Below are 115,343 nucleotides of genomic sequence, written 5' to 3'. Positions count from 1 at the left end.
ACAGCCGAACGGGCACCTCGTCCATCTGGCCGCTCATCGAGGCGTCCATCTTGGACGAGGTGCTGGCGCACCGCACCACCATCGTGTTCGTGAACTCGCGCGGGCTGTGCGAGAAGCTCACGGCGCGGCTGAACGAGCTGTACGCGAAGCGCGAGGGCCTCATGGCGCCCGGCGGCCAGGCGGACGGCGGACCGTCGTCGCACCTGCGCTCGGACCTGGGGTCCACGAGCGAGCTGGCGCAGGGCGCGCCCGAGATCATCGCGAAGGCCCACCACGGCTCGGTGTCGAAGGAGAAGCGCCTGCAGGTGGAGCGCGAGCTGAAGGCCGGCGAGCTGCCCTGCGTGGTGGCCACGTCCTCGCTCGAGCTGGGTATCGACATGGGATCGATCGACCTCGTGCTGCAGGTGGCCGCGCCCCCGTCGGTGGCGAGCGGCCTGCAGCGCATCGGGCGCGCGAACCACCAGGTGGGCGGGCGGTCGACGGGCTCCATCTACCCGCGCACGCGCACGGAGGTCATCGACGCGGCCGTGGTGGCCGAGGGCATGCGCGCCGGCGCCATCGAGGCCACCGCGCTCGTGCGCAACCCGCTGGACGTGCTGGCGCAGCAGACGGTGGCCGCCGTGGCCATGGGAGGCGCCACCGCCGACGGCTGGTACGCCACGGTACGGCGGGCGGCCCCGTTCTCGGAGCTGCCGCGCCGCGCGTTCGACGGGGTGCTGGACATGCTGTCCGGACGCTACGCCTCGGCCGACCTGGCCGAGTTCGCGCCGCGCATCGTATGGGACCGCGAGAGCGGGGAGCTCTCGCCGCGCCCCGCCGCCCAGCGGCTGGCCGTGACGGCGGCGGGCACGATCCCCGACCGCGGCATGTTCTCGGTGGTGCTGCCCGAGGGCGACGGCAACGAGGGCCGGCGCCGCGTGGGCGAGCTGGACGAGGAGATGGTGTACGAGTCGCGCGTGGGCGACATCATCGCGCTGGGCACCAGCTCGTGGCGCATAAGCGAGATCACGCGCGACCGCGTGATCGTGGAGCCCGCGCCGGGCCGCTCCGCGCGCCTGCCGTTCTGGCATGGCGAGGGCGTGGGCCGTCCCGCCGAGACCGGGCGTGCGCGCGGGGCGTTCTTGCGCGCCGTGGCCGCGGGCATGGACGACGGGGCCGCTGCCGGCGCGGACCTGCTCGCCGATGCGGCCTCGGGCCTCGACCCCGCCCTGCGCGAGCGGTTGGCGGCCGCGGGCCTCGACGAGGACGCGCAGGGCAACCTGGCCGCGCTCGTGCGCGCGCAGCGCGAGGCCACCGGCGTCGTGCCCGACGACCGGACGCTCGTGGTGGAGCGCTGCGAGGACGAGACGGGCGACTGGCGCGTCATGCTGCACTCGCCCTACGGCCGCCGCGTGCACGAGCCGTGGGCCATGGCGGTGCAGGACCGCGTGGAGCGCACGCTCGGCTTCGACCCGCAGGCCATGGCCGCCGACGACGGCATCCTGCTGCGCGTTCCCATGACCGAGACGCGCCTGCCGGGAGCGGAGCTGTTCGCCTTCGACCCCGACGAGCTCGTGCGCATCGTGCGCGACCGGGTGGACAAGACGGCGCTCTTCGCCGCGCGTTTCCGCGAGTGCGCGGCGCGCGCCCTGCTCATGTCGCCCACCCGTCCGGGCAAGCGGGCGCCCTTGTGGCAGCAGCGCCTCAAGGCGGGGCAGCTGCTGGAGGCGGCGCGCGGCGAGCGCGATTTCCCGATACTACTGGAGACGGCGCGCGAGTGCCTGCAGGACGTGTACGACCTGGACGCGCTCCACGAGCTCATGGAGGGGCTTGCGGCGGGCACCGTGCGCATGGTGGAGGCGCAGACGAGCATCCCGTCGCCCTTTGCCGGTCCGCTCCTGTTCGGCTACGTGGGCGAGCACCTGTACCAGGGCGACCTGCCGCACGCGGAGCGCCAGGCGTCGCTGCTGTCGCTGGACCCGGCGCTCTTGGGCGAGCTCTTGGGCTCGGCCGATCTGGGCGAGCTGTTGGACCCGCAGGTGGTGGCCCAGGTGGAGGCCCAGCTGCAGCGTGTGGCCCCCGACCGCCGCGCCCGCGGCGTGGAGGGCGCGGCCGACCTGCTGCGCGTGCTGGGCCCGCTCGCGGCGGAAGAGGCGGCCGCGCGGCTGGAGGCGCTGGGAGGACCGCCCGGGTCCGGTCTGGAAGACTGCGATGCCGAGGCAGCCGCCTCCGCGCCTTCCCGTCCCGCCACCCCTGCCGAGGCCTGCGCCCTGCTGGAAAAGCTGCGCGACGCGAAGCGCGCCTTCCCGGCCGTGATCGGCGGCGTGGAGCGCTGGGCGGCCGTGGAGGATGCGGGGCGCCTGCGCGAGGCGCTGGGCACGGCCGTGCCCACCTGGGTTCCCGCGGCGTTCCTCGAGGTGCCGGACGCGGGCGACGGCCCGGGCCCGCTCGACGGCCTCGTCGCGCGCTACGCCCGCACGCACGGCCCGTTCGCGGAGGCGGAGGTGGCAACGCGCCTCGGCATCGGGCCGTCGGTGGCGCGCGAGAGCCTGCGCCGCCTGGCCGCAGCCGGCAAGATCGTGCAGGGCCGGTTCGGCTGCGCGGACGGCCCGGAGCCCGCGGGTGTCGGGGCCGCGGCCGGGGGCACGGGGGCCGAGCGCACCTGGGTGGCGGCGGAGGTGTTCCGCCGCCTGCGGTCGCGCTCGCTCGCGAAGGCGCGCGCCGCCGTGCGCGCGGTGCCTGCGAGCGCCTACGCGCGCTATGTGCTGGATCTGCAGGGCGTGGGCGCGGGCGGGGGAACGCTCGAGGGGGCGGAAGGGGTTGCCCAGGTCATCTCCCAGTTCGAGGGCGTGTTTCTGCCGGCAGCGGCCTGGGAGGGCCACGTGTTCCCCAGCCGGGTGCGCGACTTTCGGCCGTCGATGCTCGACGAGCTCGTCGCCGCGGGCGAGGTGGTGTGGGCGGGGGCCGCCGCGAGGACGGCGCCCCGCCGGCGGACGGGGGCCCGCGGGCGCGCAAGGCGGGAAAGGCTGCCGCGGCGCCCGCGCTCGTGGCGTTCTACCCTACGGACTCGCCGCTCGCGCCCGTGCAGGCCGATGCCGTGCAGGTGGGGGCGGAGGACGTGGAGCCGGCCGTGAGCCCGTCGGTGGAGGAGGCCGTCGTGGAGGCGCTCGCCAGCGGCTACGGGCTGTTCTTCCGCCAGATAGCCGATGCGGTGCGGCGCCGGATGGAGCCCGAGCGCGTCGACGAGGCGTCCATCGCCGCGGCGCTGCAGGAGCTGGTGTGGAGCGGGCGCGCCACGAACGACACGTTCGCCCCGGTACGCGCGGCCGAGGCGGCGGCTTCGGGCACGCGTCCGCGTCCCGTGCCGAAGCGCCGCGCGAGCAGCCGGCGCTCGCGCTACCGTGGCGCCGCAGCCGGCGGGCTGCGGGCCGAGGCCGCGGAGCGCGTCTCCGTCGCGGGCATCGGCCCTGCGGGCGCGGCGCTCTCGGGCCGTTGGTCGCTGCTCGCGCCGTCGCCGGAGAACGATACCGTGCGCGCCGTGGCGCTGGTGGAGTCGATCCTCGACCGCTACGGCGTGCTCGCGCGCGACGTTGCCCTGCTCTCCGGCGTGTCCGGCGGCCTGGGCACCCTCATGCCGGTGCTGCGGTCGATGGAGGATGCCGGCGACCTTCTGCGCGGCATGTTCGTGAAAGGCCTCGGCCCGGCGCAGTTCGCCGCCCGCGAGACGGTGGACCTGCTGCGCACCTATGCGGCCGAGGACGATGCGCGCGAACCCCGGTTCGGTGACGAGGGGTGCGTGGTGCTGGCGGCCGACGATCCCGCGAGCCTGTTCGGGGCCGGCCTGCCATGGCCGCCCCTCTCGGGCGGCGACGCACCCTCCGCGGCGCGCCCCTCGCGCCGGCCGGGAAGCCTCGTGGTCGTGCGCGACGGCATGCCGGTACTCTACGCGGCGGCGGGCCTGCGCTCCGTGCTGGCCTTCACCGCGGACGAGGCGGCGCTCGAAGAGGCCGCCCGCGCCCTCGTCGCCCACGCGGCGCGTGCGGTGCGGCGCGACGGGGCGGAGGGCTCCCGCAAGAAGGTGGTGGTGGAGTCGTTCAACGGCCGGCCCGTGCTGGACACGCCGTTCGCCGACGTCCTCCAGCGGGCGGGCCTCGTCCGCCTGCCCGACGGCATGCGCCTCTACGTGGACCCGTTCGCGCGGGGAGCGCAGTGACCGGTGCCGATGCGCGCGCCCGCAGCCCAAGGTCCGCGCAGTTGTAGCCGAAGGAGCCGCGAAGGCGGTTCGAGAAGGCCGGGGCCGCAGCGCCCCGGGCCCGGAAAGGAGGGCCGACATGCCCGTCCCGGTGTTCGTCAACGCCTACCGATGCGCCTACGAGCTGCGCGAGCGCGCCCTGCGCGCCGCCGACGCAGGTCTGTACGACGCAGCGGCGTTCTATATGAGGAAGATCATCGAGGTCGTTGCCGACTCGTTCATCGAACGGTACCAAGAGATCGGTCGCGGTGCCGAGTTCGAGTGCTTCTGCCGGCGGAACAACCGCTCGACGTACTCGCTGAACGAGAAGGTCGACTTCCTGTGCAGCCAGGAGAACATTCCCGCGGCATCCAGGGACGCTTACGACGCCGTGCGCACATACGGCAACGCGGCGGTTCACAAGACGGACTTCCGCGAGGACCCGCGCCAGCACGCCGAGCTTATGCGCCGCCTGGACGCAGAGCTCACGAGCTTCTACCGCATGGCCATGGGCGACTAGCGCGGCGCCCGGCGGACGGGGGCGTGCCGAGCACCCTGCCGCGCCGATGCCGCATGGTTTCGCCACGAGCCTGCCGCCTGCGCATACGCGGATGTTGGGGAGCCGGTGAGAACGTTTCATGGCCGACCGGTAGCAATTGGGTGGAAAACGCCGCCGCCGCGCGCTGGTGCGGTATGTTCGGATGGGGCGAGGGCCCCGTATGGACACGAGGCGAACAGGAGGTTGCGGCATGGCGCGAGATGCGGGCGGCGGGAAGGCGAAGAGGAGCAGGCTGTTCGATGACTTGTCGATCGCGCAGGTCGTTGCCGGTGCGCTGGCAGCCGTCACCTCCATGCTGCTGGCCTCGCAGATAGGCATCTACGGCTCTGTGATAGGCGTTGGCGTGGGCTCCGTTGTGTCGGCGGTGGCATCGCAGCTGTACAAGAAGTTCTTCACCGCGTCGGCCGAGAAGCTGCGCGAGCTGAAGCCGGGCGAGACCGGCTACGTGCCTCCCGCAAAGGGCGCCTCGGACGATGCGGAGGCGGAAGCGCCGGACCCGTCGGGACGGACCGCCGCCCGGCATGCCGCCGGATCGGCGGGGGCCACGGCAACCCTCCCGCAGGCGGAGAAGACCGCGCGCCTCTCGCCGCAGGAACCTGCCGGGCCGTATGAGGCGGCGCGGCGCTCGCGCACGCCGCGCGCCGACGACGCCGGCCTGCGCGAAGACCCCACGGTGCAGCGGGCGCGCGAGCGACGCGAGCACAAGAAGAAGCTGCAGCGACGCGTGGTGGCGGTGTCCATCGCGTCCGCCATCGTGGCTGTGGCGCTGTCCGCCCTCGTCATCGACCTCGTCACCACCGGGCAGGGCGTGGGCGCGAAGCCGCAGCCACTCATCTCCTCGTCGTCGCAGGCCCAGAAGCAGGACTCCTCGGGAAGCGGGGATGCTTCGAACGAGGGGGAGGACAAGGGGACGTCTTCGGGCTCGAGCGATCCCTCTGCGACGGACCCGTCGAAGGACGCGGCGCCGAACGGGTCCTCGGGCTTGTCGGGCGGCAACTCGTCGTCGGGCGGAGACCAGGGATCTTCGGACGGCTCGGGATCTTCGGGATCATCGGGATCGGGCTCGTCGGGTTCGTCGGGCGACTCCTCGGGTTCGTCGGGCTCGTCGGACGGCTCCGGCAGCGGCAGCACGGGGGGTGGCAGCGGATCGGGCGGCAGCGGGCAGTCCGGCAGCGGCTCGCACGATTCCGCCTCGCAGCCGAATTCGGGCGGCTCGCCCTCCAGTTCGACCCAAGGCTCGGCGACCCAAAGCTCGGGCGGCGCCGCGGTTGCCGTAACCCGGTGAGCGGCGGGAACGAGGGCGCCCTGCGCGAGAGGTCGCGGCGGGGGCGCCCCTGCCCGGGTTCGCCCGCTGCCTAAAGGTACCTCTCGCGCAGGTACGCCAGGCACTCGTCGTTTCCGTTGACGAGCTGCTGGCCGTCCCACAGGTAGGGGATGAGGTCCGCGTTGCCGCCCAGCTCGAGGAGCTCCTGGTAGGGGGCTTCCTGCTCCACGTCGCGCTTGTCGAGCTCTATGCCGTGCTCGTCGGCGAAGTGGGTCAGGACCGAGCAGGTGGGGCACGGGGCCCAGTAGTACAGAATCGGCTTCTCCATGGTGGCGTTTCCTCTCGTCTCTCATCGCATTCGGCGACGCCGCGGTATCTCATTTCCTGGGAGAGCCCGCGGCACGGCTATAATACTCCCATGGGCACCCTGACGGTCAACATATCCGACGTCGCGCTCGTCATCGAGGGCGGCGGCATGCGCGCCAGCTACACGGCGGGGGCCGTGGTCACGCTGCTGGAGCGCCAGCTGCATTTCGGGCGCGTGTACGGCATCTCCGCCGGCTCGAGCCACGCGGTGAACTACGTGTCGCGCGACATCGCGCGCACGAAGGCGTCGTTCGTCGACCTCGTGCGCGACCCGCGCTTCGGCGGCGTGGGCAGCTTCCTGCGCGGGCATGGCTACTTCAACGCGCCGTATCTGTACGAGGGCGTTGCCGAGGAGCTGGCGGGAACGGACGCCGTGATGGCGTTCGATTTCGACACGTTCGCGGCCAGCGACGCCGACGTGCACATCGAGGGCTTCGACTGGGACACCGGTGAGACGGTGGCTTGGACGAAGGCCGATTGCCCCACGCTGCGCGATATGATGCTGCGCGTGCGGGCCAGCTCCACCATGCCCCTGTTCATGCCGCCCACGGTAATCAATGGGCGCACGTTCATGGACGGCGGCCTGGGCGAGAGCCGGGGCATCCTGCTGGACGCCGCGCGCCGCGACGGGTTCGAGCGGTTCCTCGTCATCCGCTCGCAGCCGCGCGGCTATCGCAAGAAGCCGCCGCGGCCGGCTGCGCAGGCGCTGTTCCGCGCTGCCTTCCGGGCCCATCCGCAGGTGGCCGAGCGCACCATCGGGCGCTGGCAGCCCTACAACGCCCTCTGCGACGAGGTCGACCGCCTGGAGCGCGAGGGCGCCGCCTGCGTGTTCCACCCCGACGAGATGCCGGTATCGAACCGGGAGACGGACCACGCGAAGCTGTCCCGCGCCTACGACCAGGGCTACGCCCAGGCCCAACGCGAGGCCGACGCCTGGGAAACGTGGCTGCAGCGCGGCTGAGGCGCTGCGGGAAAGGAGGAGGCGGAGCGGTGCAGCTGGGCATCACCATACCGTTGCAGCGGCATCTGCGGCTTGCGCGGCCGCCTTACGGCGAGCCGGAGGAGCCGCTCTTCTGCTGGGAGGCGCACCGTGCGGCGCTCGGCGGGGCCGACGTGCTGCTGCTGGCGAACGCGCGCAACCGGTTCGCGGCCTTCGCGTGCATGCAGCCGGGGGATTGGCGCGATTGGGAGGCCGTCGCGCTCGCGGCGTTGCACGCCTCGCTTGCAGCCTGCGGGTTCGACGAGGACGCGATCGGGGCGTACCGGTTCCTCGCCGGCGCACCCGAGGTCACGCGCACGCACGGCCGGCGTCCCGTCGCGTTCATGAACGTGCTGGTGGACAAGCTGCTGGCGCTCCCGCTTGCGCTCGACGCGGCGGGCGATCCGTTCCCGGCGGAGCTGTGCCGCCTGGCGAACGAGCGGATGCCCTGCAAGGCGGCCGGCTTCGAGGGCCTTGGCCTGCCCGCCGGACGCTTTGCCGCCGACCTCGCGCGTTTGGGGTTAGGCGCTTCCGATCGCGCCTGAAGCTAAATCTTCGAGCGAAAGGCACGCCCCACGTTGCTGAAGCATATTTTTCGCTCGAAGATGCGCCTGCGGCTTTGCGGGTGCTCGGCGGTCGCTCGTGCTACCATGGTCGCCGACAGAAAGGAAGCGCATGACGGCAACCGGCGACACCGCCACCTCGAAACTCGAACTGATCATGGGACGCGACGGCCTTGCGCGCCTCGCGGACTCCACCGTCATGGTGCTCGGCGTGGGCGGCGTGGGCTCGAACTGCGTGGAGGCGCTTGCGCGCGGCGGGGTGGGGCGCCTGATCGTGGTGGACCACGACGTGGTGCAGGCGAGCAACATCAACCGCCAGTCCATCGCGTTCACGAGCACCATCGGCCGCAAGAAGGTGGACGTGGCGCGCGCCATGGTGGCCGATATCAACCCCGCGGCGCAGGTGGAGGCGATCGACGAGTTCCTGCTGGCCGAGAACGTGCCGACGTTCCTCGACGCGCACGCCGGCGGGGCGGACTACGTGGTGGATGCCATCGACACGATATCGGCGAAGCTCGCCATCGCGCAGTACGCCGACGAGCGCGGGCTGCGCCTGATCAGCAGCATGGGCGCGGCGAACAAGCTGCGCCCCGAGTGCTTCCGCGTGGCGGACGTGTACGACACGGTGAACTGCCCGCTCTGCCGCATCATGCGCAAGGAGGGCCGCAAGCGCGGCATCCGGAGCCTGCGCGTGCTGTACTCGTGCGAGCAGCCGGTGGACGTGCCCGTGCGCGAGGGCGCCGCGCGCCGCGAGCGGTCGAACCTCGGCACGGCGTCGTACGTGCCGCCCATCATGGGCCAGATGATCGCCGGCGAGGTGATCTGCGCGCTGGCGGGGATCGGGCGCGCATGAGGCATCGCCTGTTCGATATGCACTGCCATCTGGACTTCGACGCCGATCCCCGTGCGCTTGCGGACGGGTTGGCGGCGTGCGGAACGGGCGCGTTCTCGACGACCGTGACGCCTGCGGGCTTCGACCGGGCCGCGCGGCTGCTCGCGCCGTGCCCCAACGTGTGCGTGGGGGCGGGGCTGCATCCCTGGTGGGTGGAAGAAGGGCCGGCGGGCGAGGCGGCCGTCGAGCGCGCCGTTGCGAACGCGGCCGCGTCGCGCTACGTGGGCGAGGTGGGGCTCGACTTCGGCCTCAAGCACGTGGCGACGCGCGGGGCCCAGGTGGCGGCGTTCGACCGTATCGCCGCAGCCTGCGCGGCGGAGGGCGGCAAGGTGCTCTCGATCCACGCCGTGCGCTCCGCGGGAACCGTGCTCGACGTCCTCGAGCGCTACGGCGTCCTCGTCGGCAGCGCCTGCATCCTCCACTGGTTCTCCGGCACGTCCGACGAGCTGCAGCGCGCCGCGAAGCTCGGCTGCTTCTTCTCCGTGGGCCCGCACATGCTGGCCTCGAAGCGCGGCCGCGCCTACGCGCAGGCCATCCCACGAGACCGCCTGCTGCTGGAAACCGACGAGCCGCCCGAGGCCGGCCCGGTCGTGCCAGCGGGGGAGTTCGCCCGCCTGCTGGAAGGCGCCCTCGACGAGATCGCCCGCCTGCGCCGCGAGGACCCCGAAGCCCTTGCGGAGCGCATCGCGCACACGAGCCGCGACCTGCTCGGCCGGTAGCCGCCCGTGCGCCTGCCCGTGCTGCGCGGCGGCGCGCCATGCACGCACGCCGTCCTCCGCCCGTTATCCCTGCCTACTAACACGCCGGCCACAGCGGCGTGACGGCCGGCCGCGTCCGCAGCCGCCTTTACCTGCCTGCCCCTATAGTAAAAGCCAAAAGGCCTCGAGGACGGGAGGAGCCATGGAGCTCGGGTCGCTGCCGGAATGGTTTACGGCGTGCGCGGAGGTGCTGGCCGTGTGCACGGCGCTGTTCCTGCCGCAGTACCGGGCGTACCGCGATAGGAGGGAGAGCCTTGCGCGCATGCGGCGCGTGACGAAGGGCATGCTGGCGGACCTCGTCGACGAGCGGCAGGCCCGCCCTTCGGCCGACCCTGATCAGCTGGAAAGCGCCCAGGAGCTCGAGCTGTACCTGCGCGTGTCGTTCTTCGTGCTGAGCGACGCGCGCGAGATAGCGCTGCGCGGCCAGGTGGAGCGCCTGTACCGCCGCCTCATGGGCCCGGCGCCCGACCTCGCCGCGCTCCGCCGCGACGTCGCAGCGCTGTGAGGCGCGCAGGCACCGTTCCGGCGGCGGGAAGGAGGGAGGGCGGCCCGATGGAGAGCACGGTGCGCGATGTTGCGCTCATCTTCGAGGGCGGCGGGATGTGGAACTCGTACTCGGCCGGGGCTCTCACGGTCATGTTGGAGAACGGGCTGTTCTTCGACGACGTGTACGGACTCTCCGCGGGCGCGACGAACGCGATCGACTACCTGTCGCGCGACGTGCGGCGGGCGGAGGCGTCGTTCACCGCATCGCTCGACGACCTGGCGTTCCGCTGGTGGATCGCGCCGTTCGCGGGCGCGGACGGCGTGCGCGCGGCCCTGCACGGCCACGCGCTCGCACGTCCCGGGTACGCGCTTCCGTTCGACTTCGCGGCTTTCCAGGCGAACCCGGCGCGCGCCACGCTGCAGGCCATCGACCGCGACAGCGGCGCCACGGCGTACTTCACGCGCGCGGACTTCCCCGACGAGCACGCGCTCATGGAGCACGTGCGGGCCTCCACGAGCTACCCTGTCATCCTGCCGCCCACCTGGATAGGCGGCCGGGCGCTGTACGACGGGGGCATCGGCGACGGCGCCGGCATCATGTTGCCGCGCGCGGAGGCCGACGGGCTGCGCCGCTTCTTCGTCGTGTGCACGCGCCCTCGCGGCTTCCGGCGCCGGACGCGCCGCAAACGCCTCTACGACGTGTTCTTCTGGAGGCGTCCCGCCATGCGCGCGGCCCTGGACACCTGGGCGCGCCGTTACAACGCCGAGCTCGACCGCCTTGCGCGCCTGGAGGCGGAGGGCCGTGCCTACGTGTTCTACGCGAACGGCCAGGGAGTGGCCAACACCGAGCGCGACCGGGCGAGGCTCCAGGCGAACTTCCGGCGCGGCCGCGCGCAGGCCCAGGCGGAGCTGCCCGCCTGGGAGCGCTTCCTGGGGAGGTAAGCACGCCCCGCACGGCAAGAAAAGTCGAGCGCCCGCGGGCCTTCTGCGGTTTCATACGTACCCGGACGAACGAAGGAACCGGAGAAGGAGGAGAGGGCATGGACGAAGTCATACGGGCCAAGGGCCTTTCGAAGTCGTACGGCGGCCGTCCCGTCGTACGCGACCTTGGGCTCTGCGTGGGAGCCGGCGAGGTGTTCGGGCTTCTGGGCGCCAACGGCGCGGGAAAGACGACGAGCGTGGAGTGCCTGCTGGGCGTGCGCAAGCCCGACGCAGGCACGGTGCGCATCCTGGGCATGGACCCGCAGCGCGAGCGGCGCCGGCTGTTCCAGCGGGTAGGCGTGCAGTTCCAGGAGGGCAGCCACCAGGCGGAGATCCGCGTGGACGAGCTCTGCCGCGAGACGGCGTGCCTGTACGGCAGGCCGGCCGACTGGCGGGCGCTGCTCGCGTGCTTCGGCTTGGAGGGGCGCGAGCGCGCCCAGGTGAAACAGCTGTCGGGCGGCCAGCGCCAGCGGCTGTTCATCGTGCTGGCGCTGACAGGGCGCCCTCAGGTGGTGTTTCTGGACGAGCTGACCACCGGATTGGACGTGAAGGCGCGCCGCGACGTGTGGCGGACGCTGGAGGAGCTGAAGCACGACGGGCTGACCATATTCCTGACCTCGCATTTCATGGATGAAGTGGAGGCGCTGTGCGACCGTGTGCTCATCCTGCGCGACGGCCGCGAGGCGTTCTCGGGAACGGTGGGGCAGGCGGTGGACGCCAGCCCGTGCAGCACGTTCGAGGATGCGTACCTGTGGTTCTCCGGGGAGGAGCCCGAGGGGCCCGACGGTGACGAAGAGAAAGGAAACGTGCGATGAGCAGGTTCAAAGGTTTCGGGACGCTGTTCGGTATCGAGCTCAAGCTGAACGTGCGCGACATGAACATGGTGGTGTTCGCCATCGCCATGCCGCTCGTGGTGCTGGCGGTGCTGGGCATCGTGTACGACACGGACCCCGCGTTCGAGGGCGCCGGCTACTCGTTCGTCGAGCAGTCGTTCGGCGCGGTGGCCTCCATCGCCATCTGCGCGGCGGGTGCGATGGGCCTGCCGCTGGCCGTGGCGGACTATCGCGAGCGGAAGGTGTTCAAGCGCATGAAGGCGACGCCGGCCAGCCCTGCGCTCATCCTGGGAGTGAGCCTGGCCATCTACGCGCTGTATGCGGCGGTGTCGCTCGCGCTCCTCTGGGCGGTGGCCACGCTCGCGTTCGGCGTGCAGATGCGCGGATCGTGGCCGGCCTTCCTCGGAGGCTGGCTGCTCACGCTGGCCGGCATGCTGAGCATCGGGCTGGTGGTGGGAGGCCTGGCGCGCACGAGCAAGCAGGCGTCCATCATTGCGAGCATACTGTACTTTCCCATGCTCGTGTTCTCGGGTGCCACGCTGCCGTTCGAGATCATGCCCCCGGCGGTTCAGCAGGTCGCGGGAGTCATGCCGCTTTCGCAGGGCATCCAGCTGATGAAGTCGGCGTTCTTGGGTGCGCCGCCCGACGTGGCGGCGGTGCCGCTGGCCGTGCTGGCAGCGGTGGCCGTGGCGTGCACGGCGGTGGCGGTTCGGTTCTTCCGGTGGGAATAGGGCAAAAACGGTCGAGCGCCCGCGCGCGCGTCCGGTAGAGTGGTCGGGTGCAGGCGCGGGGCAGTGGAAAGCGGACGGCGGAAAGGGGCGTGCGGCGTGAACGAGCAGGTGCAGGCAGTGCAGCGGATGCAGGACTACCTCGAGGAGCACGTGGAGGACGAGGTGACCCTTGAGGACCTCGCTGCCGTGTCGCTGTTCTCGCCGTGGCATTCCTACCGGCTGTTTCGCCGGCTCACGGGCATGACCCCCGCCGACTACCAGCGCCGGATGCGCCTCACGCATTCGGCCGCGCGGCTGCGCGAGGAGGGCCGGCGCGTGGCCGACGTGGCCTTCGAGTCGGGGTTCGGCAGCGTGGACGGCTACCAGCGGGCGTTTCGCCGCGAGTTCGGCTGCAACCCCGGCTCCTACGCGGCCGATCCGGTCCCCATCGGCCTGTTCGTGCCTTACGGCGTGAAGTTCGACGAGCTGCGCCGCGCCCACGTGCCCGCCCCTGCGAACGCGGCGAGAAACGTGCTGGTGCAGACGATCGAGAAGCCGGCGCGCCGCGTGGTGCTGAAGCGCGGCGTGTCGGCGCACGACTACTTCTCGTACGGCGAGGAGGTGGGATGTCAGGTGTGGGGCCTCATCACCAGCATGGAGCAGCTGGGCGGCGAGCCGGTGAGCCTATGGCTGCCGCCGCGCTTCCGCCCCGCCGGCACGTCGGTGTACGTGCAGGGCGCGGAGATGCCCGCCGGCTTCGAGGGCCCCGTGCCCAACGGCTTCGACGTGGTCGACCTGCCCGCCGCCACGTACCTTTCGTTCCAAGGCGAGCCCTTCCGCGAGGAGGACTTCGTGGACGCCGTGGAATCCGTGCAGCGCGCCATGGACCGCTACGACCCGGCCGCCATCGGCTATGCCTGGGACGACGACTACCCCCGCGTGCAGTACGAGCCCGATCCTGCAGCCGGCTACCGCGAGATGCGCGCCGTGAGGCCGCTCGCAACGGGGGAGCGGCCCGCTTGCGCCGCCCCTACCGGCCCTGCCCCTGCTCCCAGCGCTTGAGGTGGGGAAGCAGCGCGCCCATGAACGACACCGCCTCGTCGCGCGAGATGCGGCAGGCGGCGGCCATGTGGGGGGCGGCCTCCTCGATGAGCTCCTCCATGGTCTCGTCGCGGACGAACGCGCCGTTCTCGTAGCACATCGAGCAGAAGTCGCGCGAACGGCCGCCGCCTGCCTCGCTGCCGTGGTCGGCCTCCTGGTAGAACGGCATGCCGCAGCTTTGGCAGTAGTCTTTGTCGGGCATCTCCAGCAGCTCCATGAGCGGCATGTCGAACGTGGCGGCGATGAGCTTGCACATGTCCACGCCCGGCTCGGTCTCGCCGGTCTCCCAGCGCGAGACGGCTTGGCGGGTGACGTAGAGCCTGCGCGCCACGTCCTCCTGCGTGAGGTTGCGCTCACGGCGCATGCGGGCTAGCGACTCTCCGATGGCCATGCGGATTCCTTTCTTCGCGAAGGGCCCCGTGGGGCCGCGGCGCCGTTTTCTCGCCGCAGGGCCATTGAACCACGTCGTGTGCGTTGCGGTAAAGAAACAAAACGTTGCCCGACGCCCGCCCGGGTCTTACGCCGGGGCGGGCACCCCGTGGTCGAAGGCGAGCAGGCGGCGGTAGCGCTCGCTCGTGCGCTCCAGCTCGGCGGGCGAGCCCTCCATCTCTATGCGGCCGTCCTCCACGAACACGACGCGGTCCATGGCGGACACGCCCTGCAGGTGGTGGGTGATCATGATGAGCGTCCTGCCCTCCGCGTTCTCGACGAACGTCTTCAGCAGCGCGCGCTCGGTGGCGGGGTCGAGGCCCACGGTGGGCTCGTCCAGCAGTATGACGGGCGTGTCCTGCAAGAGCACGCGGGCGAGCGCGATGCGGTGGCGCTCGCCGCCCGAGAAGCGCATGCCGGCCTCGTCCACCAGGGTGTCGAGCCCTTCCGGCAGGCGCTCCACCAGGCCGGAGAGCCCCACGTGCGCCAGCACCTCGCGGATCTGGCCGTCGGTGGCGGCGGGGTTGCCGATGCGCAGGTTCTCGCGCAGCGTCATGTTGAACAGGTACGTCTGCTGCTGGATCACGCCGATGTGCCGCGCCATGGCGTCGCCGAAGCTGCTGGCGGGCACGCCGTTCAGCGTCACGCTGCCGGACGCAGGCGCCAGATCGCCGCGGATGAGGGAGGCCAGCGTGCTCTTGCCCGAGCCGCTGCGCCCCAGGATGGCGACCTTCTGGCCCTGCGGGATGGTCAGGCTCACCCCGTCGAGCACGGCGCGTGCGGAGCCGGGGTAGCGAAACGCCACGTTCTCCACGGCCAGGGCGAGGGGCGCCTCCACCGCGGGCGCGGGGCCCTCCTCCGGCGCGGGCTGGGGCAGCTCGTTCAGCCGGCGGATGGAATCGCGGTAGACGCCCGCCTCGGCGGCGGCCGCGGGCAGGGGCGCGAAGGCGTCGATGAGCGGGAAGAATCCCAGCACGAACGCGGCGATCCAGTTCGCCGCCCCATCGGGCTGCCCGCCGAAGTAGCCGCCGGCCCACACGAGCAGCAGGGCCGCCGCGGCGCCGAACACGGCCGTGGACGCGAGGTCGCGCCACCGCGCGAAGCGGTCCAGCCGCGCCTCGATGTCGTGCCGGGCCTTCTCGGCGGCCTGGTAGCGCGAGAGGTACTCGTCGCCGCGTTGCGCGAAGATCCAGTCGGAGGCGCCCAGCACGTTGTCGGTGAGCTCGCCGTACAGCTCGTTCTTCAAGGCCTTGCGGCGCTCGATGCGCGCCCGGTTCGCGAGCGCGGACACGAGCGGCACCAGGAACACCTCCACGCCCAGCACGAGCGCGAGCGCCAGCGCGAACCACGCGTCGAAGAACCCGAGCACCGCCACGCCCAGCGCGTACACTAGCCACGCCACCACGGTGGGGAACACCGCGCGCAGGTACAGGTTCTGCAAGTGCCCGATGTCCTCGGCCAGAAGTCCCAGGATGTCGCCCGTGCGGTGGCTGCGGCGGAAGAACACGGCGTCGCGCTCCAGCGCCCCGTAGAGCTTGCTGCGCAGGCCGCTCGTCATGCGCAGCACCCAGTCGTGGCTGGTAAGGCGCTCGAGGTACTGCAGGATGGGCTTCCCGATGCCGAAGATGCGCACGAAGAGCGTGGGCAGGTGGATCATGAGGATGCTGCCCGGCAGGGCCGCCGCCGCGCTGATGAGGAAGCCGGACGTCACCATGAGCCCGCTCGCGAACCCGAACGTGGCCACGCCCAGGAACAGCGCCAGCGCGAGCGCCTTCCAATACCGTTTGAAGAAGGGCGCGACCCAACGGTCGGCCCGCGCGCCGTTGTCGCGGCTCATAGCGCGCCTCCTTCCAGCTGGGCGGCCAGGCGCGCGAACGCGCCGCCGCCGGCGCGCAGCTCCTCCGGTGCACCCTGCTCGGTCACGCGCCCGCCCTCCATGACCACGACGACGTCCATGTCGTCCACCCAATGCAGCCGATGCGTGGCGAAGAACACGAGGCGCCCCTCCATGAGCGGCAGCATGCGCTCCTTCAGCTCCATCTCCGTCTCGATGTCCAGGTGCGCCGTGGGCTCGTCGAACAGCAGGATGCGCCGCGAGCGGTCGAGGAACGCCCGCGCGAGCGCGATGCGCTGCGCCTGCCCGCCCGAGAGCGGCCGCGCCCCCTCGCCGATGCGCGTGTCCAGCCCGCGGGGCAGCTCGTCCACGAGCCCCTCGAGCCCCACCACCTCCACGGCGCGCGCCACCTCGTCGTCGGTCGCGTCGGGGCGGTAGAACACGAGGTTCTCGCGCAGCGTGGCGTGGAAGAGGTAGGGGTCCTGCGGGATGTAGGCCACCTGGCTCTGCCAGGTCGTCTGGCGCAGGCTTTGCGCCCGCACGCCGTCCACGTCGATCCCGCCCTCGTCGGGCGAGGCGAAGCCGCCGAGCAGGCTCACGAGCGTGCTCTTGCCCGAGCCGCTTGCGCCCACGATGCCCACTTTCTGGAACCCCTCGGCCGCAAGCGTCACGCCCTCGAGCGCCTTGAACCCCGGGTACGAGAAGCCCACCCCCTCGAGCCCGAGGCGCGCATCGGCGTGCCAGGCGGGCAGCGGCAGCTCCGCAGGCGGCTCGTCGGGCGCGTCCACGAGCGCCTGGATGGACGCGAGCGCGTTCTTGCCGTCGAGCGAGGCGTGGTAGTCGGCCGCGAACTCGCGGATAGGACGGAAGTACTCGGGTGCTATCACGAGCAGCGCGAGCGCTGGGAACAGCGTGACCGAGCCGTCGATCAGGCGGAATCCCAGCATGAACGCCACGGCCGCCACCGAGAGCGTCGCGAACGTGTCCAGCACCAGGCTCGAGAGGTTCGCCACCTTGAGCGTGCGCATGGTGGCCTCGCGGAAGCGCTCGGACACCTCGTAGATGCTCTTCCCGTAGCGCTTGGACACGCCGAACAGCTTGAGCGTGTCGATGCCGCGCAGCGTGTCTATGAAATGGTTCGACATGATCTCGAACGTGCGGTGCTGCCGCGACGCCTTCTCCTTGGCCGTGTGGCCCATGATGACCATGTACAAGATGATGAACGGGAATGTCACGAACATGATGAGCCCCGACACCCAGTCGAGCGCGAACGAGGCCGCCAGCAGGATGGCGGGGATGAGGGCGATGCCCGTGACCTTGGGCAGGATGAGCTTGAAGTACGTTTCCACCTGGTCGGCGCCCTCCAGCACGGCGGCGGTCACGCTGCCGGTGCCGTGGTCCTGCACGAGCCGGGCGTTCGTGGTGAATATCTTCTCGAGCAGCGAGCGGCGCAGCGCGTTCGCCTGCTCGTAGGCGTAGGCGTCGAGCAGGGCGGACTGCGCGCAGAGCACACCTTGCCGGCCGATGAAGCACGCGAGGAACACGGCTACGAGCAGGGCCTGGTCGATGACCGCGCCGCCCAGCCACAGGTTCGTGATGGCGCGTGACAGCGACCAGGCCTGCCCCAGCACCGCGAGCGCCTGCAGCGCCGCGGACGCCGCGAGCAGCCCGAGGATGCGCCCCACCCCCGGAAGCGCGAAGATGGCCTTGTCGATCATGGCTCGCTTCCCTTGCGTCCCGGGGCCCGCGGCGGCCCCGCGCCGCTGCCCTGCCGTTAAATGATACTACTATAGTAACATAAAGGGAGGGGCCGCGCCAGCTGGAACGGCGCGGCTGCGGAGCCTCGCTTGCGCGGCCGCTCGCCCCTCCTTAGCGCCAGTCCTCCTCGTCGGCGGACTCCCATCCCAGAAGCGCATCGCCTATCAGGCGGAACGTGAAGGGGAGCGGCTTTGCCAGCGCGCCCTCGTCGATGAGCACCGCGATGCCCTCCAGCTCGTCGAGCAAGTCGAAGAACGACACCTCCTCGAGCGACGGCATGCCGGCGGCTATCTCGTCCGCCGAGATAGTCATGATGGCAAGGACGATGTCCAGGTAGCCGTCCAGCTGGTCGTTGCTGGCGCGCAGCGCCTCCACGTCGTCCTTGCCGAAGAACGACTCCTCCACGCAGTACCAGCCGATGACGCCCTCGTCGTCGGCCTCCTCGTCGTCCAGAAGGTCGCTTAGCACAATGCCGTTGCCGGCGAGGTCGTCCACGGAGAAGCACGCCGAGGCCAGAAGCTCGGGCGTCACGAGCGGCTCCTCGCTGTCGTCCAGGTCGCTCATCACGTACACCACGCGCGCGACCAGCCCGTTCTCCATCACGTTAAGCGACAGCCCGAAATGGTATCCCGGCATCGCCTGGCGCGTGCCCCAGTACAGCTCGCCGCTGTGCTCGATAAGGGTCTTGACGGTAGCGGCCATGCGGCCTCCTTCGCATCGGATGGATCGGTTGGAAAGAGTATAGGGCAAACGGGGCCCGGGCGATGCGCTAGAATGGGCGGAAACACCGAACACGGAAGGAAGCGCTCATGGACGTTGTCGAGACGAAGGGGGCCCCGGCGGCCATCGGCCCCTATTCGCAGGGGGTCGTGGCGGGAGGGCTGCTGTTCGCCTCGGGGCAGATCGCGCTCGACCCGGCCACGGGCGAGCTTGTGGGGGAGACGGCGGCCGAGCAGGCGGAGCAGGTCATGCGCAACGTGGGCGCGCTGCTCGCGGCCGCCGGCACCGATTTCGACCACGTGGCGAAGGCCACGTGCTTCCTTGCCGATCTGGGCGACTTCGCGGCGGTGAACGAGGTGTACGCCCGCTCGTTCGGCGCTCATTTGCCCGCGCGCTCGGCGGTGCAGGTGGCGGGCCTGCCGAAGGGCGCGCTCGTGGAGGTGGAAGTGGTGGCCGAGGTGCCGGGCGCGTAGCCGGCAACCAAGGGGCGCACGTGCGGCCGCCGCTTCCCGGCGCGCGTGTCCGGGCGACGAAACGACCGGGCGCGACGTGGCGGAACCGGGCCGGCTCGGGTATGCTGTAAGCCGCATCCGGCGGACGTGCGGGAGGCGTTCGGGAAACGTTCGAGAAGAGGGGTTGTACCTATGTATGTGACCTGCCTTGACCTGGAGGGCGTGCTCGTGCCCGAGATATGGATCGCGTTCGCCGAGGCGAGCGGCATCCCCGAGCTCAAGCGCACCACGCGCGACGAGCCCGACTACGACAAGCTCATGGCCTTCCGCCTGGACACGCTCGCAGAGCACGGCCTGGGCCTTCCCGAGATCCAGCGCACCATCGCCGCCATCGACCCGCTGCCGGGCGCGCGGGAGTTTCTGGACGAGCTGCGCTCGCAGATGCAGGTCATCATCATCAGCGACACGTTCACCCAGTTCGCGAGCCCGCTCATGGAGAAGCTGGGGTGGCCGACCATCTTCTGCAACGAGCTGGACATGACCGCCGACGGCCGGATCGCCGGCATCCGCATGCGCTGCCCCGAGTCCAAGCTCACCACGGTGCGCGCGCTGCAGTCGTGCGGCTTCGACACCATCGCCGCCGGCGACAGCTTCAACGACCTGGCGATGATCCGTGCGAGCAAGGCCGGCTTCCTGTTCCGCAGCACCGACGCCATCAAGGCCGACAACCCCGACCTGCCGGCCTTCGAGGAGTTCGGCGACCTGCTGGCCGCCATCAAGCAGGCCGTCGCGTAGGGAGAGGGCGTCCCGTGCCGATCATCCATCTCGACGGTTTGGGCGACCCGCGGCTCGCGGTGTACTCGGGCATGACCGATTCGCAGCTGCGCGACTGTCCCGACAGCGCGCACGGCCTGTTCATCGGCGAGTCGCGCAAGGTGATCGAGCGCGCGCTGGACGCCGGCGTGCGGATGCGCTCGCTGTTCATGGAGGAGAAGTGGCTCGACCAGACCATGCCGGTCGTCGAGCGGGCGCTCGCGGCCGATGCGGAGATGCCCGTGTTCGTGGCCACGCGCGAGCAGTTTCACGCGCTCACCGGCTACGAGGTGACGCGCGGGGCGCTCGCGGCGTTCGAGCGGCCGGCGCTGCCGAGCGTGGAGGAGCTGTTGGCGGGCGCGCGCCGCGTAGCCGTGCTCGAGGACGTGGTGAACTACACGAACATCGGGGCCGTCTTCCGCTCGGCGGCGGCGCTCGGCATCGACGCGGTGCTGGTCACGCCGTCGTGCCACGACCCGCTGTACCGCCGTGCCGCGCGCGTGTCGATGGGGACGGTGTTCCAGGTGCCGTGGACGCGCATCGGCAGCGTGCGCGATTGGGCGACGGAGGGCGTGCCGCTCTTGCGCTCGCTCGGCTTCGCCACGGCCGCGCTCGCGCTCGCGGACGACGCGATCTACCTGCACGATGCGCGCCTGCGCGACTGCGAGCGCCTGGCGCTCGTGCTCGGCACCGAGGGCGACGGCCTGGCCGCCTCCACGATAGCCGCCAGCGACTACACCGTGAAGATCCCCATGGACCACGACGTGGACTCCCTCAACGTGGCCGCCGCCAGCGCCGTGGCCTTCTGGGAACTGCGCACGAAGTGGCGTTAAGCAAAATGTTTGGTTTATCTGCTAGCCCCTCTCATGAAAAGTTCGCCATTTTTCTTGATCCATTTCTGCTCGTTTAACGGCTATAACTTTTTTGAGGAAAGCTCGGTGGTCGATATATTGCGAATCCGAAGGAAGTCGGAAAGATATTCGATCTATCATATCGATCTCGCTTTGAATCTGCGGCGCGAATCCCGTGTCGATAGATGCTGATCGAGTTGCAGGTTCAAACATTAATGGGTTGAGAAAAGCCCCGGACTTATCAAATGTCATGATGTCGACGATTATATCTTCAAGTTCATTTTCGGAAAATTCCGCAACTACCGCGAACGCTGCATATGCCTTGTCCTTGTTCGCTATGTTTTCCTTAATGTAACGAATGAGGAAGTCTTTGGAGCGCTGGCGGTTTGTCGAATTTGCATGTTCAAAAACGTGTCCCATATTGAAGCTGAAATAAGCCGGCTTCATTTCGTAAAGATAATCTAATGCTTCAAGCATGCGTTGGTCTGTTTCGTCAGAAAGAAGAGAATGGAGCCTTGCTAGAGCGGTTTTCGAGTCGATGTATTCTAAGTTAATCGCCTTTTCAATAAAGTCCTTGATAAATGATTGATCCGTGTCGCATAAATATCGAAATGTTTTTCCATGAAAATCAAAGTGGGAATATGCCACCAGGCGAAAAAAGGTTGATCGTAGTAAGAAAGCATTGTCGCCAAATGCCTCTTTGAAAAATTCGGCAGTTTCGGATTCATTTAGGCAATTGAGGGTAAGGAAGAAATGTAATGCGTGGTTAACGTCAATCTTTCTTTTATCAAACGCGCTTCCGCAATACTTCTGGGCGAATCCGCTTTCCTGGGCGTTTATACGCAAGACGGTTTTCGCTTCAAGAAGCCCTTGGCTTTTCGCCGCATTCAGCATTATTTTTTCACATGCTCCTGCATTGATGTCGCGGTCAGGAATGCATTCGTCAATTGTCAACAGAAGTTCAGGAGATGGATTCACTTTATTTGTTGCGATGGAGCGTATCTCCTTGTACCCAGCTGAGGAGATAAGGGAAGAAATGGATGTTGGAGAAGGGGCGGGTAGTGTAGCTGATTCCTGAACGTAGCATTCAAAGAGGACGATGGGGGGTATCGAAACATTATCAAGCCTTGAGGAGAGAGAAAAGAGGGAATCGATAGACCTCCTTAAATAATAAGTATCAAAATTGGATTTATTCGACACTCTTTCCGCGTATGAAAAAAGTTCTTTGAAAGCGGTTTGATCCCACTCTAGCAAAATCTGTGTGATGAAACTCTCTGAGTTCTCTCGATCGATGAAGAAGCGATAAGAAATGAAATCTGCAGGCAGACTTGGCAGATTGAGATCGTCGTTAGAAACCGAAAGCCTTTCAGCAAGGAATACCAATTTCTCGCAAATAACGCAGTCTTCGTAGATACGATGATCGAGCAGGCTAGAGGACAGATGCAGAACTGCCTTGACGTCAATCGCAAGTAAACTGGCATCCTCGTCTTTAGGCGGGTGCTTCTCGGAATAGTTGAAATGGCTATGCAGGAATTTGCCGACAAGCGGTTTCAGCTCGGGGCTGGGTGCAAGTTTCGCGAGCGTTGCGAGGCACGTTTCATGTAAGCGCGCAAGACCGTCAGAATAAGGGAGATGAAGATGAGCTATTTCCAAGCCATTTTCCGAATGCCGATTTATCATGACTTTGCGTTTCATGTAGTTGCAGGCTAATGTAAGGGCGCTGATCCCAACGTTTTCTGATGAAGTCTTCTCGTAGGATGCTTCAAGCTTCTGAAGTAGAACTATTTCATCGGAGAAACCGTTTTCGATAGAGTTCTCGTTTATGGCCAAGTCGTTTTCTAGCGCGTTCTTGTAATCAGAACAACGCTCGCTCCCTTTTTCAATGCATGCAATCAAAACCGGTAGAGCCTGCACAAAATGTCTGTGGTTTTTCGTACTGCAGAGTATTTCCAGCACAGTGGAGTGAGTGTAATAATTGTTCTCCCACTCGGGATCGTTGAAAAAGGACCTCGGTTCAGCGTTCTCAACTTCTTCTTTGGCATACTGTAATGAATGCTCTGGCAATAGGGGGTGAAGTGCTTCCATTAATTCCTTGCGAGTCGTTTCCTCCTTCGTGGCTAGCCAAGCTGTCTCGCATTCTTCGCAGACAAAATCGTAGGTTTGCTTATTGCCAAAAATATTTAGTAGAACATTTATGGTGCGCACAAGGGAATTTCTATTATTGTGAACGCATAGAAGAATGTAATCACTTAACTTTAAGACCTTACCAACACAAAAACTCTTATATATCAAATAATCCTTTAGGTTTTGTTGCTCAAAACGAATTGCTAAAGCGCCATCGCTGGCTCTTTCGCAGAGATCAATAATTGACTTTTCGAATAATGAATAAACGCAGGCCACGACTTGTTTTTCAGTATAACCTTGCTCAATGATTAGCTCGAAAGCTGGATCTCCACTCGAAAGGTCGCAGACCTCGAAGGCGGATACGATAGAAAGGATTCCAAGTGCATTTTCCGGCAGATTTTCTATTGCCGTGCTCAAATATGTGTCGAGGATGCCGTACGCGTCGGCGATAGCGCCGTACCCCTCCTTGCGTGCACTGATACTCGCCATTATTGCGAGGCGGATGTTTCCTCGAGCTACTTTCATAATCTGATTAAGGAATGTCGGGTTATTAATTCCGTAGTCTTGGCGCAGTATTTCTTCGATAGTGGTTTCAGAAAGAATGGTAATTTCGAAAAAAGCTCCTCCGCAAGCTTGATTAACGAGAGATCTTATTTTTTCAAGGGCATAGTTCCTCACGGTTATAAGTATTTTTAGTTCTGGGTTGTCTACCGCAACTTCGAGAAGGTGCCTAAAGGAGTAAAGCTCATTGGCGTCGTCTGCGATAACAAGGGTGTTTTGCGCATGACGAAGAAAGAGTTCAATATCGGTCTCGGCATTGTGCCCGGCGTTGGATTCAAGTATTAAGACTTCGGCAGATATATTTTCCTGATAGGCTCTTGCTGCTTCGATGGCGATCTTAGTTTTCCCGCATCCCGAGTTTCCCGATAAAACAACAATTTGATGTTGATTAATGCTTTCTACGACGGCGGTTAAATCATTTTCGCGACCTCGGATAGCTCCTGACTGCGGTGTTGCGTACTTTCGGCGCTCCTCTTTTTCAACAAAATCTCTTATTGTGCACAGTGACCCATTGCCTATTTCAATTCCCAAGTGGTCATGTGCTACCTGGGGGAAGGATGCATTTAAGTCTTGAGCGATTTGTCTTGGTCCGACGAGTTCGATGCGATGATCTCGTGCTTTTAAGGTAATTTCTTGTTCGGGCGTGATGCGAGTACATGTATGGCAGCAGATTATTTCGAGAACGTCTTCCTCTTTTAGGTCGAGCCTCTCGAAATCAAGGCAATCATTTATGTCTTCAGAGAGTTTATTGTATGAATTGCATTGGGATGTGGTGAACGCGATAAGGATAGTTCCGCTTTTCCCGACTTCATGAGCGTCTGGGATGCCCGCGGTTGTTTTATTGGTTCCTGGTTGAGATCCAAGTGCGCTGAAATTGGAAAAGCCTCTTTTTCTGAAGAGATACTCTTCAGCTAACTTTTGGAAAGCTCCTCCTTCGAGTTGGAGTAACGCTTTCTCGATCTCGTTAATTCTTGTCACCGATCGCCCATCATAAGAGTTTTACCGAACCTGGTTATTTTCCTTTCTCGCTTGGGTTTTCGCAATACCGAGTTGATTTTCGCCTCGAAGGGCAAAACCGCTCTTCGTCTTGGCTTGCCCGATTATTCCAAATCCAGCCCGGCCATCACTTCTTGCAGCGCCTTCGCGGATGCGTGCAGGCGGGCCAGCTCGTCGTCGGAGAGCGGGGTGGGCACCTGGTACTCGATGCCGTCCTTGCCCACGACCGCGGGCATGCTCAGCACCACGTCGTGCAGGTCGTGGACGCCGTGCTGGAAGTTCGACACGGGCAGGATGGGCTTCTCGTCGCGGACGATGGCCTCGCAGATGCGCTTCACCGACATGGCGATGCCGTAGTAGGTGGCCTTCTTCTTCGCGATGATTTCGTAGGCGCTGTTCTTCACGTCCTCGGCGATGCGCTGCATGGACTCCTCGTGGTCGAAATGGCCGCGCAGCTCGCAGAAGTCGTTCACGGGGATGCCCGAGACGTTCGCCGTGCTCCAAGCCGCGATCTCGCTGTCGCCGTGCTCGCCGATGATGCGCGCGTGCACGTTGCGCGGGTCCACGCCGAGGTGCTCGCCGAGGATGTACTTGAAGCGCGCGGTGTCCAGCACGGTGCCCGACCCGATCACGCGGTTCTCCGGCATGCCCGAGAGCTTCAGCGCCACGTGCGTGAGGATGTCCACCGGGTTCGACACCACCAGCAGGATGCCCTGGTAGTCGCGGCGCGCGATCTCGGGGATGATGGACTTGAAGATGCGCACGTTCTTGTGCACGAGGTCGAGGCGCGTCTCGCCGGGCTGCTGGTTCGCGCCGGCCGTGACGATGATGATGGCCGCGTCGGCCGCGTCGTCGTAGTCGCCCGCGTAGATGTTCATGGGGCCGGCGAAGGGCATGCCGTGCGCGATGTCGAGCGCCTCGCCCTCGGCGCGGTCGCGGTCGACGTCGATGAGCACCATCTCGGTGAACAGCTCGCTCTGCATGAGCGCGAACGCCGTGGCCGATCCCACGAACCCGCATCCGACAATGGCGACTTTCCGGTTGTTGGCGGCTTTGGCCATGTGAAGCCTTTCCCTAGTGTAGCGGTAGCGTATGAGCTCGAACCTACTGCAACGACGTGTCGCCGTCAAGGCCTCAAGGGTTTCGCCAAGGTTTTCCCGTTTGACAAAGTGATGGCGATCAGGATGATGCGGCATCGCTTTCTGTATTAAAAGAAACGGAAGAGGTTGGCTGCCCAACGCGGTTCTGCTCTGCTTCGGTTGCAGGCTGAATGTTTCAAAATGCTGCCGCCCGTCGAAATTCCCGTGGGGTTTGCGGTTCCCGGTGCGGCCGCCGCCGGGGGCGCGGCTGCTCTGCTATGATGCGGAGGTGTGATGGCGAAGCGAGCGGGGGAGGGTCATTGGCAAGGTTATCGGTGGCGCCCAAGGCGAAGGACGACGGGCGCATCGTCGCCACTCTGGACAAGTACGTGCGCCGCGTGGGCGCCACGCCGCCGGGCACCTGCCCGGTCGTGGTGCAGCAGGCGCTTCTGCAGGCGGCTGCGGCGCAGACGTGTGGGAAGTGCGTGCCGTGCCGCGACGGGCTGCCGCGGCTGGCGGCTCTCGTCGGGCGCGTGGCGGACTGCGAGGCGGACGCGGGGACGCTTGCTGAGGTCCGCGCGCTGGCCGAGATGGTGCGCGGCACGTCGGACTGCGCCATCGGCTACGAGGCGGCGAACGCCCTGCTCGAGGGCTTGGACGACTTCGCCGACGAGTTCGCGCGCCACGTGGGCGCGCGCTCTTGCGCCGCAGGCGTGGGCCAGACGGTCCCCTGCGAGACGCTCTGCCCGGCGCACGTGGACGTGCCCGGCTACATCGCGCTCGTGGCGGCTGGCGACTACGCCGGCGCCGTGAACCTGGTGCGCAAGGACAACCCGTTCCCCACGGCCTGCGCGTTCGTGTGCGAGCACCCTTGCGAGGCCCGGTGCCGCCGCACGCTCATCGACGCTCCGGTGAACATCCGCGGCATCAAGCGGTTCGCCGTGGACCAGGTTCCCGCCGACCAGGTGGCACCGCCGCCGCACAGTGTGGACACCGCGCGGAACATCGCCGTGGTGGGGGGCGGCCCGAGCGGGCTCACCTGCGCGTACTTCCTTGCGCTCATGGGGCACCGCGTGACGGTGTTCGAGGCGCGCAGCCAGCTGGGCGGCATGCTGCGTTACGGCATACCCGCCTACCGCCTTCCGCGCGAGCGCCTGGACGAGGACCTGCGCGGCATCCTCTCTGCCGGCTCCATCACGGCGCTCTGCGACACGCCGGTGGGCGCGCGCGAGATGGCCGAGATCGCCGAGAACTACTATGCGGTGTATGTGGCCGTGGGCGCGCAGGCGGGCAAGACGCTTGCGTTGCCGAACGCGGACGCCGCGGGTGTCATGTCGGCCGTTAAGCTGTTGGGCGCCATCGGCGATGGCGACTACCCCGACTTTACAGGCAAGAGGGTGGCCGTGGTGGGCGGCGGCAACGTGGCCATGGACTGCGCGCGCACGGCGGTGCGTGCCGGCGCCGAGGAGGTGTCCGTGGTGTACCGCCGCCGCAAGGAGGACATGACGGCGCTTCCGGCCGAGGTGGAGAGCGCCGTGGCCGAGGGCGTGGAACTGGTGGTGCTGCAGGCACCCGTGGGCATCGAAGTGGACGGGAAGGGACGTTGCGCGGCGCTCGTCACGCAGCCCCAGATGATAGGCGCCGTGCGCGGCGGCCGTCCGGCACCGGTGACGGCGGACAAGCCGCAAGAGCGCATCGCGGCGGACATCGTGCTCATCGCGGTGGGGCAGGGCGTCGAGACGGAGCCGTTCGAGGAGTTCGGCATGGCAACCGTCCGGGGCTGCTTCGACGCCGACGAGGGCCTGGCGGCCGCGGGGTATGGCAACGTGTTCGTGGGCGGCGACTGCCAGACAGGGCCGGCCACGGTCATCCGCGCCATCGCGGCGGGCAAGGTGGCCGCGCGCAACATCGATGCGTACCTGGGCTGCTCGCACAAGCTGGCCTGCGGGGTCTCGGCCCCGCCGGCCCCGCCCAACGACCGCACGCCCAAGGGTCGCGTGGAGCTGGTGGAACGGCCGGCGCGCGAGCGCAAGCGCGATTTCAAGGACGTCGAGTGCGGCATGAGCCGCGAGGAGGCCGAGCAGGAGTGCGGCCGCTGCCTGCGCTGCGACGTGTTCGGCTGCGGCGCGACCGAGGAAGGCAGGGAACAGTATGCCTAGCATCACGATAGACGGCATTGCGCGGGAGGTGCCTGCGGGCACGACCGTGCTGGAGGCGGCGCGGGAGGCGGGCGTCCGCATACCTACGCTCTGCTACTTGAAGGACGTGAGCGCCGTCGGCTCGTGCCGCGTGTGCGTGGTGGACGTGGAGGGCCTGGCCCACCCGGTGCCGTCGTGCTCGACGGCCGTGTGGGACGGCATGGCCGTGACCACCGACTCGCCGCGCGTGCAGGCCTATCGAAGGGTCGCGCTCGAGCTGATCATCGCCGACCACGGGCAGGGCGTGGGCGCGCCGTGCTTTTCATGCGACAAGAATGGGGCCTGCGAGCTGGCCGACCTCTGCCGCGAGTATGGCGTGGAGGGCCCGGCGCACCCGGCGCCGCGCGCGCAGGAGCCCGTGCTGGACGGCAACCCGTTTTTGCGCTACGACCCGAACCTGTGCATCCGCTGCCAGCGCTGCGTGGGCGCCTGCAACGCCGCCGCGCGCAACCACGCGCTGCGCACGGGCAAGCGCGGGACGCGCACGACCGTCGAGGCCCCGTTCGGGCCGGACTGGCGCGCGAGCGCCTGCGAGTCGTGCGGCAACTGCGCGCAGGCGTGCCCCACGGGCGCGCTCGTGGAGAAGCGCCGCGGCGCCTACCGCTCGTGGGAGACGGAGCGCGTGCGCACCACCTGCCCGCACTGCGGCGTGGGCTGCCAGCTGGACCTCGTGGTGAAGGACGGCCGTATCGTGGATGCGGAGGGCGCGCCGGGGCCGTCGAACAAGGGGCTTCTGTGCGTGAAGGGCCGCTCCGGCAGCTTCGACTTCGTCGATGCGCCCGACCGCCTGACCGCGCCGCTCGTGCGCAACGCCGCCACGGGCGAGCTCGAGCCGGCAAGCTGGGACGACGCGCTCGACCTGGTGGCGCGCCGCTTCGCCGAGCTGCGCGACGAGCACGGCGGGGAGGCGCTCGCGGCCTTCGCCTGCTCGCGGTCCACCAACGAGGACATCTACCTGTTCCAGAAGATGGCGCGCATAAGCCTCCACACGAACAACGTGGACTGCTGCGCGCGTGTTTGACACGCTCCCACCGTCGCCGGTCTGGCGACCATGCTTGGCTCGGGAGCGATGACGAACTCCATCGACGACGTGTGCCGGAAGGCGGACGTGGTCATGCTCGTGGGGTCGAACCCCGAGGAGGCCCATCCGGTCATCGGCATGCAGCTGCGCGCCGCCGTGGAGCGGGGCTGCCGCCTCATCGTGGTGGACCCGCGCGACATCGGGCTGGCCGCGCAGGCGGACCTCCATCTGAAGCTGCGGCCCGGCACGAACGTGGCGTTCGCGAACGGCATCGTGAACGTCCTTTTGGCCGAGGGCCTCTACGATGCCGAGTTCGTGCGCGAGCGCACGGAGGGCATCGAGGTGCTGGCCGCCACGGTGCGCGACTACACGCCCGCGCGCGTGGCCGAGATCTGCGACATCGACCAGCGAGACCTCGTGTCCGCCGCGAAGATGTACGGAGGGGCGGGCGCGGCCGCCATCGTGTACTGCCTGGGCGTGACCGAGCACTCCACCGGCACCGACGGCGTGATGGCGCTCTCGAACATCGCCATGATCACGGGCAACCTCGGCAAGCCCGGCGGCGGCGTGAACCCGCTGCGCGGGCAGAACAACGTGCAGGGAGCCTGCGACATGGGTGCCGGCCCGGACGACCTGCCGGGCTACCAGAAGGTGGCCGATCCCGAGGTGCTGCGCCGCTTCGAGCGCGCCTGGGGCGCGAGCCTACCGCGCGAGCGGGGGCTCAAGGCCACCGAATGCTTCCCCGCCATGCTGGAGGGGCGCGTGCGCGGGCTGTTCCTGTTCGGCGAGGACCCGGTGCGCACCGACCCGGACACGGGGCACGTGCTGCGGGCGCTCGCGGCGCTCGACTTCCTCGTGGTGCAGGACCTGTTCCTCACCGAGACGGCGAAGCTGGCCGACGTCGTGCTGCCCGGGCGCAGCTACGCGGAGAAGGAGGGCACGTTCACGAACACCGAGCGCCGCGTGCAGCGCGTGCGCAAGGCCGTGGAGGGGCCGGTAGGGCCGCGGCTGGACACCGACGTGTTCACGGAGGTCATGAACCGCATGGGCTACGGGCAGCCGCGTTTGACCGCCGCGGAGGTCATGGACGAGATAGCCTCGGTCACGCCGTCGTACGGCGGCGTGGGCCATGTGCGCCTCGACGGCGACGAGGTGGCCGGGCGGGGCCTTCAGTGGCCGTGCCCGCACGCGGGGCATCCCGGCACGCCCATCCTGCACCGGCACGAGTTCGCACAGGGGGTGGGCGCGTTCTCCACGCCGGACTACCGTCCCTCGGCGGAGCTTCCCGACGAGGAATACCCGCTGGCCATGATGACGGGCCGCGTGCTCGCCCAGTACAACGCATGCGCGATGACCGGGCGCACCGAGGGCCTGGGCGCGCTGTCCGGCAGCTCGTTCATCGAGCTGAACGATGCCGATGCCGCCGCCCTCGGCATCGCCGACGGCGACCGGGTGCGCGTGACGTCGCGCCGCGGGTCCCTCGAGACCACGGCCTATGTGTCGGACAAGACCAACCCCGGCCAGACGTGGATGCCCTTCCACTTCCAGGACGGAAACAGCAACTGGCTCACCATCGCCGCCCTCGACCCCGTGTCGAAGGCCCCCGAGTACAAGGTCTGCGCGGTGCGGGTGGAGAAGGCATAGAAAAGCGGCGGCCGAGGGGCCGCCGCTCGCGTTGCGGGGGATGGGTCGGGTTCGGACCGCCCCTTGCTCGCTTTCGCCTAGTCGCGCGTGAGCTTGCGGTGCAGGCGGTGGGGCTTGGAGGCCTCGGGCCCCAGGCGCTCCAGGCGGTTCTCCTGGTAGGCCTCGAAGTTGCCCTCGAACCACGTCCAGTTGCCGGGGTTCTCGTCGGTGCCCTCCCAGGCCAGGATGTGCGTGGCCACGCGGTCGAGGAACCAGCGGTCGTGCGAGGTCACCACGGCGCAGCCGGGGAACGCCAGCAGCGCCTCTTCCAGGCTGGCCAGCGTCTCGGTGTCCAGGTCGTTCGTGGGCTCGTCGAGCAAAAGCAGGTTGCCGCCCTGCTTGAGCGTGAGCGCCAGGTTCAGGCGGTTGCGCTCGCCGCCGGAGAGCACGCCGGCCGGCTTCTGCTGGTCGGAGCCTTTGAAGCCGAAGCTGGCCACGTAGGCGCGGCTGGGGATCTCCGTGTCGCCCACGATCATGTAGTCGTTGCCGCCGGAGACGACCTCCCACAGCTTCGTGTTCGGGTCGATGCCCTCGCGGTTCTGGTCGACGTAGCTGATGGACACCGTCTCGCCGATGTCCAGCGTGCCGCCGTCGACCGGCTCCAGGCCCATGATCATCTTGAACAGGGTGGACTTGCCCACGCCGTTCGGGCCGATGACGCCCACGATGCCGTTCGGGGGCAGGTCGAACGACAGGTCGTCGATGAGCGCGCGGTCGCCGAAGGCCTTGTGCAGGTGGCTCGCCTCGATGACCTTCGCGCCCAGGCGGGGCGGCACGGGGATCTGGATCTCGTTGTAGTCGAGCTTCTTGTTCGCGCGCGCCTCGGCGGCCATCTGCTCGTAGGCGGCCAGGCGCGCCTTGCTCTTGGCCTGGCGGGCCTTGGGGCTCGAGCGCACCCACTCGAGCTCCTTCTTCAGCTTCTTCGCCAGCTTCTCCTGGCTCTGGCCCTGCGCCTCGATGCGGGCGGCCTTCGTCTCCAGGTAGGTGGAGTAGTTGCCCTTGTAGGGGAAGAGGCTGCCGCGGTCTACCTCGCAGATCCACTCGGCCACGTGGTCGAGGAAGTAGCGGTCGTGCGTGACGGCCAGCACCGCGCCGGGGTAGTTCCGCAGGAACTGCTCGAGCCAGAGCACCGATTCTGCGTCCAGGTGGTTCGTGGGCTCGTCGAGCAGCAGCAGGTCGGGCGCCTCGAGCAGCAGGCGGCAGAGCGCCACGCGGCGCCGCTCGCCGCCGGAGAGGTGGTCGACCCTCTCGTCGGGGTCGGGGCACTGCAGCGCGTCCATGGCCTGGGAGAGCTGGCTGTCAAGGTCCCAGCCGTTCGCGGCGTCGATCTCGGTCTGGAGCTGGCCCATCTCCTCCATGAGCGCGTCGAAGTCGGCGTCGGGCTCGGCCATCTCCATGCCGATGGCGTTGAAGCGCTCCACCTTCGCGAAGATGTCGCCGAAGGCCTGCTTGATGTTCTCGAGGACCGTCTTATCCTCGTCGAGGGGCGGTTCTTGGAGCAGGATGCCCACGGAATAGCCCGGCGTGAGGCGCGCCTCGCCGTTCGTGACCTCCTCGAGGCCGGCCATGATCTTGAGCAGGGTGGACTTGCCCATGCCGTTCGGCCCCACGACGCCGATCTTCGCGCCGGGGTAGAACGACAGCGTCACGTCGTCGAGGATGACCTTGTCGCCGTGCGCCTTGCGGGCCTGATGCATCTGGTAAATGAATTCTGGCATGTCGAGCTTTCTGGGTCGGGGTTCGTTCGTGCACGCGCTATTGTCGCACGAGCGGGGCTGATGTGCGAGCTTATCACGGTTTCTGCGGCATTTGCGGTACCCGGGTGCGAAGAGGGGATAGGTTAAGTGCTGATCGTGGTTGCTTACCTTACGGCGTATAATTAACAGGGGCAAGGCATCAAGAGAAGATGCGCTTTCGCACGTGATTTGTTCTGCTGGGAGAAGGTTGATTGTAGAAGAAAAAACAGGGCCCCGAAGGGCCCCGTAATAAGTCAAAATGCCGCCTCCGCGGCGCCCCGAAGGGCAGGTAAGGCTGAGCCTTTATTTTGACTTGCAGTGACATCTTGACTGGTATCAAGATGTTGCCCATTCTAGCAGGTACATCCGGAAAGGGGAACCTATGAATCTGCGCAACGTCGAATCGTATCAGGTGGGGCTGGACATCGGCACGGGGTCGGTTGGCTGGGCGGTGCTCGACGACAACGGCGATCTCTGCCGCTTCAAAGGCAAGCCCACTTGGGGGAGCCGCGTGTTCCCGACGGCGGAGACCGCCGCCGAGGCCCGGGTGCATCGCGGACAGCGACGCCGCTACGATCGCCGGCGCCAGCGGATCGACTTGCTGCAAAGGTTCTTCGCGGACGAAGTGGCCAAGGTGGACCCCGAGTTCTTCATCCGCCTCAACCAGGCGCGCCTGCATCCCGAGAACCGCGATCCGGCGCATGCCGACTACCGCTGGCCGCTGTTCAATGGGGCCGATTTTACCGAAGCCGACTATTATAAGCGGTTCCCCACGATCTACCATCTACGCGCGTACTTGATAAAGTCCGACGAGAAGGCCGATATCAGGCTCGTCTACCTGGCACTCCACAACATCGTGAAGCATCGCGGCAATTTCCTGCACCAGGACAACCCCGCGCTCAGCGCGAAGAACGCAAACATGGGGGATGCGGTCGATGAGCTGTGCAGGGCACTCGAGGAATGGTGCGAGGCGCATGACATCGACTGCGCATGTGATGCGGCGGCGCTGGAGAAGGCGCTGGTCGACACGTCGTTGCGGTCGGCCGAGAAGCGCGAGCGGGTGGAAGCCACGCTCGGCGTGGAGAAGGCGTACAAGAAGCTGGCCAAGGCGGTTTCCGGCGCTATGGTGGGATATGCGGCCGAGTTCGCGCACGTGTTCCTCACCGAGGCGGAGGGCAGCAAGTTCGCGCTCTCCAACGACGAGAAAGTGGAGTCCTATGCCTGCCCCGACGAGGGACGCGACCTCTTCGAGGCGCTGCGGGCGGTGTATTCGTCCTACGTGCTGATGGGTATTTTGAGCGAGGCTCAGGGAGAAACGCTCTCGTTTTGCAAGATGGGCGAGTACGAGCGTTACCGCAGGGAGCTTGAAACGCTCAAGAGCCTGGTGCGCACCTACGGCCCCGAGCGCTACGACGAGTTCTTCCGCGGGCCCTCCTATGAAGGCACGCACGACTACGATCCCGGCAGGGCGCAGGGCTACACCAAGTACAACCTGGGCACGAGCAAGCTCTCGCACGAGGATTTCCTCAAAGAGGTGCAGAAGCTGCTCAAGGACATCGGCGCCCAGGCCGACGAGCGCTATGCGGACGTCGAGCGCGCGATCGAGGCGGGCACGTTTTTGCGGCGGCTCAAGACGAGCGACAACGGAACGATCCCCTACCAGCTGCACCTCGAGGAGATGGACGCCATCATCGAGCGGCAGGCGGCGTTTTACCCCTTCCTTGCGCAGGAGAAGGACAAGCTGAAATCGCTCGTGAGCTTCCGCATTCCGTATTACGTGGGGCCGCTGACGCAGAAGAACGCCGCGCGCGATGGCAAGGGCGAGACGCGCTTTGCGTGGTCGTCGCGCAAGTCGGGGATGGAGGACGCGCGCGTCTACCCCTGGAACTGGGAAGACGTCATCGACAAGGACCGAAGCGCCGAGGACTTCATCCGCCGCATGACGGGCACGTGCACCTACCTGAAAGGCGAGCCGGTGCTGGCGCGCTGCTCGCTCGACTACGAGCTGTTCTGCGTGCTGAACGAGCTCGCCGGAGCCCGCTGGACGCAGGATGGCGACAAGAGCTACCGCTTCGACGCGGCCGATCGCCTGGGTATCGTGGAGGACCTGTTTAAGAAGCGCAAGCGCGTGACCTACGAGGCGGCGGAGAAGTGGCTCGCGCGGACGCACGGGCCCGAGGGCGGCAAGTCGGCCGGCGGGGCGTACCACGTATCGGGCGGGCAGGGCGAGGACGCGTTCGAATCGCAGCTCTCCTCGCACTACGACTTCTGCAAGATCCTCGGGGTTGGCGAGCTGTCGGACGCCGACGCCGCCATGGCCGAGGACATCATCCTATGGAACACCGTGTTCGAGGATCGCTCGATCCTGAAGCGCAAGATCAAGCTGGCGTACGGCGACCGCCTGGGCGACGCGCAGGTCCGCAAGCTCTGTCAGAAGCGCTACACCGGTTGGGGCCGACTGTCGGGCGAGCTTCTACGCGGGCTGCGCAGCGATACTGACAACGGGCCGAAAACCATTATGGACATCCTTTTGGAAGGCGACCCGAACCATGCGCAGCGCATGGGGGCGGCCATGAACCTTATGGAGATACTGCACGACGATCTGCTGGAGTTCCAAGTGAAGATCGACGAGCGCAACCGCGAGCGCGCGCTTGCGGTGGGCGGCATGTCGGTCGACGAGGTGACGGGCTCTCCCGCTTTGCGTCGCGGCATCAACCAGGCGCTGCGAGTCGTAGACGAGATCGCCGGGATCGCCGGCAAGCCCCCTGCGCACATCTATGTGGAGGTGACGCGCGACGAGGATGCGCGCAACAAGGGAAGACGCACCACGAGCCGCTACCGGGCCCTGGACGCGGCGCTTTCCAGCATCAAGGCGCAGTGCGCCGACGTGTACGCCGAGCTCAAGGAGCGGGATCCGCGCGCGCTCGACGACGAGCGGCTGATGCTCTACTTCATGCAATGCGGCAAGTGCATGTACTCGGGCGATGCGCTCGACATCAACAAGCTGCAGACGTACCAGGTAGACCATATCCTGCCGCAGTCGTACGTCAAAGACGACAGCTTCGAGAACAAGGTGCTGGTGCGTCCTGACACCAATCAGCGTAAGGGCGACACGCTGCTGCTGGACGAGCGGCTCATCGCGCGCATGCGCGGCTTTTGGCGCACGCTGCGCGATGCGGAGCTCATCGGCGAGAAGAAGTTCAACAACCTCACACGCACGAGCGTGAGCGACGAACAGATGAAGAAGTTCGTGAGCCGCCAGCTGGTTGAGACGGGCCAGATGGTGAAGCAAGTGCAGCAGCTTCTGCAGGCGCGCTACCCCGAGAGCGAGGTGCAGCCGGTGAAGGCGGGCGTGTCGCATCAACTGCGTGTTGGATGCGCGCTGGCGAAGAGCCGCGAGATCAACGACTTCCATCATGCGCACGACGCCTATCTGGCGTGCCAGGTGGGGAGGTTCGTGCAGTACCGACACAGCGCCGTGTACAGCGAGCCGGTGAAGATGGCCGCGGTGGTAAAGCAGTTCATCAAGAAGCAGGCGGAGGACTATCGCCGAACGCGAGAGCTGCCGGGCTCGGCCGGTTTCATTGCGTCGAGCTTCATGACGCCAGGATTCGATGTGGAGACGGGTGAGGTGTTCCGCGATGCGTGGGACGCCGGGGCAGAGATCGACCGTATTAGGCGTTGTTTCGACTATAAGGATTGTTTCATCTCACGCATGCCCGAAGAGACGCATGGAGCGTTTTGGGACGCGACCATCTACTCGCCGAGGGCGGCGGGCAAGACGCTGAACCTTCCTCTGAAGAAAGGTCTTGATCCGCGCAAGTACGGCAGCTACTCGCGCGAGCAGTTCGCCTACTTCTTCGTGTATGAAGCCGTGAAGCCCAAGAAAAAGCAGCGGGTGTTGGAGTTCGCGCCGGTGCCGGTGCGGGTTGCATCGGCTTTGGCGAGCGACCCGGATGCGTTGGAAGACTACGCACGCGGGCTCGCCGAGGCGGAGGGCTTGGTTTTCGAGCGTATCCGGCGGCGCAAGGTGTACAAGTACCAGCAGATCATCGTTGGCGATTCGCGGTTGTATGTCACGGGGAGAGAAGAGGTGAGGAATGCCAGGCAGCTTGCTTTTTCACAAGATGAGACGAAGCTCATCTGCCGAATTGAACAAGGCGAGGAATGCGAGGAAGGGGAATTGCTCGACTTGTTCAGATCGATGCAGCGCAAATACCTTGCATGCGCACCGCGTTTGGCTCGCCTCATGAAGGTGGCTGAAATGGAAGAGGGGTTCATCGCGGCAACAGCCTCGGGCAAGAGGGAAGTTCTGCTGTCGTTGACGTCGATCGCGGCGGCGCATAGGAACAGCATAGACTTGAAGCCGATAGGCCGAAAAGGATCATCGGGGCAGATGAAAATCACGTTCTCTAAAGAACTGTCGACAAATGGCATCCTCTTCGTCGACTCGTCCGTCACCGGCATGTTCGAGAGGCGGTGTCGCCTTGGCCTTTAGAACCATCTTCATCGAGAGCCAGTGCCAGTGCGGCTACCAGGGCGGATACTTGGTGGTGCGGAAGACCGATGACACGAAGAAGATCCATCTGTCGGAGATATCCTCCATTATTTTGCAGAATACCCAGGTGTATTTGAGCGCCTATTTGTTGGTGGAGTTGGCCAAGTGCAAGATATCGCTGGTGGTGGCCGACGAGAAGTGCAACCCTATCGGCCAGTACCTGCCGCTGTACGGCGCCCACAACGCGAGCAAGCGCGTCGCGGAACAGCTGGCATGGGGTGAGCCCATAAAGAAGCGCGTGTGGCAGCAGGTGGTCAAGGAGAAGATCCGCCAGCAGGCGCGGTTGCTTGAGGAGAAGGACCTGCCCGAGGCCGCGAAGTCCCTGTACGCGTGTCGTGACGAGGTGAAATCGGGCGACACGACGAATCGGGAGGCCCGTGCGGCGCGGGTGTACTTCGCCGCGCTGTTCGGCCGCGATTTCTCGCGCGACGACAACACGCCGCTCAACGCCGCTTTGAACTACGGGTACGCGGTGCTGCTTTCCATGGTGAACCGGGAGGTGGTCTCGCGCGGGTACCTGACGCAGTGCGGCGTCTGCCACCGCAACGAGTACAACCAGTTCAACTTCTCCTGCGATTTGATGGAGCCCTTCCGGCCCGTTGTCGATCGCCTCGCCTTCGACTACGCTCAGGAGCTTTTCGACCAGGACGTCCGTCGCCTGCTCGGCGATCTGGGGAATCGCGTGGTGTCGTACAAAGGAGGCTCGTACCGCCTGCATTCGGTGGTGTCGCTTTTCGTGCAGGATTGCCTCGCAGCGCTCAACAAGAGCTTGGCACCGTCCGAGATCGAGGGCTTCGAGCAGCTATGAGCGCTCGGGAGAGGATCCGCTATATGAGGGTGTTCGTGTTCTTCGACTTGCCGGTTGACACGGCGGCGCAGCGAAAAGAGTACCGATTGTTTCGAAAGTACCTCGTCAAAGAGGGTTTTCTGATGCTGCAGGAATCAGTGTACGCCAAGCTGGTGGTGAACGACGCGCAAGCGAATGCGGCTGTCATCCGCCTGCGACAGCACCGCCCGCCAGCGGGGTTGGTGCAGGCGCTCAAGGTGACCGAGAAGCAGTTCGCGGGGATGGAGTTCATAACGGGCTCGCGGCAATCTTACAGCGAGCTCGACACGTTAGAGGAGTTCGTGGTGCTATGAAGCTGATCCTGTCGGGGTTTCCTGAAGCGCTTGACTTGGGAAGTGATGCGGTGTCGGTGCTCGAGATTCATAATCGCACATTGTTTTCGCGAGTGTGCCAATCGTTGTTCTCGGAGCTCGATGACGAGGCGCTGGAGCCGTATGCCTTTTGGGACGATGATGAGCGGCGGAGTTCGCGAAACCAATTTCTCTTTGTGTTCAATCCTTTCGCGCTTCCTTGGTCAGAGCGGGTACTTATCGGCGAAGTGCTTGAGCGTGTGGAGGGCATGTTTCTCTCTGAGGATGACGTGCGTCAGGAGATTGAGACGGCGGGACGAACGCTATCCGAGCGGGTTGCCGCTTTGGGGTTGCGGCTTCAATCGGACTATACTTTTGACATACAATGGGAGATGCGGAAGTATCTGAAAGCTTTTGATTTCAGCGTTGATGTCGATTCTTCCGACACGCTCTTTGACAACCTGATAAAGTTCTTGAAGTTTGCATCCGACGCGTCGTTTAAAAAGCAGTTGGTTTTCGTGAATCTGAAGAATTTTTTGGAGACGGAAGAGGTTCAAGAGTTCTATCGGCAAGCGATTTTTTCAGAATTGAACGTTCTGCTGCTGGAGAACGTACCTGATGGAGCGAACTTTGAGTTCGAGAGAAAAATGTGCATTGATAAGGACTTTCTTCAATCATGAAGAAGCCCGCCAGTCGGCTTGTCCATCCTCCTGCAGAGAGGATTTTGCCCCAACGGTTTTGGAGCAGTGACAAACTGACTGGTAGTCAAACGCGCATGTCGCAGCGGCTGTCTTTGTAAAGGTTTTGGAGCAGTGACAAACTGACTGGTAGTCAAACCAACCTCGTGTGCCTATGCAGGCTGCACCAGTTTTGGAGCAGTGACAAACTGACTGGTAGTCAAACTCCAGCTCGCGCTGGCGCTGGGTCGCTTCGGTTTTGGAGCAGTGACAAACTGACTGGTAGTCAAACGCAAAATGCTGACACCTCACAATGGAGACAGTTTTGGAGCAGTGACAAACTGACTGGTAGTCAAACAAAACGGTACTCGACTTCGGATGTGGAAAGGGTTTTGGAGCAGTGACAAACTGACTGGTAGTCAAACTATCGTATGTGATATTCGCCGCATATCGCGGTTTTGGAGCAGTGACAAACTGACTGGTAGTCAAACTAAAGCGCAGCGGGTTCCCCCCCGTGAGCATGTTTTGGAGCAGTGACAAACTGACTGGTAGTCAAACCTTTAATATATCATGTGCGATTTGCATTGGTTTTGGAGCAGTGACAAACTGACTGGTAGTCAAACGCGCGAATGGATGGATGGGATGACTGATGAGTTTTGGAGCAGTGACAAACTGACTGGTAGTCAAACTTCTTGGTGCGGTACAGGCGAACGGGCATGGTTTTGGAGCAGTGACAAACTGACTGGTAGTCAAACAGAACTCGTTTATCCCGCCCTTGGCATCGTGTTTTGGAGCAGTGACAAACTGACTGGTAGTCAAACTTGGTCGTGTTCATGTGGAAGCGGGTAAGCGTTTTGGAGCAGTGACAAACTGACTGGTAGTCAAACCATCCAACATGGAAGCCGAGAAAGGAAGGGGTTTTGGAGCAGTGACAAACTGACTGGTAGTCAAACACGCCTCCTTCAGCATCGCCGCCTTGTATGGTTTTGGAGCAGTGACAAACTGACTGGTAGTCAAACGATACTCTGCGAAAACACGCCTTGGGTAAGGTTTTGGAGCAGTGACAAACTGACTGGTAGTCAAACTCTTTAATATATCATGTGCGATTTGCAATGGTTTTGGAGCAGTGACAAACTGACTGGTAGTCAAACGGCTTGCCGCGCTATCTGACCGCCCTAGCTGTTTTGGAGCAGTGACAAACTGACTGGTAGTCAAACCGACCATAGGCGTGGAGAACTGGATACCGGTTTTGGAGCAGTGACAAACTGACTGGTAGTCAAACTGGAACGACGGGCGAACGACGGAGGGTACGGTTTTGGAGCAGTGACAAACTGACTGGTAGTCAAACCTTGTGCCAGATTTATAGGGCACAAGATGAGTTTTGGAGCAGTGACAAACTGACTGGTAGTCAAACTCGCGCCATGCGCTTTCTCAAGTTCTTCCTGTTTTGGAGCAGTGACAAACTGACTGGTAGTCAAACAAAGGTTGTCGTGGAAGACTGCAAGGGCTTGTTTTGGAGCAGTGACAAACTGACTGGTAGTCAAACCCACGCGAAGTTAATGGTCGGGTCATAATCGTTTTGGAGCAGTGACAAACTGACTGGTAGTCAAACAACCTCGAAGTCACCGGTCAACCCATTTGAGTTTTGGAGCAGTGACAAACTGACTGGTAGTCAAACGATGATGAATGGCATACGCACTATATTTACGTTTTGGAGCAGTGACAAACTGACTGGTAGTCAAACGTGCTGCGATGAAAGGTTTATCCATGTGAAGTTTTGGAGCAGTGACAAACTGACTGGTAGTCAAACCAACGATTGATCGTTGCAGAACGTCCGATTGTTTTGGAGCAGTGACAAACTGACTGGTAGTCAAACACGGAACACCGCAACGGGAGATAACCTTTTGTTTTGGAGCAGTGACAAACTGACTGGTAGTCAAACGCCAGCGCGAAGGTACTTTGACCCCCGTGGGTTTTGGAGCAGTGACAAACTGACTGGTAGTCAAACCGCCGCAAGTATTTATACTATACACGACGCGTTTTGGAGCAGTGACAAACTGACTGGTAGTCAAACCCATCGGACAGAAGGGATAATCATGATGCAGTTTTGGAGCAGTGACAAACTGACTGGTAGTCAAACGGGTTCCCCGTGACTATCAAAATACACAAAGTTTTGGAGCAGTGACAAACTGACTGGTAGTCAAACTGCTGGAGCAAGTATACTGCGTTGATAAGCGTTTTGGAGCAGTGACAAACTGACTGGTAGTCAAACCACTTTTATCGCTGTTTGGCTTCGAGTACGTTTTGGAGCAGTGACAAACTGACTGGTAGTCAAACATCTGGGTTCCCGCTGAGAAGTGCAACGTGTTTTGGAGCAGTGACAAACTGACTGGTAGTCAAACCGTTGCTTTTGATGCTGTTATCTTTGTTATGTTTTGGAGCAGTGACAAACTGACTGGTAGTCAAACTAGGGCAGGAAGACATATGGGCAAAACCATGTTTTGGAGCAGTGACAAACTGACTGGTAGTCAAACCGCAGAATATCTATGGGAAGGTGGAATGATGTTTTGGAGCAGTGACAAACTGACTGGTAGTCAAACTCGCAAGCTATAATGATGCAGGCACGGGCGTTTTGGAGCAGTGACAAACTGACTGGTAGTCAAACTGCGACAAGATTTCCAGCGTTATCTACACGTTTTGGAGCAGTGACAAACTGACTGGTAGTCAAACGTGGACGCGCCCGACGAACAGCCCGGTGCGGTTTTGGAGCAGTGACAAACTGACTGGTAGTCAAACACATAATAATTACGTTCATGATTGTCAATAGTTTTGGAGCAGTGACAAACTGACTGGTAGTCAAACAATACGCATTCCAGCCAACCTTGGAAAATGGTTTTGGAGCAGTGACAAACTGACTGGTAGTCAAACTGCGGCGTCTCTGGAAGCATTAGAAGGATAGTTTTGGAGCAGTGACAAACTGACTGGTAGTCAAACCGCGGCTGGAAACTACTCGGACGTTACCGTGTTTTGGAGCAGTGACAAACTGACTGGTAGTCAAACAGAACGACAGCACGGTGATTGCGTTGATTGGTTTTGGAGCAGTGACAAACTGACTGGTAGTCAAACCGCTGCTGGTCTGCTCCGTCACCACGACTGTTTTGGAGCAGTGACAAACTGACTGGTAGTCAAACCCCACGTTCCCCTTCTCGCCTGCCTTTCGTGTTTTGGAGCAGTGACAAACTGACTGGTAGTCAAACGGTGAAGGCTCTTATGCTTACGAACCCGCCGTTTTGGAGCAGTGACAAACTGACTGGTAGTCAAACAAATGTCGAACAGGGAAATTGTACGAACTTGTTTTGGAGCAGTGACAAACTGACTGGTAGTCAAACGGTCGGTGTGGACTTCGTGGTGACTGTCGAGTTTTGGAGCAGTGACAAACTGACTGGTAGTCAAACGTGCTGCGATGAAAGGTTTATCCATGTGAAGTTTTGGAGCAGTGACAAACTGACTGGTAGTCAAACGCGCCGCATCATCAAGCTCGAAGAGAGCAGGTTTTGGAGCAGTGGCAAACTGACTGGTAGTCAAACCGCCACGCTCACGTACTTCCACGGATGGTCGTTTTGGGGCAGTGGCAAACTGACTGGTAGTCAAACGGAAGTGGCGAGCTCGGAAGATGAACGCAGCGTTTTGGAGCAGTGGCAAACTGACTGGTGGTCAGACAAACGGCTGATACGCTCGTTGCATGCGCTGGTTTTGGTGCGGTGACGAACCGACTGTTAATCAAGCTAATCTTGGGCGCGTAGCCTTCGGTAGCCGTTTTGGAGCGGTGGCTGGCGGACTGGTGGACATAAACGAATAGGATGACCAACCGGAGGGCATCGCTTTAAGATACAGGGGTGGGAGGGTGTGAGGTTGGATGCGTCTTCCGTCGTCGGTTAACAATTGCCGGTGGTTTTCAGGGCGATTGCCTGTACCATAATAGGGATAGATAGTTTATACTCGCACGTAGGGATTGCAAGCGGACCTGTTGCGAGGAGGAACCATGGCCGTCAACCGTCAGAAGCTCAAGCTGCTGTATCTCATGCGGATGCTCGAGGAGGAGACCGATGCCGAGCAGGGGCTCACGATGGCGCAGATCCTCGAGCGGCTGGAGGCACAGGGCATCACGGCCGAGCGCAAAGGCATCTACCGCGACATCGAGGCGCTGCGCGAGTTCGGCTTGGACGTGCGCACCTACCAGCGCGCGCCGGTGGAGTACGCGCTGGAGCGGCGCGACTTCGCTTTCCACGAGCTGTTGCTGCTGGTGGACGCCGTGCAGAGCTCGCGCTTCCTCACGCAGCGCAAAAGCGACGCGCTCGTGGCCGGCGTGAAGCGGCTCGCCACGAAGCGCCAGCGCAAGCTGCTCGACAAGCGCGTGCACGTGGAAGGCCGCATTAAGATGCAGAACGAGTCGGTGTTCTACAGCGTCGACCGTATCCAGGAGGCCTTGGCGGGCAAGCGCAAGATATCCTTCACCTACTTCAAGTACGACGCCGAGAAGCGCAAGAAGCTGCAGCATGACGGCAGGCGCTACGTGGAGACGCCCGTGCAGCTCGTGTACTCCGAGGGCTACTACTACCTGGTGGCGTTCAACGAGAAGCACGACGGGTTCGCGAACTATCGCGTGGATCGCATGGATCGCATCGAGGTGCTGGAGGAGCCGGCCGCCAAGAACGAGCGCATCGCCACGTTCGACCCGTGCGAGCTGGAGAGCCGTGCGTTCGGCATGTACGCGGGCGAGCCGGTCCCGATGACGCTGCTCGTGGACGAGTCCGTGATGGGCGCTGTGATCGACCGCTTCGGCAAGGACGTCGAGTCCCTGCCGGCGGGCGAGGGCTGGGCGCGCGTGTACGCCGTGGTCATGAAAAGCCCCGTGCTGTTCGGCTGGCTCGCGCAGTTCGGCGACCGGGTGCACATCGAGAAGCCCGCCTCGCTCGCGGCCGAGTATCGCGACTACCTGGCGGGCATCGTCGCCTCGTACGGGGAGTGACGCTTCGGCGCGGCCGCGGCTAGACCGCGTGGGCGAGCGGCCATGCGTCGCGGTTGCCCAGGAACAGCCGTCCTCCATCGTCGAGCACGACCTCCACGTCCTCGAGCAGGCCGCCTCGGCCGGTGACGAGCACGAGGTCGGCCACCGTCCGCCCGATGGCGTACGAGCAGGGGCGGAAGCTCTCCCAACATAGGCCCGTCACGGGGGCGTCCGTGGCGATGCGGCCGGAATACAGGGCGATGCACGGCTCCCTCATGGCGAACGCTGCGAGGTCGCCCGACTCGAGCCGCAAGATGGTCGGCGCGTTCGGCAGCCATGACCGCTCCCGCTCATTCCAGAGCGTCACCACGTCGGCCACGCATGCGCCGATCGCGCCCCGTGCTTGCCGACGGTTAGCCTCCGCGAGGCCGCGGGCATCGTCGAACCAGCGCTGGTACAGGTTCGCGAACGCCGTCGCGGCCTCCACCGGCATGCTCATCGCGCGTCCTTCACGAAGGTCTCCCTGCGCATCTTGCTTTGCGGGGCGTGACGGTTCGTCCACGGTGCCTCCTAGGTCTCGGTTTTCGCCTGTATCGCCATCATACGCGCGCGGCTCGGAGCGGCTGTCCTTCCTATGGGACAGCTCCGCAGATTTCTCGCGCGGCGGCCGACCCTCTCGGCCGCCAAGGTTTCCAACGTGTTTCGATGCGATGGGGCTTTCTTGGAGTTGACCTGCGCGCATTGACGGGATGGGCGCAGTTCGTGGATGATCGTTGCAACACGTACGGACACTTTGGCAAGGAGCGGAACTATGGCGAAGACGCGCATCGGCATTTACGGATACGGCAACCTGGGGCGTGGCGTGGAGCTGGCCTGCCGGCAGAACGAGGACCTGGAGCTTGCGGCGCTGTTCACGCGGCGCGACCCGGCGAGCGTGCAGCCGCTGACCGCCGGCGTGCCCGTGTACGCGGCCGATGACCTGGCGGCGCACACGGGCGACGTGGACGTGCTCGTGCTGTGCGGTGGCAGCGCGCGCGACCTGCCCGAGCAGACGCCCGCTTGCGCGAGCCTGTTCAACGTGGTGGACTCGTTCGACACGCACGCGAACATCCCCGCCCACTTCGCCGACGTGGACGTGGAGGCGAAGGCGGGCGGCAAGGTGGCCTTGATCTCCGGCGGCTGGGATCCGGGCATGTTCTCGCTCGCGCGCCTGTACGCCACGAGCATCCTGCCCGAGGGGCACGACTACACCTTCTGGGGCCGCGGCGTGTCCCAGGGCCACAGCGACGCCATCCGCCGCATCGAGGGCGTGGCCGACGCACGCCAGTACACCGTTCCCGTGCCCGCGGCGCTCGAGGCCGTGCGCGCTGGCGAGAACCCCGAGCTCACCACCCGCCAGAAGCACACGCGCGAGTGCTTCGTCGTGGCGGAGGAGGGCGCCGACACGGCCGCCATCGAGCGCGCCATCGTGGAGATGCCGAACTACTTCGCCGACTACGACACCACGGTGACGTTCGTGCCGCAGGAGGAGCTCGACCGCGACCACGCCGGCATCCCGCACGGCGGTTCCGTGATCCGCTCGGGCGTGACCGGCCAGGACGGCGAGCACGGCCACGTGGTGGAGTACTCGCTGAAGCTGGATTCGAACCCCGAGTTCACCGGCAGCGTGCTGGCGGCCTGTGCCCGTGCGGTGCACCGCCTGTCCGCCGAGGGGCAGACGGGCTGCAAGACGCTGTTCGACGTCCCGCCCGCGTATCTGTCGCCCTTGAGCGCCGAGGAGCTGCGCGCGAGCATGCTGTAGGTTTCGCGCAGCAGAACGGCGAGAGGCTGGCAAACGAGCTGCGCGGCCATGGGGCCGCGAGAACAACCTTGGACGGGCGGGCTGCGCAAGCGGTCCGCCCGTTCTCGTCTCAGAGCAGGATCGTTGCCAACGCCGCGGCTGCGAACAGGATGCCGGCCCCGGTGGCGAACGTGCGCTCGCGGGCGGTCAGCCCGAACGCGGTGCCTTGCAGGCAAAGGGCCGTGCGCGCTGCGTGGGCGGGGGACGGGAAGTCCGGGCGGCAGGTGTCTTTCGGCCGGGCCGCCGCCTCGCGGCTTGCAGCGGGAAGCGCCGCCGCCGGCAAGGCGCGCGCATGCTGCGGCAGGCGGCCTGCGCCGCCGGGGCAGGCGATCACGCGGATGGCGGGGGCATCCTGCCCGGTGCGCGCATGCGCTCCGCGGACGGTGGCGCTGTGCGAGGGCGAGGGTGCTTCGGCAAGGGGGTAATTCGTGGCAAGGGCGGCGTTGGCGACCATGGTGCCTCCTGGGGTCGTGCGTTGAATGGTGGCCCCATCATACGCGCCGCCGCCTGCTTGCTTGTCCTACTAACGGGACGGTTGATGTAAATTCTCTCGTTTCCGCGCATAAAAAAGCGGCGCGCAGGTTTCTGCGCGCCGCCGTGGCCGAAAACCTATTCCCTGCCCGACCAGCAGTACGTGCATACCTTCTCGCGGTCGATGCCGATGGCCTCCAGCATGCCGTCGAGCGACTGGTAGCCCAGCGAGTCGAAGCCCATCTTCTCGCAGATGGACTTCAGCATGCACTGGCCGCGCTCGGTGGAGCTGTCGGCGTACTCGTCGAGGTGCTTCTGCCCTTCGTCGCCTTCAAGCTCCTGCACCACGCGGCGCGCGATGAGCTCCATCTCGGAGCGGCTGCGCGAGAAGCTCAGGTACTTGCAGCCGAACATGATGGGCGGGCAGGCCGAGCGCATGTGCACCTCGGTGGCGCCGCATTCGTGCAGGTAGTTCACTGTGCCCTGCAGCTGCGTGCCGCGCACGATGGAGTCGTCCACGAACAGGAGCCGCTTGCCGTTGATGAGCTCGGGCACGGGGATGAGCTTCATCTTCGCCACGCGGTTGCGCACGTCCTGATTAGCGGGCATGAACGAGCGCGGCCAGGTGGGGGTGTACTTGATGAACGGGCGGCCGAAGGGGGCCTTGCTCTCGGTGGAGTAACCGATGGCATGCGGTACGCCCGAGTCGGGCACGCCGGCCACGTAGTCCACGTCGGGCACGCCGCCCGCCGCTGCCTCGTCGCGCGCCATGATCGCGCCGTTGCGGTAGCGCATGACCTCTACGTTCACGCCCTCGTAGTTGGAGTTGGGGTAGCCGTAGTAGACCCACAGGAAGGCGCAGATCTTCATCTGCGTGCCAGCAGGGGAGATGGTCTCGTAGCCGTCCGCGTCCACGCGCACGATCTCGCCCGGCCCCAGCTCGTACTCGTCGTGATAGCCCAGCTTGTGGTAGGCGAACGATTCGAACGAGATGCAGAAGCCCTCGCCGTCCTTTCCGATGAGCACCGGCAGGCGTCCCATGCTGTCGCGTGCGGCGATGATCGTCCCGTCGCTCGTCATGATGAGCAGGGTGAGCGAGCCCTCGATCTCTTTCTGGGCGTGCTTGATGCCCTCCACGAAGTTGTCCTTCTGGTTTATGAGCGCGGCCACCAGCTCCGTGGTGTTCACGGCTCCCGAGCTCATGGCCATGAACTGCCGGCTGCCGCTGGAGAAGTAGCGCTCCACCAGCTCTTCGGCGTTGTTGATGGCGCCCACGGTGGTGATGCCGAACGTGCCCAGGTGCGAGCGCACGAGCAGCGGTTGCGGGTCGGTGTCGCTGATGCAGCCGATGCCGCTCATGCCCTTGAACCCCGGGAGGTCGTCTTCGAAGCGGGTGCGGAACGGCGTGTTCTCGATGGAGTGGATCTCGCGCTGGAAGCCCACTTCCTCGTCGTGGAAGATCATGCCCGCGCGCCGTGTTCCCAGATGCGAGTGGTAGTCCACTCCGAAAAATACGTCCAGCACCACATCGTGATGCGATGCAGCCCCGAAGAATCCGCCCATTGGTTTGCCTTTCGTCGTGCCCGTAGCCTTTAGTGCCAACAAAGGTACCAGTATAAGGCTCCCGGCGCGGGTCTGGGGCGAGGCGGGCGGGCGATTCGCGGTTTCTGCACGAGAAGCTCCGAGAGCGGCCGGGCGGTCGCGGCAGGTCGGCCGCGGCGCGGGCTGCCCGCTAGCCGTCGAGGCGCGCCGAGTGGAGGGGCTTGTACACGGCGCCGGTGCGCTCGAGCGTGCTCTTGTAGAGCGTGGCCGTGCAGGCCCGGTCGTCGCGGGGGAAGGCGAGCGGCGGCAGGCTCGCCTTGGGGATGCGGGCGCGGCGGGCGAGGGTGATGTGCGGCTTGAAGGGCTTCGCGTCGAAGGGGACGTTTCGGGAGGCCAGCTCGTCGCGCAGGCGCTCGGCGAGGTCCTCCAGCTCGCGGTTGGGGGCGATGCCGAGCCAGAGCGTCGCGTCGCCTGCGCGGCCGAACTTGCCCAGACCGTCGCTCGCCAGCACGACGGGGGCCGTGTTCGCGCACACGGCGTCGAGCGCGTCGCCCGCGCGGGCCGCCTGCGCCTCGTCGACCTCGCCGAGGAAGGCGAGCGTGAGGTGGTAGGTCGAGCGCGGCAGGAAGCGGCCCTCCACGGCGGCTCCCAGCTGGCGGGCGAGCGCGGCGACGTCGTCGGCGAAGTCCGGCGGCAGGGCGAGCGCGACGAACGTCCTCATGAGGTCTCCTTCCCGGGGTCGAGCAGCGGCGTGAGCGGGCCCTTCGCCAGCACGTCGACGCGGCGCGTGGCGCGCGAGAGCGTGGTGTAGAGGCGGCGGCGGGCCAGGTCGTCCTCGCCGGGGAAGGCGCGCGCGGAGGCGTCCGGCACGATGACGTGGTCGAACTCGAGGCCCTTCGCCAGCTTGAGCGTGATGAGCACCACGCCGCTCGCGGGCAGTTCGTCGCGCTCGTCCAAAAGCGGCGGCGCGTCCTCGCCGAGCAGCTGCTGGAGGCGTTTGGCCTCGTGCTTCCAAGGCACGATGACGGCGGCGAGCCCCTCGCCCGCCCGCGCCCCGGCTACGGCGGCGCGCAGGGCATCGGCGTAGGCGGCGTCGTCGTCGAAGGCGCGGACGGCCGGCGGCTCGTCGGCGCGCTGGATGGAGGAGACCTGGAGCTGCTCCTCGGGCGGCAGCAGGCTCGCGAACAGAGCGGTGATCTCGGGCGTCGAGCGGTAGCTCGTCATGAGGCGGCATTCCTCCACCTGCCCGCGGGCGGCTTGGAACACCTCGCGCACCTCGTCGAACGAGGCCGTGTCGGGCGCGATGGCCTGGTTCGGGTCGCCCAGCAGCAGGAAGTGCGCGCGGCGGAAGTAGCGCGCGAGCACGGCCAGCTGGGCGGCGGTGTAGTCCTGCACCTCGTCCACCATCACGTACTTCGCGTCGGGGTTGCCCAGCCCCGTGAGCGCCATCTTCAGGTAGAGCCACTCGAGCGGCGCAAGGCCGTCGGTTCCGAGGAGGCGCATGCCGATGCGGTCGATGCGCAGCCAGTCGTCGTTCTCCACGGCGGCGAAGGCGTCGGCGTAGCGGTCGGTGAGGTAGCGCAGGGCGAGCGCGCGCTCCTCCTGCTCGTCGGCGGGCGCGATGAGCTCGCCGAAGATGCGCAGCTGCTCGTCGGCCTCGAGGGCCTCCAGCTCGTCGAGCGCCTCGTCGGTGCCGGCCATCTGCTTGAGGCGGCTCTCCAGGCGCGCGTGCAGCTCCTCGCGCATGAGCGTGATGCGGTGCGGGCCGGCGGGGATGCGGCCGAGCTTGTCGGCGAGCTTGCGGATCTGGTCGGCGGCGATCAGGCGCTTCTCGTCCACGCGGACGTCCTTGAAGTCGTTCGCGTCGAACTCGAACGATTCGACGGTCCGGTCGATGCGGGCGAGCGCGGCGAGCGGCACGTCCACGCGGCCGCTGCCCCGGTCGGGCGGCAGCAGACGGCGCGCGAACTCATTCCAGGTGAGGCTTTCCGGGTTGCGCTCGCCCAGGTCGGGGAGCACGCTTGCGATATAGTGGCTGAACACCGGGTTCGGCGAGATGAGGAAGACCTCGCTCGCATCGAGGCTGCCGCGCTGCTGGTAGAAGAGGTAGGCGATGCGCTGCAGGAGCACCGACGTCTTGCCGCTGCCCGCGATGCCGCTCACCAGCAGCACCGGCACGTCCTCGTGGCGCACGACGGTGTTCTGCTCCTTTTGGATGGTGGCCGTGATGGCCTTCATCTGCGCGGTACGCTGCTTCGAGAGCGACGCCAGGAGGAGCGAGTCCTGGATGGCGACCGTGGTGTCGAAGTAGGCGTTCAGGCGGTCTTCCTCGATGTCGAACTGGCGGCGCAGCTTGAGGTCGGCTTCGATGGTGCGGCCGTCGGCCACGTACGAGGTGCGGCCGTTGTCCTGGTTGTAGTAGGTCTCGGCCACGGGCGAGCGCCAGTCCACCACGAGGCGGCGGTAGTTCTCGTCCGAGATGCCGGCCGTGCCGATGTAGAGCTCCTTGGGCTCCTGCCCGGGCTTGAACTGCAGGGCGACTTTGGCGAAGTAGGGCTGCTTGAGCAAAAGCTCCACCTTGGCGAGCTCGGCCGCATCGGCGTCCTGCGCCAGGTTGTACCCGTCGATCACGCGGTTCATGGCCGCGAAGTCCGCGTAGGTCTCCATCGCGTCGGCGTAGGTGGCGAAGTTGGGCGCGAGCTCCTCCGCCATCGCCTTCTTGTCGGCCGCCGCCTCGCGCTGCGCGCGCTCCATCTTGCGCACGAGGGCGCGCCCGATCTGCTGGAGCTTCGCGTAGGTGTGCGCGAGGTGGCTTTGCTCCTGGTCGAAGACGGGGTCGGCGCTGTCGTCGGGTGTGGGGGCGGGTTCGGTCGGCACGGGTTCTCCTTGCAGCACGCATCGGTCAAGTCGAAAAGTTCGCCGAAACATTCTACCGGATTCCCACGCGCGAGTGGCCGTTGTCAGCGATTCGTGGAGGAGGGGTGGCCGCCGGTCAGATCAAAATGCCGTCGCAGTGGTCGATCTCGTGCTGGATGATCTGCGCGGTGAAGCCGGTGAACGTTTGCTCGCGCGGTTGGAAGCCCCGGTCCTCGAAGCGCACCTTGATGGTGCGGTAGCGCGTTGTGCGGCGGCTGCCGGGGAGGGACAGGCAGCCCTCCTCGGCCTCGTACGTGCCCGAGCGGCCGACGATCTCCGGGTTGAACATGACGCGCGGGGTGCCCTCGTCGTCGAAGACGATGATGCGCTTGGCCGTGCCGATCATGTTGGCCGCCATGCCGACACACTCGTGGGCGTGCGCCGCGAGCGTGTCGAGCAGGTCCTGCGCCGTCTGGGCGTCGGCCGCCGTGGCGGGCGACGAGGGCAGCAAGAGAAACATCCGGTTCGTCATGATGGGCTTGATCATGGTCAAAGCCTCCTGTCGTGTTTCGGGCACACGGCGAAGCTTGAGCTATGTCAGCTCGCTCCACCATGGTTCGTGTGCAATGTCCCTGACTTCCGGCAACGAAGGAAAATCAACGCCAAGGGTCTTCGCCATTTTCTTGAGAGCCACGCGGAATATGCCCGCCATCGTGGCTGCGTTGAAATATGGCTGTCCGTAGTGAATACTTGCTTCTTGGGTTGCCCTATCGAGATGGTCGTTGAAAAGCTTTTGTGCCAAAGGAGAATCCACGGGGATTCCTGCAGATTCCAATATGGCCTCCGCCTCTTCCAGTGCGCTGTGCCTATATATGAAGCGGTATTCCTTCATTCCGACGATTTTCCAAAACGTGCCATAGTATGAAACACCGTAAGCTTTCAGCCAGTCCCACATGATTTCCGGGTCGTTGACGTTTGGTCCTTCTGCATGGCATCGGTGGCAGAGAAGAACTATGTTCGATGGTTCGTCTTTTCCACCTAGGGCGTGGGGCACAATGTGACATCGCTCCAGGTTTCTCTTGCAGCCACACCTCCAACAGTGAGTTTCAGCTTCGCTCCAGTCGACGCTCAGTCCGCATTCGTTTACGTGTCGCGACCAATAGTCAATCGACTCCTGAACGGTTGTCTTTATGTGTTGTCTATCATTCATGGGGCGATCTTTTCTGGGGGAGCTCTGGTATTTTTGCGCGGATAACACGCCCCCTCATTTCATCAAATTACGTCAATTGAGTGAGAAGGCGAGCGTAGACATTGGCTGATAATTCAGGAGAACAAGGCTTGAAGGGATATCTTGATGCTCGTATCCTTAGACCAGCTTGCCCTTGCAGTGGTCGATCATGTGCTGGATGAGCTCGGCGGTCCAGCCGGTGAAGTCGCGCTTGCGGCTGACGAGGGCGCCGTCCACCAGCTCGTCGTAGACCACCTTGACGCGCTCGTAGCGGGTGACCTTGGACTCTGACTCCAGGGTGAGGCAGCCCTCGACCGTCTTGTACGCGCCGAGCGCCTGCTTCAGAACCGGGTTGTACATGACGTGCGGCTGCTCGTTCTCGTCGTGGTAGACGATGACGGCCTTCGCCACGCCTATCTGGTTGGCCGCCAGGCACGCCGCCTCGTCGAGCGAGGCGAGGGTGTCGAGCAGGTCCTGCGCCACGACGGCGTCCTCGGCGGTGGCGGTCTCGCACGGCTGCGAGAGGATGGCTTCGTCGGTCACGAGTTCTTTGATCATGATGCTCCGTCCGGTTGGATGTTCGGCGGCTGTGGCGCGCGAGCGCCAGGCCGGTTTCGTTAGGGGAGCATTCTGTCATGAAGGGGCGCGGGAAAGGGTCGTTGTCGGGTCCTGCCATTAGTCGTTCTCGGATAAAAACGCTCAGCTAGGAATTGACGATAGTCTTAAGCTCTTCGATCGTGTAGACGCCCGAACTCTTCCGATGAATCATGCGATGGCAGTTGGGGCACAAGGGTCTCAGGTCTTCGATTGGGTCGACGCGACGGTCTTGCTTGGTACTCGAAGATCCCCTGCAGGATCGCTTCCGACGTCTCCGACGAGCAGGCCCTGGTGCTGCTTCACACTGCAAACTTCTTCACCCGCTCTTTGACCGTCACCGAGCGCGCTGCCGCCACCAAGGCCCTTGGAATCCAGGTCGAGCAGATGCGCGCCAACGACCCGACGCTCACAGGCATGAGAACCGAGGACGTGAAGGCGCGCATCGTCGAGGAGATGACCGGCCGCAAGGTCAGCGGCAAGACCATCAAGCGCGAGGAGGCGCTGGCCGAGAAGGTCGCAGGGCTCATCCCGGAATGGCGCGACGCCGCCGACTCGGGCGAGCTGTCCGCCAAGGCCGTCGGCGCCTTGGCCGAAGCCGACGAGGCAACGCAGAGAGCCGCGTTCAACAAATGGGCAGAGTCGCCGAAGTCCAAGGCGGCGACCACCGAGCTGGTCGCCTCGATGAAGGCCTCCGAACCCGCCGCCGACAAGCGGCTCGCAAGCGCCGAGAAGGCGCTCAGCCGCTTCGTCGCGAGCCTTCCGCGAAACCCTTCTGCGGCGGATTCGGAGGCGATTTTCCGCATCGCCGAGCTGGCCCGCCAGGCCGGCGACGCGGTGCGAGGGTTCGCCGATGCCCATGGGGCTCGGCAGAACCCGTCAGATTCGAATCGTAGCAAGTAACTCATTGCGTATTACAACGCAATGAACTTGGCCAGAGGCGGGGCTGGGCGCTTCCACCCCCGGATGGGAACATCATCCGGGAAACCCTCCCCGACCTCCGGCATGCAGAAGCGGCAAGACGGCTTTCACCGCCGCCGCTTCCTTCACGGGGGATCCCCCGTGGCCCCTACAAGACGCAAGGAGAAAACGATGGGCGAATACACGCGCACCGTGAGCTGCCGCATGACCGAGGAGGACAGGCAGCTCCTGGACAAGAGAGCGGAGGCCTTGGAGCTCGCAAACTCCGAGGCGATCCGTGCCCTCCTCAGGCTTCCCATAGCGGATCCCGACGAGCTAGACGCCTTCGACCGAGGGAGCCGCGTCGTCGTGATCGACGCGAAAATCATGGGGCGCATCAACCGCGAATTGATTCGCTGGGGGCGCCACTGCAACCAAGCCGTTCGGGCCTTGAACACCATCGCCATGTTCGTCAGGAACAAGGGCGGCATCGACCCGCAAGTGGCCAAGGAGCAGCTGACGAAGGCGGCAGACGAGCTCGAGCTCGTTCAGGGCTCCGTTGAGGAGATCAAGGACATGGTCCACGACGTCCATGAGTCCGAGAGGTTCTGGCGATAGCCATGCCGATGCTGAAAGCCATCAACGGCCACACTGGCTGCAGCCGCATCGAGGACTACTTGGAGAAGAACGGGAGGGCCTTGATGCGCGACTTCTTCAACCTCTCCTGGGACGAGGTCGAGGACAAGGGACTGGATACCGCTCTTAAGAACGAAGTGGAGTGGGCTCTAGAGATGGACGCATTGCGCCACGACTATGGCAACGACACGCCATGGAAGGGGCAACGCGCCATCACGTTCCGTCACTACGTGATCTCCCCGGATCCTAGCGACAGCATCGGCCTTGAAGGACTGCGCGAGCTTACGCACGCCTGGGTCAAGAAGCACTTCTCCGACTACCAGGTCGCCGTCATCTACCACGACGACAACAAGCAGAGAATCCCGCACGCCCACGTTGTGGTGAACAACACGAACCTGGCTACGGGAAGGCGCCTGCACATCCCGAACGCGCTGGACATGAACCGGAGCCTCCAAGAGATTGCAAAGGAGAAGGGGCTGAGCGCGTTCTCCAACGAGATGCCGAAGGGCAGGATGGGACAGAGCGACCCGAGAAACCCTCCCCGACCCCAAACCAGGCAAGCGATCTACATCAACCATTCGGAACGCGGCTTGCTCGACGCCGGCGCATATTCCTGGGTGAGCGACATCCGCAACCGAGTGTCGGTCGCGAAGGTGCTGTCGCGAAACGAGGGAGAGTTCATGAGGATCCTGGAGCTCATGGAGGTAGAGGTCTCTGAGAACTCAGCGCACGCGCCCCGCGAGGACTGGATTTTTTCCCTGGCCGACCAGCGGTCGAAGAAGGTATCCGGGGAAAGGCTCGGCATGACGTTCGGAAAGATAGCCCTGACGGAGCGGTTCGAGCGCATCGGCTCCTACCATCCGGATGTCGCATCATCCAGGGCAATCCTCTCCATGGCAACCGACGCGGTTGAGCTCAACGACATAGCCGAGCTCGGGAGCCTGGCGAAGACGGTCGAAACAAACGCGCGCTACTCGATCGGCAGCAGCGCCGACTACGGCAGGCGAATCGAGGCCCTGCAAAGGCGAATGGACCGCGAGGAAGAACCAAGAGCCGCATCGAAATGCGCTGAGCGCATCGAGGAGCTGGAGTCGGCTATGGAGTATGCGACAGAGCGCGGGCTGATTCCCGAAAGGACAGCCAGAAACGCCATCAGAAACGGTGGTGCCGAGCGTTGGCAGTACGAGCCCAGGAGCAGGCAGAACGGGTCCCAGAGGGCTGTTCAAAGCGCTTCTGCGGCAAGGCAGCGCGAGAGGGAGAGACAGCAGGGAGGACGAAGCCGATGAAGGTTCAGATCAAGTATCGGAACGGCCGTTTGGATGTGTTCGACACAGATTCCTACACGCCGTCCCAGCCGTTCGGGGACGGCTGCATGCTGGCAAACTACGAGGTTCGCCTCGACCAGCTGGAGGAGGGCTTGTGGCTGCAAGCGCATTTCTACGAAACGGACCCGCGATTCAAGGAAGACCTGGATGATGGCGTGATTCCCGTAGGACGAAGGTCTATGGGCTGGCGCTTCCTGATCGCCGAGACGGGCGAGCTCGACGACATCGAGCAGGTGCTTGTTGACGGTGACCGCGCGCTCGTCCGCATGGGCGATGCCTTGGTCGATGTCATGCGGCTCGACTGCGCGTCGGCGCTGCTTCTGTCCGATGGGGGCGGACCGCCCTTGGCAAGCCAGCTCCAGGGTGTGGTGGAAGCGTTGAGGGCGTCGAACGACGCGATGGACGACGAGTCCGCCGCCAAGCTAGTCGGCGCTTCATGGGAAGCGCTGGCATGGGCCAGGGAGTTGCAGCCGCTGCAACAGGTTGAAATTGAAAGCGAAGAGGAAGATTGGATGGATCATGAAGGTGATTAGGGTGATTTTCAAAGCCATCGGCGGCTTCTGCAGGTGGCTCATCAAGGCCGTGTTCAGGTTCATGTGAGCCGCCTCCCGTGTCGTGGACTGTAGGCATTGCAATCGAAACGTGCCAAAAATATAATGCTTATTACCATATCGGTGATAAAGGTGATAACTATGACACGTTACATACCGCAATGGCTCAGTCCCGTAGTGGAAGCCCTCGAGCTCGACAGGCCCGAGCTGGTCACAATGGCCGAGCTGACGTCCATAGCCGAGCAGTCGGGCGTGGAAGCGCAGGGCTACGCCATCGCAGACAGGCTCAGGAAGCTCGGCTGGCTGCTGGAGACCCCCCAGAGGGGGGTCTGGGAGTTCGCCCCAGCCGAGAGCGCGGGGCCGTACTCGACCGCAGACCCCCTTCTCCCCATGAAGGCGTTCATGCTCTCTCACCCTGGCTGCAAATGCGCGCTGACGATGCAGACGGCGGCTTGGGCGCTCGGGCTTGCCGATAGGGTGCCGGCCTGCATCGAAGTTTCCTTTGAGAAGCGCCCTGCGGTAAAGGTTCCGAGGGAGATATCCCCCTCGGTGTTCGAGAGCACCATCGGCTCTGTCGAGGCAAAGGGCGTCCCCTGCCTTCACCCCGAGTCCATAGTGGTGCACATGGCCCAGAAGCCGAGTGCCGTCAGATCGTGGCAGGGGGCGCTCGAATGGCTTCCCGACGTCGCGTACGAGATGAGAGAGGAGCCATTGCTGGATGAGCTGGCGGGCAGGCCGCAGTCCGTCTGGTCCAGGACGGGCTATCTCGTCTCAGGCATGAGGCCCGATCTTGCCGAGGGGATATCCAGGGGCATCGAAACCGGCTCGAAGGTGAGGTTCGGCCCCCGTGGAAGCGCAATCAGGAACGACGAGAGATGGAAGGTGTCGGACACGCTGCTGCCGTTCGACCCGAGAGAGTTGGAGCGAGTTCTATGAAGACGATAAACATACAGCCAGGTCACATCGCGAGGCACACCCCGAGAAACGCCGGGGCCCAGGGTCGAGAGGCTGCGGTGGTGGATGTGGCGCAGGACCTCCTGCTCCAGCGTCTTCACGACGACGGAGACCTCGACTTCGTGGCGATAAAGGGCGGAACGGCGATCAGAAAGCTCTATGCGGGTAACGAGGGGCGCTTCTCGCTCGACCTCGACTTCTCGGTATCTGATTTCGACTTGGGCAGGGACGAGGTCGCCGAGGCCTTTGCGAGCGCAGTGGACAGGCTGTCCATAGGACCATTCCGCTACAGCGTGAGGGAGCGCCGCGGAAAGTGGTCCGTCGTGTTCGAGAGCGGCTTCGTCCGAGAGCCGTCCCTTGCGACGAAGCTCGACTTCTCGCCCGCGCCGTGGCTCGAGCCCGTCGAGAGAACGTGGGTCGCCATGCCGATCCACAAGCAGTATGCGGCCCCTCTTCCAGCGATCAAGACGGTCAGGCTTGAGGAGAACATCGCGGAGAAGGTCGCAAGGCTGAACAGGACCACTACGGCGCGCGACATGTACGACCTCGCATGGATCATGGGCAAAGCGCCGTTGGCTAGAAGCCTGGACCTCGACCTCGTCAGGAGGCTCTCGGTCCTCAAAATCTGGGTCGATTCAAACGGGTTGCACAGCGGGTCAATGACCTGGCCGCCAGGTCACGAAAAGTCGGTGTTCGATGTCGAGCGCTGGCTCAGGGAGAGATCGGACGGGGAATTTGACCTTGAGGACATAGGCGCCCTGGCCGTTCCCGCTCCCAGCCCGAAGGAGCTAAGCGAGTCTGTTCGCATCGGGTTCTCGTTCCTGTCGAACCTGACCGATGAAGAGGAAGTCCTGGCAAAGGCGGACAACAGGGACCGATCCCTGGCGATCAGGCTTCTGGAGGGTCTCCCCGGCGGCCGTTTCGTAGGCTCGGGTGCGTACTAGCCTTGGTTTTGCCGAACGGGAGGGATCGACGGGAAAGCGATCGGGCTGGCACCAGGCGATAGGTCCGATATTCTGGGCGGCTGTGGCCTGCAGATGGCTTGTCGAGGCCGTGTTCAGATTCATGTAGCAAGTAACAATTGCAAGGCTCGAATTGTTTGGCCGGTGTCTTCTTTGCTGGACACCGGCCCTTTTCTGAGTGAGGAAAATACGATTGACGCAAATTGGTTTGAAGCGATAATTATCAAAAGCTTATCGGCGAGGTAATGAATGAATGTTTCAGGGACATACGAACAGCTGCTAGGAACCAGGGAAGAAATCACTTCCTCATTGAGGCGCACAACTGGTTGCGACATCACTGACGTTCTTGCGGCAGTTGCATGTGGCTCGATAGGCGGTATGATCGATATCTTTCTCGTTGGTGCTCCGGGCGACGGAAAGCCTCTCGAAACCTGGTCAGGCAACCAGGTTGATAATGCTGTTAAAAAGTTCGCAGGAATATGCGGCTGGGATTCGAGCGATCCCGACAAGGGCACCGTCGCCTACGCTATCGACCACCTCGAAAAAATGTTCAAGGTGAATTACGACCAAAGATATGGCGCCGACGTAGGCGGGTTGTTCGACATGTCGACAATTGACCACCACATGAAATCGTTGGCCCATTCACCAAGCCCTGTAGGTTTGTTTTTCTCTATTCTCAACCAGTTCACTTCGACAGCGAGCTTCGTGTCGGACGGAGAGCTCATTACGGTAAGGACAGACCTTTACGATCCCGTTCACCCAAACGGCAAGGATTCCATCGTTCTTCAAGGTCATACTGTTGAATCGAAATTATTCTGCGGCATCGCGAATTGGATAGGTCATATCATGTCCGACGTTGCCGGCAGCTCTCTCACGCGCAGAAGAGCTGGAGATGGCTCAGGCGTCGTCATCCCATTCTTCGAATTGTTCCAATTCTGCAAATTCGGTGATTTCAATATTGACGGCAAACGGATGGATGTCGCCGAGCTGTCCATCAGGGTTTTCCAAGACGGCTATGACGCTAGGTTCGCACTTAGCATGGGCATTCCGGTTGTCGTTACCGACCTAAGCATTAAGCTCGTCTGGGCGCTGAAAAGGCATTTCGGCAAGGGCGAACCTTTCAGAAACTGCATTCCTTCTTCTAGGCATGACGACTTGAGGACAATGCTGCTTGTCGGATACTCTGCCTTCTGCCTGATTGATGGAGCCGATGCCTTTGCGCGGTCTGGCGGCGGAATGAACGCAGCGTTGTTTGCCGAGCGACTCAACTACTTGGCTTGGCTGCGTCTCGCGAGCTTGGTCGTTCGCGAAGTCGCAATCCGAACCAGCCCAGAGCGCGAAGTGGCTATTATGAAGGAAATCAACGCTGCGCTCGAAAGTTATCTAGAAGAGCTTAGAGCCATTGATGTCGACGCCTTCAATCGAGAATCGGCAACTTGGAGCGTTTCGTCGGAAAAAATCGAGCACGCGTCCTCTGAATCCGAGCTTAACGCAATCTTGCTAGACGAGTATGAAAGGCTTGGAATTCCAAAACCCTGGAAAGGCTCGTTTGACAAGCATATGGCCGACAAAACCGCGTTCTTGGTTTTTGAGTAGTGGGAGAATCTGATGCCTGTTCCTGTATTTGTTATAGCCGGAGCGGCGATTGCGGGTGCCTTCGGTGCCTGCAATGCCGTCTATGGCGGTTTAAAGATTAAAGACGCAAAAGGGAAAGAGAAGACAGCTAAAGCCATTCACCAGGAGTCGATGGAGTACTTCGAAGCCATGGGCAAGAGAGCCAATGCATCTATGGATGCACTCGGACTAGCAGAACTTGAGACAATACAGGGTTTCGAGGGATTCTCAGACGTTATCGAGTTGATTCAAAATCGCCCTCAGTTCGCTGAACTTGAACTCAATGACTTCGACCTTCCGGATTTTGACTCGGATGAGTTTAAAAAGTTATTTATCGGCGCAAAGGCGCTTCTGGGTGGATTAAGCAGCGCGGCAGCTGGCGTTGCAGGCGGAGTTGCCGCATCTGGCGCAACTACGGCGATTGTCGCTGCCGTAGGGACGGCATCTACGGGAACCGCCATCTCGACATTAAGTGGCGCGGCTGCCACAAATGCTATTCTCGCAGCCCTTGGAGGGGGGTCCCTTGCCGCTGGGGGTGGCGGAATGGCCTTGGGTACGGTAGTCCTGAGCTCTGCCGCTGGAGGCGCGGCTCTTCTTGTCGGCGGAATCGTCGTCAATGTCATGGGTCATAAGATCGCGAAGGATGCTGAAGAGTTCGAAAAGCAGATCGCCCAGGAAAAGGCGAACGTTGATGAAGCGTGCGTCCTTCTTGAGGAAATTGCTGCGATTGCAGATGCTTACTGCCGCGCTCTTGCAATCGTGAAGCAACTTTACGACGAAAAGCTTCAACAACTTAAAGCGATTGTTGTTGGGCAGCATAAGACGGATTGGAACAGATTCGATGAGGAAGAAAGGGTCCTTGTTCAAAACGTTGTGCTGTTAGTGGGAATGCTTTATTCGATGTGCAAGGTGAACCTTGTTATCGACGATGACGGTGACGGCATCACGGACAGGGTGAACACCTCGGAAGTCCAAGCCCAGCTGCAGAAATCATCCGAGCTTATTGAGGCTATCTAAGCAGACGAGGAGGGCAAATCGTCCTCCTCATTTTTTAGTCGGCCATTTCGATTGCGCAGTAAATGAGCGTCCTCTCGTTTCCCCATGTCGAGTAGCTGCAGGTGCAGAGCGTAACGACGTTCTCGACTGAGTCGAAGTCGAATCCGGCAGAGCTCAAGTTACGGTCGGATGCGGCCGTGACGCTTGCTAGCCATGTGGCGTGGTCTAAGGCTGTGTCAAACTCGAGCCTCACGGTCTCGCGGCTGGCGTTGACCCTATCTACCGCCAGGACGGTCAAGTTGGCCTTCTCGGTTGGGGTTTGGATCTGTATCGGCGTGTGCTCGTCCAGGTAGGCGACGTCGATGAAGCCGCCGAGCTTGGAGAACATGGTCCCGTCCTGCAGATGATGGCCGAACACAAGCGCGTTAGGGCTGTGCAGGAGACCTCCTTCCGCGCATTCCCAAGTCAGGTACGGAACGCCATGGTAGTCCCATCTCTTGCCTGCATCGTGATAGAGATAGTAGCCGGGATCCCCAGAGTTACCCTGAACGATTGGATAGTCGATCCCAGTCCCGGGTACGTTGATCCATCCGATGATATCCGGGTTAACGGAAAGCCAGTAATCCCAGTCTATCGACTCGAAACCGTCGTCTTGGACGGCCTCCTCGCAGGTGCCGAGTGGGTCCGGGCTTGTGCTCGACGCCCTCTCCGTGAGAATGAGGGTCGAAGCGCTTACAGCCAGCGCTAGTGAAATTAGGGATGCCGCCAAAGCGAGGGCAATTCGGCTTTTTGTCCTGTCGTTCATAGACCTCCTAAAACGAAAACAATGGGCGGCACGCGGCCGCCCATCTCGAAACCGGAAGCTGGCTATTGCTTAGCTCTCGTCCGACCCGCTGTCGTAGTCTTCGGAATTCGCGTCAGCTGCTGCAGCCAAACGTCGCTTGCGTAGGCCGTAGGCCAGGCATCCCGAGCCCGCGAGGAACGAGATGACGACAATCGCGGCAATCGGGGCCAAGTCGACGCCGGTCTTGTCGAGGGCCTTGCCGGGCTCGTCAGGGACCTCAGGGGTATCGGGGTTGTCGACCACGACGGTCTGGCCATCGTCGTCGATGTCCTGATGGACCGCGACTACGTTGCCGTTTACGTCGAGGCATTCCTCGAAGGCGACCAGCTCGACGCCCTCCTCGATCTTGGACGCGTCGAACTCGAAGGACACGTCGGCGGCTCCGTCGGCCTTGTCTGGGCTGAACTCGGCGGTGGCGGTCACGGGCTTGCCGTCGGCATCCTCGAGCGGCATGCCGGTGGATTTCACGATCAAAGTGCCATGGGCGGTGTAGGTGTCGCCGGGGACGAGGCCCTTGTACTCGATGGCGTCGGTCAGCTTCACCTTGCCGGAGGCGATGATGTGGTCGCCATCGCCTGCATCGACGAGGGTGGTGTCGATCTCCGCGACGGTCACGGTCTGGCCATCGTCGGAGGGGTCCTCATGGGATGCGAGCAGCACATCGGCTGCGAAGAGCTTCTCGTACACGACGAGGCTCTTTCCGCCGAGGTCGGTCCCGTCAAAAGAGAGCTCGACGAGCTGGGTGCCGCCGGCCTCCTCGGGGGTGAAGGCGGCGGTGCCGGTAACCAGCTTCTCGGCCAGTCCGTCCTTTACCACGACGGGCTCACCGGTCTCAGAATCGATCAAGGTAGCCTGGAGCTCGTACTCGGTGCCGGGAACGAGGTCCTCGTAGGCCACCTCGTCGACGACGGTTATCTCGGTTCCGGTCACCAGCTTGTCGCCGTCGGACTTGTCGGCCGCGGCGGTATGGATGTCGAGGAAGTGCACGGTCTGGCCCTCGTCTGCAATGTCGGCGTGGGCAGCGACCTCTACGCCCTCGGAGAAAAGCGACTCGAAGGCCACGATGTCCTCGCCAGCGAGCAGGCTGGAGTCGAAGGTGAATTCGAGTTCCACCTCGCCGGCCTTCTGCCTAGGCTGGAAGGTCTTTGTGGCGGTGATCGCATTGCCGTCGGCATCGAGCAGGGCCTCGCCGGTGGACTTTACCACGAGGGTGCCAGTGACTGCGTATTCGGTGCCGTCGTTCTTGAGGTTCTCGTACCAGACGGTGTCCACCAGGGTGGTCTCAGCGGAGGCTTGGGCCACGTGGTCGCCGTCGGCCTTGTCGGTTTCCTCGGTTTTGATCTTCGGGCCCTCCTTGTCGTCGAGGCTCATCCACACGGCCTTGGCCACGGTGGAGTCTCGCTCGACCACGAAGGTCTTGGTCACGAGCTCGTAGCCCTCGTTGGAGTCGCTTCGGAGCTCTTCTAGCATGTACTTGCCGTAAGGAAGCGCTGCCAGCCTGTCGTCAACGTCGGCGTTGGAGCCGTCCTCGCCGAGGGAGAACCATACGCCAGCCCTGGAGTCCATGTCTGCGGCCTTGATGCTCTCAGCCTTGAGCAGGCCGTCGTTGCCGTTGGTGTTTCTGCTGTGCTTGTTCCAGGAAGAGGCCGTAGAGACATTTCCGTTGCGGTCGGTCACGATGACGTGGGCCTCGCCGGTGGAGACGTTGGTCACCTTGAACGCCACCTGCAAGGAGGCGTTGGTGTCCTCGGCCATCTTCACGACCTCAAGGTCGTTGCGGATCACCTGGTCGAAGAACTTGAGCTCGCCGCCAGCAGAGGTCGCCTTGACGATCGAGCCGTTCTCGCGGACCTGGAAGGTTTTGGGCTCGCCGTCGGTAAGCAGGTAGGAGTCGTTGGCCTTGGTCTCCTGGATGGTGTAGGTGCCGTAAGGCAGCTCGTCGGCTGCGGTTTGGGCGGTGTATGCGCCGGCCTCGTCGTTCCAGGAGGTAACGATGGTCTCGATGACGTCGCCGGGCTCGAACCACTTGTCGCTCACGAGGACCTTGTGCTCGGATGCGTTGGCGATGGTGAATTCGATGCCAGAGAGCGTGGAGCCGGTTTCGAGGGCGTCATGGGAGTTGCCGCCCAGGGCCTCGGATGCCCGGAGCTCGACGTCGGACTTCGTCACCTGGACGCCACCGCGGATGACATCGTCGCCGCAAGGATTGCCGGTGAGGTCAACCATCTGGCCATCGGACTTGATCTCAGCCTTCGCGGACCAGTCGGAAACGAGATATCCCTCGGGTGCCTGGGACTCGACCACGGTGTAGGTGCCGCAAGGAAGGGCGCTCGCGGAAGTCTTGGCAACGAATGCGCCCGCGTCGCCGTCCCATTTGCCGGTGATGGTCTTCACCACCTCTCCGCTAGCGTAGTAGCGGCCGTCGACGAAGGCGTACTGACCGGATGCGTTGACGATGTCGTACTTGGCGCCGTCGAGGGTTGCGTCGCCCTGGGGCTCGGCGCCTGCCTGGGAGTCTTCCTTCGCCACCTTCAGGTCACCCTTGTCCCATGTGAAGCTCATGAGCACCTGGGTGCCGGGGCCCGTGTGGATGCAGAAGGCCTCGAAGCCGGTCGAAACCTTGCCCTTGCTCGCCTTTATGGACTTCCAGGTGGTGCCCAGAAGCTCGCTTCGCGCCCAGCCCTCGAAGTCGCCGCTGGTGCCGAAGACGGCATCGGCCTTGGAGCCTTGATAGGCGTACGACAGGAGCACGTGGCTTGCCACGGTGTACTTATCCGCGCTCCAGCCGCTGCCGTCGTACCAGGTGTCGGGGAACATGGACGCGTCGAATCCCGGGGCGCCGTAGCTGAACCACATCGTAGCGATGAGGTCGGCATCACTCACGCCGCTCTTGCTGTAGGTGCCGGGCGCGGGCGTGGCGGCAGCCGGGTCGGCGCAGTAGGCAACCTCGCCGTCGGCGTACATGCAAGTCGTTAAGTAGCCTGCGTACGGGATGTCGTCGCCGATGGTGACGTTGACGCTTTCGCCCGCGAACGCGCTTATCGACGCCGATGCGCACACACTGAGCGCCAGGGCAATGCTCATGACGACTCTGATGATCTTGGAGGATGCGATCCTCTCGGTTGTCTCGGTTCTCACGCTTCCTCCTTAGAACGGGATGTCGTTGCGGGACATGCGGGGATTTGCGCGCTGGGCGGCGCCACGGCCGAGCCTCTCGCTGCCGTCGCGTGCCGAGCGGGCCCGTTCGGAAAGGCTATCGAGGTACTCGCTCCGGTTGCGCTCGATGGCGTCCCTGATCTGGGCGGGCATCACCTTGATCACGTCCTTGACCTTGACGCCCTCTTCGTTGACGACGGGCTTGCCGTCCTTGTCGAGGATGCTCCTGCGCAGCCATACCTCGCGATTGGTAAGGAGAGGGATATCGCGATAGTCCTCGCCGCGGTATCGCGACTCGTTCACGAACAACGGGCTGAACTGGTAGTAGCTGACGTCGCGTCCGTCGATGACCGTGCCCTTTGGCAGGGTCACTGAGTTGAAGGTCCTTGTCTCACCGGTCCTTCGGTCGGTGTGCTCGATGTCAGTGCGGACGAAGTTCTTGTGCAGCGTGACATACGTGTTCTTCGGTGTTTCCTGGCTCATGCGAGCCCTCCTTTACGTCTAGTGCCGGCATGCTGTGGAAGTGCCGGATTCTTGGATGCTAAGGGCTACCTGCCCATTCGATTCCCCTCCCTTCTCCTGACCTGCTCGACTGCGGGGATGCTCTTGGCGCGCTGCGCCCTGGACGAGATGCTCTCGTCGTTGAGCAGGGCCCTCTCGAACTCTCCGTAGCCGATGCGCTCGATGTCGTCGGGTTCGAGTCCGAGGTAGGCCTCAGCGGCGTCTACAAGCTCCTCGGCGTCGGAATATCCCCAGTTGAAACCGTTCATCACCTCTGTCCACCCGTCCTGCCGTTTGGCCCACAGGGAGAACGAGAAGCCCAGGGTGACCGCTCCTTTCGGGTCTGGTGCCGCGTGGGCTTCCAGAAGGAGGCGGGACCCATCCTCCGGGTCGTTCATCATCCACGCCGCTTCCGGCGTGGCCCCGCTGTTCGGTTCGTACAAGTTCTCTTTCCCTTCTCTTAGAATCCGCTAACTATGTCTCGAGCCCACGCTCCGCTCTTCACGAGCGAGAGGATGAGCAGGATGCACATCGCCAGGTACTGCAGCGCGTAAGTGAGGCCGTTCGCGATGGCATCCGCAGAGGTTCCCGTCCCAGGGTTCACGCCGACGATTCCTCCGAGGATCAGCGGGAAGGCGATCATGAGGATGACGATGATCAGGCCGGCGATGCAGACCGCGGCGAAGTTCTTCAGGTACCCGACTCCGATCTGCCTGGTGTCGTCCAGGGCCATGAAGGCAAGGGGGATGGGGCTGAACGCAGCCATGATGTAGAGCTGCAGGGCACGGGCCCAGCAGACGACCAGGGCGACGATGTAGGCGGCCAGCACCACCACCCAGCTGATGAGGGAGACGATGAGCATGGCGAGCAGCGCCGGGATGTCGTCGTCGGGGGTGACGATGGAAACCGCGGCCAAGTCAAGCGCGCCCCCGGTTCCGAACATGACCATGACCCTGTCGATGGCGATGCCGACCACTTCGTAGATCGACTGCATGAGCTCGAAGCTATGCTGGATCAGGAACAGGAACACCGCGAAGAACACGAGCAGGAACACGACCTCCTTGACCCCGGGCATCGAGGCGTTGCCATCGACCCTTTGCGAGATCCGAATGAGCTTCACAGTGAACACCAGGGAGAGCACACCGCAGCCGATGGGAAGGATGGCGACCCTCCACACGCCGCAGGCTATGTCGTACATCGACACGCTGCCCGAGGTGGTGAGCATGGAGCTGAAGTCCGCGCCGAGGATGCCGTCGTATCCGATTCCCTTGAGGACGTCGACCTGCTTGGAGAACATCCAGTTCGCGGCGTCTCTCAGGAGCTCGGCCAGCCAATCGTTGATGTCTCCGGCGATGTCCGCATAGGCGTTGTGCACGGGAACTAGCAGCACCGCAAGAACGGCGAGCGTCATCGCGAAGGCTATCCTGAAGCGGCGGTCGCCGATGGTTCTGTAAACAACTGACATCCGCATCACATCGCAGAGATCCTGCCCGTCTTGCCGTCGATGATGACGGTCACGATGGTCCCGTTTGGGTCATCGAGGGTGAAGGTCGAGCTGATCCTCTCGGCATTGGCGTCAATGAAGATCTCGCCGTCCCAGCTCGCGGCCTTCGCATACGGGCACTTGGCGCCTGCATGGGCTTGCAGACACTCGGCGATTTTCGCCTGGTCGACGTTGGCCAGGCTTGCCAGGTAGCCGACGTTCCCCGTGATGCTGAGCTCGGCGCTCTCGGGCGCGTCGATGACGTAGGACGTTGCCAGCTTGAAGGAGTCGCAGGTGGCCGCGAGGCTGCCGTCGTCGGCGATATCGACCCTGATGATGGACGGGGACTGCGTTTCTGTGAGGCTGTCGCTGACCCAGATGGACTCGGAGAACCCTCCTTCGTCCGCGCTGGTCTTCTCGGGTGTCCAGTAGGTGATCTCCTCGTTGCTCCCGCATCGCTCCACGAAGGCGCCGTTCACGATGGACATAGCCGACTTGCCGTCCCGGGAGGTCCACTTGGATCCGAGAAGTTCCTCTAGGCTGCCTTTTGCTTCGTCGGTTGCGGCCTCCGGGGACTCGCTCTGCTCTTGGCCGGCCTGTTCTTGCTGGCCGGCGTGGACCATGGTGCAGCGGGCGCATCCCGCCCCGATGAGCGCGAGGAGGGCCATGCATGCGAGTGCTGCCATGGCCTTGCTCTTCCTTTCCATTCCTTGCTCCTTTCTAACGACGCGCCGTTAGGGCGCATGTGAAGTAGTTGGTTCCCGTTGCAATCCTGCATACGTCACCCGAGTGAGGCTCGTGGATGTACTTGTTGTCGCCGATGTATATGGCGACGTGGCCGTACTTGTAGAGGATGTCCCCAGGCTGCGCCTGGGATATGGGTATCTGCCTCAATTCGCTCTTCTGGTCTTCCGTGTAATGGCTGATGCGTATGCCCGCCTGGCGGTAGCAGTACTGTGTCAGGCCGCTGCAATCCAATCCCTTTCCCGGGGTGGATCCACCCCAGACGTACGGCACGCCGAGCTGGCTGTAAGCTGCGGCGACGATGACGTTGCCCGCCCCCTCGCCGGCCTTGAAGTCCTCCAGGCTTAGTCCGTCGAAGCGCCTCAGCCCGTAGGTGTCCATGATCGACTTCAGCGTCTCCACGTAGCTGGAGTCCGTGGCCCAGCCAGCGTCCTTGAGGCCCTCGGCCATCTTGTCGGAGTCGTGGTTTGCCACAGCCTCCTTGATCAGAGGGTTGTTCGCGTACCGTCCAGCTTGCAGGAACACGCGGCTCCTGAACCGGATGCACTCTTCATCGCCCTCGAAGACGATGAACTGGGCGGTGATAGCGTAGTGGCTACCGTCGGCAGCCTCCTCTCCGGTCGCCCAGGATGACTTTCCTGCGACTTCTGGGGCGGAGGCGTACGATGAAGCCCATTTCATGCCGAATAGGTTGTGGTCCCTGGTCGCAAGCTGGCTCATGTGGTCGCCCTGGCCGCTCTCGCAGATGATCTGGGCGATAGTGCAGCCTGCGGGATGCCCATACCTCTCCTGGGCGTCCAAGGCCGCCTCGACCATCTCGTAGGTGATGTATGGAGGCAGGCCTTCCATCGCCTGCTTGTTGGCCTCGCTCTGCCAGAACCCGAAGAGCGCTGAGACAATTTGTCCCACCAGCAGGGCCCCCAGGACGAACGCCACGACTCCCGTCACAACGCCCGCTACGGGTATGCCGGCGCTGGCGATTGCCCCTGTGGTGCCCGCGGTTCCCTCGGCCGCTGCGGCTGCGGTGGCTGCGGAGGCGCCAGCGCCAGCCACCTGCGTTCCGACTGTCTGGGCCGACATCTCCACGGAAGCGCCTGCGGCCGCGTCCGCGGACGCCTTGGTCGCTCCCGCCGCACCGTTGGACTTCGCGCGCATCTCCGCCGCCTGCCTGCAGGGGTCGGCTGCGGACTTCGCCTTTCCCGCCGGGTCGGGCACGGCTCCTTGGCCACCGGCCCTCTCTGCCGCCTTAGCTGCTTTGCGTGAGGCGAGCTTCCTTCTGACGGCCCTGCCGCCCTCTGCCGCATCGTAGACGTCGCGGGATCCTTCCAGCTCCTCGGCGTCGTCCAACTCGTCTACGAGCGATGCGGCTACCATGTGCTTGAACCCCATGCCGGCCGCAGTCCGCTCCGCGCTTGCCCCGCCCGGCACGCCGACGCCGCTTCCGACGACGCCTTCGCGGAACGCGTCGCCGCCGGACACCACGCCGGAGTTGAGGAGGTTCTCCTGCTCGCCTGCCACCACTTCGTGCATGGGGTTCCTGTCAGGGAGTCGCGTCATCGCGCGGACCTTCCTCCGCCTCCGAGGGCGTTGACCTCGGAGGGCTTCGTCGTCAGCAGGTCGTAGATCCTTCCCTTGGGCAGCTCGTTGGTGATCGGCATCCTGGCGCCGCCTGCGACCAGCAGCCCGTCGCCGGGTTTGATCCCGTCGTCGATGTACCTGACCTCCTCGTCGGAGAGGTTGAGGGTTTCTGCCCAGAGGTCTCGGTCGACGGTGGACTGCTTGTGGAGCATCAGGTAGTCGGAGTTGAGGATCATCGTCGAACCGATGTCGCTTCCCAGCATGAAGCTTGCGTTCTGGGAGAGCCCGGTGGCAACGAGGCCGAACTTGCGGCCCTCTGCCCAGAAGCTCTCGAAGTAGGCGATGACCGCCGGATGCTTGAAGAGGCTCTGGACCTCGTCGATGAAGAGCCAGGTCGTCTTTCCTTCCGCGAAGTTCTGGTACATGCGGTTTCGTACCTGCTCGAGGGCGGTCAGCATGCCGAACACCTTCATGTCGGAGTTCAGGTCATGGAGGTCGATGTTGACCATCGGGGCGTCGAGATCCACGTTGGACCTTCGGTTGAAGAACGAGAAGGAGCCCTTGACGTGTCGCTCGTAGCGCAGCGCGATGCCCTTGGCCGCTGCTTCGGGCTGCTCAAGAAGGAGGTTGTAGAAATCCTCGAGCACCGGTGTGCCGTCAACGCCGGAGCGTGCATAGGCCTCCTCCACGCATCGCGCGATGATGGAGCGCTCCGCTTGGGTAAGGCCCTGGTTTCCCTCGGCCATCATCGATGCGGACAGCGCCAGGAAGGCGTCCACTTTAAAGGCCTTCTGAAGCGGTTCGTTCAGAGCCGCGACATCCTTCGTGTCGAAAGGGTTCATGAACTGGCCCGAGTCGGCTGCGAGCCTGATGCTCACGCCGCCTCCCGCCTCTGCGACTGGGCGTCCCTCCCCGGTTGGGTCGATCCAGATTCCCTGAGCCCTGCCTCCGTAGAGCATGCGGACTTGCAGCCAGACGCTCTTCTGCGCGTTGGATTTGCCTGTGCCGGGGGTTCCGAAGTCGAAGCCCATGGGCGATGGCAGGGAGAGCCTATCCAGGATGGCCAGAGTGTTGGTGATCTTCGACTGTCCGAGGTAGATGCCGCCAGGCTGGTTGATCTCCAGCGATGCGAAGGGCATCTGCATGGCGATCTGGCCGCTGGTGAGGAGCCTGGTCACATCGCATTTGTTGGTGGCGAATGGGAGCACGGAGCCCCAGCCCTCCTGCTGGCGGTAGCTGAGCTTCTCGACGGTGAGCGCAGAGCCCCTGGCCGTGGAGATGATCCGGTCGACCTGCTCGTCCAGCTCCTCCTCGCTCGCCGCATAGGTGAACGCGTAGCCGGCGTACTCGAAGAGCCGCTCGTTCTTGTTGCGCAGGAAGTCCAGGAGCTCCTCGGCGTCCGCGCGCGAGTAGCGTAGCGCGGTGGAGGTCTGCGTGAGGATGATTCCCTTGCTGGCGGCTCGGCTCTTCTGTCCGCGCTCCTCCATGTCCATCCAGTCGATCTTGCCCTGCACCATGTCGATTGCCTTGTCTTGGGGGATCGGCCTTAGATGCAGCGAGACGGAAAGCGGGATGGGAAGGTCGACGATGCTTGCGAGGCAGTCGTCCATGAGGATGGAGCCGAAGGACCTTATTGCCATGACGCAGCACCATGCCCCGTCAGCCCTGAACGCGTCATTGCGGCCGTTGGGCTTGAAGTCGACGGACATGGGTGCCACGAAGTCGACGCTCCTCGCCGTCGGGCACTGGGACAAATTGTCCCAGTCGAAGTCGAAGGGAGAAAGCGGGCTCAGCAGGCCGCGGGCGATCCTGAGCCTCTCCGCGCCCTTGACGGGCTCGGACTTGCTCTTGATCCTTGCAAGCGCCTGCGTGCAGTCGTTGCGCATTCGTGCGAGCTTGGGGATTGCCGAGTCGAAGTCGTCGGCCTTCGTGGTGAAGGTCAGGTACCTCTGTCTCTTCAGGTTGGACACTCCCTCGCGCATCTTGTCGTTGAGGATGCGGTTGTACTCATCCACGTATGCGTCGAGGCAGGGATCGGTCTTGGGGAAGAACGTCCTGTTGCCGATCTCTTCCGCGGGAACGGGCTCGTTGGTGATCGTTACCTGGACGCTGGTGTCCGGGTTGAAGTAGTTGTAGAGCGCGCTCATGGTGCTGTAGATGTTCTCGCGGGTGTCCTTCCTGGCGCATTGGTAGGTGATGTCGCCGAATTGCACCGTCTGGCTGAAGAGGCCTGGGGCGACTTGCGCCACTCCGTTCTCGAGCATGAGCTCGTATCCGCAGAGGTCGATGGTGCCCTTCTGCCTCTTCTGCTTCTTCTTTTCCAGGGCGCCCTTCTTACGCTTCCTCAGCAGGCTCATAGAGCTCCGCCCCCTTTCGATAGGTTTTCTTTCTTTCCTTGCGGGTCAGTGTTTTCGGCTCCAATGCCAGCGGCATGTCTGTGCCGCTGCGGTGGCTGGGGCTGAATTCGTAGTGGCGCGTGGCCATGTGATGTCTGGCCACGAGCGGCAGGAACCTCTCAAAGGGCATGCCGTGGGGCTTCCAGAAGCCGGCGAGCCAGAAGGGCAACGTTGAGAGCATGATGGGAAACGTCATCTCGGAGGGGTCTATGGCGAGCCAGAACCACGAGGCCGATGCGACGAGGACCGCGGTGGCGAATCCTCCCGCCAGACAGACGCATGTCCTGATGGACATGTCCCCGAAGAGCTTCTGCTCGTACTCCCCGATGTCCTTCTGGATCGGGATATGGAGCTTGTCGTCGATCAACGGGGCCTCCTAAGCCGGCATCCACGAGGTGTCGAGCTGGCCGAAGTAGACCGCGGCGGCGATGATGATCGCGCCGCCGGCGATTGTCGCGATGCCCGCCTCCATGCCCTCGCCGCCGCCTCCGCGGTTTCCGAAGGACCTGCCGAGCTGCACCGCTCCCCAGACAACGAGGAATCCGCCCAGGAACGTCACGCAGCCCGTGACGAGGGCGATGATCTTTGCAAGCATGCTAATGCCTCCTTTGCGTCTTTGGCGCCGAGGTGGAAGGGGCGCCTTGCGTTGCGTGATAAGATTGTGCTGCGGAGCGCGCGAGCGCTCCTTTGCGTCTAGGCGGCGGCAGCCGCGCCGAGGGTGGAAGCTCGGCCCGGCCTTGTTGCCAGAGGCATTGCCGCTGCCGTTTCCCTTTGCCCTGGAATCACCCCCTCGTCCTTTCCGCGTACGCTCCGAAGTCGAAGGGCGCGCTGTGTTTTGCCCCCTTGTGCCCCGGCTCGACCTCGTCCCACCGGGGATGCTGCGACGCGTCGTACTTGTCGTCCTTGAACGGGTAGGCGCCTGCTATGAGGAGTAGGGCCTTCCGCCTTGACAGACGTCCGACCTCGTCGGGGAGCATCAGCGGGCGCTCGAATATTGACCTGTTCACGGTGGTCGACTTGTTGGCGCCCTCGGTGTCGTTGAGGGTGAAGGAGACGATGGTCTGGTTTCCCAGCATCTTGGAGATCTCCTCATTGGTGCCGTAGAGCGTCGACCCCAGGAAGAGCGTCGTGTCGCAGCAGGCCCTGATGGAGAGGGCCTTCTCCTCGCCGTAGGTTCCCTTGAGCTGCTCGAACGACTGCAAAATCATGGACATGGAGACGTTCCTGCTTCGGATGACGGCGATGAAGCGGTCGATGTCGGGAAGCTTCCCGATGTTGGCGAACTCGTCGAACACCAGGTGGACCGGTGTGGGGAGCTTGCCGCCGTGGTCGATGATCGCCGCATCGCAGAGCTCGTTCACGGCCTGCCACATGAGCATGGCGAAGAGAAAGTTGAACGTTCCGCGGGTGTCCGGCATCGACGCGAACACCACGGTCTTCTGCCCGGCGTCGCCCATGGCGTCGAGATGCAGCTCGTCGTCTGCCAGGAGCTCTTGCACGTTGTCCGCCATCATGGGCAGGCAGCGGGTGTTGCAGCTGATGATGATCGACTTGAGGGTCTCTCCGGCAGCGGTCTTGAAGCGCTTGTATGCGTTGAGAGCGAAGTCCTTCGACTGGTCTGCTGGTTCTCGCACCTGCTCCCAGCGCACCGTGGAGGTTCCGTTCGTGAACGCCCTGGAGTTCTCGTCGAAAGGCTTCTCGTCGCCCGAGGGGACGAGGCGCTTGCCCGTCTCCAGCTCGTGGAACAGCAGGTCGAGCGGGCTCATGTAGGATTCGTTTCCCTCTCGAGCCTCGGCCAGCGAGAGCAGCGTGAGCATGCCCGGGAGGCTCCTGTCCTCCGGCGGGCAATGGTGGACCAGGTATGCGATGAGCGCCGTGTACAGGAGCCGCTCTGCGTTCTCCCAGAACGGGTCGCCTGCATGCTCGGCGTCTCCGGTCGTGTTTGTGATGAGGCATTCCACGATGGCGAGCACGTCCACGTTCGTGCGCACGTAGGCCAAGGGGTTGTAATGGCTCGAGGACTCCATCTTGACCAGGTCGAAGTTGCGGATCCTGTATCCGGCAGACTCGAACATCCAGCCCGTCGAGCCGATCAGCGTGCCCTTTGGGTCGGTGACCAGGTAGCTCGCGTTCATCTGCATCAGCAGCGGCAGGACGTGGCTCCTAGTCTTTCCCGTGCCGGGCGTTCCGACCACGCAGATGTTGCGGTTGCGGTCAGTCTCTAGGTCGAATTCAGGCCTCGAAACCGGGATTCCGATGGAGCTGGTCAGGGGGATGTTCATGTCCGGCTCATCCTGGTTCATGAAGGCCTTGCCCTCGTCGCTGCTGCCCCAGCGAGACGATCCGTGCTCCTCGCCGCGTCGGAACGTCCCGCCTCGAAGCACCTGATGCACCCACAGCCCCCAGACGCCGCATGCCGCCAGCATGCCTGCCAACGGGGCAAGCGTGTTCGCATTCCCGATGCCGCCGCCGGCGATCCATGCCGGCATCTGCAGCAGCGCCTCGACGGGGTCCAGGGAGCCTCCCGGAAGCGCGAGGAGGCTTCCGACGAAGAGGAAGCCTGCGAGGGCTGCGCAGGCTGAGAGAAGGGCGGCCTTCGTCACGGTATGCTTGTCGAAGGGCGTCAACGTCCCCTCGCTTGGTCGATGACCTCGCGGCTGCGGCCGTGGGCGCGCTCGACGAGCTCTGCCGACTTCTTGAACGCCTCGACGCGGTCCTGGAGCGGCTCCTTGTCAGGCTCCTTAAGCACTTCCAGGTCCCTCGCGCCAGAGGCGTGGCCCTTTTCCCTGGAGAGCTGCTGCTCGGCCTTCTTGGCGGCTTGCGTGGTCTCCTGGGCCAGCTCGTCGAAGCACCTGGCGACTTCGGGCGCGTCACCGACCCTGAAGATGAGGTATGACTTTTCGCCCTCGCTGAAGAACTCATGCGAAAGCGCCTCGCGGTCGAGGTTCGCGTCGATGATTTCCTTGATTGTCTCGAACTCGGGGAGGCCCTTGAACTCGTGCAGGTTCAGCTTCGCCCATTCTGTCGCCTCGCTTGCCCGCTCAATGCCTGCGGCTGCTGATTGCCCGTGCCCGATCTCTCCGACGGCGTTCCTGAAGGCCATTGAGACCCGCGCTGCGCTATGGGCCATGGCAGCCTGCCCAGCCTCCTGGCCCAGGCGGAGCATCCAGTCGAAAAGCTTTTCGCCGGACTCGTCCCCGAAGTCGCTTGGCATGGTTCCTCCCTAGATGTGCCGGGACAATTTGTCCCACTCGTCAGCGCTTGTCTTTCCTTTGAGGTCGCGTGGACTCTGGAAGGTCGCCTAGGCCCACGAAGAAGTACTCGGTGAACTCGATCTTGAAAAGCCAGGTAATCTTCACCAGTTCGGTAGCAGACATGGCCACCTCACCGCGCAGCTTCTTCCCGACGCTCGTGTCGCTCAGCCCAAGTCGCCTCGCGAGCTCTGTCGTCGACATGCCGCTTCGGTCCTTGTAACTGTTGATCACTCCCAGGTACTGTCTGGTTATCGGGTCTAGGTGCTCCATCGCTTCCTCCATCACTCACGGCTGCGAGTTGCCGTAGCCGCGGCCCGTGCAGGCCCGGTGATGCTGGGAAGGGTAACGGTGCGCTTCATGTCTGTGGCGAAATCCGTCATGAGGTGACGGGAATCCGTCACGAGGTTTCGAATCAGGCGGTCGCATCGCTTCGGGCAGCCACTTGGCTGAACCCGCGCCTGGGCACAGTAATACAGCCTGTACTCTACAGAAACGCGCTGTCTTGGGTGTCCAATGCATGGGACAGTGGTTGAGAAAGTACCAGTTGAGATTGGATGTTTCAGCAAAGGCGAAACGATAAGGTAAGTCACTGGGACAAATTGTCCCAGCAGCTCCTATCCGGGCCTGAACCTCTCGTCGCGATAGGCTCGGTAGTCGCGCATTGCGTCGCCCATTCGGTCGAATCCGGCACCATAATCCCAAGCCAGAGACCACAGCCGTTGCGCCTCGGGATCCGAATCGCGCCACTCGGTCTCGAGGGCCCGGATCCTTTCCTCCTCCTTGCGGTGCTCCTCTTCTGCGCGCCTTTCGGCAGAGCGACGTTCCGCGCGGGCTCGCTGCTCGCGCCGGTTTTCCAGCGCTGCATCGAGGCTGAGACCCGTGATTGGCCTGTTTGGCTTGAGCCAGGTTGACAAGGTGGCTATGAACCTGGCTTCCGTGCCGGCTTGCTCCTGCTGGATGACGTAGCGCCTGTAGCTGCTTGCCAGGAAGTCCCCGTCGACGCCATGGTCTGAGAGCGAGCCCTGCCATACCCTCCAGGCCTTCTCCTTCGCGCATTGGGAAGCCTTGGAGCCGGGAACCTTCTCCCAGGCCCTCTCGAAGCTCTCGCTTGTTTCCGCCAGCCCTCCGTCCCCCTTGTCGCAAGAAAGTCTTTCTGGCTGGTTGGTTGGATGGTCAGAAGATAATCTCTCGGTAGTCTCTGAGTAATCTTTGTATATGTCTGGCGATTTTTCGCCATACCTATGACGAAATTCCGACATAGGTGTATCGGATTTGGCATCGCCTCCGTCATACCTATGGCGTTTTTTCGCCATAGGGTCCAAGTCGTCTGATTGGTCTGGGTAGGTGAGCTCGAGCACCTGTGCGGGATCTATGGCGATGAACATGACGTTGCCCATCATGCCGGCGCCGCAGTCGACGTTGCGGAACACGCGCCTGACGGCTCCGAGCTCCTCTAGGCGCACCACGGCGTCCTTGGCCTGCCTCTTGCTGAGCCCGAAGTGCTCCGCGAGCTGGTCGTAGCTTCGCTGCAGCAGGTCTGCCGAGAACCTCTTCCGATAGGCGATGATGTCGCCGGTGGCCTCGTCGCGGATCTCGCTCGGGCGATACCAGTAGAGGACGTCGGAGAGGATGTTGATTGCTGCCAGGTCGGCCTTGCCGGAGGCGGTCGTTATCGTCTTGTACCAGGTTGCGGGGATAACGTTGCCGGTAATGGCCATCGTCGCGATGGCGTCTACCGAGGCGTTTCCCGTGAGCTTTCGGGGATTCATTTCAAGTCCTTTTTGAACAGTCCCTTCGTGCTTTCCCTGCGCGTCCCCGGCTTCCGCTTGTCTGCGTCGGCTATGGGCTCCACTTTTTCGGGAACCAGCGGGATCTGCCTCATATCCGGGGCCATGGTCTCGCTGAGGTCTGACAGCTCCATTTCCTCAAGCGTCGATCCTTCGGGGTGATTGTCGATGGCCATGCCCTGTTCGTTCATCTGCGTTAGGACGTCGAGGATGGCCTCCGAAACGTCCAGGAGCCTCGCATTGGCACAAGCACCCGCAGAGATTCTCGACAGCTCGTCTGCGACTCTTCTTGCCTGGATGGCCATGGCTTTCTGAACCCTCGCGGTGGCGAGGACGGTGATCTCGCTGCCCTCCAGCCGGGAGATTATGAAGGCCTGCTTGGTCATTCCGCTGAGCGCGGCGAGCTGGTTTATCCTCTCGTTCTCTTCTTCCGAGACGCGGAAGCCAACTGTGGTGTCTCTCCACCGGCCTTCTCTGTCCAGACTCTTAACGCTCATTATTCTCGCCCCTCGCGTTCATCAGCGCATCGAGGACGTCAGCCATGTTCCTCTGCTGGTTCGGGAATAGATGTGCATAGCGATAGGTGATATGCACACTCTCGTGGCCCATTCTGTCGGCGATGGCGACCACAGTGAAGCCGAGGTTGATTAGGAGGGACACATGGCTGTGCCTCAAGTCGTGGACGCGGATCTCTTTGACCCCGGCGAGCCTTGCGGCGGTCTTCAGCGTGTTGTTGAGCGCGTACTTCGTGAAGGGGAAGAGACGATCGTCTTCTTTGATGTCGTACTCCATCTCCATGTACTCCTGGAGCTCTTGGGCGAGGAAGCGCGGCAGGGCAATCATCCTCTCTGATTTCTTGGTCTTTGGAGGGCCGATGATGTCCTTTCCGTTGAGGCGGGCGTAGGACTTCGAAACGGTGATGGTCCTGTTCTCGATGTCGATGTCCTTGGCGGTCAGCGCGAGAAGCTCGCCCTCCCTCAATCCGCACCAATAGAGAATCTCGTATGCGTAGAACATCTCGGGGCGGTCGATGACCTGCTCGGAGAACTTCAGGTACTCCTCCGTCGTCCAGAACTTCATCTCCTTCCCCTGCTTTTCACCGACCCTCCCAGCTTTCTGGAGCGGGTTCGAAGGGAGTCCGTAATGCCTTACGGCGTGATTGAGGATGGCGGAGAGCTGGTTCTCGACGGTCCTGATGTACGTCTCCGAGAACTTCTTGCCGTTCTCGTCCTTGGCCCTCAGGAGACCGTTCTGCCAGTCCATGACCTCTTTTGATGTGATATCGACGACCCTCATCTTGCCGAAGAACGGGATGAGCTTCTCGTTGATCATGTACTCCTTGCTGCGCCATGTGGTTTCCCTCAGCCTCGGACGCACGTCCTCCGCATAGACCTTGACAAACTGCTCGAATGTCATGCTCGTGGACCTTGCCTCGTTAGCCAGGAAGTCCCTTTCCCATGCCAGGGCTTTGGTCTTGGTCTTGAAGCCGCGTTTCGTTGAGTCGATCGCTTCGCCATCTCGGTTCGTGTAGTGGAGCTTGACGAGCCAAGTGCCCCTCTTCGCGTCTTTTCTAACGCTCGTGGCCGGCCCTCGTCTCAAGCTCGCTCAGGTCGATTTCGTCGATTCTGCCAAAGAGCCTCTCTTCGTAATAGCTGCGGTTGGTCTTCCCGCGCATCGTGATGCATCCCATCTCGCTCAGCTCATCGTTCAGCATCCTGACGATCTTGTAGGCGTGCTGCATGCTGCATTCCAGGTCTTCGGCCACTTCTTTAGCCGTGATGAGTCTTCCGTCCATCAGTGTGTCCTTTCAATTGATACAAGAACGTATCAGTACTACAGACACGATAACTGATACACTTATGTATCAATGAAATATCACGTCGGGAATCGCCGAAAACCATATTTGGTATTACAAGTCAGGAGGGCGGATGAAGATCGGGGAGAAGATCCATCGCATCAGGAAGGAGCGCGGCTACACCGCCGAGCAGTTCGCCGAGATGCTCGGCATCTCAACTGTGTCATTGCGCAAGTACGAGTACGGAGAGCGAACGCCGAAGGAGCCTATGATTACCGAGATCGCCCGCCGCCTTGGGGTGAACCCTTCATCCCTCAAGTCTGATTGGGGAAACGACGCGAACGATGCGATACACATGCTGTTCGAGCTGGAGGAGGCGTTTTGCCTAGAGCCGATCAAGGTTGGTGACACTGTCGTCTTGACTCTTCCGGAAGACTTGGGCAGCGAGGACCAGGAAGCACTGGCGAGGGCGCTTCGCCAGTGGTATAGGAACAACAGGGATCTGAAGGATAATGAGCTAACGAGGGACGAGTATGTTGCCTGGAAGGACTCCTTCAAGGCCTAGACTCCCTAAATAGAACCGAAAATGGCCTCGTCAGAGGCTGTTTTTATGCCGTGACCCGTTCGTGACCCAAACCGCAAAATAAATGCCCGTAATAACTGATACGTAATCGTGTCAGTTTCAAGGTTGTAGATGGCTATCGGGTTGCAGCTATTCAGGCAATGGCGCATTTGCAGGCAATGATACGTATTCGTATCAATTGATATTCTTTGCTGTGTTTGCCAGATTTGACAAAAATTGCAGGTGGAATCGGGTGTTTCAACTTGTTAGCCACCTGCAAGATGACTTCGAAATAACTAAGTTTACGTGGGTCATGCTTTTACATTTTCGTATGACTCACTTCGTGTCAGAATGCAAAAACACCCCTTGAGCAGGTTATTCTCAAGGGGTGTTGTAGGTCACATATTGATACGATACTGTATCAGCTTTTACTCCCACTCAGTGACTAATCCAGTACGGGTGCTGCCGATCCGTGCCGCGTCATACCGTCTAAGGGCTGATTCGTGCGCAATTTAGGCGAATCAGCCCCTTGATTCGCGATTTCGGGAATGACTCAACTGATTCGCGAAATCGCAGGTCGCTCCTTTAATCATTCCCGGGTTTCCGCCAGGATTCGTAGCGGATGGCTTAAAACAGAGTGATTCGGAGACCAACCCGCACATATCGCTATCGCTTCATCTTCTTCAAGTTAGCAAGCTTCCATTGCGCTTCCGGGCTCGCGACAGCGGCTTGGGCGATGGCGCACTCACCGAAGAGGAGCTCGGGGCGGTATTCCCCTTTGGCGAACAAGTCCAAATAGAGTCTCTCGCCGTCCTTTCTAGGCAGGATGTAGGCCGACGTGAGCTCCTCCGCGTCGAGCATCAAGCCTGCTGGCGTCGGCTCTTTATCCCTCGAATGCAGCATCGGTAGCAGCTGGTCTTCGCGCAAATACCTTTGAGCTCCAGCATGGACTGGGCTACAGACTGGGAATTTCATCCGGCAGCGGAGCCTGCATGAACGATTTAGGTGCCCTCTACTATATGGGAGACCTTGTTGAACAGGACTACGCCAAAGCCGCGGAACTCTACGAAATGGCAGCTGACGCAGGTTGTTTCCAGAGCATCATCAACCTCGGTTATATCTACGAGTACGGAAGGACCGGCAAGCCCGACCACACCAAGGCCTATCAGTGGTATTCGCTCGCCGCAGCGCTTGCGCCCTCCAGCGAAGCGGTATACAAACTCGGCGACATGTTCGGCCGCGGTCGCGCTGTGCCGCAAGACAAGTCAAAAGCATACCGTCTGTACGAACGCAGTCTTGAGCTTGCCCGCGACGATGTTGAGTTTGCCCAGCCCGCCATTCGCATAGCCGCTATGCTCATTGACCCCGATGCCCCCTCCTGCGGCATCGACCGTAATCCCCTACGCGCTGACGCTCTATCAGCGCACCGAGATTGGCCTGCGCATCGACATCGCCAACGGCATGACGTATTACACCAAGCGCCTCCGCGAGGCGATCGAAGGCCAAGAGAAGGCCCGCAAGCTCGTCGAAATGGACGATTTTGTGATTGACCGCTAACAACCGTTCACGCGCGTCTTGCCAACATTGGTAATCCGCTCCCGCTCTGAAACCCTTCATGGCAGGAGCGGATTCGCATCTCGAAGAATCGAAAACAAAGAGGCCCCGGGATTCCCGAGACCTCCTCAATATACATAGTTCAGCTTGTTTACTGTTCGCTCTTCGCAATCGCCTGGTCGATAAGCTTGTCAAGCGCCGCGCGCTGCTCGGCGGAGCTGATGGCGCCCATGATGGGCTCCCCTACGATGTTGCCGTTCTGGTCGATAACGTAGGTTGTCGGGAACGAGAACAGATTTGACGTAAACTTGCCGGCCTCGCTATCCGACTTGAACCAGATGTTCTTATATGTCACGCCCTTCTTGCTCAGCACGTCCTTGGCATCTGCAATCTCGTCCTTGTTGCCATCGAGCGTAAAGGAATTGACACCCACGACCTGGCCACCCTTCTCGGCAAGCTCCTTATTCAGGTTCTCAAGATCGCCCAGCTCGCCCACGCACGGCTTGCAAGTAGTAAACCAAAAGTTCATGACGGTGACCTTGTTCTTAGAGAACAGCTCGTCGCTGCTCACGTCGTTGCCGTCCAAGTCCTTGCCCGTAAAGCTGGGGAACTTCGTCGCCTCGCTCGAAGCATCGGCGCCAGCCGTCATGCCAGCGGCCGAAGCGTCGACGCTCTCGCCTGCGCTCGGCGTGCTTCCACAGCCAGGAAACTCCTTTTCCAGGCTCTCGAGCTTGTCCTCGATCTCCTTGATCTGCTGCGCACCGGCCTTGAGCGTCTTCAACTCATCCGCTGCAAACTCATCCTTGGCGCCGTCGATGGTCTTGAGCAGGAAATCGCCATAATTGCTGCCGTCCTCGATCATCGGCGTATCTTTATTGGCGGCAAGAAACACCTTTTCCCACAGCGCATTATCGCTCGAGAGGATATCGTTCTGCTTCTGCATGAGCTTCGCATAGAGCTCGGCGGCCTCGTCGGCGTTGGCCGGCTCTTGCGCAATGAGCTCCGCGATCTTAGGATCGGAGCCCGTAGATTCGCTCGCGTTGCCACCGGGCGCCGAACACGCCACAAGACACAGGGCCAGCACCGGCACCATAAACAGGGCCGCAATCTTAGATAGTTTCATGGTCATTCCTCCGTTTTGTCGAAACTTGCTTACTTTTTATCGGCGGTCAGAGGGAGCTTTTCTTCCGACACATCCAGGCCATAGCGATAGCTGATGGCATCGACGGGACAGGCCCCGATGCACTTTCCGCACCGGATACATTCGGCATGATTGGGTGCGCGGACCACATCGACGTCCATCTGGCAAACCTTTGAACACGTGCCGCACGAGACGCATTTGCATGCATCGACCCGAATCCCCAGTAAGGACACCTTATTCATGAGCGCATAGAATGCGCCGAGCGGGCAAATCCATTTGCAGAAGGGGCGATAGAACAAAACGCTCAGCACCACCACGGCAATGAGAACGAAAAGTTTCCAGGTAAAGAGCTGCCCCAGCGCAGATCGGATTCCAGCATTGACAGCCGCCAGCGGAATGGCGCCCTCGAGCACACCCTGCGGACAGATGTACTTGCAAAAGAACGGGTCGCCCATCCCCACATCGTTGACCACCAGCACGGGCAGCAATACCACGGCAAGCAGCAGCACGCCGTATTTGATATACGTGAGAGGTTTGAGCCTTTTCGTTGAGAGCTTTTTGCAAGGAATCTTGTGGAGCAGCTCCTGCAGCCATCCAAACGGACACAGGAACCCACACACAAAGCGCCCCAGCAACACGCCGAGCAAGATGAGCGTGCCCGTGACGTAATAGGAAAAGCTGAACTTGGACGAGCCCACCACCGACTGAAATGCACCGATAGGACATGCGCCCGCAGCCGCAGGGCACGAATAGCAATTAAGCCCCGGCACGCAAACCGTTTTTTCCGCGCCTTGGTAGATGCCGCCTTTGGCGAAGTTTGGCAGATGGATATTCGTAATGAGCGTTGCTACCGCCTGAATGAATCCGCGAAATCGGGCCAAAATATGCGACGCAGTGTTTTCTCTTTTATCCAATTCCGATACACTCCAAGCACAGCCTAATTGCTTTGGCCAGCACGGCATCCGCCTCGCCACGCATAACGCCAAAGCACACCATGGCAATTCCGACGATCAACAAAGCGACCTGTACCATGGGTTTTACCGCCTTGAACAACCTGACCACTCCTTTCGTTACGCAACCATTGAACCATATCGACCATAAAATCCGTGTTAAGCGCGATTTGAAATGTGCAAGGAGATTGTTATGCGTATTTTAATCGTCGAGGACGAACGAGCTCTATGTGACGCAATCGCGCGCAGCTTGCGAAACTTGGCATACAGCGTCGACTGCTGCCATGATGGGCAGGAGGCGCTCGACCTACTAGGCGCTGAAGTCTTTGACCTCGTGGTACTCGACCTCAACCTTCCCCGTATCGACGGCATGACCGTGCTCAAGGCACTTCGGAAAACCGACCGCGAGACCAAAGTGCTGATTCTGTCCGCACGTGGCAAAGTATTCGATAAAGTCACCGGACTCGATGCCGGCGCCAACGATTACCTCACCAAGCCGTTTCATCTGGACGAGCTCGCGGCGAGAATTCGCAGCCTCACGCTCAGGCGCTTCGCACAAGACAACATAGTTTTAACCTGCGGAAAGCTCAGCTTTGACACCAAGGCGCGCATCGCTTCCGTAGGCGGCGAAGCGCTGTCTCTCACGCGCAAAGAAACGGGAATCTTGGAATACCTGATGCTTAACCAGGGGCGCCCGGTAAGCCAAGAGGAGCTTATCGAGCACGTTTGGGATAGCAGTGTGAACAGCTTTAGCAACGCAACCCGTGTTCATATCTCGTCGCTCAGGAAAAAGCTGCGCAGCGCTTTGGGATACGACCCGATTCGCAATCGGATTGGAGAGGGCTACGTCATGGAGGATAGCGAATGAAAAGGCTTTCGCTGCAATGGCGCATAACGATCATGACGGCACTTCTGACGTGCGCGGCGTGCATGCTGACAAACTGCCTGGTCGGCTATACGGGCATGCGCTACATGGACGCAATTGGCAGTGGCATCTCGGCTCTTAGCACAGCCGACGAAGATACGCCCCAGGCGTTTGACCCAACGAACGTGGCCCTCGATGACGAGGTCACGGTCGTCGTGAATAACGCACAAGAGTCTTTTGGCGCGACCGCCTGGTGCATCACAGCTGGAGTCACGCTGCTTGGTGGCGTGCTGGCATACTTTGTGAGCGGTCGTGCGCTCAAGCCGCTACGGGCTTTTGCCGCTCAAGTAGAGCGCGTGCAGCCTGACAACCTAAGCGAAATCAACCTCAGCGAAGATGTGCCCACCGAACTGCAACGATGCAGCGCCTCATTCAACGATATGATCGGTCGGCTCGACGAAGGGTTCTCCGCACAGCGTCAGTTTACCGGCAACGCCGCACACGAGCTGCGCACCCCGCTCGCCCTTATGCAGGCGCAGATTGAACTGTTCGCCTCCGAGCATCCCACATCGCAACCCCAAACAGCCGAGCTGCTCGGCCTGCTGCAAGAACAAACCGAGCGGATGTCGCGAATGACCAAGGTGCTGCTTGAGATGAGTGAGCTCCACAGCGTTCCCTGCGAGGACGATATTGAGCTTGGCCCCCTGTCCGAAGAAGTCCTCACCGACCTTGCTCCGCTTGCCGAGCATAAAGACATCGTCCTCAATTGCAGTGGAGGCGCTCTGATAATCGGAAGCGACACGCTCCTCTATCGGCTGGTGTTTAACCTGGTCGAAAATGCCATCCGTTACAGCCGCCCCGGCTCCACTGTCAACGTCTCCATCTGCGACAACGACAGTCACGTGTTCCTGCGAGTCGAAGATCAGGGCCCGGGAATACCCAAGCAGTACCGTGAGAGCATCTTCCAGCCGTTCTTTCGCCTGGATAAATCCCGCAGCAGGGCATACGGCGGCGCAGGACTCGGGCTAGCGCTTGTTTGGGAGATTGCAGCGCTGCACGGCGGCACGGTTGAGGTCGAAGCAAGTTCCGAGAACGGGACCACCATGCTCACGACCCTTCCAAAACGGACCGCAGCGTAAACCAGCCATTAAAAGGAAAGGGTCCCGTGCACGTTTGAACTGCCTCCCATTTCTTGAACACGAGAAATGGGAGGTTTTTGGACTGGTCAAGGTTTCTTGGACGGAAAAATAAGCTTCTTCAGGCAACATCTCGCTCTAGGTCGCACGGGGCGTTATAGCCGATCGATGAGCGCATCCTCTGCCTGCTGTAGTAGAGCTCGATGTATTTGAACGCGTCCTGCTTCGCCTCCCCCTCGTCTTGTGGCCTTCCGCATAGGGTGATGCCGAGACGTAAGAGGACCAGATGCCCCGCATCATATCGGATCTTCTGACCTCGCCGAGCACGGCCTCGTAGTCGCCCATCGTGCCGAGTGAACCGCGCCTGGAGGCGGTGGCGACAACGGCTTCGTGCAGGGAATCCCGATTTATTTCGCCCGCCTTCAAACGGAGCAAAGTGTGGATGTCGTAGTAGTCGCGGCCACGCGTGTTGGCGATTCCCCGGGAAACGACAGTCTCGAGCTTTTCGGCCAACACGGTTTCGAGCGGGTACGAGAGCACCCTGACCGAGCCCTCCTCGAACATCAGCGGGTAGCGGTACTCGATGCGCCCGGGCACTATCTCGTCTTCGGTCGTGATGTCGATCTTCACGGGAGCGTCTATCTTGCCGTACCTCGCGCGCAGGTGCGCGCGCCAGTTCGCGTACTCGTCGCCCTCGCGGATGGGCTCGATCCGCTCGAAGGAGTATTCCATGCCGTCGGCGACGTCCACGGCGCAGATGGCGGCGACGGCCTCGCTCACCGTGCCTTCGTCCATATCCATGCCTATCACCGTCGTGTCCATGTCCATGGTGGTCCTCTGGGCGACGCCGGTCATCGAGGAGATGAGGAGGCCGCCCTTCAGAACGAACGCCTCGGCGTAGCCGCTCTTTCCGAGCCGCACCAAAAGATGCTCGAACAGGTACATTTGCAGGAGCTCCTGGGGCTTCAGGTTGCTTTTTTGGCCAGGGCCTTAATTTTGCCCTTGAGGCTTGCATCGCTCCTCATCATGTGAGCACCTCCAAATACATCCTGAACTCTTTCTCGACGCCGAGCGCGTTGCACATCCGTGCGAGCTTAGGCAGGTCGGCGCCTTTCCTTTTGAAGTAACCCGCGACCGCGTCGCGGACGAGCTGGGGGTCCGCTCCTTCGGAGACTCTCTGCGAAATGAGATCGGCTACGGCCCGTTCGGCGCAATAGGCTTTCACAGTGCCCCCTCCTGGGGACTTTGCCTTAACGATGCCGAACTCGTAGAGCTCGGGAGAGAGACGGTGAATCTTCGTATCGGGATATTCTTGGGTAAGGCCACGCGGGTTGTAGCCGCGCGGGACGGTGACATCGATTGCGGCGGGAACCTTGTCGGAAAGGCCGGCGAGGTACAGCGCGCTTCCATGCGATAACACGCATTTGCTCCACCTGTAGGATATCGCTGCGAACTCGTCATCGAAGACTTCGGGCAGACAGTACACGCCCCGGGTAAGCTTGTCTATAGCGCCCGATTCAAGGGCGTAGGAGATCGAGCCCGGCAGAAAGCCCGCTTTCGCGATTTGCGCCGCGCTCGCGATGCCGCCCGAGTCTTCTACGAATTCGGCTATCTCCTCGCTTCTGCCCATAACCCTCCTTTTGATTATTGGACACGAATTGTAGCTTAAATGTGTCTATTAATCAAAAAAGAAGATCATGGCCATCAGGCAAAGACGCCTGGCAAGACGCTATTCCTGTAAAAACAAATTTAGGCCCGGTGACTTGAATCAGCGGTCATCCCGGGGCTAACCAGTACGCATGGTAACATGCTTCTGCGTTTGCTGGGATTCGATGGCGGCCTTCCAGCGGTTCGTTGAGCATTCTGTAAAAGCAAAGCTCTTTCTGATTGGCCGCTGCAAACAATGCTTCTAGCTTTTCGGAGGAGAATGGCTAACGATTTTCGTAAGACAAATCTCGACACTTGGAAGCAGTGGCGATAAATCCCCCTCAAGACCCATGCCATGAGTCGCCTTTGCGTACAAGGCGGAAAGACCACAGATAAATGCGAGCTGATGACGGTTTTCAATGAAAAGGGGTACATTTTGTCCACCTTTCCATTGATTTTCCTCAGCAAGCGTAACTAACTTAACTATGGCGCTTCGCCATGAAACCGTTGCTCGTTCGGCGCGGAGAGAAAGAAAGCACCATTTCCTCGCGATGTTGCGACCAAGCATGGCAAATTCTTATTAGCAGGCACGTTGATCCCGGATGCGAGGCGTTAATGCTTGTGCGCCTTACGGGTGCATTCGCCAGGGCAGCGCTTCTGATTCGACCGCGTTCTCATGTAAGGCTTGCCGCAGTAATCGCAAATGGCGACGTGTTTCTTGTCCATGTAAGTGGCGAATGCGAACCACATGTAGCGTAGCCTGTCTTCGAAGTAGTAGGTGAAATTGTGCCCAATCCATTCGTGTCTCACATATTTTGTGTGTGCGCTGACCAGGAGTTCCATCAGGCTTCGGCATAGCTTTGCCCCCATCTCCTTTCTGAAAGAGGCATTGAATTCCTCGAGCGGGCAAACGAGGGATGGCAGACGACCTTGACCTATCATCTCTGCATGGCGTCTCGGGTTCAGCATTATCGCCACATCGAACCCAGCCCTCGCCTCGATCATAGCCATCTTCCCTTTGAGGATGTCCATCTGCATCAGATTAGGAATGGCCTTCACGAATGGATGCCAGTGCTTCATCTCGGCTCCGGGTTCATCCCACCGGCCTGAGCAATAGACCCTTTTTTGAATCTCTTCTTCGGTCATGGTGAAGCGGGCGTAATCGGGGTTGATGGCGCAAGGCAGCACCACCGAAGCCGAGAAAATAGCCTCTTCCGTTTCCTTGTGAGTCAGACGCTGCTTCTTCGCAACCTCTCGAACCTGCTCTTTGTCTAAGAAAATCAAAGAGCCGAATATAACTTCCTTCCCATCCCAATAGACGCTTCCGTTCCATGAGTCTTCGTCGATGACCGCCTTGAGCCTGAATGCGAGCTCGAAGAACGATGCGGCTAGCTTCCACATGGACAGAGGCTCTTCGATTATTCCGTTTTCCCTCAGGTAAGTCCCACCGAAGAGAGGCCCGTGCTCCGAAGCGTATTCAGCGAAATCGCTTTTCGTCTGAAGTCGAGAGAAGCGAATTAAATCATCCTCTATCGAAGCGAGGCTGGCCTTACTCAGGATGTCCTCGCAAACCTCCCTGATTCGCTCTTCACGTCCGTCAATGGAAAACAAAAGGACGTCGTCCTTCCTTATTCCCAGAAAAGACGCGTTTCCGAATTCGCAATTCTTCGGATTCAGGAAAACGCCGTACGGGCAGTTTGCCTCCGGGATTGCTTCACCTATTCGATCGTGCATCTTATCGCCTCCTTGCAAATGAGAGCTTTAGAAGAACATTATCGACTTTTCTATCCTGCTTTGATGTACATGCTATTGGACACCCAAGCGGGATAGTTTTCTTTATGCGCATGGGCAACGCTCTCCTCCAGGATAAATGCGCAAACGGGCGTGGTCGGGGGTATTCAGATAACAGGAGTTTTAGGCAAGAATGAACCTCGTAAAGGTGAACGGCGCCGTTCACGGCAGCTTCGAAAAGAAAGGCCGTGAACATCATGTCCAACGGAACAAAGAAGAACATCGAGATCATCATCCCGTCCTCGCTCGACGACGAAGGCGCGCGCATGCTCGTCATCCCGCTGCTGCGCGAGCCGGTGCTCATGCAGGACGTGTACCAGCCCGATCAGGTGATGAAACTGCTGCGAATCAGCAAGCCTCGTTTCTACGAGCTCACCGATCTTAAGCAGCGCAACCCGCTGCCTACGCACAACTACGGCCCGGGCAAGCGCGGCACAATCATCTTGCGCGAGGAACTCGTCGAATGGATCGCGTCGCTGCCCAAGGGCATCGGCAACGGCAAGCCAGGCGAGCCGCATGAAGATTAGCCTTCACCCACAAAACCCCAGAGAACCCGAACGACGGCTCGCCGCGCCATCACGGCATCCCTTGCTGTTTCAATGCGTCCCAGTGATATCGCCCGTTGGCCAAGCAGCTGCAACAGCGGTCAACCAGAACGAAAGGAAAGCAATGGAAAGCAAGAACGCCGAACGGCTGCAGCAGGCAGGGCGTCCGGGCGCGGCGGAGCCCTCGGGCCCCATGCCGCCCCTGTACACCGTGACAGAGGTCGCGGACTACCTGCACGTGAGCCGCTCGACAGTGTACCGCCTCATCGAGGACGGGAGCCTGCGCGGCACCCGCATCGGGCAGGCGCTGCGTTTCACTCCGGACAACATCCGCGAGCTCATCGCGCTCGGCTCCGTCGACCGGGGCGCCTAACACATGGGTGCAGCCCGCGGCATCGAGGGCTCGTTCGTCGTCGTCCATGAGTTCATGACGAAAGGGCTCGGCCTGAAGGGCAACGACCTCATCGTCTACGCAAGGATCTTCGGCTTCGCCAACGCCGGAAAGCCCTACTTCGAGAGCAAAGCCGGCTCGGCTGGCTTCTGCGGCATCAGCAAGCGAGCGGCGTTCTCCGTCGTCTCGCGGCTGAAGGCGCGCGGGCTCATCGAGGAGGTCGAGCCGTGCGACGAGGCGAAAAGAATAGGCAGCCGGTGCTATGTCCCGGCGAGAGAGCCCCTCTCCGCCCTCGGCATCATCTTCGCGACCGATGAAGAACCTGCATATGCGCAAGACGCCGCCGATGAAGAACCTGCACTACTGCCTTCTGCAACCAGTGAAGGTTCTTCATCCCAGAGAGCATCCCGCGATGAAGAACCTTCATCGGGATTCCTGCAGAAGCTGCACCCGATAGCAAAGACAGACAACAGCTATTACGAATAGAAAGAAGACACGATATGGACGAGGAAAACGCTTTCAAGCTCTACACGAAGGAAGAGGCCGATGCGAGGGGCATAGGCTACGACTCCCAAGTTGAGATCCGCTGCCCGCACTGCGGCGAGCCGTACGAGCAGCAGGGCTTCATCGGGCGCGCGGGCCGAATCGCCTGGGTCACCCACAGGGAATGCCAATGCGAGGGCGCAGTCGCCGAGCGCGAGCAGGCCCGACAGGCCGAAGCGGAGGCGAAGCGGATGGAATCCCAGCGCCGACTCAAGCGCTGCGGGGTCCCGCGACGCTACATGTCCGCCCAGATCAGCGTGCCGGAGGCGGCAAGGTACGTCGTCGGGTTCGGCAGCGCCGGGGACAAGGGCCTCTACATCGTCGGCGGCGTGGGGACTGGAAAGACCTACGAGGCCTGCGCGCTCGCGAAGTCGTTCATCGAAGCGGGCTACACCGTGCGCGTGACGACGTCGCTCGCAATGCTGGACTCGGTGAGCCGAAGCTACGACGACCCGTCGATAGCCGGCATCTCAATTTTCACCGGGGTCGACGTCCTCGTGATCGACGACCTCGGCAAGGAGAACGCCAACGCGTGGGCGCTCACGACCCTGTTCCAGATCATCAACTCACGCTACGAGGACGGCAAGCCGACCATCTACACGTCGCAGTACGACCTGCAATCGCTCCAACGCCGCATGTCGCGCCAGCACGAATCCGAGAGCGCCGAGGCCATCGTGTCCCGCATCTGCGAGACAAGCACGATCGTCCAGCTCGGCGGGAAGGACCGCCGCCGGAGCGCGAAGGCGAAATAAGCCTTCACCCGCAATACCCGAGCGAACCCTAAAACGGCCTTCCCGCAGACAAAGCAAAAGCAATCAGTGTTATCTGGGCGAGCGGGCGGGGTTGGCTGGGCCAAACCAACCACCAGAAGAGCCGGGCCCGTGCCCCGCCCGCGCAACCGAGTCCCACCGCGAGAGAAAGGCAGGCATATGGGCGCCACGATTCAGGATTTCGAGCCAAGATCCAAGCCCCTCGACGAGGAGACGCGCGAGCAGCTCGTCTCCAAATGCCAGGAGAACGGCTGGCTCAAGGTCGACGGCTACGACTGGCAGGACGACCCGTTTCTCGAGGAATATCCCTACGAGTTCATGCGCATCGACGACATCGACGCGCTTCGCGAGCACTTCGGGCGCGGCAACTGGGCGATCCGCCAGGGCGTTGTGTTCGACGACCTGGCGTTCATCAACCAAGTGAACGGGGGCGACGAGTGGTGGACCCTCAAGCGAGACGGCGAAGGGTGGATGGCATTCGAGTCGACGAGCTTCGCCTACGTCATCGAGGCGAAGGGCCGCGCCGCGTTCGAGACGCTCGTGCGCTCGATGCAGCTCGCAACGCCGGCGCAATGCAAGGCCCTCGACTACTACGACAAGGACGCGTCGGCCAAATGGGCCGCGGAGCGCAATCCGCGCACCCCCGAGCTCGAACGCCCCCTCGCGCAGCGCGCCTCAGACGCCCGCGAAGCCGCATCCGCCCGAAACGGCCGCAGCCAAGTGCCGCGCCGCGAGGCCCAGGCCATCGACTAACGAAAACAACCAGCAAACCAATCGCTGGGACAGCTTGTCCCAGCGAGGAATCCAGAGAAAGGAGCCAACCCATGGCAACGGATTTCGGAGACGAGAGCGGCGAGAAGCTGTTCGACTGGATGCTCAGGGTCGGCCAAGAAGCCGGCCAGGAAGCCCTCGCCAAAAGCGCCGAGGGCCTCGCCGAGGCCATCAGGAGCACGTGCGCCAGCATCGAGAAGAGCGAAGGATCGGGAGGCGCCGCCGCGAAGACCACCGAATGGGCGAAGCTCAGCATGCGCGAGTTCGAGGACCTTCCCGAATACGAGACCCTGGCCGACATGATCTCCTCGCAGCTCAAGAAAGAGGGCGTCGAGCACGCCTTCGCGAACGAGGGCGGAAAGCGCTTCCTCGTGTTCAAGGCGAAAGAGACGCCGTCGGTGGCCCGGGCGTTCAGGCGAATCGAGGAATCCATCCCAGAGGCGTGCGAGCGCGCGAAGGGCGTCTTGGCCAAAGGCGAGCCCCTTAAGGAGCGCGCCGCAAGGGCGCGCGCCGCCGCCGAGCAGATCGCCCAAAAGGCCGACAAGCCCCGCGAGATCGAGATCGCCCAAGCGAGGGCCAAATAATGGACGCCGCGCTCGTGGCTGCAATAGTGGCAACGCCTGCGGCAACTGCCACCGCGAACCTCTACGCCGCCAACCTCGCATCGCTTCCCGGAACGCCCATCGAGAACCTGGCGGAAGCGGCGGCGACCCTGCCCTCGTACTTTTTGGCCGGAGGCAGCCTCTCCGCAGACCCCATCGCCCTCTGCGCTGCGGCCTTGGGCGCCTGCGCGGTGTGGGTCGCCTATGCCAACCATCTCATGGGCAGCGCCGGCACGCGCAAGGGCGAGGAGCATGGAAGCTCGCGTTGGGCGACTAAAGCCGAGATGCGTGCGTTCGCCGACGCCAAGGACTCCGACAACAACATCATCCTGACGCAGAACTGCGCCCTCGCCCTCGAACCGAGGAGATTCGACCAGAAAACGGACCGCAACAAGAACGTCATGGTGGTCGGCGGCTCGGGCTCGGGCAAGACCCGCTATTACGTCAAGCCCAACCTCCTGCAGATGAACTGCAGCTACTTCGTCACCGACCCGAAGGCCACGCTCGCGGCCGAGCTGCGCGGGGCTTTGGAATCCGCGGGATACCGGGTCGTCGAGTTCAGCACCATCGATATGAACAGCTCGGCGCACTACAACCCGATCGCGTACGTGAGAAACGAGGCCGATGTCCTCACTTTCGTGGAATGCCTGATAAGGAACACCTCGGGCGACGGCGAGCACTCGGGCGACCCCTTCTGGGAAGAAGCCGAGCGGCTTCTGTACGTCGCACTCGTCTCCTACCTGGTGTTCCATTGCCCAGAGGCGGACCGCAACGTGCCGGGCCTGCTCACCCTTTTGGGCTTGGCCGAGGCGCGCGAGGAGGACGAGGGCTTCAAAAGCCCGCTCGACATCGTCTTCGAGGAGCTCGAACGCGGGGCGCGCTTCACCCAAGTCGGCGCTCGCAATGCGTTCGACGCGGAGAGCCGCGGCTTCGACGACGCCGCCGGCGCTTGGCGCTGGGTCGGGGTCGCGAACCCCGTGAGCGCGGAAGAAGACTTCGCGCTGTCCAACTACAAGGCGTTCAAGACGGCCGCAGGCAAGACCCTCAAGAGCATCATCATCTCATGCAACGTGCGGCTGAAGCCACTGTCGGTCAAGGAAGTTTCCGCGCTGCTGAGCCGCGACGAGATGAGCCTCGAGTCCATGGGAGACGCTGGGCAGAAGACATGCGTCTTCGCATCCATGAGCGACACCAACCCGACCTTCAACTTCCTGTTCACGCTGCTCATGTGGCAGACGGTCGACGTCCTTTGCAACACGGCGCTTGAGCGCCACGGCGGAAGCCTGCCGACCCATGTGCACTTCGTCTTCGACGAGTTCGCGAACATCGGCGAGCTCCCGAACTTCGAGCAGACCATATCGACCGTGCGAAGCAGGAACATCTCCTGCTCGGTGATAGTCCAGTCGTTCGCTCAGCTTGAGAAGCGCTACCGCGAGGGCGCCGAGATCATCAAGGACAACTGCGACACGACGCTGTTCCTCGGCGGCAAGGGGTGAAGACGAACAAGGAGATCTCCGAGGCGATCGGCAAGGAGACCGTTTCGGCCATGACGGTGAACGACTCGCGCGGCCAGGGCTCGTCCACCACGCGCAATCGGCAGATCATCGAGCGCGACCTCATGCAGGCAAGCGAGGTCGGCCGCCTGCCAAGGGACGAGGCGATCGTGCTCATCGCGGGCGCCAACCCCATCCGCGACAAGAAGTACAGGCTCGAAGGGCACCCGCGCTACGGGATGCTGGCGAAAGGCAGGTGACGATGCCCGGAGAAGGCAAAAGCAGCAGGGCCGGCCCCGAAAGCCGAACCGGGAACGCGAGCTTCCACCCCCGCGGCCCCAGACCCCACTGCCTCATGCAAAGGAGCGATCCCGCTCCGAACGAAGATTCTACCAGGCGCCGCCCGTCTTCCACAACTGGCGCGGCGCCCGACATGCAAAGGAGCAACAAACCATGCTATCCCAGATCATCAGCCTGGTATCGGGCTGCGTAACGTTCCTCGGCGGCTTTTTGGTCGTATGGGGCGCTGTCTCGCTCGGCCTCGCCATTCGCGAGCAGCAGGGCGGCAGTCAGATCGCGAGCGCGATTTCCACCATCGCCGGCGGCGCCATCATCATCGCGGCAGCCGTCTACTTCGGCATGCTCGACACCAGCTGGCTCCCCGCCTAGGCCGGGGGGCGTAGAGCATGTCGCTTCAAATTCCCATCCAAAAAGACATCGGCGAGTACGACGAAAAGATCGTCGGAAAGCTCACCCTAAGGACGCTTTGCTGCCTGGCGCTCGGCTTCTCCGCCGCGGTGGCGGTTGCCGCGGTCCTTCACTGGGGACTCAAGGTTGATGTCTCGGCCATGACGCTGCCAATCATGGCGGCGGCCCTGCCGTTCTGGCTCGCGGGGTTCTGCAAGCCCTACGGCCTGCCCTTCGAGAGGTTCGTCCCGCTGCTTGCATCCCACGCACTGAACAACCAGTCGCTCGTGTACCGCAGCTGCGCGGCGATCGAGAAAGCTTCTCATCCAAATGGAAAGAAACCCCGCAAGAAGACGCAACACGAAAAACGCGCGTTCAGGAAGAAAGGAAGCGAGAACTATGAGCCGACAAAGCAAGCAGCGCAGCTCCAAGCGCGAGGATAGCGCCAAGAGCGTGCGCACCCAGGGAGCGATGTCGCGCCTGCTCGCCGTGCTGGCCAGCAGGAAGCCGAAGGAAAAGGACCCCGGCCGCGACGAGGCCCGTGCCCGCAGCAGCAAGAAGCGCTGCTCAAGCGCAGACGCGGCGAGTTACATCGCCTACGACGCGCTGTACAAAGACGGCATCGCCGAGGTCGAGCCCGGCCTCTTCAGCCAGACCGTCGAGTTCTCCGACATCAGCTACCAGTCCGCCCGAAAGGAAACCCAAGAGCAGATCTTCACCACCCTGAGCTCGCTCTACAACTACTTCCCGGCGGAATCGAGCGTGCAGCTGACCATCGTGAACACCCCGATCCCGCGAGAGCTCATCGGGAAGAAGGTGTTTTTTGAACCAATCGACGAGCGCACCTTAGGATACGTCGACGAGTACAACCGAATCCTCAACGACAAGATGCGCGAGGGCGTGTCGAACCTCGTCCGCAGGCGCTTCCTCACGTACTCGGTGCCCGCCGAGAGCGTGGAGGCCGCCGTGCCCAAGCTCTCGCACATCAGGTCGGACATCGCGTCGACCCTGGCGCGCATCCGCTGCGACGCATCGCCGCTCGGCGGACAGGAAAGGCTCGAAGCGATCTCGACGCTCGTCCGCCCGGGGCACACGCCGTCGTGCGACTGGGACAAGCTGTCCCAGCACCCGCGGCTGCGAACGAAGGACCTCATCGCGCCGAACCTCATGGACTTCGCCCCGGCCGGGCGCGCCGACGCCGTCGAGATTGACGGCATGTACGCGAGCGTGCTCGCGCTGCGCGATTTCGGAAGCGTGCTCGAAGACCACTACCTGGCCTCGATCATCGACCTGCCCATGCCGCTCGCCGTGTCGGTGCACATCGCGCCGATCGTGCAGTCGGAGGCGATCGCGCTCGTCAAGCGGCAGATCGACTGGATGGACAAGGAGATAATCGACGAGCAGACGACGGCGGCGAAGAAGGGTTTCAGCCAGTCGATCCTCACGCCCGAGATCCGCTACGCAAAAGAGGAGGCCGAGGAGCTTCTCGACTTCCTCCGCAACAAGAACGAGCATCTCTTCGAGTACACGGGGCTAATCTACACCTACGCCGACTCGCTCGAGGCCCTCGACCGCCAGGTCGCGCAGGTGAAGTCCATCGCGCAGGGCAACTCCATCGCCGTGGCAAGCCTCGACTTCCGCCAGCGCCCCGCGCTCAACTCGGTCCTTCCGCTCGGACGAAACCACCTTGAGTTCACACGCTACCTGACCACGGGGCAGGTGGCCATGCAGATGCCGTTCGCATCGCTCGAGCTGAACCAGGAAGGCGGCGGCTACTACGGGCAGTCGAAGCAGTCCGGCAACCTTGTCGTCTGCAACAGGAAGCTCTTGGCATCCCCGATGGGGTTCGTCTGCGGCAAGCCGGGCTCAGGCAAATCGTTCAGCGTCAAGCGAGAGATAACCAACACCGTGCTTGCTTATCCCGAGGACCAGATCATCGTGTTCGACCCGGCCGGCGAGTACCCGACCCTCATCGAGGCGCTCGGCGGATCGAACATCGCGTTCTCCCCGGATTCGCCCACGCGCTTGAGCCCGTTCGACCGCTCGGACGTCGCCAACATGGCCACGACCAGCCAGATGGCGTTCAAGATCGACGCCTTCCTCGCGCTCTCGTCGGCGATGATGGCGGAGGGCGACGAGGGTTTGCCGGAGGCGGACAAGTCGATCATCACGCGCTGCGTCGAGGCGGCCTACGCGAAGCGCGGCGGCGACGGCACCCCGACGCTTTCCGACTTCTACGAGATCTTGAAAGCCCAGCCCGAGCGGGAGTCCCGCGACATCGCGCTACGCTACGAGCGCTACGTGAGCGGGCCGCTCTCGTTCTTCAACTGCCAGAGCAACGTCGCCTTCGAGGACCGCATCGTCAACGTCGACCTTCACGAGCTGTCGAGCAGCATGCGCGTGTTCGGAATGCTCACCGCGCTGGAGGCCGTGCGAAACCGCATGTACGCGAATTACGAGCGCGGCGTGACTACGTGGCTCTACATCGACGAGGTGCAGTCTCTCTTCGGGCACCCCGCGATCATCGAGTACTTCACGAAGTTCTGGGCGGAGGGCCGCAAGTTCAACCTCATCGCAACCGGCATCACCCAGAACTCGACCTACATGCTGGCGCACGAGGACGCGCGCAACATGGTGCTGAACTCAGATTTCGTGCTGCTGCACAAGCAGTCGGCGCTCGACCGCAAGAGCTGGGTCGACCTGCTGTCGCTTTCCGCCGCCGAGGCGGGCTACATCGACGACACCATCAAGGCCGGCGAAGGGCTGCTCGTTGCCGGCGGGGTTCGGGTCCCCATCCGCGACGACTTCCCGAAGGGCGCGCTCTACGACCTGTTCAACACGAAAGCCACCGAGATTGCCGAGCTGAAGCGCAAGCAGCGCCGCGAGGGAGTTGGCCGATGAGTGCCGGAATCCGCGAGGTGGTCACGTCGGAAAAGGCCGACCTGCTGAACACCGGCACGGTGAAGGACGCGGAAGGGCAATCCGCGTCGACCTTGGCGCAAAGGGAAAGCGCCGCCACGCAACGGCAGGCGGCGGCGCGGCCCGATCCAGGCTGCGCCAAGCCCGCGGAGGGCAAGCGCGGCAAGTCTAAATGCGGCAAGGATCCCATCGACGCAGATCGGCACGCCGCAGACGTCGCCCGAAAGCCCGCCAAGCTCGAACGGGCGAAGGTCGAGGCGAAATCGGCGGCCATGTCGGCGCTCGTCGGAGAATTGGACGATTCGGAGGAGCTTTCCGGCACGCAGCGCGTATACGACGCCGCTCGCGCGGGAAAGAGGATCGCGGCGCGCGCGAAAGCCCGAAAGAGCTTGGGGCGAGAGGCCGGCAAGTCGAACGGCGCCGCCGTCCGAAGCCGCGTGCCGGGCGTGGGCGCGAAGGCGGGCAACGCCGCGTCCGCGGGAGCTTCGGCACAGGATACGGCCGCTGCGATGGCGGCCCCGCCCGACGCCGAAATCCGGCTTGCCGCAGGAGCCGCGAAGTCCTCGACCGCCGCCACCGGCGCTGCCGGCGCCGCAACGGCCGCGCCCGCAGCGGGGATCGTCGCCGGAATGCTCATGTTCGTCGTGGCGATGCTCGCCGTCGGCCAGATCGCCGGCGCGCTCTTCGGGTTCTGGGACAACGAGTCGAAGAAGCAGAGCCTCGCCGGCCTGCCGCCCTACATCACCTACGAGATGGTCGAGGCGGCGCTTGAGGCGCAAGAGGACTACGGGCACCCCGCCGGATGCACGATAGCCCAGATCATCGTCGAATCGGGGCAAGGCGACCACATGAGCAGGCTCGCCACGCGCGACCACAACCTGTTCGGGATGAAGTGGGCCCCTTCGTTCGCCGCTGCGCCCGAAGTCGCCGGCAAGGCGAACTGGGTCACCGGCGAGGAGGTCGACGGGGCGCACGTGACCGTAACCGACTCGTTCACGGTGTTCAAATCGGACGCGGACTGCATCAAGTTCAGGAGCCGCGTGTTCCTGGCAAGCCCCACCTATTCAGGGAACGCCCTTATCAGGGAGGCCGTTTCCGAGCGGTCTTCCGACAAGATGGCGGAAGGTCTGAAAGACGCGGGATGGGCGACCGACTCGGCCTACGTCGAGAAGCTCAAGGCCGTGATGGACCAATACGGGCTGCGCGCTTTCGACGCCATGGCGCCCGGGGATTTGGCCAACTCCTCCGCCGGAGGCGCCTCCGTCGTCGCGGCTGCGTTCTCGCAGCTCGGCGTGCCCTACGTATGGGGCGGCACCACGCCGGGCGTGGGCCTCGACTGCTCGGGCCTCACGCAATGGTGCTACCGCCAGGCCGGGATAGCGATACCGCGCAACTCCGAGGACCAGGCGACGGCGGGAACCAAGGTCCCGCTTTCGATGGCGCAGCCGGGCGACGTGCTCTGGCGGCCCGGGCACGTGGCCATCTACATAGGAGACGACTCCTACATCCACGAGCCCCAGACGGGCGACGTGTGCAAGGTGTCGCAGGAAATCAGCTACTTCACCTGCGCTCTCAGGTTCAAATAAGGAGGATGGAGACATGAACGGAAAAACAAAGATCGTGGCCGCCGTGGCGGCGGGCGCCGTCGCCTTGACGATCGGCGCGGGAGCCGCCCGCTGCTCGATGGACGCGCCCGATGCCCAAAACGGGCAGCAGGCGCCGCAAGAGCAGGCGTCGGGAAAGCAAGACGACGCGAAGGCGAGCCAATCTTCGCGGCAGGCGCCCGATGAGCGGCAGCCAAGCGAAAGCGAGTTCTCGTCGCTGGCGAACACCTCGTGGACGAGCCGCGACGGAGCCTCGAAGCTCTCGATCACCAAGGACGCGCTCATCGAGCGCACGGCCGACTCCGCAAGCGTGATCTACTACACGGTGAGCGACGAGAAGACCGACGCTGCGGGCCTGAGCGTGACCCTGAGCGCCTCCGAAGACATCGCCGTGCCGGGCGCCGATACGGTCGTGCGCATCGAGAACGAGGGCGCATCGACGACGCTGACGTGCGATTTGCTCAAAGCTACCTACGTCCAGGACGGCAAGGCGCAAACCGCGCTGTCGATAGCCAGCGACATACAGGATCTCTGCGCGCTCACCGGCAAGAACGAAGCCGACTTCGAGTCGACTCTCGAATCCTTCGCGAAGGCGCATTCGCCTTACGCAACGTCGGCAGCGTGGGACGAAGAGGTCTGGATCGACTACGGCGCGCACAGCACCTTGACCACGTTCACGCTCGATGACGCCGCTTCGACCATCGTGACGGTTAGCGTGTCCCAAGACGGGGCCATGGGGGCGGTGTAGCCATGGGCGCGCACGTCGAAAGGATGGCCATCCGAAAAGCGGCCGTCTTCGCCGCGCTCTCGTTCGCGGTCTGCTGCGCGGTGTTCGTGCCGACGCAGCCCGCATGGGCGGGCATCGCCGAGGACATCAACGGCTGGCTGTGCGACATGCTCCGTGGCGTGTGCAACTGGGTGTTCGCCGCGCAAGTGGACGTCTTGAAGTCCATCGGCTACGACGGGATCCTCGGCGCCGGCTTCCGGAACATGCTCGGCACGGCCGGCGACGTGTCGGTGTACGACGTGGTGCGCGGCATATGGTCGGTGGCCGTGCTGCCGATCGGCTGCGGGGTCCTCTCCCTCGTGTTCACCATCAAGCTCATCCAGATATCCCAGCGCATGGACGGAAGCGCCGGCATGCCCGGCGTGAAGGAAGTGGTCTTCCTCCTCGTCTTCTTCGCGGTGTTCCTGTTCCTCATACAGAACAGCTTCGACCTCATGACATCACTCTACGAGGTGGTCGGCCTCGCGATACGCAGGGCGGCGGACCTCTTCGGCACCGGCAGCCCGATGGACCTGGCGAAGGTCTCGATAGTGACCACCGACGATGACGTGGCCGCCCTCGTGGCGATGCTCGTGGTCTCCCTCATCAGCTGGCTCGTGGTGCTCGTCGCCTACATAGTGAGCCTCGTCGTCTGCTGGGCGCGCGCCATACAGCTCTACGTGCTTGCGATGCTCGCGCCGATCCCGCTGTCGCTCATGGCGCTCGACGAAACGCGCCAGGTGGGCGTCGGATACATCAAGAACTTCGCCTCGGTGAGCCTCGCCGGCTTGGTGATACTTGTCCTTCTCATAGCGTTCCCGATCATCCTGGGCGGCCTGGTAGCGGCCAACCCCGGGACGGGAACGCCGATCGACGGGATAGCCAACGGGCTCACCTACGCGCTGCAGTACCTGGCCATGTGCGTCCTGCTGGTGCTCTCGCTCGTTAAGAGCGGCTCGTGGGCAAGGGATGCCATGAGCGGCTTCTAGCGAAACCGGGCAGACCGAAAGGAGGTGGTCGCGATGGGATGACCTGCGCCGGGCGGCCGCGGCGCTAAAAGCGGCCGCGCAATGCAAGGCCCTTCCACACCCGGCCTTGAGTCAAAAATCCAAGAACATGCAAAGGAGACAGCAATGAGCGAAGACAAGAAGAACGTCTACGTCACGCTCCACAAGGACTTCGTGCGCACCGGCATCGAGTACGCCGACCGCGCCACGGGCGAGACGAGGACGTTCAACTCGGTGACGCTGCCCAAAGGGACCGTCATCGACGGAACCGACGTGGGCTACTACCAGTTCAACCCGCTTTTCGTGAACCCCTCGCGCTTCAAGGGGGAAGACTACCGGGACATCCCGCTGCTCGCCAACCGAGAGGTGCGGCTTTCGAAGACCCTGCTCGACGACCAAGGGAAACCCGTGATGGGCGAAGACGGCAAGCCTATGCGCGACACCGTCTACGCGATGCCGGCGCAGATCAAGGGCGCCCTCGACGAGGCGCGAAGCCGCTACCTGCAGGCGCAGTCCAAGACGCGCGACGAGCGCACCCTGGCGCAGCGCGCGAGCGACGCCCGAAGCGGCGCATCGGCGCTTGCCAACGAACATGCCCCTTTCGACTCCCGTGACCGCTAGGAGGTGCATCATGGATGAAAGCAAGGAAGCAGCCCGGGCCGCGAGCCCCGAAGACGTGCGCGGGAAGCTCGCTCGCTGCCTGCTCGCCCTCTTGCTCGCAGCGTCGAGCGTTGCTGGCGTGCTATCATCGCTCGGCGCGAAGGAGGCGCACGCGGCGGAAACCGCCTACCTGAGCGTGGGCGGCAACATCCCCTACGCGGGGTTCTTCACCACGTGGATGTGGGCAGACGGCCAGATGGCCTACTGCGCCCAGCCCTCCAAGGCGACGCCTTCCGAGGGCGGCTACGAGAAGGCGCCTTTGAGCACCGCGTCAGGCCGCGACGCCGAAGCCGCCGCCGACCTGTGGTTCGGATGGGGCGGTCCGGGCTTCGACTACTCCATGTGGCCCGGCGCTTGGTACGACGGCACGCCGATGAACGACGCACGTTACGCAGCGCTCACGCATATCATCCTGTCCGACACGTACAGCTCAAACGGCGACCAGGCCATGCATGGGTGCACCCAGGCGTTCCGCTCGTGGTGCCAGCAGAACGTGCTCGGCTTCGACGACAGCGGCTCGGTGATCAACGGCGACGCCACGGGACGCCTCATGTGCTCGCGCATGGGCGAGGTCAAGCAGTCCTTCAAGGCGTTCCAGCTCTACACGGGAAGTTTCTCGCAGATGATCGTCTCGTTCAGCTACACTCCCTACGGCAGCGTCGAGCTTGAGAAGCAGTCGGGCAACGATGCCATGAGCAGCGGCAACGACGCGTACTCCCTTGCGGCCGAGTACATGCTCTATTCGGACGAGGCCTGCACGCAGGCGGTGTCCGTGATGGCCCTTGACGACTCCGGCCGCGGCAGGATCGACGAGGTGGAGCCCGGCGACTACTGGCTCAAGGAGTCTAAGGCCGCATCTGGGTTCGCCATCGACGAGGCCGCCTACGCGGTGACGGTCGAGTCCGACAAGGCCGCCACCGTTGCGGCCGGGCATGTTCAGGACACGCCGCAGTCGAACGCCGTCGACGTTGTCGTAGCCAAGGCAGACGCCACCACCGAAAAGGCCCAGCCCCAGGGCGATTCCGCTCTCAGCGGCGCCGAGTTCACCGTCGAGTACTACAAGGGGATCTACTCCTCGGCCGACGAGGCCCGCGCATCGGGCTCGCCTGAGCGCACCTGGGTCCTTGCGACCGACAACGAGGGCAAGGCCCATCTGAACAGCGATTCCAAGGTGTCCGGCGATGCGTTCTACTACGCATCCGACGGGACGACGCCGGTCATCCCGCTCGGCACCGTCCTCGTGACCGAGACGAAGGCGCCCTGCGGCTACAACCTCGACGACGGCCGAGGCAATGCGCCCGAAACGCATCTCGTTAAGGTAGAGTCGGACAACGACCGCATCGAAGCCGTTTCGACTTACAACTCGCCCGTGGCGAAGGACACTGTGAAACGCGGCGACTACCGCCTCGTCAAGGAGGTGCCGGTGTCGATCTACTCCGAGGGCGCAGGCGACATGCCGCAGGACGCCAAGCGCGTGCTCGTCCCCGGCGTCGAGTTTCAGCTGATCAATGATTCGGCGAACCCGGTGGTTTCCCCCGAAACCGGCGAGGAGATCGCGCCCGGCGGCGTCGTGTGCACCATAACGACCGACGGGAACGGGCTAGCCACCACCAAAGACAGCAACGCCGATGCGAACGGCTGGGCGAAGCCCGAGGGCTGGAGCGCGGCGCTGGCGTACGGCACCTATTTCGTGCACGAGGTCATCCCCGCCGACGTCGCCGCGAAGTTCAAGGCGGAATACGGCAAGACCCTCCTTCCCATCGATGACTTCAAGGTCACGATCTCCGACGAAGGGCAGTACGATCCGCCGGTTCTGGTGAGCAACAAGATCCCGCAAACGCCGCTCAAGGTGGTCAAGGCCGACGCCGAAACCGGCAAGCGGATTCCGCTTGCGGCGAGCTTCGAGCTGTATGACGCCGACGGCGATCTCGTCACCTATACCCTCCATTACCCGGACGAGGAGGTCGTGAGCACGTGGACCACCAACGAGCGCGGCGAGCTCACCTTGCCGATGGTTTTGGGGGAGGGGTGCTACTTTTTGAAGGAGGTCGCAGCGCCCGAGGGCTACGTCCTCGATTCCGAGCCGGCAGCCTTCACGGTTTCCGCCGACTACCGTGGATGGGACGATCCGATCGTCCTGACTTTCGAGGACGCGCCCCAGAAAGGCATCGTAACCGTCTCGAAGACCGACTCCGAGACGGGGTCGCCCGTCGACGGCTCCACCTACATCGTGAAGGCCGAAGGCGACGTCTCCACCCCCGACGGAACCCTGCGCTACATGGATGGCCAAATCGTGGCGACGCTCACCACCGGCGCGGACGGACGCGCGACTAGCGAGCCGCTCTACCTGGGGACATACACCGTATACGAGGCGAAGGTCAAAGACGGCTACGCCCTCGACGTTGCCGAGAAAAGCGTTGCCCTGACCTACCAGGGCCAGGAGGTCTCGGTGTTCGACGAGCAGATTGACGTGACCGATGCCCCGACCGAATTGCGCCTGGCCAAGGTGGATTCGCTCGACGGTGAATCGCCTATCGAGGGCGCCGTTTTCCGCGTCTGGAGCGATGCGGGCGACTTCGACCAGACCCTGAAAACCGACGAAAGTGGCGTCATCGACCTCAAGTACCTGAAGCACGGCAGCTACCACCTGCAGGAGGTAGCCGCGGCGGAGGGCTACGTGATCAGCGACGTCGACGAAGACGGCAACGCCAAAACCCACGATTTCGAGGTGAACGACCAGGGCATGGCCACGCTCGACGGCGATTCCATGCAAGCCAAGCTCGCCATCGTGGTCGAGAACATGCCCAAGACCATGGGCACCACCGCGGCCGACGGCGACAGCGGCACCCATGAGGGCCAGGCGCGCAGCGGCATGTCGATCGTCGACAGCGTCGCCTACACGGGATGCATCCCCGGCGAAACCTACAAAGTAACTGGCAAGCTCATGGACAAAGCCACCGGCCAGCCCGTGCTCGACGCCGAGGGCAACGAGATCACGGCCGAGAAGGAGTTCGTGGCGGAGGGCTTCGAGGGGTCTGTTGACATCGAGTTCAAGTTCGACGGATCCGGCCTCGCAGGCGCCTCGCTCGTTGCGTTCGAGGCGATGCACGACGCCGAAGGCAGCATCTATATGAATCATGAGGACATCGACGACGAGGGCCAGACCGTCAACGTCGTCGACATCGCAACCAAGGCCCACGATGCGGAAACCGGCACAAACCAGGGCACCGTGGGCGAATCCGCGACGCTCGTGGACGAGGTGGGCTTCGAGGGGCTGACCCCCGGCAGCCGCTACAAGCTGTTCACCACGCTGGTGGACAAGGCGACCGGCGAGCCCGTTGAGGATGCCGCCGGCAACCCGATGGTGATCGAAACGAATTTCGTGCCCGAGGCGCCCGACGGCACCGTTGAGGCCGTGTTCGAGCTCGATACCGCTGACCTAGCTGGCAAGTCCCTCGTGTTCTTCGAGAAGCTCGCCGACGACGGCGACAACGTCATCGCGAAGCACGAGGACATCGGAGACGAGGGTCAGACCATCGAGCTTCCGGAGCCTGATGTTCCCCAAAACCCCGTAGGCAAGGGATACCCCAAGACGGGCGCCGATGCGGCCAAGGTGGCTGCTGCGGCAAGCGCGGCGGTGATCGTGGGCTGCGGTGCGGCCGGCGCGGCCTACGCCGCGGCGAAGCGTCGCAAGAAGGCCGGCGAAGAGGTTGAGGAACCGACCGCCGAACCTGTCGAGTAGCAACAAATCGCCGCAAGTTCAGGCGGGCTTCGATCGAGGCCCGCCTTCTTTATTGGAAAGAGCGTAAATGAAGAAGATGAAGAAGATCGCCGAGGCGCTCGGCCTAGTGCTTGCCGCGCTCGCCGTCGCCGCGCTATGCACCTGGATCGCCGCGGACGACAGCGACGAGGCCAAGATCGCACGGTCGCTCGAAGGCGCCGTATCAGAGGAAAGCGAGCATGAGGAGCCCCGGGGAATCGACTGGGACAGCTTGTCCCAGGAAATCGTCGCGTGGGTGGAGGTGCCCAACACGAGCATAAGCCAGCCTGTAGTCAAGGCCGACAAGCAGAACCCGAACGCTTATCTCTTTCTCGATGCGCTCGGCCAAGGCGGCTACGGCACCCCATACATCGACGCCGACTGCACGGAAGGGTCGCTTCTCGTCCCGATCTACGGGCACAACATGTCGGACGGCGGCGTGTTCTCGGATTTTGCGAAGTACAGCGACGAATCGTTTGCCAGGGGTCATTCGAGAATCGACCTGTACACACGTGATGGCCGCTCGTACAATCTTTCGGTCATCGCCGTCGACGTGGTGGATGCGAGATACGAAACCATGTGCCCGAGTTTCGGCGATGCGGAAGCGGTTGCGAAACAGGTCGCGAAGAGCGACGTTGTCCTGCGCAAATACGACGGCGAAAGCAAGGTATTCGCGTTCACGACCTGCTCCTATCAGGCGGCCAATTCCCGAGCCATCGTGTATGCGGTGCCGAATCGATGAGATAGCGGAACGCTCATCTGCGAATACTCGCCCTTGAATGCTTCTTCCGGCAATTTTTATGATATCGGGCGGTATAATACTCAGAAACGCATTTGTATTGCATTTTGAGCGATAGGGGCACAGATGCCGACGACGTACAAGCAACTCATAGACGCTAATCCAAGCCAAACCGAAATTCGCAGTTACCTTGTGGATGGTGACCAGGTGTCCGTTACTCTGCGCATCCCCGATACCCTGCGCGACGCGGCGAAAGAGGAGGCGGCCCTGCGGGGCATGAGCTTCTCCGCCTTCGTGCGCACCTGTATGATCGAAGAGCTTGCGAAGAAGGGGGCATAGAGGCGTGCAACCCGACTTCTTCGACAACAGGGCGCGCATCGTCAAGGACGACCTTGTCGCCAATATAGCCGACGGCGATCGCGTGGCGATAGCCGCGTCGGTGTTCTCCATGTACGCCTATCAGGAACTCGCAACCCAGCTTGAAGGCATCGACGAGCTGCGCTTCGTCTTCACGTCGCAGGCGTTCACCAAGCAGCGCCCCCCGCGCGAGAAGCGCGAATTCTACATCCCGCGGCTTTCCCGAGAGCAGGGCCTTTGCGGCACCGACTTCGAGATCAAGCTGCGCAACGAGCTCACGCAGAAGGCCGTCGCGACCGAGTGCGCCGACTGGATCCGCCGCAAGGCGCGTTTCCGTTCCTTCGAGGGCGAGGGGCGTATGAGCGGCTTTCTGAACGTGGAAAAGACCGACGACAACGTGGCCTACATGCCCTTCGACGGCTTCACCACGCGCAAGCTCGGCTGCGACAACTCCGCGGAAGCTCCCGATGTGACCATGCGCCTGGACGCCTCCCAGTCGCGCGCCCTGCTCAAGCAGTTCGACGACGCCTGGGACTCGGGCGAGCTCCACGACGTCACCGACGCCGTCATCGACGGCATCACGGCAATGTATCAAGAAAACGCGCCAGAGCTCATCTACTACATGGCGCTCTACCGCATATTCAGCGAGTTCCTGGACGACGTCTCCGAGGACGTGCTGCCCAACGAGGGGCTGGGCTTCCGCGACAGCCTCATCTGGAACAAGCTCTACGACTTCCAGAAGGACGCGGCGCTCGCCATCATCAACAAGCTCGAGACCTACAACGGCTGCATCCTGGCAGACTCCGTGGGCCTTGGCAAGACGTTCACCGCGCTCGCCGTGATCAAGTACTACGAGAGCCGCAACAAGGACGTGCTCGTGCTGTGCCCCAAGAAGCTGCGCGACAACTGGATAACCTACAACTCGAACGTCGTGAACAACCCCATCGCGGGCGACCGCCTGCAGTACGACGTGCTCTACCACACCGACCTCTCGCGCACGCGAGGCACGTCGGAGACTGGGCTGCCCCTCGACCGCCTGAACTGGGGCGCGTACGGGCTTGTCGTCATCGACGAGAGCCACAACTTCCGAAACGGCGGCGACTCGGCGTCGGAAGACAAGATGAACCGCTACCAGCTGCTTATGGAGAAGGTCATCAAGCAGGGCGTGAAGACCAAGGTGCTGATGCTCTCGGCCACGCCCGTGAACAACCGCTTCCGCGACCTGCGCAACCAGCTCGCCCTGGCATACTGGGGCGACCCCACGGGCTGGTCGGAGAAGCTGCGCCTGGAGAACGACATCGAGACGGTGTTCCGCAACGCGCAGACCGTTTACGCCCGCTGGTCGAAGCTGCCCGGCGAGCAGCGGACGACCCGCGCCCTCACCGACATGCTCGACTACGACTTCTTCGAGGTGCTCGACCAGGTGACCGTGGCGCGCAGCCGCAAGCACATCCAGCGCTACTACGACATGAGCGCCATCGGGCCCTTCCCGAAGCGCCTGCCGCCGATATCGAAGCGGCCCAAGCTCTCGACGCTGGCGAACGCGATCAACTACCGCGAGATATACGAGGAGCTGGACTCCCTCGCGCTCGCCGTGTACATGCCTAGCTCGTACGTGCACCCCAGCAAGATGGAGAAGTACGCGAAGATGGGCGGCGGCGGAAACCTCACGCTGGGCGGTCGCGAGACGGGCGTGCGCCGCCTCATGACGACGAACCTGCTCAAGCGCCTGGAGAGCTCGGTGTGCTCGTTCCGCCTGACGCTCGAACGCGTACTGGCGGCGATGAGCGCCGCCCTCGAGACCATAGACGACTACCGCAGGGGCCTCGCCTCGGGCGCCAGCGTGGCCGACGGCGACCTGCCGGGCGGGTTCGACTTCGACCCCGACGACGAGAGCGGCTTCGAGGTGGGCGGCGCCACGAAGATCCTCGTCGAGGACATGGACTGGATGAGCTGGGAGCGCGACATCGAGGCGGACGTCGCCGTCATCGAGGTCCTGATCTCGATGGTGCGCGACATCGACCCCGCCCACGACGCCAAGCTCATCGAGCTGTGCGAGCAGATCCGCGAGAAGTCGCAAGGCCCCATCAACCCGGGCAACCGCAAGGTGCTCGTGTTCACCGCGTTCTCAGACACGGCGGACTACCTCTACGAGAACGTCTCGGCCTTCGCGAAGCGCGAGCTCGGCCTCGAGTGCGCCAAGGTCACGGGCGACGGCTGCGCCTGCACGATAAAGGCAGTGCCCCCGCACATGCAGGAGGTGCTCGCCTGCTTCTCGCCCGCGTCGAAGGAGCGCGACGTGGTGGCGCCTCAGCTTTCCGGCTGCGACGTGAACATCGTTATCGCCACCGATTGCATCTCGGAGGGCCAGAACCTCCAGGACTGCGACTACCTGGTGAACTACGACATCCACTGGAACCCCGTGCGCATCGTGCAGCGCTTCGGCCGCGTTGACCGCATCGGCTCTAAGAATGACCGCATCCAGCTGGTGAACTACTGGCCGGACGTCGAGCTTGACGAGTACATCAAGCTCAAGGCGCGCGTCGAGGAGCGCATGCGCATCACCGTGATGACGTCCACCGGCGACGACGACTACATCAACGCCGACGAGACGGGGGACCTGGAGTACCGCCGCCAGCAGCTCGAGCAGATGCGCGACGAGGTCGTGGACCTGGAGGACGTCTCGGGCGGCGTGTCCATCACCGACCTGGGGCTCAACGAGTTCCGCATGGACCTGGTAGGCTATTACCGCGACAACCCCGACATCGACCGCCTTCCGAGCGGCATCAACGCCGTGGTGGAGGGCGACGAGCCAGGCGTCATCTTCGTGCTGCGCAACGTCAACAGCAGGATCGACCGCGACGGCGCGAACCACCTGCACCCGTTCTACGTGGTTCGCATGGGGTCCGACGGCTCCGTAATTCACGGGCACCTGGAGCCCAAGGCGGTGCTCGACGACATGCGCCTTTTGTGCCGCGGCAATTCCGAGCCCGACATGGCGCTGTGCCGTGCCTACAACCGCGAGACCAAGAACGGCCGTGACATGCGCCGCGAGGCGGGGCTCTTGCGCGACGCGGTGGCTTCGATCGTAGACTCCAAGGAGGCGTCCGACATCGACAGCTTCTTCGGCGGCGGCACGACGAGCTTCTTGGAGAACGACATCGAGGGGCTCGACGACTTCGAGCTGGTGTGCTTCCTGGTGGTGAAGCCCAGATGCTAGGGCTTCCGAGCACGACCGAGGTGGGCCGCCGCATACCCAAGGAGGCCTTCTACGGCCGCCTGAAGGTGAGCGCCGCGCTGCGCCAGTCCTTCATCGACGACGTCGAGCGCTTCGTGATCGCGAACTCGATAAAGACCTCCACGACCGGTATCCCCGACGGCGAGCGCGTGCACGAGGTGCTCGTGGTGGAAGTGGCGCTCAAGAGCCGTCGCGTCCCCGAAGAAGTGCTGGCACTTGTGGCTCAGACGAACCCTCATAAGCTGCTGTTCGTCTGCACCCACGGCGGCGAGGCGTGCCTAGCGGTGATGCTGAAGAGGCTCGTCGTTGGATCCTGGTGCTCACTTGACTGCCTCACGCTCGACGTGAACGTAAGCGACGTTGACGCGGTGTGGGATTCGCTTGCGTCCCAAGTGGTCTACAACGACGTAGGCGGCGGGTCCGAAACCGTAGAGGAGCGCTTCGAAGCAGATGCGAAGCTTAAGGCGCTGCACGAAGAACTTGCGCGCATAGAGGCACGCGGGCGCAAAGAACGGCAGGTGGCGCGCAAGAACGCGCTTTTCGACAAGGCAAAGGAACTCAAGCGGCAGATCGCCGCCATAGAGGAAGGCAGATAGATGGAAAAGATCGAGCTAGGCACGCCCGACGGTGCCGTTGAAAACATCGAGAAGATTGCCAGGCTGTTCCCTCAGGTGGTGACCGAGGTAGAGAACACCGACGGTGAGCTTGCACGTGCCGTGGACTTCGACGCGCTGCGCGATCTTCTGGGTGATGTGGCTGAGGGGCAGCGCGAACGTTATCAGTTCACTTGGCCTGGTAAGCGCGAGGCCAAGGCCGAGGCGCGCCGCCCTATCTACAAAACGATGATTCCCGAGCCGGACAAGTCTAAAGATTGGGACACCACGGAGAACCTCTACATCGAGGGCGACAACCTTGATGCTTTGAAGATAATGAAGGAAACCTATGCTGGCAAGGTGCGCTTCATTTATATCGATCCCCCATATAACACCGGCAAAGACGCTTTTGTATATCCAGATTCTTTTCGACAGAACGATGCAGACTACGAGCAATTAAGCGATGAATGGGCCAATGGCTATCAGATGGTGACCAATACCGAAGGGTATGGAAAGTTTCACTCAGTATGGTGTTCGATGATTTACCAGAGGTTAGTTCTCGCAAAGGACTGCCTAAGCTCAGATGGCATCATATGCATAAGCATCGATGAACATGAGCTGATGAATCTCATCAAAATATGTGATGAGATATTTGGGGCTAGCATGCGCGTTGGCATTTTCAAATGGAATAAAACTAGCAAGGCACCAACACTGAGTAGATACATAAGGAATAAATACGAATACGTACTTACTTACCGCGCTCCAAATTGTGAAGGATTGCGAGGGCCCGACTCATACAATACCGCCGCGCCATTGTTCAATAGCGGTAATGGCCATTCGCGGCTTTTGATTCCCAAGGGAGTTATTGACTGCACGTTCGCTGATGGCATATACCCTGCTGGCAAATATGGCGATGGAGATAAATACGTAACTCTTCACAAGGACTTTATCGTTAGAGACGGCATAAACGCTAACGATATTGATATAACTGGTAGATTTAAATGGAGTCAAGAAACCTTGAACGACCGAGTTTCAAACGGGCAAAGGCTTCTATTCAAAAACCCTAAGTTTGTGACCCTTTATTACTATCTGGATAGCACAGGAAAGTACATCGCGCCTTCCGACCTCTTGAACAAGGACGAGTGTGGCGTCTTGAGAAACGATGAGGCATTTAACGAAGTAAAAGACCTATTTGGCTTTCCTCTGTTTGAATATACCAAGCCTGCTTCTCTAGTTAAGTATTTAATTCGAATGATTCCTGATGATAGTTTTACGGTGCTTGACTTCTTTTCGGGCTCTGGGACAACCGCTCAGGCTGTTTTCGAGCTTAACAGGGAAGATGGGGGGGAAAGAAGTAGCATTCTTGTCCAAATACCAGATAAGTGTCCCATAGGAAGTAATGCAGCTGAAAACGGATTCAAAACGATTTGCGAAATCGGCGAGGAACGAATTCGCCTTGTAGGAAAGAATATTAAAGCTCAGATTGACAAGGAAAACGAGCAGCTCGAGCTCGGTGCCGAGCCCAAACCCTATCCTGATTTGGGCTTTCGCGTGCTGCGCATCGACTCCTCGAACTTCAAGGACTTCTACCTCACGCCTGGCGAGACCGCCCAGGAAAGCCTCTTCGACTTCGCCGACAACGTGAAGGAGGGGCGCTCCGACCTTGATCTGCTCTTCGAGGTGCTGCCCAAACTCGGCATCCCGTACTCAGCGAAGATCGAGGAGCGCATGCTCGCCGGCAGGAAGGTCTTTTTCGTTGACGGCGACAAATTGGCGGCATGCTTCGATGCGAACGTGGGTTCCGACACCATCGAGGAGATGGCGAAAGCCAAGCCCTGGTACGCCGTCATCCGCGACTCGTCCATGGCCGACGACGCCACGCACGCCAACTACGAGGAGCTCTTCCGCACCTACAGCCCCGACACCGTTCCCCAAGTGATTTAAGGCGTCGACATGAAGTTCAAGTTCAAAGTACAGCAGTATCAAACCGACGCCGCAGACGCGGTGGCCTCGGTCTTCGAGGGGCAGCCCAACCAGGGCGCCTCCGTCTACCTGCGCGATCTGGGCCGCAAGCCCAAGCGCGCGCAGGGCGAGATCGACTTCGGCGACGAGAGCGCCGAGGGCTACGCCAACGCGCCCGTCGCGCTTTCGGGCGCCGACATACTGGCAAACGTGCGCGCGGTGCAGCGACGCAACCAGATCCCTGAGTCGGAGGAGCTTTTCTGCGGCATGGGAGCTTGCCAGCTGGACGTCGAGATGGAGACGGGCACCGGCAAGACCTACGTCTACACCAAGACGATGCTCGAGCTCAACCGCCTGTACGGCTGGTGCAAGTTCATCGTGGTGGTGCCATCGGTCGCCATCCGCGAGGGCGTGGCCAAGAGCTTGGAGAACACCCAGGAGCACTTCTTCTCCCAATACCACAAGAGGATCAGGTTCTTCATATACGACTCGGACAACCTGACCGAGCTGGATTCGTACTCCCAATCGAGCGATGTCAACTGCATGGTCATCAACATGCAGGCGTTCAACGCGTCGATGAAGGAGGGCGCCAAGAACAAGGCGGCGCGCATCATCTTCGACGAGCGCGACGAGTTCAGCAGCCGCAGGCCCATCGACGTCATCGCTGCGAACCGCCCCATCGTCATCTGCGACGAGCCCCAGAAGATGGGAAAGAAGGGAGGCGCGACCCAGAAGGGCATCGCCCGCTTCAACCCTCTGTTCGTGCTGAGCTATTCGGCGACTCACAAGGAGAAGCACGACCTGGTGTATGCCCTGGACGCCCTGGACGCCTACAACCAGAAACTCGTCAAGCGCATCGAGGTGAAGGGCTTCGCCCTCAAGAACATGCGCGGTACCGACGGCTACCTGTACCTGCGCGACATCGTGGTGTCCAAGAACCGCGCACCGGAGGCCGTTATCGAGTTCAAGTGCATGGGGTCTGGCGGCAAGGTGCGCAAGAGGACCGCGCGCTTCGGCGAGGGCGACAGCATCTACGACGCCAGCGGCTCGACGAGGCTCGAGGCGTACCGCGGCTACACCATCGCGAGCGGCAACGACGGCGTGGTCCCGCCCCAGGACGGACGCGCGGGCTACGTGCGCTTCCTGGATGGCTCCATCGGGGACGACGGGCGCATCTACATCGGCGAGGTCTACGGCGACTCCGCCGCCGACGACATGCAGCGCATACAGATACGCGAGACGATCCTGAGCCACCTGCAAAAGGAGGAGGCGCTGTTCCGCCGCGGCATCAAGTGCCTGAGCCTTTTCTTCATCGACCAGGTTGCGAAGTACCGCGACCTCTCCGGCAACGGCGAAACCGTGGGCTACGGCAAGATCTTCGAGGAGGAGTACGAGGGCATCGTCTCCGACAGATTGAAGCACCCCACGCAGGACGATATCCTCGACCCCTCGTACGCGCAGTACCTCGGGCGATTCGAGGCGCGCTCGGTGCACTCCGGCTACTTCTCTGTGGACAAGAAGGGCAACGCCGTCGAGTCGAAGGCCGAGAAGAAGGCGGAGCGCGAGGACGGCATCGGCATCAACGACGACGACGCGAAGCGCGCCTACGACCTGATCCTGCGCGATAAGGAGCGCCTGCTTTCGTTCGATGAGCCGGTGCGCTTCATTTTCAGCCACTCTGCGCTGCGCGAGGGCTGGGACAACCCGAACATCTTCCAGATATGCACGCTCAAGGAATCGGGCTCCGAGACGAGCAAGCGCCAGGAGGTCGGCCGCGGCATGCGCCTGGCGGTCGACCAGGACGGCAACCGCCAGGACGCCGCCCTGCTGGGACCCGACGAGGTGCACCGCGTGAACCCGCTCACCGTGATCGCGTCGGAGAGCTACGAGACGTTCGTGAGGGATTTGCAGACCGATATAAGCAAGAGCCTGCGCGAGCGCCCGAGGAAGGTGGAGATGAACCTGTTCAGCGGGCGCGACGTCGTGCTCGACGGCGAGACGGTCTCCTTCACCGAGGAAGAGTCGAAGCGCATCTACAAGGCTCTTTACAAGTGCGACCTCATCGACGACAACGACAAGCCGACCGCCGAGTTCCGCAAGGTCGTAGAGGACGGCACCTTCGTGGAGTACTTCGTCGTGAAGCTACCCGAGCAAATCGCCGACGCCGCACACGCCAAGGCGGTCGAGGCGCTGGTGAGAAGCGTCTACGACGCGCACGCGCTCGACGGCATGATCGGGCGCGCCCAGGAGAAGATCACCGAGAACACGCTGACCGATAACTTCGCCAAGCGCGAGTTCAAGGAGCTGTGGGCGCGCATCAACCGCAAGCATGCCTACACGGTGAGCTTCTCGGACGACGAGCTGAGGAGCAAGTCGATAGAGCGCATCAACAGCGATTTGCGCGTGAGCAGGCTGCAGTACACCCTGACGGTCGGCGGGCAGAAGTCACAGGCCACGCGCGACGAGGTGCAGGGCGGCTCGTCGTTCGGCCGTACGCAGACCGAGACTCGCGACGTCGACGCTGGCACTGCGTCCGTGGGCGTGACCTACGACCTCGTGGGCGAGGTGGCGCAAGCCGCCGCCATCACGCGCAGGAGCGCCGCGGCGATCCTCGCCGGCATCGACGCCAACGTGTTCGGGCTCTACCGCGTGAACCCCGAGGAGTTCATCAAGAAGGCCGCTGCGCTCATCGTGTCGGAGAAGGCGACGATGATTGTGGAGCACATCAGCTACCACGAGATAGACGACGCCTACGACGAGGCGATTTTCACCGAGCGCATGCCCGACAACGCGAGCAAGGCGTACGAAGCCAAGAAGAACATCCAGCGCTTCGTGTTCCCCGACTCCGACGGCGAGCGCAGGTTCGCCGAGGACATGGACGCCGCCGCTGAGGTAGCGGTCTACGCCAAGCTGCCTCGAACGTTCCAGATCCCCACACCGGTGGGCAACTACGCCCCCGACTGGGCGATAGCATTCAAGGAGGGCAGCGTGCGCCATGTGTTCTTCGTCGCCGAGACCAAGGGCACCATGGACACGCTGGAGCTCTCCGGAGTGGAAAACGCCAAGATCGCTTGCGCGAAGAAGCTCTTCAACGAGATGAGCACCAGCGACGTGCGCTACCACAACGTGGCAACGTACGAGGACCTGCTCGAGGTGATGGGCAGGATGAGCTAGGCAACGCTTATGAGTCATAAGGAGAACCAGGAAAAGGCAGAACTTTCCATTTATGAGCAATCGCTGAAAGCCGCGAGGGCAAAAGGCGGAGAGGCGAGAAGGAACGTCGCCCGACTGTCGGGCGACGCCCGCCCATTCGATAGGCCCGATATTCTCATCACGGCCGAAGGCGGAAATAGAATAATTGGTATAGAGCACTTCCGAGTTGACCACCATATCGGGAAGGGCAAGAAGGCCGAATCCAAGTCCGCGAGGTTCTCTTCGGATGCAGAGCGGTTTCGAAAGCAACACGAGGATGCAGCTTGTAGGGACGCTCTGGCAGAAGAGGCTTATCGAGGGTTCGGCGATTTGATCAGCCGGGCGATACGGGAGCAATCGAACGCTTGCGTTGACGACATCAGGACTTCGCTCGACGCGGGACTGTTCGGCAAAGACGGTCGCGGGCATGCGTTCAAGCTCGATGCGTATCGCGAGAACATAACGCAGATTGACGCCAATGCCGATATCCGCCTAGGATTCCTGATCGAGATCCATACGGATTTGCGCCAATGGTTCCTCAATGATGGCTTTAAGGAGACTAAGGTATCTCCAGGTCAGTTCCCAATAAGTTGCGAAGCCTATGAGCTTCTCAAGAAGGCATCGGCTCAAGTTGACTGGATCTTGCTTGCGTTTTGCCCGCTTTACGGCGATGAGGTAAGAGACGCTGCGATTATCAGATGCTGCAACGGCATGTTCGAAACGAGCGCCGCTCGACAAGGCATTGTCCAGACACCATATTTAGGCCTTGGAAAAGAGACGCCTTTCGGAAGGCAGGATAGACAAGGAGAGGTTGAGTTCGGCGTCGGAAACGACGGCGTTGACTATCTGATCGAAAACACGTCCGGGCAGATGGAAGCCATCGAGCTGTTCAACAACGCGATAAGCGGAGCCGCCGAAGCACTCAATCTGGCGCGGAAGGGAAAACCCTTTGCTGCGACGACGTCCGTTCAGCTTGCCTACGACATAGCAAAAGACTCCTTGAAGCACAAAAACGGGAATGTTGGGCCGCAGGATGTCCTTAAGTCGATTGGCGGAATGGATCCATCAGAGAAGACCGCGCGGATGCAGAATTGGAGAAAGCGCTGGCCCGCCGATAGCGTATAGCTCAATTTTCGATTGATGCGGACGAGGCGCTTTGCGAGCCAACGATTTGATAGGAATGCAATGAAATGCAATCTCGACAAGCTAAAGAAGATCGATCTGCGCGATGTGTGGCCGCACGAGGCTCTCGACTTCACCAAGTGGCTCTCCGAGGAGCCCAACCTTGCCATATTGAGCTCAGCAGTCGGCATCGAGCTCGAGCTTATAGAGACCGAGTCGTCAGTGGGCTCGTTCAACGTCGACATCTATGCGCAGGAAGCCGGCACCGGACGCAAGGTGATCATCGAGAACCAACTCGAGGACACCAACCACGACCACCTAGGCAAGGTAATCACTTACGCCGCCGGCAAGGGCGCCGAGGTCGTCATATGGGTGGTGGCACGCGCACGCGACGAGCACCGTCAGGCCATCGAGTGGCTCAACCAGCACACCGACAGCGATTTCGGGTTCTTCCTAGTGGAGATAGAGCTGTGGTCCATCGGCGACTCCCTGCCCGCCCCACGCTTCAATGTGGTCGAGCAGCCTAACGAGTGGACGAAGGCCATCAAACTCAGCGAGGGCCTCTCAGAGACCGAGCGCGTCAAGCTGTCTTACTGGACCAAGTATCGCGAGGTTGCCCAGGCGACGCCTGA

Annotated in this window: 100 protein-coding genes and 1 CRISPR repeat array (2 of these 101 cut by a window edge); of the genes, 60 read left to right on the top strand and 40 right to left on the bottom strand. The window is 62.6% G+C overall.

The window, feature by feature from the left end; all coding sequences use genetic code 11:
• The 4 genes from C1877_RS08150 to C1877_RS08140 all read left to right on the top strand — a co-directional run.
• On the top strand, nucleotides 1–3,113 hold the 3' portion of the coding sequence (locus tag C1877_RS08150; protein WP_114568912.1) for a DEAD/DEAH box helicase. It extends 973 nt beyond the left edge of the window; the window shows 3,113 of its 4,086 coding nt (coding positions 974–4,086); its start codon lies beyond the left edge, outside the window; it ends in the stop codon at nucleotides 3,111–3,113.
• On the top strand, nucleotides 3,026–4,192 hold the full coding sequence (locus C1877_RS15710) for an Lhr family helicase (RefSeq protein WP_147274534.1): 1,167 nt from the start codon (nucleotides 3,026–3,028) through the stop codon (nucleotides 4,190–4,192). Before C1877_RS08150 ends, C1877_RS15710 begins: the two co-directional genes overlap by 88 nt.
• A gap of 118 nt (nucleotides 4,193–4,310) precedes the next feature.
• On the top strand, nucleotides 4,311–4,730 hold the full coding sequence (locus tag C1877_RS08145) for a DUF4145 domain-containing protein (RefSeq protein WP_114568911.1): 420 nt from the start codon (nucleotides 4,311–4,313) through the stop codon (nucleotides 4,728–4,730).
• Nucleotides 4,731–4,959: 229 nt separating this feature from the next.
• Complete coding sequence (locus C1877_RS08140) at nucleotides 4,960–6,054, top strand: hypothetical protein (protein ID WP_114568910.1); 1,095 nt, start codon at nucleotides 4,960–4,962, stop codon at nucleotides 6,052–6,054.
• 70 nt (nucleotides 6,055–6,124) lie between these two features.
• Here the strand turns inward: C1877_RS08140 and C1877_RS08135 are convergent, their stop codons facing one another.
• Nucleotides 6,125–6,361 (bottom strand): thioredoxin domain-containing protein, encoded by a 237-nt coding sequence (locus tag C1877_RS08135; RefSeq protein WP_015538898.1) that lies wholly within the window; start codon nucleotides 6,359–6,361, stop codon nucleotides 6,125–6,127.
• A 90-nt stretch (nucleotides 6,362–6,451) separates the two neighbouring features.
• Here C1877_RS08135 and C1877_RS08130 point away from each other — a divergent pair, with 90 nt between their 5' ends.
• The 9 genes from C1877_RS08130 (at nucleotide 6,452) to C1877_RS08090 (ending at nucleotide 13,663) form a co-directional block, all read left to right on the top strand.
• On the top strand, nucleotides 6,452–7,360 hold the full coding sequence (locus tag C1877_RS08130; RefSeq protein WP_114568909.1) for a patatin-like phospholipase family protein: 909 nt from the start codon (nucleotides 6,452–6,454) through the stop codon (nucleotides 7,358–7,360).
• Between the two features lie 29 nt (nucleotides 7,361–7,389).
• Complete coding sequence (locus C1877_RS08125; RefSeq protein WP_114568908.1) at nucleotides 7,390–7,923, top strand: DUF6933 domain-containing protein; 534 nt, start codon at nucleotides 7,390–7,392, stop codon at nucleotides 7,921–7,923.
• A 130-nt stretch (nucleotides 7,924–8,053) separates the two neighbouring features.
• Nucleotides 8,054–8,794 (top strand): tRNA threonylcarbamoyladenosine dehydratase, encoded by a 741-nt coding sequence (locus C1877_RS08120; protein WP_015538899.1) that lies wholly within the window; start codon nucleotides 8,054–8,056, stop codon nucleotides 8,792–8,794.
• A complete protein-coding gene (locus C1877_RS08115) occupies nucleotides 8,791–9,552 on the top strand; it encodes a TatD family hydrolase (RefSeq protein WP_114568907.1) in 762 nt (253 codons plus the stop codon). Before C1877_RS08120 ends, C1877_RS08115 begins: the two co-directional genes overlap by 4 nt.
• Nucleotides 9,553–9,733: 181 nt before the next feature.
• Nucleotides 9,734–10,096, top strand: coding sequence for a transcriptional regulator (locus C1877_RS08110; RefSeq protein ID WP_114568906.1), 363 nt, complete (start codon nucleotides 9,734–9,736; stop codon nucleotides 10,094–10,096).
• Nucleotides 10,097–10,143: 47 nt separating this feature from the next.
• A complete protein-coding gene (locus C1877_RS08105) occupies nucleotides 10,144–11,019 on the top strand; it encodes a patatin-like phospholipase family protein (protein ID WP_114568905.1) in 876 nt (291 codons plus the stop codon).
• Nucleotides 11,020–11,117: 98 nt separating this feature from the next.
• Nucleotides 11,118–11,873, top strand: coding sequence for an ABC transporter ATP-binding protein (locus C1877_RS08100; protein ID WP_114568904.1), 756 nt, complete (start codon nucleotides 11,118–11,120; stop codon nucleotides 11,871–11,873).
• Nucleotides 11,870–12,622 (top strand): ABC transporter permease, encoded by a 753-nt coding sequence (locus tag C1877_RS08095; RefSeq protein WP_015538901.1) that lies wholly within the window; start codon nucleotides 11,870–11,872, stop codon nucleotides 12,620–12,622. Before C1877_RS08100 ends, C1877_RS08095 begins: the two co-directional genes overlap by 4 nt.
• Before the next feature lie 96 nt (nucleotides 12,623–12,718).
• A complete protein-coding gene (locus C1877_RS08090) occupies nucleotides 12,719–13,663 on the top strand; it encodes a helix-turn-helix transcriptional regulator (protein ID WP_181813820.1) in 945 nt (314 codons plus the stop codon).
• Here C1877_RS08090 and C1877_RS08085 read toward each other — a convergent pair.
• The 4 genes from C1877_RS08085 to C1877_RS08070 form a co-directional block, all read right to left on the bottom strand.
• Entirely contained in the window at nucleotides 13,632–14,093 is a 462-nt protein-coding gene (locus C1877_RS08085; RefSeq protein ID WP_015538902.1) for a zinc ribbon domain-containing protein, read from the bottom strand. The two genes, C1877_RS08090 and C1877_RS08085, sit on opposite strands and share 32 nt — an antisense overlap.
• A 126-nt stretch (nucleotides 14,094–14,219) precedes the next feature.
• Nucleotides 14,220–15,968 carry a thiol reductant ABC exporter subunit CydC gene (gene cydC / locus C1877_RS08080; RefSeq protein WP_114568903.1) on the bottom strand — a complete coding sequence of 583 codons (1,749 nt, stop codon included), beginning with the start codon at nucleotides 15,966–15,968 and terminating at the stop codon, nucleotides 14,220–14,222.
• Nucleotides 15,965–17,683 (bottom strand): thiol reductant ABC exporter subunit CydD, encoded by a 1,719-nt coding sequence (gene cydD / locus C1877_RS08075; protein ID WP_114568902.1) that lies wholly within the window; start codon nucleotides 17,681–17,683, stop codon nucleotides 15,965–15,967. Before cydD ends, cydC begins: the two co-directional genes overlap by 4 nt.
• 151 nt (nucleotides 17,684–17,834) lie before the next feature.
• Nucleotides 17,835–18,425, bottom strand: coding sequence for a hypothetical protein (locus C1877_RS08070; RefSeq protein ID WP_015538903.1), 591 nt, complete (start codon nucleotides 18,423–18,425; stop codon nucleotides 17,835–17,837).
• Between the two features lie 107 nt (nucleotides 18,426–18,532).
• Here C1877_RS08070 and C1877_RS08065 point away from each other — a divergent pair, with 107 nt between their 5' ends.
• The 3 genes from C1877_RS08065 (at nucleotide 18,533) to C1877_RS08055 (ending at nucleotide 20,541) form a co-directional block, all read left to right on the top strand.
• Complete coding sequence (locus tag C1877_RS08065) at nucleotides 18,533–18,916, top strand: RidA family protein (protein WP_114568901.1); 384 nt, start codon at nucleotides 18,533–18,535, stop codon at nucleotides 18,914–18,916.
• Between the two features lie 171 nt (nucleotides 18,917–19,087).
• Nucleotides 19,088–19,690 carry a bifunctional phosphoserine phosphatase/homoserine phosphotransferase ThrH gene (thrH, locus tag C1877_RS08060; RefSeq protein ID WP_015538904.1) on the top strand — a complete coding sequence of 201 codons (603 nt, stop codon included), beginning with the start codon at nucleotides 19,088–19,090 and terminating at the stop codon, nucleotides 19,688–19,690.
• 14 nt (nucleotides 19,691–19,704) lie between these two features.
• Nucleotides 19,705–20,541, top strand: a complete 837-nt coding sequence (locus C1877_RS08055; RefSeq protein ID WP_114568900.1) for a TrmH family RNA methyltransferase — start codon at nucleotides 19,705–19,707, stop codon at nucleotides 20,539–20,541.
• A 21-nt stretch (nucleotides 20,542–20,562) separates the two neighbouring features.
• On the opposite strand, the gene C1877_RS15155 is transcribed toward C1877_RS08055, so the two are convergent.
• Together C1877_RS15155 and C1877_RS08050 are read right to left on the bottom strand one after the other, a co-directional pair.
• The gene (locus tag C1877_RS15155) at nucleotides 20,563–24,222 is read right to left on the bottom strand and encodes a hypothetical protein (RefSeq protein WP_147274533.1); all 3,660 of its coding nucleotides are present in this window, start codon (nucleotides 24,220–24,222) and stop codon (nucleotides 20,563–20,565) included.
• A gap of 122 nt (nucleotides 24,223–24,344) precedes the next feature.
• Entirely contained in the window at nucleotides 24,345–25,301 is a 957-nt protein-coding gene (locus C1877_RS08050; protein ID WP_114568899.1) for an L-lactate dehydrogenase, read from the bottom strand.
• Between the two features lie 338 nt (nucleotides 25,302–25,639).
• Between C1877_RS08050 and C1877_RS08045 the strand changes: the two genes are divergently transcribed.
• Nucleotides 25,640–27,478, top strand: a complete 1,839-nt coding sequence (locus C1877_RS08045; RefSeq protein WP_187143849.1) for an NAD(P)-binding protein — start codon at nucleotides 25,640–25,642, stop codon at nucleotides 27,476–27,478.
• The gene (fdhF, locus tag C1877_RS08040) at nucleotides 27,471–30,182 is read left to right on the top strand and encodes a formate dehydrogenase subunit alpha (RefSeq protein ID WP_114568898.1); all 2,712 of its coding nucleotides are present in this window, start codon (nucleotides 27,471–27,473) and stop codon (nucleotides 30,180–30,182) included. The genes C1877_RS08045 and fdhF overlap by 8 nt, the downstream gene beginning before the upstream one ends.
• Before the next feature lie 77 nt (nucleotides 30,183–30,259).
• Here fdhF and ettA read toward each other — a convergent pair whose 3' ends face one another.
• A complete protein-coding gene (ettA, locus tag C1877_RS08035) occupies nucleotides 30,260–31,939 on the bottom strand; it encodes an energy-dependent translational throttle protein EttA (RefSeq protein WP_114568897.1) in 1,680 nt (559 codons plus the stop codon).
• Nucleotides 31,940–32,339: 400 nt separating this feature from the next.
• Between ettA and cas9 the strand changes: the two genes are divergently transcribed.
• The 5 genes from cas9 (at nucleotide 32,340) to C1877_RS08010 (ending at nucleotide 43,358) form a co-directional block, all read left to right on the top strand.
• Nucleotides 32,340–36,455 carry a type II CRISPR RNA-guided endonuclease Cas9 gene (cas9, locus tag C1877_RS08030; RefSeq protein WP_114568896.1) on the top strand — a complete coding sequence of 1,372 codons (4,116 nt, stop codon included), beginning with the start codon at nucleotides 32,340–32,342 and terminating at the stop codon, nucleotides 36,453–36,455.
• Entirely contained in the window at nucleotides 36,445–37,323 is an 879-nt protein-coding gene (gene cas1, locus C1877_RS08025; RefSeq protein WP_114568895.1) for a type II CRISPR-associated endonuclease Cas1, read from the top strand. The genes cas9 and cas1 overlap by 11 nt, the downstream gene beginning before the upstream one ends.
• A 23-nt stretch (nucleotides 37,324–37,346) precedes the next feature.
• Nucleotides 37,347–37,655, top strand: coding sequence for a CRISPR-associated endonuclease Cas2 (gene cas2 / locus C1877_RS08020; RefSeq protein WP_041238924.1), 309 nt, complete (start codon nucleotides 37,347–37,349; stop codon nucleotides 37,653–37,655).
• Nucleotides 37,652–38,332 carry a type II-A CRISPR-associated protein Csn2 gene (gene csn2, locus C1877_RS08015; protein WP_015538910.1) on the top strand — a complete coding sequence of 227 codons (681 nt, stop codon included), beginning with the start codon at nucleotides 37,652–37,654 and terminating at the stop codon, nucleotides 38,330–38,332. Before cas2 ends, csn2 begins: the two co-directional genes overlap by 4 nt.
• 55 nt (nucleotides 38,333–38,387) lie before the next feature.
• Nucleotides 38,388–42,115: direct repeats of the CRISPR family, unit length 36 nt; unit sequence GTTTTGGAGCAGTGACAAACTGACTGGTAGTCAAAC.
• Between the two features lie 256 nt (nucleotides 42,116–42,371).
• Complete coding sequence (locus C1877_RS08010; protein WP_114568894.1) at nucleotides 42,372–43,358, top strand: helix-turn-helix transcriptional regulator; 987 nt, start codon at nucleotides 42,372–42,374, stop codon at nucleotides 43,356–43,358.
• A 19-nt stretch (nucleotides 43,359–43,377) separates the two neighbouring features.
• Here C1877_RS08010 and C1877_RS08005 read toward each other — a convergent pair whose 3' ends face one another.
• Complete coding sequence (locus tag C1877_RS08005; protein WP_114568893.1) at nucleotides 43,378–43,836, bottom strand: hypothetical protein; 459 nt, start codon at nucleotides 43,834–43,836, stop codon at nucleotides 43,378–43,380.
• Between the two features lie 312 nt (nucleotides 43,837–44,148).
• On the opposite strand from C1877_RS08005, the gene C1877_RS08000 reads away from it, so the two are divergent.
• Nucleotides 44,149–45,138 carry a diaminopimelate dehydrogenase gene (locus tag C1877_RS08000; RefSeq protein ID WP_114568892.1) on the top strand — a complete coding sequence of 330 codons (990 nt, stop codon included), beginning with the start codon at nucleotides 44,149–44,151 and terminating at the stop codon, nucleotides 45,136–45,138.
• Between the two features lie 109 nt (nucleotides 45,139–45,247).
• Here C1877_RS08000 and C1877_RS07995 read toward each other — a convergent pair whose 3' ends face one another.
• From C1877_RS07995 to C1877_RS07965, 7 genes are all read right to left on the bottom strand, one after another.
• Nucleotides 45,248–45,631, bottom strand: coding sequence for a hypothetical protein (locus C1877_RS07995; protein WP_114568891.1), 384 nt, complete (start codon nucleotides 45,629–45,631; stop codon nucleotides 45,248–45,250).
• Nucleotides 45,632–45,786: 155 nt separating this feature from the next.
• Nucleotides 45,787–47,211, bottom strand: a complete 1,425-nt coding sequence (locus tag C1877_RS07990) for an amidophosphoribosyltransferase (RefSeq protein ID WP_114568890.1) — start codon at nucleotides 47,209–47,211, stop codon at nucleotides 45,787–45,789.
• A gap of 169 nt (nucleotides 47,212–47,380) precedes the next feature.
• A complete protein-coding gene (thpR, locus tag C1877_RS07985) occupies nucleotides 47,381–47,911 on the bottom strand; it encodes an RNA 2',3'-cyclic phosphodiesterase (protein ID WP_114568889.1) in 531 nt (176 codons plus the stop codon).
• Nucleotides 47,908–50,067, bottom strand: coding sequence for a HelD family protein (locus C1877_RS07980; protein WP_227155403.1), 2,160 nt, complete (start codon nucleotides 50,065–50,067; stop codon nucleotides 47,908–47,910). Before C1877_RS07980 ends, thpR begins: the two co-directional genes overlap by 4 nt.
• A gap of 115 nt (nucleotides 50,068–50,182) precedes the next feature.
• Nucleotides 50,183–50,593 carry a peptide deformylase gene (locus tag C1877_RS07975; RefSeq protein WP_015538914.1) on the bottom strand — a complete coding sequence of 137 codons (411 nt, stop codon included), beginning with the start codon at nucleotides 50,591–50,593 and terminating at the stop codon, nucleotides 50,183–50,185.
• Between the two features lie 45 nt (nucleotides 50,594–50,638).
• On the bottom strand, nucleotides 50,639–51,256 hold the full coding sequence (locus tag C1877_RS07970) for an HNH endonuclease (protein WP_083808884.1): 618 nt from the start codon (nucleotides 51,254–51,256) through the stop codon (nucleotides 50,639–50,641).
• Between the two features lie 156 nt (nucleotides 51,257–51,412).
• Nucleotides 51,413–51,832: a peptide deformylase gene (locus C1877_RS07965; RefSeq protein ID WP_015538916.1), complete on the bottom strand. Its 420-nt coding sequence runs from the start codon at nucleotides 51,830–51,832 to the stop codon at nucleotides 51,413–51,415.
• A gap of 249 nt (nucleotides 51,833–52,081) precedes the next feature.
• On the opposite strand from C1877_RS07965, the gene C1877_RS07955 reads away from it, so the two are divergent.
• The 8 genes from C1877_RS07955 (at nucleotide 52,082) to C1877_RS07920 (ending at nucleotide 59,827) form a co-directional block, all read left to right on the top strand.
• Nucleotides 52,082–52,771: a chromosome partitioning protein ParB gene (locus tag C1877_RS07955; RefSeq protein ID WP_181813824.1), complete on the top strand. Its 690-nt coding sequence runs from the start codon at nucleotides 52,082–52,084 to the stop codon at nucleotides 52,769–52,771.
• 189 nt (nucleotides 52,772–52,960) lie between these two features.
• Nucleotides 52,961–53,386, top strand: a complete 426-nt coding sequence (locus tag C1877_RS07950; protein ID WP_244909824.1) for a ribbon-helix-helix domain-containing protein — start codon at nucleotides 52,961–52,963, stop codon at nucleotides 53,384–53,386.
• A 2-nt stretch (nucleotides 53,387–53,388) separates the two neighbouring features.
• Entirely contained in the window at nucleotides 53,389–54,690 is a 1,302-nt protein-coding gene (locus C1877_RS07945) for a relaxase/mobilization nuclease domain-containing protein (protein ID WP_114568886.1), read from the top strand.
• Nucleotides 54,687–55,262, top strand: coding sequence for a hypothetical protein (locus tag C1877_RS07940; RefSeq protein WP_015538919.1), 576 nt, complete (start codon nucleotides 54,687–54,689; stop codon nucleotides 55,260–55,262). Before C1877_RS07945 ends, C1877_RS07940 begins: the two co-directional genes overlap by 4 nt.
• Before the next feature lie 159 nt (nucleotides 55,263–55,421).
• Entirely contained in the window at nucleotides 55,422–56,216 is a 795-nt protein-coding gene (locus tag C1877_RS07935) for a type IV toxin-antitoxin system AbiEi family antitoxin (protein ID WP_041238930.1), read from the top strand.
• Nucleotides 56,213–57,178: a nucleotidyl transferase AbiEii/AbiGii toxin family protein gene (locus C1877_RS07930; RefSeq protein WP_181813819.1), complete on the top strand. Its 966-nt coding sequence runs from the start codon at nucleotides 56,213–56,215 to the stop codon at nucleotides 57,176–57,178. Before C1877_RS07935 ends, C1877_RS07930 begins: the two co-directional genes overlap by 4 nt.
• Nucleotides 57,179–57,445: 267 nt before the next feature.
• Entirely contained in the window at nucleotides 57,446–58,792 is a 1,347-nt protein-coding gene (locus C1877_RS07925; RefSeq protein ID WP_147274532.1) for a hypothetical protein, read from the top strand.
• Between the two features lie 12 nt (nucleotides 58,793–58,804).
• The gene (locus C1877_RS07920) at nucleotides 58,805–59,827 is read left to right on the top strand and encodes a hypothetical protein (RefSeq protein ID WP_015538923.1); all 1,023 of its coding nucleotides are present in this window, start codon (nucleotides 58,805–58,807) and stop codon (nucleotides 59,825–59,827) included.
• A 34-nt stretch (nucleotides 59,828–59,861) separates the two neighbouring features.
• On the opposite strand, the gene C1877_RS07915 is transcribed toward C1877_RS07920, so the two are convergent.
• The 17 genes from C1877_RS07915 to C1877_RS07835 form a co-directional block, all read right to left on the bottom strand.
• Entirely contained in the window at nucleotides 59,862–60,611 is a 750-nt protein-coding gene (locus C1877_RS07915) for a class B sortase (protein ID WP_114568884.1), read from the bottom strand.
• A 69-nt stretch (nucleotides 60,612–60,680) separates the two neighbouring features.
• A complete protein-coding gene (locus tag C1877_RS07910; RefSeq protein WP_244909823.1) occupies nucleotides 60,681–63,788 on the bottom strand; it encodes a VaFE repeat-containing surface-anchored protein in 3,108 nt (1,035 codons plus the stop codon).
• 9 nt (nucleotides 63,789–63,797) lie between these two features.
• The gene (locus C1877_RS07905; protein WP_114568883.1) at nucleotides 63,798–64,289 is read right to left on the bottom strand and encodes a DNA gyrase; all 492 of its coding nucleotides are present in this window, start codon (nucleotides 64,287–64,289) and stop codon (nucleotides 63,798–63,800) included.
• Between the two features lie 65 nt (nucleotides 64,290–64,354).
• Complete coding sequence (locus C1877_RS07900) at nucleotides 64,355–64,750, bottom strand: hypothetical protein (protein WP_041238632.1); 396 nt, start codon at nucleotides 64,748–64,750, stop codon at nucleotides 64,355–64,357.
• A 17-nt stretch (nucleotides 64,751–64,767) separates the two neighbouring features.
• Entirely contained in the window at nucleotides 64,768–65,772 is a 1,005-nt protein-coding gene (locus tag C1877_RS07895; RefSeq protein WP_114568882.1) for a VirB6/TrbL-like conjugal transfer protein, CD1112 family, read from the bottom strand.
• Between the two features lie 5 nt (nucleotides 65,773–65,777).
• Nucleotides 65,778–66,497 (bottom strand): hypothetical protein, encoded by a 720-nt coding sequence (locus C1877_RS07890; protein WP_015540597.1) that lies wholly within the window; start codon nucleotides 66,495–66,497, stop codon nucleotides 65,778–65,780.
• Between the two features lie 13 nt (nucleotides 66,498–66,510).
• Nucleotides 66,511–68,064, bottom strand: coding sequence for a C40 family peptidase (locus tag C1877_RS07885; RefSeq protein WP_244909822.1), 1,554 nt, complete (start codon nucleotides 68,062–68,064; stop codon nucleotides 66,511–66,513).
• Between the two features lie 23 nt (nucleotides 68,065–68,087).
• Nucleotides 68,088–70,469, bottom strand: a complete 2,382-nt coding sequence (locus tag C1877_RS07880) for a VirB4-like conjugal transfer ATPase, CD1110 family (protein WP_015540595.1) — start codon at nucleotides 70,467–70,469, stop codon at nucleotides 68,088–68,090.
• Nucleotides 70,447–70,875: a PrgI family protein gene (locus C1877_RS07875; RefSeq protein WP_083809221.1), complete on the bottom strand. Its 429-nt coding sequence runs from the start codon at nucleotides 70,873–70,875 to the stop codon at nucleotides 70,447–70,449. The genes C1877_RS07880 and C1877_RS07875 overlap by 23 nt, the downstream gene beginning before the upstream one ends.
• Nucleotides 70,876–70,884: 9 nt before the next feature.
• Nucleotides 70,885–71,103 (bottom strand): hypothetical protein, encoded by a 219-nt coding sequence (locus tag C1877_RS07870; protein WP_015540594.1) that lies wholly within the window; start codon nucleotides 71,101–71,103, stop codon nucleotides 70,885–70,887.
• A gap of 187 nt (nucleotides 71,104–71,290) precedes the next feature.
• Entirely contained in the window at nucleotides 71,291–73,135 is a 1,845-nt protein-coding gene (locus tag C1877_RS07865) for a VirD4-like conjugal transfer protein, CD1115 family (RefSeq protein ID WP_244909821.1), read from the bottom strand.
• Nucleotides 73,132–73,722 carry a hypothetical protein gene (locus C1877_RS07860; protein WP_015540593.1) on the bottom strand — a complete coding sequence of 197 codons (591 nt, stop codon included), beginning with the start codon at nucleotides 73,720–73,722 and terminating at the stop codon, nucleotides 73,132–73,134. The genes C1877_RS07865 and C1877_RS07860 overlap by 4 nt, the downstream gene beginning before the upstream one ends.
• A 40-nt stretch (nucleotides 73,723–73,762) precedes the next feature.
• A complete protein-coding gene (locus C1877_RS07855; RefSeq protein ID WP_041239845.1) occupies nucleotides 73,763–74,032 on the bottom strand; it encodes a helix-turn-helix domain-containing protein in 270 nt (89 codons plus the stop codon).
• 344 nt (nucleotides 74,033–74,376) lie between these two features.
• The gene (locus C1877_RS07850) at nucleotides 74,377–75,531 is read right to left on the bottom strand and encodes a hypothetical protein (RefSeq protein WP_114568880.1); all 1,155 of its coding nucleotides are present in this window, start codon (nucleotides 75,529–75,531) and stop codon (nucleotides 74,377–74,379) included.
• A complete protein-coding gene (locus C1877_RS07845) occupies nucleotides 75,528–76,046 on the bottom strand; it encodes a plasmid mobilization protein (RefSeq protein ID WP_015540590.1) in 519 nt (172 codons plus the stop codon). The genes C1877_RS07850 and C1877_RS07845 overlap by 4 nt, the downstream gene beginning before the upstream one ends.
• Nucleotides 76,036–77,148 carry a site-specific integrase gene (locus C1877_RS07840; RefSeq protein ID WP_114568879.1) on the bottom strand — a complete coding sequence of 371 codons (1,113 nt, stop codon included), beginning with the start codon at nucleotides 77,146–77,148 and terminating at the stop codon, nucleotides 76,036–76,038. The genes C1877_RS07845 and C1877_RS07840 overlap by 11 nt, the downstream gene beginning before the upstream one ends.
• Entirely contained in the window at nucleotides 77,120–77,344 is a 225-nt protein-coding gene (locus C1877_RS07835) for a hypothetical protein (protein ID WP_015540589.1), read from the bottom strand. The genes C1877_RS07840 and C1877_RS07835 overlap by 29 nt, the downstream gene beginning before the upstream one ends.
• A 133-nt stretch (nucleotides 77,345–77,477) precedes the next feature.
• Between C1877_RS07835 and C1877_RS07830 the strand changes: the two genes are divergently transcribed.
• Nucleotides 77,478–77,909: a helix-turn-helix domain-containing protein gene (locus tag C1877_RS07830; protein ID WP_015540588.1), complete on the top strand. Its 432-nt coding sequence runs from the start codon at nucleotides 77,478–77,480 to the stop codon at nucleotides 77,907–77,909.
• A gap of 663 nt (nucleotides 77,910–78,572) precedes the next feature.
• On the opposite strand, the gene C1877_RS07825 is transcribed toward C1877_RS07830, so the two are convergent.
• Nucleotides 78,573–78,833 carry a hypothetical protein gene (locus C1877_RS07825; RefSeq protein WP_143924732.1) on the bottom strand — a complete coding sequence of 87 codons (261 nt, stop codon included), beginning with the start codon at nucleotides 78,831–78,833 and terminating at the stop codon, nucleotides 78,573–78,575.
• Between the two features lie 65 nt (nucleotides 78,834–78,898).
• Between C1877_RS07825 and C1877_RS15150 the strand changes: the two genes are divergently transcribed.
• Nucleotides 78,899–79,456, top strand: a complete 558-nt coding sequence (locus C1877_RS15150; RefSeq protein WP_147274531.1) for a tetratricopeptide repeat protein — start codon at nucleotides 78,899–78,901, stop codon at nucleotides 79,454–79,456.
• A gap of 155 nt (nucleotides 79,457–79,611) precedes the next feature.
• Here C1877_RS15150 and C1877_RS07805 read toward each other — a convergent pair whose 3' ends face one another.
• The 3 genes from C1877_RS07805 to C1877_RS16055 are packed head-to-tail and all read right to left on the bottom strand — an operon-like array spanning nucleotide 79,612 to nucleotide 81,579.
• Complete coding sequence (locus tag C1877_RS07805) at nucleotides 79,612–80,583, bottom strand: TlpA family protein disulfide reductase (RefSeq protein ID WP_015760146.1); 972 nt, start codon at nucleotides 80,581–80,583, stop codon at nucleotides 79,612–79,614.
• 29 nt (nucleotides 80,584–80,612) lie between these two features.
• Nucleotides 80,613–81,515 (bottom strand): 4Fe-4S binding protein, encoded by a 903-nt coding sequence (locus C1877_RS07800; RefSeq protein ID WP_015760147.1) that lies wholly within the window; start codon nucleotides 81,513–81,515, stop codon nucleotides 80,613–80,615.
• Nucleotides 81,508–81,579: a CD1871A family CXXC motif-containing protein gene (locus C1877_RS16055; RefSeq protein ID WP_254179316.1), complete on the bottom strand. Its 72-nt coding sequence runs from the start codon at nucleotides 81,577–81,579 to the stop codon at nucleotides 81,508–81,510. Before C1877_RS16055 ends, C1877_RS07800 begins: the two co-directional genes overlap by 8 nt.
• 165 nt (nucleotides 81,580–81,744) lie before the next feature.
• On the opposite strand from C1877_RS16055, the gene C1877_RS07790 reads away from it, so the two are divergent.
• On the top strand, nucleotides 81,745–82,419 hold the full coding sequence (locus C1877_RS07790; RefSeq protein WP_181813818.1) for a response regulator transcription factor: 675 nt from the start codon (nucleotides 81,745–81,747) through the stop codon (nucleotides 82,417–82,419).
• Nucleotides 82,416–83,555, top strand: a complete 1,140-nt coding sequence (locus C1877_RS07785) for a HAMP domain-containing sensor histidine kinase (RefSeq protein WP_015540583.1) — start codon at nucleotides 82,416–82,418, stop codon at nucleotides 83,553–83,555. The genes C1877_RS07790 and C1877_RS07785 overlap by 4 nt, the downstream gene beginning before the upstream one ends.
• Before the next feature lie 135 nt (nucleotides 83,556–83,690).
• Here C1877_RS07785 and C1877_RS07780 read toward each other — a convergent pair whose 3' ends face one another.
• The 3 genes from C1877_RS07780 to C1877_RS07770 all read right to left on the bottom strand — a co-directional run bounded on the left by C1877_RS07780 (nucleotide 83,691) and on the right by C1877_RS07770 (nucleotide 86,933).
• Entirely contained in the window at nucleotides 83,691–84,497 is an 807-nt protein-coding gene (locus C1877_RS07780; RefSeq protein WP_015540582.1) for a nucleotidyl transferase AbiEii/AbiGii toxin family protein, read from the bottom strand.
• 79 nt (nucleotides 84,498–84,576) lie between these two features.
• Entirely contained in the window at nucleotides 84,577–85,182 is a 606-nt protein-coding gene (locus C1877_RS07775) for a type IV toxin-antitoxin system AbiEi family antitoxin domain-containing protein (protein WP_035586193.1), read from the bottom strand.
• A 629-nt stretch (nucleotides 85,183–85,811) separates the two neighbouring features.
• Nucleotides 85,812–86,933: a hypothetical protein gene (locus C1877_RS07770; RefSeq protein ID WP_015760152.1), complete on the bottom strand. Its 1,122-nt coding sequence runs from the start codon at nucleotides 86,931–86,933 to the stop codon at nucleotides 85,812–85,814.
• A 245-nt stretch (nucleotides 86,934–87,178) separates the two neighbouring features.
• Here C1877_RS07770 and C1877_RS07765 point away from each other — a divergent pair, with 245 nt between their 5' ends.
• The 24 genes from C1877_RS07765 to C1877_RS07655 all read left to right on the top strand — a co-directional run.
• A complete protein-coding gene (locus C1877_RS07765) occupies nucleotides 87,179–87,517 on the top strand; it encodes a helix-turn-helix domain-containing protein (RefSeq protein ID WP_041691605.1) in 339 nt (112 codons plus the stop codon).
• A 142-nt stretch (nucleotides 87,518–87,659) separates the two neighbouring features.
• On the top strand, nucleotides 87,660–87,908 hold the full coding sequence (locus C1877_RS07760; RefSeq protein ID WP_015760154.1) for a helix-turn-helix domain-containing protein: 249 nt from the start codon (nucleotides 87,660–87,662) through the stop codon (nucleotides 87,906–87,908).
• 3 nt (nucleotides 87,909–87,911) lie between these two features.
• Nucleotides 87,912–88,412, top strand: a complete 501-nt coding sequence (locus tag C1877_RS07755) for a hypothetical protein (protein WP_114568877.1) — start codon at nucleotides 87,912–87,914, stop codon at nucleotides 88,410–88,412.
• A 14-nt stretch (nucleotides 88,413–88,426) separates the two neighbouring features.
• Nucleotides 88,427–89,221, top strand: a complete 795-nt coding sequence (locus C1877_RS07750) for an ATP-binding protein (protein WP_114568876.1) — start codon at nucleotides 88,427–88,429, stop codon at nucleotides 89,219–89,221.
• Nucleotides 89,222–89,398: 177 nt separating this feature from the next.
• On the top strand, nucleotides 89,399–89,992 hold the full coding sequence (locus tag C1877_RS07745) for a peptide ABC transporter substrate-binding protein (RefSeq protein WP_114568875.1): 594 nt from the start codon (nucleotides 89,399–89,401) through the stop codon (nucleotides 89,990–89,992).
• 71 nt (nucleotides 89,993–90,063) lie between these two features.
• A complete protein-coding gene (locus C1877_RS07740) occupies nucleotides 90,064–90,594 on the top strand; it encodes a DUF3801 domain-containing protein (RefSeq protein ID WP_114568874.1) in 531 nt (176 codons plus the stop codon).
• Nucleotides 90,594–92,108 (top strand): VirD4-like conjugal transfer protein, CD1115 family, encoded by a 1,515-nt coding sequence (locus C1877_RS07735; RefSeq protein WP_261798092.1) that lies wholly within the window; start codon nucleotides 90,594–90,596, stop codon nucleotides 92,106–92,108. Before C1877_RS07740 ends, C1877_RS07735 begins: the two co-directional genes overlap by 1 nt.
• Nucleotides 92,105–92,365, top strand: a complete 261-nt coding sequence (locus C1877_RS15910) for a type IV secretory system conjugative DNA transfer family protein (protein ID WP_261798091.1) — start codon at nucleotides 92,105–92,107, stop codon at nucleotides 92,363–92,365. The genes C1877_RS07735 and C1877_RS15910 overlap by 4 nt, the downstream gene beginning before the upstream one ends.
• A gap of 193 nt (nucleotides 92,366–92,558) precedes the next feature.
• Nucleotides 92,559–92,774 carry a hypothetical protein gene (locus C1877_RS07730; RefSeq protein ID WP_015540573.1) on the top strand — a complete coding sequence of 72 codons (216 nt, stop codon included), beginning with the start codon at nucleotides 92,559–92,561 and terminating at the stop codon, nucleotides 92,772–92,774.
• A gap of 17 nt (nucleotides 92,775–92,791) precedes the next feature.
• Nucleotides 92,792–93,235 carry a PrgI family protein gene (locus C1877_RS07725; RefSeq protein ID WP_114568873.1) on the top strand — a complete coding sequence of 148 codons (444 nt, stop codon included), beginning with the start codon at nucleotides 92,792–92,794 and terminating at the stop codon, nucleotides 93,233–93,235.
• Nucleotides 93,236–93,245: 10 nt separating this feature from the next.
• Nucleotides 93,246–95,693, top strand: a complete 2,448-nt coding sequence (locus tag C1877_RS07720; RefSeq protein WP_114568944.1) for a VirB4-like conjugal transfer ATPase, CD1110 family — start codon at nucleotides 93,246–93,248, stop codon at nucleotides 95,691–95,693.
• Complete coding sequence (locus C1877_RS07715; protein ID WP_114568872.1) at nucleotides 95,690–97,297, top strand: glucosaminidase domain-containing protein; 1,608 nt, start codon at nucleotides 95,690–95,692, stop codon at nucleotides 97,295–97,297. Before C1877_RS07720 ends, C1877_RS07715 begins: the two co-directional genes overlap by 4 nt.
• A 13-nt stretch (nucleotides 97,298–97,310) precedes the next feature.
• The gene (locus C1877_RS07710; protein WP_114568871.1) at nucleotides 97,311–98,063 is read left to right on the top strand and encodes a hypothetical protein; all 753 of its coding nucleotides are present in this window, start codon (nucleotides 97,311–97,313) and stop codon (nucleotides 98,061–98,063) included.
• Between the two features lie 2 nt (nucleotides 98,064–98,065).
• Nucleotides 98,066–99,070, top strand: coding sequence for a VirB6/TrbL-like conjugal transfer protein, CD1112 family (locus tag C1877_RS07705; protein WP_114568870.1), 1,005 nt, complete (start codon nucleotides 98,066–98,068; stop codon nucleotides 99,068–99,070).
• A 144-nt stretch (nucleotides 99,071–99,214) separates the two neighbouring features.
• A complete protein-coding gene (locus C1877_RS07700) occupies nucleotides 99,215–99,709 on the top strand; it encodes a DNA gyrase (protein ID WP_114568869.1) in 495 nt (164 codons plus the stop codon).
• A 10-nt stretch (nucleotides 99,710–99,719) separates the two neighbouring features.
• Nucleotides 99,720–103,490: a VaFE repeat-containing surface-anchored protein gene (locus C1877_RS07695; RefSeq protein ID WP_114568868.1), complete on the top strand. Its 3,771-nt coding sequence runs from the start codon at nucleotides 99,720–99,722 to the stop codon at nucleotides 103,488–103,490.
• Nucleotides 103,491–103,557: 67 nt separating this feature from the next.
• Complete coding sequence (locus C1877_RS07690) at nucleotides 103,558–104,250, top strand: class B sortase (protein WP_015540565.1); 693 nt, start codon at nucleotides 103,558–103,560, stop codon at nucleotides 104,248–104,250.
• Between the two features lie 123 nt (nucleotides 104,251–104,373).
• A complete protein-coding gene (locus tag C1877_RS07685; protein WP_015540564.1) occupies nucleotides 104,374–104,586 on the top strand; it encodes a YlcI/YnfO family protein in 213 nt (70 codons plus the stop codon).
• Nucleotides 104,587–104,590: 4 nt separating this feature from the next.
• Nucleotides 104,591–107,824, top strand: coding sequence for a helicase-related protein (locus tag C1877_RS07680; protein ID WP_015760167.1), 3,234 nt, complete (start codon nucleotides 104,591–104,593; stop codon nucleotides 107,822–107,824).
• Nucleotides 107,818–108,438, top strand: coding sequence for a DUF4391 domain-containing protein (locus tag C1877_RS07675; protein WP_114568867.1), 621 nt, complete (start codon nucleotides 107,818–107,820; stop codon nucleotides 108,436–108,438). The genes C1877_RS07680 and C1877_RS07675 overlap by 7 nt, the downstream gene beginning before the upstream one ends.
• Complete coding sequence (locus tag C1877_RS07670) at nucleotides 108,439–110,379, top strand: site-specific DNA-methyltransferase (protein ID WP_114568866.1); 1,941 nt, start codon at nucleotides 108,439–108,441, stop codon at nucleotides 110,377–110,379.
• A gap of 9 nt (nucleotides 110,380–110,388) precedes the next feature.
• Entirely contained in the window at nucleotides 110,389–113,571 is a 3,183-nt protein-coding gene (locus C1877_RS07665; RefSeq protein ID WP_114568865.1) for a type III restriction-modification system endonuclease, read from the top strand.
• A 9-nt stretch (nucleotides 113,572–113,580) separates the two neighbouring features.
• Nucleotides 113,581–114,714: a hypothetical protein gene (locus C1877_RS07660; RefSeq protein ID WP_114568864.1), complete on the top strand. Its 1,134-nt coding sequence runs from the start codon at nucleotides 113,581–113,583 to the stop codon at nucleotides 114,712–114,714.
• A 60-nt stretch (nucleotides 114,715–114,774) separates the two neighbouring features.
• Nucleotides 114,775–115,343, top strand: the 5' portion of a protein-coding gene (locus C1877_RS07655) for a DUF4268 domain-containing protein (RefSeq protein ID WP_114568863.1). Its footprint extends 361 nt past the window's final position; the window shows 569 of its 930 coding nt (coding positions 1–569); it begins with the start codon at nucleotides 114,775–114,777; its stop codon lies beyond the right edge, outside the window.

Origin of the sequence: Gordonibacter pamelaeae, from assembly GCF_003340385.1 — a bacterium.
GTDB lineage: Bacteria > Actinomycetota > Coriobacteriia > Coriobacteriales > Eggerthellaceae > Gordonibacter > Gordonibacter pamelaeae.
This window is presented reverse-complemented; position numbering and strand designations above follow the sequence as displayed.

Excerpts from the sequence above, each read along its gene's own strand:
- thpR (WP_114568889.1), bottom strand. The coding sequence starts at position 47,911 with ATGAGGACGTTCGTCGCGCTCGCCCTGCCGCCGGACTTCGCCGACGAC.
- C1877_RS07905 (WP_114568883.1), bottom strand. The coding sequence starts at position 64,289 with ATGAGCCAGGAAACACCGAAGAACACGTATGTCACGCTGCACAAGAAC.
- cydD (WP_114568902.1), bottom strand. The coding sequence starts at position 17,683 with ATGATCGACAAGGCCATCTTCGCGCTTCCGGGGGTGGGGCGCATCCTC.
- C1877_RS08010 (WP_114568894.1), top strand. The coding sequence starts at position 42,372 with ATGGCCGTCAACCGTCAGAAGCTCAAGCTGCTGTATCTCATGCGGATG.
- C1877_RS07920 (WP_015538923.1), top strand. The coding sequence starts at position 58,805 with ATGCCTGTTCCTGTATTTGTTATAGCCGGAGCGGCGATTGCGGGTGCC.
- C1877_RS07660 (WP_114568864.1), top strand. The coding sequence starts at position 113,581 with ATGAGTCATAAGGAGAACCAGGAAAAGGCAGAACTTTCCATTTATGAG.
- C1877_RS08130 (WP_114568909.1), top strand. The coding sequence starts at position 6,452 with ATGGGCACCCTGACGGTCAACATATCCGACGTCGCGCTCGTCATCGAG.
- C1877_RS15150 (WP_147274531.1), top strand. The coding sequence starts at position 78,899 with ATGAACGATTTAGGTGCCCTCTACTATATGGGAGACCTTGTTGAACAG.
- C1877_RS08070 (WP_015538903.1), bottom strand. The coding sequence starts at position 18,425 with ATGGCCGCTACCGTCAAGACCCTTATCGAGCACAGCGGCGAGCTGTAC.
- cydC (WP_114568903.1), bottom strand. The coding sequence starts at position 15,968 with ATGAGCCGCGACAACGGCGCGCGGGCCGACCGTTGGGTCGCGCCCTTC.
- C1877_RS07785 (WP_015540583.1), top strand. The coding sequence starts at position 82,416 with ATGAAAAGGCTTTCGCTGCAATGGCGCATAACGATCATGACGGCACTT.
- C1877_RS07970 (WP_083808884.1), bottom strand. The coding sequence starts at position 51,256 with ATGAATGATAGACAACACATAAAGACAACCGTTCAGGAGTCGATTGAC.
- C1877_RS07830 (WP_015540588.1), top strand. The coding sequence starts at position 77,478 with ATGAAGATCGGGGAGAAGATCCATCGCATCAGGAAGGAGCGCGGCTAC.
- C1877_RS07925 (WP_147274532.1), top strand. The coding sequence starts at position 57,446 with ATGAATGTTTCAGGGACATACGAACAGCTGCTAGGAACCAGGGAAGAA.
- C1877_RS08105 (WP_114568905.1), top strand. The coding sequence starts at position 10,144 with ATGGAGAGCACGGTGCGCGATGTTGCGCTCATCTTCGAGGGCGGCGGG.
- C1877_RS07930 (WP_181813819.1), top strand. The coding sequence starts at position 56,213 with ATGAAGACGATAAACATACAGCCAGGTCACATCGCGAGGCACACCCCG.
- C1877_RS07895 (WP_114568882.1), bottom strand. The coding sequence starts at position 65,772 with ATGTCAGTTGTTTACAGAACCATCGGCGACCGCCGCTTCAGGATAGCC.
- C1877_RS08140 (WP_114568910.1), top strand. The coding sequence starts at position 4,960 with ATGGCGCGAGATGCGGGCGGCGGGAAGGCGAAGAGGAGCAGGCTGTTC.
- C1877_RS07735 (WP_261798092.1), top strand. The coding sequence starts at position 90,594 with ATGGACGCCGCGCTCGTGGCTGCAATAGTGGCAACGCCTGCGGCAACT.
- C1877_RS07885 (WP_244909822.1), bottom strand. The coding sequence starts at position 68,064 with ATGCACGAAGTGGTGGCAGGCGAGCAGGAGAACCTCCTCAACTCCGGC.
- C1877_RS07845 (WP_015540590.1), bottom strand. The coding sequence starts at position 76,046 with ATGAGCGTTAAGAGTCTGGACAGAGAAGGCCGGTGGAGAGACACCACA.
- C1877_RS07855 (WP_041239845.1), bottom strand. The coding sequence starts at position 74,032 with ATGGAGCACCTAGACCCGATAACCAGACAGTACCTGGGAGTGATCAAC.
- C1877_RS08085 (WP_015538902.1), bottom strand. The coding sequence starts at position 14,093 with ATGGCCATCGGAGAGTCGCTAGCCCGCATGCGCCGTGAGCGCAACCTC.
- thrH (WP_015538904.1), top strand. The coding sequence starts at position 19,088 with ATGTATGTGACCTGCCTTGACCTGGAGGGCGTGCTCGTGCCCGAGATA.
- C1877_RS07710 (WP_114568871.1), top strand. The coding sequence starts at position 97,311 with ATGAACGGAAAAACAAAGATCGTGGCCGCCGTGGCGGCGGGCGCCGTC.
- C1877_RS07665 (WP_114568865.1), top strand. The coding sequence starts at position 110,389 with ATGAAGTTCAAGTTCAAAGTACAGCAGTATCAAACCGACGCCGCAGAC.
- C1877_RS08135 (WP_015538898.1), bottom strand. The coding sequence starts at position 6,361 with ATGGAGAAGCCGATTCTGTACTACTGGGCCCCGTGCCCCACCTGCTCG.
- C1877_RS07675 (WP_114568867.1), top strand. The coding sequence starts at position 107,818 with ATGCTAGGGCTTCCGAGCACGACCGAGGTGGGCCGCCGCATACCCAAG.
- C1877_RS07670 (WP_114568866.1), top strand. The coding sequence starts at position 108,439 with ATGGAAAAGATCGAGCTAGGCACGCCCGACGGTGCCGTTGAAAACATC.
- C1877_RS07760 (WP_015760154.1), top strand. The coding sequence starts at position 87,660 with ATGGAAAGCAAGAACGCCGAACGGCTGCAGCAGGCAGGGCGTCCGGGC.
- C1877_RS07725 (WP_114568873.1), top strand. The coding sequence starts at position 92,792 with ATGTCGCTTCAAATTCCCATCCAAAAAGACATCGGCGAGTACGACGAA.
- C1877_RS07790 (WP_181813818.1), top strand. The coding sequence starts at position 81,745 with ATGCGTATTTTAATCGTCGAGGACGAACGAGCTCTATGTGACGCAATC.
- C1877_RS07965 (WP_015538916.1), bottom strand. The coding sequence starts at position 51,832 with ATGATCAAAGAACTCGTGACCGACGAAGCCATCCTCTCGCAGCCGTGC.
- C1877_RS07705 (WP_114568870.1), top strand. The coding sequence starts at position 98,066 with ATGGGCGCGCACGTCGAAAGGATGGCCATCCGAAAAGCGGCCGTCTTC.
- csn2 (WP_015538910.1), top strand. The coding sequence starts at position 37,652 with ATGAAGCTGATCCTGTCGGGGTTTCCTGAAGCGCTTGACTTGGGAAGT.
- C1877_RS07945 (WP_114568886.1), top strand. The coding sequence starts at position 53,389 with ATGCCGATGCTGAAAGCCATCAACGGCCACACTGGCTGCAGCCGCATC.
- C1877_RS07850 (WP_114568880.1), bottom strand. The coding sequence starts at position 75,531 with ATGAATCCCCGAAAGCTCACGGGAAACGCCTCGGTAGACGCCATCGCG.
- C1877_RS08000 (WP_114568892.1), top strand. The coding sequence starts at position 44,149 with ATGGCGAAGACGCGCATCGGCATTTACGGATACGGCAACCTGGGGCGT.
- C1877_RS07750 (WP_114568876.1), top strand. The coding sequence starts at position 88,427 with ATGGACGAGGAAAACGCTTTCAAGCTCTACACGAAGGAAGAGGCCGAT.
- C1877_RS08120 (WP_015538899.1), top strand. The coding sequence starts at position 8,054 with ATGACGGCAACCGGCGACACCGCCACCTCGAAACTCGAACTGATCATG.
- C1877_RS08100 (WP_114568904.1), top strand. The coding sequence starts at position 11,118 with ATGGACGAAGTCATACGGGCCAAGGGCCTTTCGAAGTCGTACGGCGGC.
- C1877_RS07690 (WP_015540565.1), top strand. The coding sequence starts at position 103,558 with ATGAAGAAGATGAAGAAGATCGCCGAGGCGCTCGGCCTAGTGCTTGCC.
- C1877_RS07995 (WP_114568891.1), bottom strand. The coding sequence starts at position 45,631 with ATGGTCGCCAACGCCGCCCTTGCCACGAATTACCCCCTTGCCGAAGCA.
- C1877_RS07950 (WP_244909824.1), top strand. The coding sequence starts at position 52,961 with ATGGGCGAATACACGCGCACCGTGAGCTGCCGCATGACCGAGGAGGAC.
- C1877_RS07730 (WP_015540573.1), top strand. The coding sequence starts at position 92,559 with ATGCTATCCCAGATCATCAGCCTGGTATCGGGCTGCGTAACGTTCCTC.
- C1877_RS07685 (WP_015540564.1), top strand. The coding sequence starts at position 104,374 with ATGCCGACGACGTACAAGCAACTCATAGACGCTAATCCAAGCCAAACC.
- C1877_RS07755 (WP_114568877.1), top strand. The coding sequence starts at position 87,912 with ATGGGTGCAGCCCGCGGCATCGAGGGCTCGTTCGTCGTCGTCCATGAG.
- C1877_RS07940 (WP_015538919.1), top strand. The coding sequence starts at position 54,687 with ATGAAGGTTCAGATCAAGTATCGGAACGGCCGTTTGGATGTGTTCGAC.
- C1877_RS07975 (WP_015538914.1), bottom strand. The coding sequence starts at position 50,593 with ATGATCAAGCCCATCATGACGAACCGGATGTTTCTCTTGCTGCCCTCG.
- C1877_RS07740 (WP_114568874.1), top strand. The coding sequence starts at position 90,064 with ATGGCAACGGATTTCGGAGACGAGAGCGGCGAGAAGCTGTTCGACTGG.
- C1877_RS08065 (WP_114568901.1), top strand. The coding sequence starts at position 18,533 with ATGGACGTTGTCGAGACGAAGGGGGCCCCGGCGGCCATCGGCCCCTAT.
- C1877_RS07715 (WP_114568872.1), top strand. The coding sequence starts at position 95,690 with ATGAGTGCCGGAATCCGCGAGGTGGTCACGTCGGAAAAGGCCGACCTG.
- C1877_RS07745 (WP_114568875.1), top strand. The coding sequence starts at position 89,399 with ATGGGCGCCACGATTCAGGATTTCGAGCCAAGATCCAAGCCCCTCGAC.
- C1877_RS07835 (WP_015540589.1), bottom strand. The coding sequence starts at position 77,344 with ATGGACGGAAGACTCATCACGGCTAAAGAAGTGGCCGAAGACCTGGAA.
- C1877_RS07915 (WP_114568884.1), bottom strand. The coding sequence starts at position 60,611 with ATGAACGACAGGACAAAAAGCCGAATTGCCCTCGCTTTGGCGGCATCC.
- C1877_RS07805 (WP_015760146.1), bottom strand. The coding sequence starts at position 80,583 with ATGAAACTATCTAAGATTGCGGCCCTGTTTATGGTGCCGGTGCTGGCC.
- C1877_RS07780 (WP_015540582.1), bottom strand. The coding sequence starts at position 84,497 with ATGTACCTGTTCGAGCATCTTTTGGTGCGGCTCGGAAAGAGCGGCTAC.
- C1877_RS07890 (WP_015540597.1), bottom strand. The coding sequence starts at position 66,497 with ATGGAAAGGAAGAGCAAGGCCATGGCAGCACTCGCATGCATGGCCCTC.
- C1877_RS07870 (WP_015540594.1), bottom strand. The coding sequence starts at position 71,103 with ATGCTTGCAAAGATCATCGCCCTCGTCACGGGCTGCGTGACGTTCCTG.
- C1877_RS07935 (WP_041238930.1), top strand. The coding sequence starts at position 55,422 with ATGACACGTTACATACCGCAATGGCTCAGTCCCGTAGTGGAAGCCCTC.
- C1877_RS07880 (WP_015540595.1), bottom strand. The coding sequence starts at position 70,469 with ATGAGCCTGCTGAGGAAGCGTAAGAAGGGCGCCCTGGAAAAGAAGAAG.
- C1877_RS08005 (WP_114568893.1), bottom strand. The coding sequence starts at position 43,836 with ATGAGCATGCCGGTGGAGGCCGCGACGGCGTTCGCGAACCTGTACCAG.
- C1877_RS08095 (WP_015538901.1), top strand. The coding sequence starts at position 11,870 with ATGAGCAGGTTCAAAGGTTTCGGGACGCTGTTCGGTATCGAGCTCAAG.
- C1877_RS08050 (WP_114568899.1), bottom strand. The coding sequence starts at position 25,301 with ATGGCCAAAGCCGCCAACAACCGGAAAGTCGCCATTGTCGGATGCGGG.
- C1877_RS07990 (WP_114568890.1), bottom strand. The coding sequence starts at position 47,211 with ATGGGCGGATTCTTCGGGGCTGCATCGCATCACGATGTGGTGCTGGAC.
- cas2 (WP_041238924.1), top strand. The coding sequence starts at position 37,347 with ATGAGGGTGTTCGTGTTCTTCGACTTGCCGGTTGACACGGCGGCGCAG.
- C1877_RS07770 (WP_015760152.1), bottom strand. The coding sequence starts at position 86,933 with ATGCACGATCGAATAGGTGAAGCAATCCCGGAGGCAAACTGCCCGTAC.
- C1877_RS08110 (WP_114568906.1), top strand. The coding sequence starts at position 9,734 with ATGGAGCTCGGGTCGCTGCCGGAATGGTTTACGGCGTGCGCGGAGGTG.
- C1877_RS07700 (WP_114568869.1), top strand. The coding sequence starts at position 99,215 with ATGAGCGAAGACAAGAAGAACGTCTACGTCACGCTCCACAAGGACTTC.
- C1877_RS07695 (WP_114568868.1), top strand. The coding sequence starts at position 99,720 with ATGGATGAAAGCAAGGAAGCAGCCCGGGCCGCGAGCCCCGAAGACGTG.
- C1877_RS07775 (WP_035586193.1), bottom strand. The coding sequence starts at position 85,182 with ATGGGCAGAAGCGAGGAGATAGCCGAATTCGTAGAAGACTCGGGCGGC.
- C1877_RS08145 (WP_114568911.1), top strand. The coding sequence starts at position 4,311 with ATGCCCGTCCCGGTGTTCGTCAACGCCTACCGATGCGCCTACGAGCTG.
- cas9 (WP_114568896.1), top strand. The coding sequence starts at position 32,340 with ATGAATCTGCGCAACGTCGAATCGTATCAGGTGGGGCTGGACATCGGC.
- C1877_RS08115 (WP_114568907.1), top strand. The coding sequence starts at position 8,791 with ATGAGGCATCGCCTGTTCGATATGCACTGCCATCTGGACTTCGACGCC.
- ettA (WP_114568897.1), bottom strand. The coding sequence starts at position 31,939 with ATGCCAGAATTCATTTACCAGATGCATCAGGCCCGCAAGGCGCACGGC.
- C1877_RS07860 (WP_015540593.1), bottom strand. The coding sequence starts at position 73,722 with ATGCCAAGCGACTTCGGGGACGAGTCCGGCGAAAAGCTTTTCGACTGG.